This is a genomic window from Neisseria weixii (assembly GCF_002327085.1).
GTDB classification, from domain to species: domain Bacteria; phylum Pseudomonadota; class Gammaproteobacteria; order Burkholderiales; family Neisseriaceae; genus Neisseria; species Neisseria weixii.
Genome location: NZ_CP023429.1, coordinates 1,954,557 through 2,069,899, shown reverse-complemented (window position 1 = coordinate 2,069,899; position 115,343 = coordinate 1,954,557). Strand labels below are relative to the sequence as shown.

Genomic DNA, 115,343 nt, shown 5'->3' with positions numbered 1-115,343 from the left:
TTCCTGCTTGGTAGATGCTGATTTTCTCGATACCGAAGCCTTTTATGCTTCCGTTGAAAACAAAGCTGTGCAGCGCGGCGGCCATCCCGATTTAAAAGCACTGCAACAGCGTTTCAATACCTTTATCGAATCTTTCAGACGGCCTGCCGAGCAGATTCCGGCAAGCGAAGCCGAACAACGCCCCGCCGCGCTTAACCGTCTGCGCAGCAATATTCTCGACCATGCCGTTGCCCAAGCCGGCGAGCAGCCCGGCCTGTTTACCCTTACCGTGCCCACTGGCGGTGGCAAAACCTTCACCTCGATGGCGTTTGCCTTGGAGCACGCCAAGCTCCACGGCATGCGGCGCGTGATTTACGTGATTCCCTTTACCAGCATCATCGAGCAAAACGCCGCCGAGTTCCGCAAAGCCTTCGGCGATTTGGGCGAAGCCGCCGTATTGGAACACCACAGCACCTTCAACGACAGCAAGCTCAAAGATCAGAACAGCAAAGACAAACTGTGCCAAGCCTCCGAAAACTGGGATATGCCCGTGGTGGTAACCACCGCCGTGCAGTTTTTCGAATCGCTGTTTGCCGACCGCTCCTCGCGCTGTCGCAAGCTGCACAATATCGCCGGCAGCGTGATTATTCTCGACGAAGCGCAAATGCTGCCGCTCAACCTGCTGCTGCCCGTGATGCAGGCCATCAAAGAGCTGGCGCGAAACTACCGTTGCAGCGTGGTGATGTGCACCGCCACCCAGCCCGCCGTGCAGGCCGAACACGGCTTTTACCGCGGCTTTGAAAACGTGCGCGAAATCGCCCCGAATCCGACTGCACTTTTCGAGCAACTGCGCCGAACCACCGTGCAGCACATCGGCCTGCAAACCGATGCCGACCTGTTGGAAAAGCTCGGGCACCACCGGCAAATGCTCATCATCGTCAACAACCGCCGCCACGCCCGCAGCCTGTATGACAGCGCCAAGCCGCTTGGCGGCGTGTTCCACCTCACCACCCTGATGTGCGCCAAACACCGCAGCCAAATGCTGGAAACCATCCGAGGCCGTCTGAAAAACGGCGAACCCTGCCGCGTGATCGCCACTTCTTTAATCGAAGCGGGCGTGGATGTCGATTTCCCACTGGTGATGCGCGCCGAAGCCGGGCTGGATTCCGTCGCCCAAGCCGCCGGACGCTGCAACCGCGAAGGCAAAAGGCTGGCTGAAGAGAGCTTTGTCTGGATATTCCAGCCCGAATCGCAATGGAAAGCCCCCGCCGAACTCGGCCTGCTTTCCGGTGTCATGCGTTCCGTGGTGCGGCAGCATGCCGATGATTTACTATCGGTAGAAGCCATCGGCAGTTACTTTCGCGAAGTTTACCAACTCAAAGGCGCTGAGCTGGATCAGCGCCGAATCCTCGCCATGCACCACAACGCAGGCAGCAGCCTCAACTTCCCCTTCCAAACCATCGCGGCAAAGTTCCGCATGATCGAAACCCATATGCAGCCGCTGATTATTCCGTTAGACGATGAGGCAGAACGCCTGATCGACAGCCTGCGTTACGCCGACCAAATCGGCGGACTGTTGCGCAAACTCCAGCCATATACCGTGCAAGTGCCCGAGCGTGCCATGCAGGCACTCTTCAGAGATGGCTGTATCGAACCCATCAATGACGAGCGGTTTGGCAAGCAGTTCTACTGCCTGATTGGTCTGGGTCTTTATGACAAGGTGGCGGGCTTGAGCTGGGATAACAGCATCTTCATTGCCGCTGAAGAAAGTGTTATCTAAAACATGATAAATTGAAAAAAATTATTGGATAAAATGGAAGAAGCCATTAGACTGTGGTCTCTATCAAGTAAAGGAGTTGGCTATGAGCAAGAAAAATCAACATGTTGTCCTCCATTCTGACGGATGGGCAGTTAAGGGAGCAGGGAACAGCAAGGCGACAGCTGTGTATGGAACACAGAAGGAGACCATCGCTCGCGCGGAAGTTATTGCCAAAAATCAGCGTGCAGATACCAAGATTCACGGAGCGGATGGCAGGATTCGGGCGGGCAACAGTTACGGCAATGATCCTTGTCCGCCACGCGACAAAAAATAGGAGGGGTTTTCGATTATCGGAATTGAGATAGTCGCGGGTCGAAATAATTTGTCATGGTTTTAAATGAAAACCGCCTCCCTTCGGGGAGGCGTGGGTTAACAAAATCATAGGAGAACAAAAAATGAATCGGGTACGCCTACACATTTGGGGCGATTACGCCTGTTTTACCCGTCCGGAAATGAAGGTGGAACGGGTGTCTTACGATGTCATCACGCCGTCGGCGGCGCGCGGGGTGTTGGCGGCGGTGCATTGGAAGCCGGCGATCCGCTGGGTGATTGACCGCATTTATGTGTTGAAGCCGATCCGTTTTGAATCGGTGCGGCGCAATGAGTTGGGCGGCAAGATTTCGGAGAGCAAGGTCAGCGGGGCGATGCGGCGCAAGAGCGTGGAAGGTTTGTACATGCTGATTGACGACGACCGCCAGCAGCGCGCGGCGACAGTGTTGAAAGACGTGGGTTATGTGATTGAAGCCCATGCGGTGCTGACGGCTAAAGCGGGTGCGGACGATACGATTACCAAGCATATCGAAATGTTTAAGCGGCGGGCGCTAAAGGGGCAGTGTTTTCAGCAGCCGTGCATGGGTGTGCGCGAGTTTCCGGCGCATTTTGCTTGGGTGGATGATGACGGTGTTTTTCCCGAATCATGCCTGTCTGAAAGCGAAGCCAACCGAGATTTGGGCTGGATGCTGCACGATATTGATTTCGACCACGGCAATCTGCCGAAATTTTTCCGTGCCGAAATGAAAAACGGGGTCATCGAAGTGCCGCCGTTTTACGCCGAGGAGGTGAAAGCATGATTTTGGCTTCACTGGCGCGTTATTACCGCCGCTTGGCAACGCAAAATGATGATGTTGGCAATCCGAAAGTGCCGCCTTACGGCTTTAGCGAGGAAAAAATCGGCTGGGTTTTGGTGTTGGATAAAGAAGGCCGTCTGCAAGATGCAGTGCCGAATTTAACGGCGGATAAAAAGCCGCAGCCGAAACTGATGAGCGTGCCGCAATCTTTCAAGCGCCCTGGGACAACGCCTAAACCATTTTTTCTGTGGGACAAAACCGCTTATGCCTTGGGCGTGGAAGCCAATAAAGACAAGGCGCAGGCGAAAACAGAACCTGTGGTGCCATCCGAAAAAACCTTCGAGGCGTTCCGGCAATATCATTTGGATTTGTTGCAACACGAACAAGACGAAGGTTTGCAGGCGCTCTACCGCTTTTTGCAACACTGGCAGCCCGCGCAGTTTGCTGATTATCCATGCCTGTCTGAAACGCCGGACGCCAATGTGGTGTTCGCTTTGGATAAGCCTTCCGCCTTGATTCACAAGCGCGAAGAGGCGCAAACACTGTGGGCAGGCCGTCTGAAAAGCGACGAAGCCGAGCAGGGCTTGTGCCTGATCAGCGGCGAAGAAGCGCCGATTGCGCGGCTGCATCCGGCGATTAAGGGCGTGTTCGGCGGGCAGAGTTCGGGCGGTTCGATTATTTCGTTTAACAAAGAATCCTTTGCTTCGTTCGGCAAAGAGCAGGGCGCCAATGCGCCGGTGTCGGAAGTGTCGGCCTTTGCCTATACTACCGCGCTGAATTATCTGCTGCGCCGCGAAAACGGCCATTGCCTCACCATCGGCGATGCCAGCACGGTGTTTTGGGCGGAAGCTGCCGATAGCGAAACCGCCGCCGCAGCCGAAGATTTCTTTGCCGACATCATGACCCCGCCCGATGACGAGCAGCAAAGCCAAAAAGTATTCAATGTTTTGGAGCAAATCGCCAAAGGCCGCCCTTTGCAGGAAATCGCGCCCGATCTGTCGCCCGATACCCGCTTTTATATCTTGGGCTTGGCACCGAATGCGGCGCGGATTTCCATCCGCTTTTGGCTGGATACCACGTTCGGGCAGTTGGCGGCAAATCTGGCGCAGCATTGGCAGGATTTGGCGCTGGAGCCGCGGCCGTGGAAAACCGCACCGTCGGTGTGGCGTTTGCTGCTTCAGACGGCCGTGTTGGGCAAAAGCGAAAACATTTCCCCCGTTTTGGCAGGTGAGATGATGCGCGCCGTAATCGGCGGTACGCTGTATCCCATGAGCCTGTTGGCGCAGTTGATCGCCCGCATCCGTGCCGACGGCGATGCCAACGGCTTGCGCGTCGCCATGATTAAAGCCGTGTTACAGCGGCGTTTCAGAAAAGGTCTTATTCACGAGGAGGTTTCCATGAGTTTGAATACCGAAAGCCGAAATCAGGCTTATCTGCTCGGGCGTCTGTTTGCCGTGCTCGAGCGCATCCAGTATCAGGCGCTGGGCGAATTGAATGCGGGCATTGCCGACCGCTATTACGGCTCCGCATCCGCCGTGCCGTTTTCCGTTTTTCCGCGTCTGTTGTCGGGCGCCAAGCACCATTTATCGCGCCTGCGTAAAGACAAAGCCGGCATGGCGGTCAATCTCGACAAAGATTTGGGCGAGATTGTCGCCATGCTGCCTGAAACTTTCCCGCGCCATTTGAGCATCGATGAACAAGGCCGCTTTGCCATCGGCTATTACCAGCAAAAGCAAAGCTACTTCGCCAAAAAGACCCCGCAGTTGCCCAAACACATGAAGGAGAATAAACATGTCCATCCAAAACCGCTATGAATTCGTTTACTTTTTTGACGTAACTAACGGCAACCCCAACGGTGACCCCGACGCCGGCAATATGCCGCGCCTTGATCCCGAATCCAGCAAAGGCCTGGTTACCGACGTGTGCCTGAAGCGCAAAATCCGCAATTTTGTCGAACTTGCCAGCGAAAACCAGCCGGGTTACGAAATCTACGTGAAAGACAAAGGCGTGCTGAACCTGCAAAACAAACGCGCCTATGAAGCCTTGGGCATCGAATCCGAAGCCAAAAAACTGCCCAAAGACGAAGCCAAAGCCCGCGACATCACCGCTTGGATGTGCAAAAACTTCTTCGACATCCGCACCTTCGGCGCCGTGATGACCACCGAAGTCAACAGCGGCCAAGTGCGCGGCCCCGTGCAACTGGCGTTCGCCCAATCCATCGACCCCATCGTGCCGCTGGAAATCTCCATCACCCGCATGGCCGTAACCAACGAAAAAGACCTCGAAAAAGAGCGCACCATGGGGCGCAAATACATCGTCCCCTACGCCCTTTACCGCGTGCACGGCTTTATCTCTGCCAACCTTGCCGCCAAAACCGGCTTTTCCGACGAAGATTTGGGCAAACTCTGGCAAGCCCTGCAATTGATGTTCGAGCACGACCGCTCCGCCGCCCGCGGTGAAATGGCCGCCCGCAAACTCATCGTCTTCAAGCACGACAGCGTCCTGGGCAGCCAGCCCGCGCATAAACTGTTCGAGCGCGTCAAAGTCGAACGCATCAGCGGCGAAAGCGGCACCCCAGCCCAGTCTTTCGCCGACTACCGAATCAGCGTCGATTCAGACGGCCTGGATGGTGTGGAAGTAATTGAAAAACTTTAAAAATTCAGAAACTTAATTTTCAGACAGGCATAGTGCAATGCCTGTCTGAAATTGCGTTCTGCCGGAAAAGCAGATGCCTGCCGCTCCCAATGTTTGGGTATGGCTGCATACGCAAACCTTTCTCTCTTATGGAGCAAACTGGGAGACGAGCTTTCCGGCCTGCTGAAATTTTTCAGGCCGTCTGAAAAAACATTGGAAACAGTCATATAGGCTGGGTTTGGCCCGGCCCGCGCAACGGTAAAAATTTCAGACGGCCTCTTCCCTTTTTTAAGGGTTTCGGCCTGTATGGATTTTTTCATAACCGCCAAACAAAGAAAAATAACCGATGGAAAACATTTCCCTTTCCGCCCTGCAACACTACGCCTTCTGCCCGCGCCAATGCGCGCTGATCCACAACGAACAGGCGTGGGCGGAGAATTTTCTCACCGCGCAGGGCAGGGCGTTGCATGAGCGGGTAGATTCGGGCGAGCCGGAAACCCGCAAAGGCGTGCGCTTTGAGCGCAGCGTGCATGTTGCGGCGGAAAAGTTGGGGCTGAGCGGCATACTCGATATGGTTGAGCACGATATTCGGACAGGCCGTCTGAAACCCGTGGAATACAAACGCGGCAAGCCCAAGCCCGAGCCGTTCGACGAAATCCAGCTTTGCGCGCAGGCGATGTGTTTGGAGGAAATGACGGGGCAGACCGTCGGCGAAGGCGCGCTGTGGTATATGCAGACCCGCCACCGCGTGCCCGTAGCGTTTTCAGACGGCCTCAGGGCGCAGACGCTGGACGTTATCCGCAAGGTGCACGAACTGCTGGACAGCGGCACCACCCCGCCGCCCGAATACGGCAAACGCTGCAAAGCCTGTTCGCTGGTGGAGATTTGCCAGCCTGCTTTGTTGGGGAAGGATAGGTCGGTGGGGTATGTGAAGGGGTTGTTTGGGGAAACTTTTTTAGCGAATAGAAATAATAAATAGGGAGATAAAAATGAATAGAACACCTATCTTGAAGTTAGATTGGGATAAAGCAAGAAGTTTTTTCTTGAAACATGAAAGTTATTGCAATATTGATTTGCCTAAATATTTTTCTTTTTCCGATTTGCTGGAAAAAATATCACAAGAGTTTATAGGAAAAGATTTAAATGACTTTTGCCAATCTAAAAGTGCAATGGGAAAACAAGATGGTGTAAATCATCTGATTTATGCTAATAAAGACGGAAAGCTCTCTTGGAGACCATTTCAAATTATTCATCCATTAGTTTATGTTGCATTAGTTCATGAGATAACGAAAGAAGATAATTGGGGAAAATTGCAAACTCGATTTAAGAAATTCCAGAGTAATGAAAAAATCAAATGTTTAAGTATTCCTGTTCAATCAGAAAATAAACAATCTGATAAAGCGCAACAAATCTCTAGCTGGTGGGAGCAGGTTGAGCAGCAATCCATTTTACTTGCATTGGAATACGATTATATTTTTGATACTGATGTGGCAGATTGCTATGGTTCAGTTTATACCCATGCAATTGCGTGGGCGGTAGAAAGCAAACAAGTCGCAAAAATAGAACGAAGCAATCATTCATTATTGGGTAACTTTATAGATAAGAGTATTCAAAATATACAAAACCAACAAACAAACGGTATCCCTCAAGGTTCAGTTTTAATGGATTTCATTGCTGAAATTATATTAGGCTATATTGACAGAATTTTAAGTGTTACTCTAAAAAAACAAGAAATAAAAAATTATAAAATTTTGCGCTACCGCGATGATTATCGGATTTTTGTTTGTAATCCTAATGATGGTGAGAAAATCTTAAAATATCTGTCTGAAATTATGATGCCGTTTGGTTTTAAACTAAATGCAAGTAAAACTAAAGGTAGTCAAGATGTGATTACTCAATCTATTAAAAAAGATAAATTGGCTTGGCTTGCTATTCCGCAAAATCATAGAATTAGTTTGCAGAAACAGATTTTATTGATTAGACAACATAGTATCAATTTTCCTAATTCAGGTAGTTTGAACGTGGCGCTTAATAAATTTGACAAAAAGTTAGAAAAAGCTAGGGTTATAAATAACCTTGAACAACTTGTTAGCATTGTTACTGATATTGCATACCACAATCCAAAGGTTATTCCTGTCTGTTGTGCCATTATTAGTAAATTATTGAATAGGTTGGATGATCATGGGGCTATGGCCAAGCTTGTTCATCAAAAATTAAGCCGAATGCCTAATTCTGGCTTCACTCAAATTTGGTTGCAACGGATGTTAAAAGCAGATTTAAATACTTACCTTTTTTCTGAAAAAATGTGTGATTTGAAGCAAATTTCTTTATGGAATAATAAATGGGTAAAAGAGAGTAAGATGCTTGATGTTCTAAATAATACGCTTATTTTTCAGCAAGATGAATTTGATAAATTGGAAAGTATTATTCCAAATGAAGAAATAGATATTTTTAATTTAGATATTTTTAATTATTAAATTATGTGAGTTTTTAATTAAATTCAATAGAGTTATTAAATAAATTACCATATTTTTTATTGATCCAATCTGTAATAAAACTGTTTTCAGACAACTATTCTTAACTAGATACTGTCTGAAAGTTTGAATTTTTCAGACGGCTTCTAAAGTGCGGTCAAAACCAAGGGGATTTTCCAAATGCGCAAACTTCAAAACACGCTCTACATCACCACCCAAGGCAGTTATCTGCATAAGGAGCGGGAGACGCTGGTAGTGGAGCAGGAGCGCAGGAAGGTAGCGCAGTTGCCGGTGCATTCCATCGGGCATATTTTCTGTTTCGGCAATGTGTTGGTGTCGCCGTTTTTGATGGGGTTTTGCGGGGAAAACGGGGTGAATTTGGCGTTTTTTACGGAAAACGGGCGGTTTTTGGGGCGTTTGCAGGGGCGGCAGGGCGGGAATGTGTTGCTGAGGCGGGCGCAGTACCGTGCGTCGGAGCAGAATCCTGTGCCGGTGGCGCGCAATATGATTGCGGCGAAGATTCAGGCTTCCAAGCGGGTGTTGCAGCGGCATATCCGCAATCATGGGGAAAATGCGGAGGTTCAGGCGGCGGCGGTGGCGCTGAATTTCGGTTTGCAGCAGTTGAAGCGGGCTGAGGGGCTGGATGTGATCCGTGGGATTGAGGGGGATGCGGCGGCGCGTTATTTCGGGTGTTCCGCTATTTGCTGCGCGAAAACAGCGGTTTTGCGTTTGACGGCCGCAACCGCCGTCCGCCGCGCGACGGGGTGAATGCGCTGCTGTCGTTTCTTTACAGTATTGTGGGCAAGGAGATCGGCGGTGCGCTGCAGGGGGTGGGGCTGGATCCGCAGGTGGGTTTTCTGCACGCGGACAGGCCGGGGCGCGACAGTTTGGCGCAGGATATGTTGGAGGAATTCCGCGCGTGGTGGGTGGACAGGCTGGTGCTTTCGCTGATCAACCGCGGGCAGGTGAAGCTGCAGGATTTTGTGGCGGAGGCGGGCGGCGCGGTAAATATGAAGGCGGAGACGCGCAAGCTGCTGTTTCAGGCGTTGCAGGCGAAAAAGCAGGAGAAAATCGTGCATCCGTTTTTGCAGGAGGAAGTGGCCGTCGGCCTGCTGCCGCATATTCAGGCCATGCTGCTGGCGCGGCACCTGCGCGGCGATTTGGCGGAATATCCGCCGTTTTTGATGCGTTGATTTTTTTCAGACAGGCATTCAGACGGCCTCAATGCCTGTCTGAAAAATAAACAAGGGGAAATGTTGTGCTGATGCTGATTACTTACGATATTGCCCTGGACGACCCGCAAGGCCAAGCGCGCCTGCGCCGTATCGCCAAACATTGTTTGGACTACGGCGTGCGCGTGCAATATTCGGTGTTTGAGTGCGATATTGCGCCCGATCAATGGGTTGTTTTGAAAGAAAAATTGTTGAAAACCTATAACCCGAAACCGACAGCCTGCGCTTTTACCACTTGGGCAGCAAATGGCGGCGCAAGGTGGAGCACCACGGCGCAAAAGCGGCGGTGGATGTGTTTCAAGACACGCTGATCGTGTGAATCGCCAACCTGCGGTGCTCATCAAAATGCGGGCAGGTTGGCGAAACGGGAAGGTTCTTTAACAATCAGGAACTTAGCAAAGTATGTATGGCGGGAAAAGGCTGTGCTATACTCGCTTTGCGCCTTTGTCGGCGACTTTGGCGATTTAGGGCTGTAGAAGCCTTGAGTGGCAAGGGTTTCCGAGGAGGCTTCAGCCGCCCACGGGCGGCTGTGTGTTGAAACTACAGCTTTTTATTATGGTAGGTACTCTATTAGGTCAGCCGCCCACGGGCGGCTGTGTGTTGAAACCCAACAGACCTTTCAGCATCAGTGTTTTGGCCAGTCAGCCGCCCACGGGCGGCTGTGTGTTGAAACTCTATCACCAAAAAACAATGCACATCTACCAGAACAGCCGCCCACGGGCGGCTGTGTGTTGAAACGGTTTGTATGGCCTCAATATTCTGCGCCAACTCGTCAGCCGCCCACGGGCGGCTGTGTGTTGAAACCAACAAATTCCCGCGTGGCCAACACCACTGCCGGTCAGCCGCCCACGGGCGGCTGTGTGTTGAAACGAAAACGAAGAAAGTGATCTAAAACTCAAATAACTCAGCCGCCCACGGGCGGCTGTGTGTTGAAACTGTTATGGGGTAGCTGCTGGCAGCTTTGTTGTGTCAGCCGCCCACGGGCGGCTGTGTGTTGAAACTTTACATAATTGTAAATCTCAAAAATGTATTTACTCAGCCGCCCACGGGCGGCTGTGTGTTGAAACCGAAATCCGAACAGGCAGATTTGCCTGACGAACTCAGCCGCCCACGGGCGGCTGTGTGTTGAAACTGTACAGAGTGGGATTTTCAGACGGCCTGAAAGGTGTCAGCCGCCCACGGGCGGCTGTGTGTTGAAACATAGACTGTTCCGTTTGCATAGCTGGTATTAATGTCAGCCGCCCACGGGCGGCTGTGTGTTGAAACTATAAAAGGCAGTAGAATCATCGCTACTAAGAGCTCAGCCGCCCACGGGCGGCTGTGTGTTGAAACTGCCTAGTTTTGAGCTGTCTGGCGGACAAGTCGAATCAGCCGCCCACGGGCGGCTGTGTGTTGAAACCCCCGCCTAATGCAACATTACCGGCCATCTGTCCGGTCAGCCGCCACGGGCGGCTGTGTGTTGAAACAAAGCTGACGAAAACGCCCCAAAACCTGAACCTGTGTCAGCCGCCCACGGGCGGCTGTGTGTTGAAACAAAACATGGCTTGACGGTTTCGGTTGTGAAGACCTTCAGCCGCCCACGGGCGGCTGTGTGTTGAAACCGAAATCCGAACAGGCAGATTTGCCTGACGAACTCAGCCGCCCACGGGCGGCTGTGTGTTGAAACCCGATATGCCGGAAACTGCTCCAATTTACGATGATTCAGCCGCCCACGGGCGGCTGTGTGTTGAAACCCGATATGCCGGAAACTGCTCCAATTTACGATGATTCAGCCGCCCACGGGCGGCTGTGTGTTGAAACAAAATCTCTTGGGTATGGTTACAAAAAATGCCAGTTCAGCCGCCCACGGGCGGCTGTGTGTTGAAACCATTCTTTTGCGTAGCCCGCGATGTTTGAGGCGGTCAGCCGCCCACGGGCGGCTGTGTGTTGAAACGTCATCAATCGTCTTGCTCGGCTTTTCATGGATTTCAGCCGCCCACGGGCGGCTGTGTGTTGAAACAGGTACTAATCCATCTCCTAATAATTCAGTAGATTCAGCCGCCTTCGGGCGGCTGTGTGTTGAAATGTTCCCGGAGCAAGTCAGATGATGACTAATATCTTTCCGTCGCTTTAGGATGTCTATATGTGGCAATAGCCACTAAACCCCACACGCTAAATTAACGAAAGCAACCGTAAAAAGCGGTGTATTACGATGTCTCTTTGTTATTGAGTTAATCTAAGTTTGAACCAAGTTAAAGTATGCTAAAAAATCATGCCGTCTGAACGTGATTTTGGTATATGATTTAAAAATGAATGCCATTTGATTTCAGGAGAAAAATCCATGTTCCAATTTGCCCATCCCAACAAACTCTGCTGCGCCAAGCGGTGACTGAGGCTTACCGCCGCGATGAAGTCGAAGCGGTGAACGATATGCTGCAGCAGGCGCAGATGACGGATGAGGAGCGTCGTGCTGCCGATGATTTGGCGCGCCGTTTGGTGACGCAGGTGCGGGCGAGCCGTACCAAAGCGAGCGGTGTGGATGCGCTGATGCATGAATTTTCGTTGTCGAGCGAAGAGGGTGTGGCGCTGATGTGTTTGGCTGAGGCTTTATTGCGTATTCCGGATAATGCCACGCGCAATAAATTGATTGCCGACAAGCTTTCAGACGGCGATTGGAAAAGCCATCTGAACCACAGTCCGAGCCTGTTTGTGAACGCGGCGGCTTGGGGTTTGCTGGTAACCGGTAAATTGACCACTACGACCAACGAACAAAACTTGGGTTCGGCATTGAGCCGCGTGTTGGGCAAGGGCGGTGCGCCGTTGATCCGCAAAGGGGTAGACTATGGCATGCGTATGCTGGGTAAGCAGTTTGTGACCGGCCAAACCATTGAAGAAGCGTTGGGAAACGGCAAAGAGCGTGAAAAACTGGGCTACCGTTTCTCATTCGATATGCTGGGTGAAGCGGCGTTTACCCAAGCCGATGCCGACCGCTACTATCAGGATTACGCCACTGCGATTCACGCCATCGGCAAGGATGCGGCAGGTCAGGGCGTGTACGACGGCAACGGCATTTCGGTGAAATTGTCGGCGATTCATCCGCGCTATTTCCGTGCGCAACACGAGCGCGTGATGACGGAATTGCTGCCGAAATTAAAAGAATTGTTTGTTCTGGCGAAGCAATACGATATCGGACTGAACATCGATGCCGAAGAAGCCAACCGCTTGGAATTGTCGCTGGACTTGATGGAAGCTTTGGTTTCCGATCCTGATTTGGCTGGCTACAACGGTATTGGTTTTGTGGTGCAGGCCTACCAAAAACGCTGTCCGTTTGTGATTGATTATTTGGTGGATTTGGCGCGCCGCAACAATCAGAAGCTGATGATCCGCTTGGTAAAAGGCGCGTATTGGGACAGCGAGATCAAATGGGCGCAGGTGGACGGCCTCAACGGCTATCCTGTATACACCCGCAAAGTGCATACCGACATTTCCTATCTGGCTTGCGCGCGCAAACTGCTGGACGCGCAAGATGCCGTGTTCCCTCAATTTGCCACCCACAATGCTTACACGCTGGCGGCGATTTGCGAAATGGGTAAGGGTAAGGATTTTGAACACCAATGTCTGCACGGTATGGGCGAAACCCTGTATGACCAAGTGGTCGGCCCGCAAAACTTAGGCCGCCGCGTGCGCATTTACGCGCCGGTGGGCACGCATGAAACGCTGCTGGCGTATTTGGTGCGCCGTTTGCTGGAAAACGGTGCCAATTCGTCGTTTGTGAACCAAATCGTTGATGAAAAAATCAGCATTGACGAGCTGATTCGCAGCCCGTTCGACACCATTGCCGAAGAAGGCATTCATTTGCATGCCGCTTTGCCGCTGCCGCGCGATTTATACGGCAAAGGCCGTCTGAATTCGCAAGGGGTGGATTTGAGCAATGAAAATGTGTTGCAGCAATTGCAGCAAAAAATGAATCAAGCGGCGGCGCAAGCGTTTCAGACGGCCTCGATGATTAATGGCAAGCTGCGTGAAGCCAACGCGCCGCAAGATGTGAACAATCCTGCCGATCATGGCGATGTGGTGGGTACGGTTTCATTTGCCGATGCCGCCTTGGCGCAAGAAGCGATTGCCGAAGCCGTGGCTGCGCAAGCCGCTTGGGGTGCGACACCGGCTGCCGAACGTGCTGCCTGTTTGCGCCGTTTGGCCGATTTGATGGAGCAGCACACGCCCGCATTGATGATGCTGGCCGTGCGCGAAGCGGGCAAAACGCTGCAAAACGCCATTGCCGAAGCGCGCGAAGCCGTCGATTTCTGCCGCTACTATGCCGATGAAGCCGGGCAAACTTTACCCGCCAATACCCAAGGCGTGGGTACGATTGTCGCCATCAGCCCGTGGAATTTCCCGTTGGCTATTTTTACCGGCGAAGTGGTGGCCGCATTGGCTGCCGGCAACACCGTAGTCGCCAAACCTGCCGAGCAAACCAGTTTGATTGCTTCGTATGCCGTGTCGTTGATGCATCAAGCCGGTGTGCCGTCTGAAGCTTTGCAGTTGGTATTGGGTGCAGGCGAAACCGGTGCGGCTTTAACACAAGACCCACGCATCAGCGGCGTGATTTTCACCGGTTCGACTGAAGTGGCACGCCTGATTAACCAAACCTTGGCCAAACGCGATGACAATCCGGTGTTGATTGCTGAAACCGGCGGCCAAAATGCCATGATTGTCGATTCCACCGCATTGGCCGAACAAGTCTGCGCCGATGTGTTGAATTCCGCTTTCGATTCGGCCGGCCAACGCTGTTCGGCGTTGCGTATTTTGTGCGTGCAGGAAGATGTGGCCGATCATATGATTGAGATGATTAAAGGTGCGATGAATGAATTGGTGGTCGGTAATCCGCAATTGCTGAATACCGATGTCGGCCCGGTCATCGATGCCGAAGCGCAAACCAATCTGTTGGCGCACATTGGTAAAATGAAAGGTACGGCCAAATCGTTCCATGAAATCAAGGTTTCAGACGGCATTGATGACGCACAATCGACTTTTGTCGCCCCGATTTTGTTTGAATTGAACAATTTAAACGAATTGCAGCGCGAAGTGTTCGGCCCTGTGTTGCACGTGGTGCGCTACCGTGCCGACGAACTCGACAGTCTGATCGATCAAATCAACAGCAAAGGCTACGCGCTGACCCACGGCGTACACAGCCGCATCGACGCAACCGTGGATCACATCCGCAAACGCATTGAAGCGGGCAACGTGTACATCAACCGCAATATCGTCGGCGCGGTTGTCGGCGTGCAGCCGTTCGGCGGCCATGGTTTATCGGGTACGGGTCCGAAAGCAGGCGGCCCGTTCTACCTGCAACGCTTAAGCCGTCTGAAACAGTGGGCGGCGCCAACCTTGAGCAAAGTCGGTCAAGCCGATGACGAAGTCTTGAAACGCTTGGAAGCTGTGCTGCACAACCTGCCGATCAGCCAAGAATGCAAGCTCTCGATTGCGGCCGCTTTAGGCCAAGCCCGTATCCGAACACTGCGCCATGCCGAATCGGTGTTGGCCGGTCCGACCGGCGAGCGCAACGTATTGAGCTGGCATGCGCCGAAACGCGTGTGGATTTACGGCGGTGATTTGGTGCAGTCGTTCACCGCGTTGGTGCAACTGGCCGCCGCCGGTGTACAGGGCGTGATTGAAGCCAATCATCCGCTGGCTGCGGAAGTGGCGCATTTGGGCAATTTGCTGATTGTCGATAAACCGGAAAACGCCGGTATCAGCCACGTGGTTGCGCTGGAAGATTTGCCGGGCGGACGCAAACAGGCTCTGGCCGCCACCGACGGCGCGTTAATCCGCATCCTGCCGTCTGAAAACGGCTTGGACATTCTGCAAGTGTTTGAAGAAATTTCGTGCAGCATCAACACCACCGCAGCGGGCGGCAATGCCAGCCTGATGGCAATGTCGGATTAATTAATCTCTTAAATGTTAAAGGCCGTCTGAAAGATTGGGGAACAGTCCAATTTTTCAGACGGCCTAAATCTTTGCAAAACTCTTTTAAAAGTCAGCATGAGGCCTTTGCAAAACTCTCTGAAAAGCTACAGCACAGAGAACCGACGTCATTCCCGCGCAGGCGGGAATCTATTTTTGAGCATGACAAACTATTGAATAAAATAAGTTTCTTAAATTTTAAGATGGATTCCCGTCTGCACGGGAATGACGGTCGCTTGGGTTTTTATTGGTGGTGCATGAGGTTTGGCAAAGGCCTCAGTTTGTCTTATTCTGCTGAGTTTCATCGGATCTAGGCCAGAAAAAGCCATGCCGTCTGAAAGTTTCAGACGGCATGGCTTTTTTATCACGGTTTAAACCGTTAATTTCGCCAAACATTCGTGCAGCGGATTGAAATAGTTGGCCAAATAATCGTCAAACGGGATTTCATCGGCGGCTTTGGCTTCGATTTCGGCAAATTCCTGCAACGATTGCCGGCTTTGCGCTTCCAGCTTGGCTTGTACATCTTGAGGCAGCGGCTGCTTTAAAGTTTCCAGATGTTGCGCGGTCAAGCCCATTGCCCATGGCAGAAACTCTTGTTCGGCCATTTCGGCTTGCACACGTTGCGGCAGGCGCAGGGATTCGCCGCGGTTGGCGCGGATTTGGCTTTGTACGGCTTCGCGGTACCCGTTGTTGCCTGAACCTTGGTCAAGGCGCTCGGCAATCGGCAGGATTTCATGCAGGATTTCGTTTGCCCAATCTTGCGCAGAAATGCTGCGGCCGTTTTTAAACAGTCTGAATCCTTCGCTCAAGCCTGAACAGGCGGTGCGCAGGCGGTTGTGGTTGGCTTCATTGTAATCCGTATTGGTAAATGCAGGCGAATCTTTCAGCAAACACCACAGCATGAAGCTTTCCAAGAAATGGATTTGTTCCAAGCTGATGCCGGCGGGATCATACGGATTATTGTCGAGCAAACGCAATTCGACATAGGCGATGCCGCGAGCGCTCAAGGCGCTGATGGGCAATTCGCCTTTCTTTATCACCTGTTTCGGACGTGCGCCACTATAATATTCGTTGGCGATTTGCAGAATATTGGTGCTGATTTGGCGGTACAGTCCGGCAGGGCCGCGCAAGCCCAAGTATTCGTACACCGGCGCCGGTGTCAGCACTGCCGCACCCAAATCGCGGATGTATTCGTTCAAATGATTGAAGCTGACGCTGAAATCGACTTTATTTTGATAGCCGAGCTGGCTCATGCGCAGGGTGGTGGCGTTTTTCCAGGTAAAGCTTTGCTCGTGCAGACGGTCGAGCACATTTTGCGCCGGTTGGAAGCTTTGGTCGCAGGCAGGAGAAGTGCCGAACAGGTGGCAAATCAGCCAGCCGTAGCGCTGGATATTGCGAATCATGCCCATGTAACGCTCATTGCGCCAAGTGTCGGTCGGTTCCGCGCCTTCTTGCCCGACTAAGGCTGCCCACAGGCTTTCCGGCGGCGAATAGTTGAAATGCACGCCGGCAATCATCTGCATGGTGCGGCCATAGCGGTAAGACAGGCCAATGCGGTAAAGGCGTTTCAATTTTGCGCCGTTGCTTTGGCCGAAGTAGCCGATTTCGATGTGTTCGGGATTGTCGGGCAGACGGCAAGGCATGCTGGCTGCCCACATGCTTTCTTCGCCGATGTTTTGCGCGCTGAATTGGTGTAATTCCAAAAGCTGTTGATACACTGCTTTCGGGAATTGATGCGGATCGGTGACCAGTTCCAATAATGCTTCGCCATAATCGATGGTGATGTTCGGATGGGTATAGACATTGCCCAAGGCTTCTGGGTGGCGTGTCCCGGCAAGGTGGCCGTCGGCGGTGGTGCGAAGGCTCTCGCGCTCGATGCCGATGTTGCCGCCGGACAGTGGAAGGGTCTCGATGTTCATGTATTTTCCTTGGCAGAAAGTGTGGGCTTCTGCGAAAAGTGCCTATCGGGATGGCCGTCTGCTGCCATCAAACAGGGCGATTTTAGCACGGAACGGCAGCGGCGGAATATGCTTATGTGTGAATGAACGGCGGATATTCAGACGGCCAAACGGCAATTCACAAGCTATGCGGATCAGCCGGTAAGATGATAAGCAGAAGTGATTTCAGACGGCATGAGGCAATATTTCAGGCCGTCTGAATGTCAGTTTTGCTGCAAAATCCATTTTGCCCGTTCGATAACCGGCGCATCAATCATTTGTCCGTCTACTTGGAAAACGGCTTGGCCGCTGTGTTCTGCTTCGGCAACGACTTTGGCTGCAAAAGCCAACAAGTTTTCAGACGGCCTCAACGCTTCTTTTACGGCTACGACTTGTTTCGGGTGGATGCACAAAACCCCGCCGAAACCCATATCACGCCAGTATTCGGCATGGCGGCGGTTGGCTTCGTGGTCGTTGAAATCCGGGAAGGTGGTTTCGATGGGCGGGTGCAGATGGTTGATGCGGCTGTGCAGCAGCATATCGGTGCGCAGACGGTCGAATATGGTTTGCGCAGCAGCGGTGCCATAGCTCACGCCCAAATCATTGGACAAATCCAAGCAGCCGTAGGTCATCGCAAACAGGCCGTCTGAACGTGCCAATTGCCCGATGCCGGCCATGCCTTGCGCTGATTCAATGTCAGCGATAACCGGTTTGCCGGTGGCATGATGCAGCGAAGAAATTTCATCGGCCCGAACGGTTTTGGGAAGCACCAATCCTTTGATTTTTCTGATACTCTTTGCCGCCGCCACATCATCGGTATGAAACGGGCCGTGTGTGCCGTTAATCCGTACCCACACTTCGGGTGTATCGGCGCGGCCGCAATAATCCTCCGTATCCGCACGCGCTGCGGCCTTACGTTCGGGCTCAACCGTATCTTCCCAATCGACGATGACTTCGTCCGCACCGCAGTCAAAGGCTTTGGCGATGCGCTCGGGACGCGTGGCGGGAACGAACAGGAAAATTTTCGGAACCGGTCGGTGCAGCATGCTTTCTCCTTATTTTTAGGTTTTGGGTTGGACGATTGTAGCGGATTTTTCGGGGACATGCCGTCTGAAAATTGCCTCCCCTAATCTTTGGACAAGTTGAGAATTCTTCACAAACAGCCTTTTCAAGCCGGGTTCTGTAGGTAACAGTATTCAGCCTTTTTAAATTTCAACTAGGGGCTGTTGACGTTAAGCTTACCGCAAAGTCAAAGCATCTTCTGCCGGAAGCACATCGGTCAAAATGCAGCATTGAAGTTTCTACCTTTCAGACGGCCAAATACTTTATCCACTATTTGGGCCGCCATCCTACCGTTCGCTCTTTGCTCTAAAGAATAAGCAGCAATCTCGGTAGGACACATCCGGTATCGGCGATAAATACGGTTTGCTGTCAGTGCATTTGAAACCGGTCACATCGGCCAGCCATTTATCTCCCTGTTTCTTGACAGTAAACTCACGGTTGAGAAGGTTTGCCGAAGCATCCCCTATTGCTTACGGGCGGCGGGCTTTTTTGTTGAGTGCTTTGGCTTTTAAGCCCAATAAACGTATGATTCCCTACACTTTATTTTTGTTCCGCGACAATGCGGCGACAATGTGGCAGCCTTTGTGCCGGAGATAGGCCCCACTTAACTGCCGTTTGGGATGCCGCATCGGGATCGGGTTTGCCGATGCAGTAATGGTAACTGCTTTTGGAAATATCGGTAATGTGCGGCAGATATTTCAGCGGGTGTCCTGCTCAACGTTTGAACGGTTTCGCAGGTTTGGCGGCATTCCCCTTCCTTTTCATTGAAGGCTTCCGTGTTTTGGCAGCGTTCTCCGCTCTCATATAACGTTGCTTTTCAATCGTTTCTGCTGCATTTTTTCATGGTCGGTTTCGTCGGCGGTAAATGTTTTTTTACGTTTGGCCTTCATGGAATTTGCCTGCGGGTGTTGAAGTGTGGCGATACCGCCTTGCTGATAGGCGGTTATCCGGCAGGTGTGCGTGAGGCGCTGATTTGCATTTAAAAAGCCGAATCCTGTTACCTACAGAACCCGGCTTGGAAAGGTTGTTTGGAAAGATTCTCAATTTGTCCAAAGATTGGAGGGCAGTTCATAATTTTCAGACGGCCTTTGTCTGTCGTGAAGTGCTTATTCTGCGTTTAAAAACTCAAGCAGCTGTCTGCCTCCCCGGTTAAGTGCCGCTGAAAACGCACGCACTTCCTGCTCTTGATCGGCATGATAGCTGATTGTTACCAGCCAGCCGGCCTGTGTAAGCGTGTAGTTGATACCCAGTCCGCCTGGAGTGGTGGGAGCAAAGGCGAAGTTGACCACAACGGTATCATCGCCGACGGTGGAAGTGGAAAGGAAATCGGTAGTAAAGGCGCGATAACCTGCGTTTTTGAAGAATGCGGGCAGACAGGCGGAAACTTGAGGCGACATTAATTGTAAGCCGAGCAGGTGGCGGTTGGCTCCATGGCCTGATTTGGCGGTTTTGATGCGGGCTTTGTGCTCGTCAAGTGCAGCTTTCAGCATTTGACGGTCGGGTTTTCCTATTAGCAGGGTGTCGATGAAGGCCAGTGATTCCTGCGAAACCGGACGTATGCATTCGGTGCGGCCGCTTTGAAAGTGGCTTGCATCGACGGCTTCGTAGGTATTGCGGATGCGGCCGTAGGTGGAAAGTTGGGCGTATTGGAACAAAAATTGCGACAGTGCATCATGGCTCACTCCTTGGGGCACGCTTAGGCCGTTAAAAGGGATAAGCGTACTGCTGACGCGCATTTTGGCGGCTTTTTCGGTGTATTGGTACTGCCATTTGTCCCAGTTTTTTTGCAGGGTCGGGGAAGCTGCCATTCGCAGCGTTTTACGGCGGGCAGCACTTTTACACCTGTAGGCGTATCAAGTTTGCCGGTGGCACGGGTAAGAATGCCTTTGAGTGCGCCACCGTCGGCCCATGTGTGTTCGCAATGAAGGAACAGGCGTCCGGTTGCGGTGTTGTAGCAATAAGTGGTTGGTTTGTAGCACCAAACGCGCTGCTGGGTTTGAAAGGTTGTTTCAGTCAAATCGTCATCGGCGTTCAGTGCGTCGTTGCTGATGCTGATGTGGAACAAGTCTTGTTTGATGTGTTCGAGCAGACGGGCATTGTCGGCTTGCTTTTGCAGATCGGCGCAAACACGGGCGGTTTTGTTGCCGCCGAGATAGCAGGGTGTGGCAACCGGGAAAGGGTTTTGGGCGGTGTCGGCCAAAATTTGCTCGAAAGCCTGTCTGAACGTATCGGGATGGTAGGCTTCGTATTGCTCATCCAGTACGGCGATGCGGTAATAAAAACCGTTGTGCAAAATACCGATATGGCGGCTGCCTTTGGGAGCGAAGTGGAAACTGTCGCTTCTTTTGCCGGGGATGCGGCAGGCACCTTGTAAAATCGCCCATTGATTCATGCACACTGGGACGCCTTGCGGTGTTTCTGCAGGAGGAATGCGTCCGTGGTGGTAATCGGCACATACTGCGGCCAAAGCAGCTGCCCATTGTGCCAGGCTTTTCCCCTGTTTTTGGATACCGAAACCGACATTGCTGGCCAGCGGCAGCGGTGTGCGGATGTCAAGATAGGATTGCAGCCAGGCATCAATCAGCCAGCTTTGTTCTGCTTGTTTGTCAAACCGAATCAGCGCATCCTGCATGGCGCGGCCTTTGCCGCGGGCGGATTGGAAATGGCGCGCAGCGGCTTCGGTTCCGGCATATTCCTCATCGGTAAGCAAGGGACGGACCTGCTTTAGGTAGCGCTCGCAGGTTTCGTCCAAATCGGGTATGGGAAGACGGGATATCGGTTGCATGGGGTTTCCTTTATCGGATGTCGGTTCAGAACTTGTCCGCCGTCCGTCTGCATACTGGAAGTATTACCGCAATGCAAACGGTAAACAGTTTTTCAGGCAGGAGACCGTCTGAAAATCAGTCTTTATCGAAAAAAGCGAGCTTGACGACATAGCATAAAAACAATAAGGCCAAAAACAGCATCACGGTTTCGACAATATTGTCGTACAGGTTTTGGTTCCAATAGAAAATATCTTTTTTCACGGCTCATTCCTTGCACGTACGGGGTACGTCGCTGTTGAGCTGGCGCCAGAGTGCGGCAAACCAGAGATACATCACAAACACAAAAGGAAAGCCCGAAAAAGAACCGACGGCCTTAATACCTTCCATTTTGCCAGAGAAAATCACGGCGTAGCTGATTAGGGTCATGAACACAGACCACACTACCGCACGGAATTTGTTTTCACTGCGCCCGTCATTACTGGTCATAATGCCCAGCGAAATGGCCGCACTGGTAACAGTAGTTACAATAAAACCCAAGAAAAGCGCAATGGTAACGGGTTTGGTAAAACCCGATAACGGCAGCATATTAAGCAGATAATAGAATGTGCCTTCATAGTCGCCTTTATTGGCGATTTCGGCCAAGCGGCCACTTCCTTCAACAGTATCGAGCAGACTGAAGCCGGAGAATACCGAAAACCAAATCACGATAAAGCCGGCCGGTATCATTACTGAAGCAAATACAAATTCGCGCAGCGTGCGCCCTTTGGAAATTTTGGCCAAAAACACGCCTACAAACGGAGCCCACGTTACCCACCAAACCCAATAAGCCATCGGATACCACACCACCCAATCGCGGTTGCGGAACATATAAAGCTCAAACGAATGATGAATGGTTTTGGTAATGATGTTGCCTATGGCAACAGTGACTGTACTCAAAAAATAATGCGTGGGGCCGACGGCAAACACAAACAACAACAAAACAACGGAAAGGTAAACGGTCCAGTCGCCGAGAAATTTCATTCCTTTATCAATCGGCAGCACCGCACCTGCGGTATAGAGCAATGCCAGTGCGGTAAGTATAGCCGCTTTCCAGCCGATGGCGTCAAAAGCGAAGCCTGTGATGATTTTCAAACCCGAAGCAATCTGTACCGACGCCATCGCGATCGAAGAAGATACCGACATCGCAATCGACAAAATTGCCATTCCGGTTACAATGATTCCCAAAGGTTTCGCCCATTTTTTGTGTTTGAACGCATATTGCAGCGGCGCGGCGGGCGTGCATTCGGTTTTGTGCTGATAGGTAAAATAAGCCATCACCAAGCCGGCAATCATATAAAGCGACCAAGCGGGAATACCCCAAACGTGCAAAGCCAGGCTCATCGCGTTTTCCACCTTTTGATATTCCGCCAGCCCTTCGGCCTGAATACCGGCGGGTGAGTGGAAATAATGCCAGAGTGCTTCAATCGGTCCAAAAAACACAATACCTACACCTATGCCTGCAGTAAACAGCATATTCATCCAAGAAAGAAAGGAATATCCGGGTTTGGCGTCTTTCCCGCCCAAGCGGATATTGCCGAAGCGTGGCGAGAGTGCTACCGAAAGCCCCACGGTAAAAGCCAGCAGCGGCAGCCACATAATCAACCAGTCGAATTTCAGATAGAAAAACTGACTGATATCGGAAATCGTGCCTGTGAGCAGAGTGGGATTAACAACGGCGGTAACGGCAAGCAAACCGACTAAAAGCGACGTCCACAAAAAATAATTCGGGCGTTTGCAGGAAGAAGGTGACTTTTCTTGAGATGCAGACATACACGGCCTTTTCAGAATGGCAGATATTTACGGAACAAGTAAGATGCGTGTATTTTTATATTTTTTGGTGCAGCAAAGCCAATCTGAAAGGTTCAGACGGCTATTTGTAAAGTTAAGGTTATTATACTCTATTTTATGTAAACATGATAGTTCAGGCCGTCTGAAAATATCAGTATCATTTCAAAGCAGTGAAGGTATTGCCAGAAAATGGGCAGCCTGAAACCATATTCACAGTGGACTAAAATGAAAATTTCCAATAAAAATATTGGGGCTGACGTAGATCAGCCCTAAATACCACACCATTTCCGCAGGGTTTTCAGCTGCCCGCCTGGAGTGCCGAAGTTAAACCCAACCCCACATTCTTTCAAGAACAGCGGGAATGATTTCCTGTCGATTCCGTTGTATTTGCGAAGGGTGTGCTTTGCCTGATTCCAAAAGTTTTCTATACCGTTAATATGGTTCTGGCGGTCTGCAAACAGCTTGGAATGATTGATGCGGAGGTGGGCAAATCTGCTTACATCCGGTACATCACAGTTTTTGCAAAAATCGGTATAAACAATGCTGTCAGGCATAATTTTCCGTTTAATAACAGTCAGTAAAGTTTCCTGTTCGGTATTATCCGCCACCAAAGCAAACACCTTGCCCTGCCGTTTCAGGATGCCGGAAACAGCCATTTTTCCTACTGCCCCACTACCGCGCTTACCTTTGCGCCGACCGCCGAAGCAGCTTTCGTCCAATTCTGCTGCACCGTCAAACACTTCGTCTGCATACAGTGCCGGATGATGCCCGATGAATTGGCGGATTTTGCGGTAAAACAGCATGGCTGAATTGGGCTGAATACCTGAAAATATCCGCAGCAGAACGGGCACTCACTTCCGGTACGGAAAATTCAAGCAGCTTTTTCTGTATGGATTTTCTTGATTTGCAATGGGTTATCTTCATTTTAGCAGCCTATCATGACTGCCAATCTACGTCAGCCCCAAGATTCTTATGAAAAAATGATGACCGTAATCGCGTTGGCTTTTGTACTGTCCGCGTGCAGCCAACCGCGCACCGGCGGCTTTTTTGGTGCGTCCAATAATGGTGCGGCCGGCGGGGTAACGCAGTCTTTTCGCTGGTAAGGAATGATTTTAAAGGCCGTCTGAAATGTGTTTGATTGGATAAAACACATTTCAGACGGCCTTTCTGCTTTTGCGCTTTGGATAAATGATAAAAGCGATACTAGGCTGTTTTGCGACAGCTTTTTGGCATAGTTTGCGAATATTCATGAAACTTTACAATTTGCTTAAAAGTTTCTGATTTTTATTTGGCATTAAATACCAATAAATCAAAAATCGAAGTTTAAATTTACGATAAAATCCAATTTTTCGTAATTTTAAACAGGCCGTATGAAAAAGACGGGTAACAAAATGGCACAAAATCAAACACACACTTCGACATCAACCTGGCAAAGCCGCATGAGCGCGTTGGGGCCGGGTATCATGATGGCTTCGGCAGCCATCGGCGGTTCGCATTTGATTGCGTCCACACAGGCCGGGGCGTTGTATGGCTGGCAGTTGGCCTTAATCATCATCTTGACCAACTTGCTGAAATATCCGTTTTTCCGTTTCAGCGCACACTACACCATGGACACAGGCAAGAGCTTGGTGCAGGGCTATGCCGAGAAAAGCCGCTTTTATTTATGGGTATTTGCGCTGCTGTGTTTCGTTTCCGCAACCATCAGCACCGGAGCGGTAGCAGTGGTGACGGCGGCAATTATCAAAATGGCTTTGCCGAACCTCGGTTTGGAAACGGGCGTGATTGCTGCCTTGATTATGCTTTCCTGCCTGCTGATTTTGGTGAGCGGCCAATACCGTGCGCTTGACCGCGTATCCAAAGCGATTGTCGCCAGCTTAGCGGTGGCCACCGTCATTGCGGCCGGTATTGCCATGTCGCGCGGCATGCAGATGCAGCCTGACTTTATTGAGCCGACTCCGTGGACGCTCGCAGGTTTGGGTTTCATCATCGCCTTGATGGGCTGGATGCCGGCGCCGATTGAGATTTCCGCGATTAACTCGTTATGGGTAACGGAAAAACAAAAAATCGAACCTTCCAGCTACCGCGACGGCATTTTCGACTTCAACGTCGGCTTCTATACCAGTGCGGCGCTGGCGGTGGTGTTTCTGGTGTTGGGTGCGTATGTGCAATACGGCAACGGAGAAGCCGTGCAAATGGCCGGCGGCAAATACATCGGCCAGTTGATCAATATGTATGCCGTGACCATCGGCGAATGGGCGCATCCGCTGGTGGCGTTCATTGCGTTTGCCTGTATGTACGGCACTACCATCACCGTGATTGACGGTTACGCGCGCGCCATGTCCGAATCGGTGCGCCTGATCCGCCACAAAGAAAGCGTGCGCAAAGGCGAATTGTTCGGCTGGTATCTGTGGGTCGCCGGCACCGGATTGGCGCTGATTTTGTGGTTCAACAGCGCGATGGCGGAATTGCTGAAATTCGCCATGATTTCCGCTTTCTTGGCCGCGCCCGTGTTCGCATGGTTGAACTACCGCCTGGTCAAAGCCGACAAAAAACACAAACTCTCCAAAGGCATGGAAGCCTTGGCGGTTGCCGGTTTGATTTACTTGGTGGGTTTTGCCGTGTTGTTCCTGCTCAATTTGGGTGGATTCTTAGCTTAAGTTGATTGAATGATACAAAGGCCGTCTGAAATATTTCAGACGGCCTTTTGTTTTGATTCGGGAATATGAACTTTCAGACGGGCCTCTGGAGTGAATGTGCCCAAAGGCCGCCCCCGAAACGGTTTGCCCGTTCCACTTCTTTCCATGCGTCGAGAATCAGCGTGCCGTCGTTATCTTTGAGCAGGGTTGCGTCGGATAGCATCCGCCGCCATGCACGTGCGCCTTTGAGGCCGTGCATCAGGCCTAAACTGTGGCGGACGATGTGGCGCAAGATGGTGCCGCGGCCGCTTTGGATTTGCACTTGGCTGTAGGTAAACAGGCGTTGCACCAGGTCGGCGTATTCGATGGGCAGGTGGCTGCTGCCGTAAAACAGTTGATCCCATTCGCGCATCACCATCGGGTTGTGGTAAGCCTCGCGTCCGACCACCACGCCATCGACGTGTCGGAGATGTTCGGCGATTTGTCCGTTGGTGGTAATGCCGCCGTTGATCAGGATTTCCAGCTCGGGGAATTCTTGTTTTAAGCGATAAACGTAGTCGTATTTCAGCGGCGGAACTTCGCGGTTTTCTTTCGGTGATAAGCCGTCCAGCCATGCGTTGCGGGCGTGGACGATAAAGGTTTTGCAATCGGTTTTGTCGCGTAGGGTGCCGACAAAATCCGCCAAGGGTTGGTACTCGGCTTGGCGGTCGACACCGATGCGGTGTTTGATGGTGACTGGAATTTGCACGGCATCCTGCATGGCGTTTAAGCAATCGGCCACTAAGTCGACTTCGTTCATCAGGCATGCGCCGAACGCGCCTTTTTGCACGCGCGGGCTGGGGCAGCCGCAGTTGAGATTCACTTCGTCATAGCCGTATTCTTCCACCGCTTGGGCGGCTTTGGCCAGCTCGGCAGGGTCACTGCCGCCCAGTTGCAGTGCAACGGGATTCTCGCCTTCGTTAAACATGAGAAAGCGGTTTTTGTCGCCATACACAATCGCGCCGGAGTTGATCATTTCACTGTAAAGCCAAGTATTTTGCGTGATTTGGCGTGCCATGTGGCGGTAGTGGCGGTCGGTCCAGTCGAGCATGGGTGCGACGGAAAGGCGGCGCGGCGGCAGTTTTTTTGAAGTCATGATGCGGTGTTTTAGATGGTTTTTCAGACGGCATTATAGCAGGGTGGCAAACCGGCTGTCTGAAAAAGGCCAATACGGGGCAAGGGGAATACGGGACATTTTGGTGTGGCGTATGAACCGTTTAGGTAAGGTGTCGTGCGTAGGAAAAAGCCGGTTCTTTCAAGCTTTATTATGCAAACGGTTTTTGTTTTTTGCCCAAGTGATTGTTTTAAGGTTTTTGAGTATCAGAAACCATTAAGGTTTTACCGTGTCTTTCGGCAATACTCGAAAATCCCAAAACGGTTCTTCAGGCCAAAAACGAGAAGTGTAAACAATGTCAGAATTTCTACGGATATGCTAATACTTACAATAATGTTTAGTTGGGTAAAAATTTTACTTAAATTATATGGTAATGCGGATTTTACAGAAGCAATTGTTTAGTAGTAATAATATGTTCATTTTTAAGGAATTGTTATGAAATCTTTAAAGACCTTGCTGATTTGGGGCCTGGTAGTGTTGGTGGGTTTGGCCTCCTTTACCACATTGGCCGTCAACCGCGGCGAACAGGTCAGTGCGGTGTGGATGGTAACGGCCGCAATTTCCGTTTACTGTATCGCCTACCGCTTTTACAGCCTGTATATCGCTGAAAAAGTGATGGAACTTGATCCCAACCGCCTGACACCGGCCGAGTGCCACAACGACGGTTTGGACTATGTGCCGACGCACCGGGGGCGTGTTGTTCGGCCACCATTTCACCGCAATTGCGGGCGCAGGACCTTTGGTCGGCCCCGTCCTTGCGGCTCAGATGGGTTATCTGCCCGGTACGCTGTGGATTATCTTCGGCGTGGTGTTCGCCGGAGCGGTGCAGGATATGATGGTCTTGTTCGTTTCCATGCGCCGCGACGGTAAATCTCTGGGCGATATTGTAAAACAGGAGCTGGGTACGACCGCCGGTATTGTCGCTTCTGTCGGTATCCTGATGATTATGGTCATCATCATGGCCGTACTTGCGCTGATTGTCGTGAAAGCACTGGTTCATAGCCCGTGGGGTACGTTTACGATTGCCGCTACCATACCGATTGCGCTGTTTATGGGGATTTACTCCCGCTATATCCGTCCTGGAAAATCGGTGAGATTTCCATTGTCGGCTTTATCCTGCTGATGCTGGCGATTGTGTTTGGTGAAGATGTGGCGCAAAGCTCATACGCGCATTTCTTTGATTTGGACGGTGTCCAACTGACTTGGGCGATTATGATTTAGGCTTTGTGGCGGCGGTATTGCCGGTTTGGCTGTTGCTGACACCGCGCGACTTACGTATGGGCAAGCCTGGAAAAACTGTTCCGCAGCGATGCTAAAATCAGCTTCCTGGCGCATGCGGCGAAATTCAAAGATGCGGCGGCGCGCGGCGAAATCCTTGCTCCGGCCAAAGACGTGGCGCAAATGCACCAAATCGCATTCAACGACTACGTCAATTCGGGTTTGACCGTATTGTTCCTGTCGGTTGTAGTATTCGTCGGCATCTATGGCCTGAAAACCGCCCTGAAAGCGCACAAAACCGGTTTCCCTACTGCCAAAGAAGTTCCTGCGGTTTACCGTAACGAGGTCGCAAATGAACAATAATACACTGTGGCGGCGCATCCGTCGCGCATTGGAAACGGCACGCCGAACCGCCAATCTGATGGCCGGTATGCCGGATTATGAAAACTACGTTGCTCGTCAACGCCGCCATAATCCCAATGCGCCCGTGATGACCAAGCTACAGTTTCAGGATTATTGCAGCAAACGCCGTTGCGGAAGCGGCGGACGTTGCTGCTGAATCGTATTGATCTGAAAAGGCCGTCTGAAAATGATTTTTCAGACGGCCTTTATCTGTTGCCGGTTAACAGGATTCCTTAATCTTCCGGCCGTGTTTTCGGCTGACACTTACGGTGTTTTGGCAAAAGGGGCTGTTTCGGACGGTAAAACAGCACCGATGCGCACAGCAGCGGTACGGTTATTTTGGCCGATTCCTCCACCGACTGCACAATAACTGCCGAACATGCGGAAATCGAAACATGAAACAGCTCGGCCAGTTTCGCGTTCAGCCTGCTGCCCAATTTGCCGGCCGGGACGGTACCAAGCTCCAAACGGTGTAATGATAAACCGCCGGCTACGGTCATGGGGCGCAGGTGTTTTAGAAATGTTTTTCCCAAATATAGTCGTTTCAAACAAAAATAATACAGCGTTGCCGATTCCCTGATGTACCGGGTGTACACGGCGGTTGCTGTCGCCTTGTCTTATTTCTATTTTAAACGACTATAAAAACCAGTAACCGCAACATAATACAAATCGCTGCCCCGAACAGTTATCGGATAAAGGGACGGCCTCGCTGCGGTAAAAATTGGTTTTTAGAAAACTCATGCCGGATAGCGATTTGTGCAAATCCATTTCACGCAAGCCGGACAATACCGCGGCAGCGGCGGATAGGCACGTCAGGGCGGTAAAATGGCCAAAGACAAACGACGATCGGCAGGAAGCATAGATACGGTCTGAAGATTTCAAACGTACCTTGCTGAACAGAAAACCGCAAATCTAAAGGCACAGCCACGGTAATGTACGAAGCCGCTGCCCAATAAAATCAGCAGCAAAGAGCCGGCTAAGAAACGACGGGATAAATCCACGATCATTTTAGAATATAGAAGTTTTATATTATAGGAAAAAAATGTGAACGTTTTATGAAGTGATTAGGAAAAGTAAAAGGCCGTCTGCAACTGTTTCGATTCACACAAAACTTTTTCAGACAGCCTTAACTGGTTTGACTGCCCGTGGATTACAGGCTGTAATACATTTCAAATTCCAGCGGATGCGGCGCCATACGTACGCGGCGGACATCTTCTTCTTTAAAGGCAATATAGCTTTCAATCCAGTCTTTGCTGAACACGCCGCCACGGGTCAGGAATTCGTGGTCTTCTTTCAGCGCAGCCAAAGCCTCATCTAAAGAGGCGCACACGGTTGGCACCAAGGCATCTTCCTCCGGCGGTAGGTCGTAGAGGTTTTTGGTTGCCGGATCGCCCGGATGAATTTTGTTTTGGATACCGTCCAAACCGGCCATCAGTAAGGCGGCGAAACACAAATAAGGGTTGGCCATCGGGTCAGGGAAACGCGCTTCGATGCGGCGGGCTTTTACGCTGTTTACCGATGGAATGCGGATGGAGGCCGAGCGGTTTTTCGCTGAATAAGCCAGTTTCACCGGTGCTTCAAAGTGCGGCACCAAACGTTTGTAAGAGTTGGTTGACGGGTTACAAATCGCGTTAAGTGCTTTGGCATGTTTGATGATGCCGCCGATGTAATAGAGCGCGGTTTCGCTCAAGCCTGCGTAGCCGTCACCGGCAAACAGGTTTTGGCCGTCTTTCCAAATAGATTGGTGCACATGCATGCCCGAGCCGTTGTCGCCCATAATCGGTTTCGGCATGAAAGTGGCTGTTTTGCCGAAGTTGTGCGCCACATTCCAAATCACGTATTTCATGTCTTGGGTTTGGTCGGCGCGGCGGACTAAGGTGCCGAATTTGGTGCCCAATTCCATTTGTGAGCCAGTACCTACTTCGCCGTGATGCACTTCGACTTCAATGCCGATTTCTTCCAGAATGTTCACCATGGCCGAACGCAAATCTTGGCCTTGGTCAACCGGTGCCACAGGAGAATAGCCGCCTTTTACCATCGGACGGTGGCCGGTGTTTTGGCCGTCAAGATGTGCGCCGCTTGACCACGCACCGCTTTCGGAAGTAATTTCGTAACGGGTTTTATGCATGGCGGCTTCAAATGCCACGCCGTCAAACACGAAAAATTCAGGCTCAGGGCCGAAGAAAGCAGTGTCGCCGATGCCGGAAGATTTCAAGTAGGCTTCGGCACGTTTGGCAATGGAACGCGGGTCGCGGTCGTAACCTTGGCCGTCGGCCGGGTCGATAACGTCGCAGATAATGACGACAGTAGTGTCATCGTAAAAAGGATCAATAAAAGCAGTTGATGCATCCGGACGCAACTGCATATCAGAAGCCTGAACGCCTTTCCAGCCGCCCATGGAAGAGCCGTCGAAGGCTTGGCCGTTTTCAAACCAGTCTTCAGGATCTTCCAGCACGATGCGCGATGGAATGGTAAAGTGGTGTTGTTTACCTTTGGTATCGGTAAGACGCAAATCAACGAAGCGTGCTTCGCTTTCTTCAATCAGTTTTACAACGTCTTTAATAGACATGTTCAAGCTCCTAAATAGGGAAATCAGTCAATCCAAATAAACATGCGACCGCGCCGGCGGCATTTGGTTGCCTGTTTATTTGGACAAACTGGGTTGGCAGGCAGTAACAGACGCAAGGGCTATTTTATCACGTTTAACAGCTTGTCAATAGCCGTTAAAAAATGGCGCGCGAAGGCTTGAGCCTGCCTGAAAAACAGCGGTAAATATTGCCATTGCGCTGTGTTTTAATCAATTCAAACCGATACGTGAAATATAATTTCAGACGGTCTTATTGTCAACAATTTACTGCTCAAACGGCACAATACATCAACTTGCGGTATTTAACACAACAGCCGCTTCAATCCTGATAAAATCCGTTATAATAACGCTTTTGCCTGATGAGTGAAGGAAGCCAGCCATGAGCAGCAAACCGCGTTACGCCGTATTCGGCAATCCTGTGCAACACAGCAAATCACCGCAAATTCATCAAGAATTTGCCAAGCAGGAAAACGTTGCCATTGATTACGACCGCATTTACGCCGAAATCGGCGGATTTGCCGAAGCTGCGGCTGCATTTTTTGCCGAAGGCGGACAGGGCGCGAACGTGACTGTGCCGTTTAAATTGGATGCCTTCAATTTTGTTGACGAACATTCCGAGCGCGCTTTGGCTGCCGGTGCGGTAAACACCATTATTCTGTTGGGTAACGGTAAATTCCGCGGCGACAACAGCGACGGCGTGGGTATGGTTAACGACATTATTCAGGCGCGGGGTGTGCCGGTGGCGGGCAAACGCATCTTGCTGATTGGTGCAGGCGGCGCGGTGCGCGGCGTGATTCCCGTATTGCAAGGCCATCAATCGGCTGAAATCGTCATCACCAACCGCACCCATGCCAAAGCCGAAGAAGTGGCCGGGCGTTTCGGTATTCGCGCTATTGCCATGAACGAATTGCCGGAAAATCATTTCGACATCATCATCAACGGCACATCCGGCGGCTTAAACGGCGAATTGCCCGAGATCGCACCGGCCGTGTTCGGCGCGTGTGCTTTGGCTTACGACATGGTTTACGGCAAAGATTCCGAGCCGTTTTTAAAATTTGCCGCTGAGTCGGGCGCACGACAAACTGCCGACGGTTTGGGTATGCTGGTCGGGCAGGCTGCATTTTCCTACCAGTTGTGGCGCGGTTTCGAGCCGGACATCAAACCTGTGTTTGAATACATGAAAGACTTGTGATGTTGCGCATTCTCAAATGGCTGATTGCACTGCCGGTGGCGGGGTTTATTCTGTTTAACGCCTATGTATACGGCAACATCATCACTTACCGTGCCGTTGCGCCGCACCAAACCGCGTTCATGAGCATGCGCATGAGCCAGTTTCAGCAAGAAGGGCGCAGCGAAACATTGGATTACCGCTGGGTGCCGTATGAACGCATTTCCACCAACCTGAAAAAAGCCTTGATTGCTTCGGAGGATGCCAAATTCGCCGATCACGACGGCTTCGACTGGAGCGGCATTCAAAACGCCATCAAGCGCAACCAAAAAAGTGGCGAAGTGAAGGCCGGCGGCTCGACCATCAGTCAGCAATTGGCGAAAAATCTGTTTCTCAACGACAGCCGCAGCTACATCCGCAAAGCCGAAGAAGCCGCCATTACCGCGATGATGGAAGCCGTGACCGACAAAGACCGCATTTTCGAGCTGTATCTCAACACCATCGAATGGCATTACGGCGTGTTCGGTGCCGAAGCCGCGTCGCAGTATTTCTATAAAAAGCCGGCCGCCGAGCTGACCAAACAGCAAGCCGCCAAGCTTGCTGCCCGCGTGCCCGCACCTTTGTTTTATGCCGAAAACCCGAAAAGCAAACGCCTGTGCGGCAAAACCAACGTTATCTTGCGGCGCATGGGTTCGGCAGAATTACCGGCCAGTGACACAGAATAATGCCAAATCACGTATTAATGAAAGGGGCTGTACTAGATAACTAGGGAAATCTAATTTCAGGTTAGAATAACCCCTATGAGAAGAAGCCGTTTAAGCCAGTACAAGCAAAACAAACTGATTGAACTGTTTATTGCGGGTGTTACTGCCCGTACTGCAGCTCAATTAGCCGGTGTTAATAAAAACACGGCAGCCTATTGCTTTCATCGTTTACGCGTACTGATTTTCCATAACAGCCCGCATCCGGAAATGTTTGATGGCGGAGTAGAAGTTGATGAAAGCTGTTTTGGCGGACAGCGCAAAGGCAAACGCGGTTGCGGTGCAGCCGGCAAAGTCGCTGTATTCGGGCTTCTGAAGCGCAACGGCAAGGTTTACACCGTTGCTGTGCCCAATACACAAACTGCCACTTTATTGCCGGTAATACGTGAGCAAGTAAAGCCTGACAGTATTGTTTACACTGATTGTTACAAAAGCTATGACGTACTTGATGTGAGTTTAGCCACTTTCGCATCAATTACAATACACACTTTGCTGATCGGCAAAATCACATCAACGGGATTGAGAACTTTTAGAATCAGGCAAAACGCCGCTTACGTAAGTTTAACGGCATTCCCAAAGAGCATTTTGAGCTGTATTTGAAGGAATGTGAATGGCGGTTTAACCACAGTGAAATAAAAGTTCAGATTTCTATTTTAAAACAATTAGTAAAGCAGAATTTATTCTAGTTATCTAGTACAGCCCCTATAAGTTTATATCTTGTACATTTATTCATTAGAGAGAAACGTATGCCCCAACCCCGCCATATCTTTTATATTTCCGACCGCACCGGCCTGACCGCCGAAAACATCGGCGAAGCGCTGCTCAACCAATTCGGCAATCTCGAATTCAAACGCTACACCTATCCTTTTATCAACACCGTTGAAAAAGCAAAGGAAGTGATTGCCAAAGTCAACGCCAATGCCGAAGCCAACGGCGAACGCCCGATTGCCTTTGTCAGTGTGGTGGATGATGAAATCCGCAACATGATTAAAACCGCTAATGCCTACCAAATCAATTTCTTTGAAACCTTCTTGGGTGCATTGGAAAAAGAGCTGAATGCCGAAGCCACTTTGGCCGCGCAAGGCCACCACAGTATCGGCAATACCCAACGCTACGATGCGCGTATGGAGGCGGTAAACTTTTCGCTCAATCACGACGATGGCGTCAGCGACAAAAACCTGCAGGAAGCCGATGTGATTTTGATGGGGTATCGCGTTCGGGCAAAACACCGACCTGCCTTTATCTTGCGCTGCAATACGGTATCCGTGCCGCCAACTATCCGCTGATTCCCGATGATTTGGAATCCAGCGATTTACCGCGCATGGTCAAACCTTATAAAGACAAATTGTTCGGCCTGACTATTCAGCCCGAACGCCTGCAAGCCATCCGCCAAGAGCGCCGTCCGAATTCGACCTATGCACAACTCAACACTTGCCGCAGCGAAGTGGCCGATGCGCAAGCGATGTTTAAACGACACGGCATTCCTTATACCAATACCACCGATAAATCGGTAGAAGAATTGGCCGTGTACATCCTGCAAGCTTGTCAGTTGAAACGCCGTTTCTAATATATGCATCACAAAGGCCGTCTGAAACATCGTGTTTCAGACGGCGTGAGACCTTTGCAAAAAACCCAAAACTCCCCTAAATTCCCCTAAAGAATTCAGAGGAGTTTTTTTTATGAGCAGCTTCTTCCACCAACAAGCCCGAATCATGACGGGTAAACATACCGACAGCTGCCCGTTGCTCAAAATTAACCGGCTGCCCGATTGGCAGCCCGTCGGACAACTGCCCAACCGGCAAAAGACCCGTTACATCCGCGGCCACCGCGGCCGCCCCGCCTATCCGCTGCCGCCCGTGCTCAAAGCCGTATTGCCCGGCCAATGGCACAGCCTTTCCGATCCGGAATCGGAACGCTGTCTGGCTACCCGTCCGGATTTCTGCTTCTTCTGCGGCTTTGATAAACCCGCCTTACCCGACCACAGCACCCCCTGCCGTTTCCGCAACCGGCCGGCACAGGATGACGCCTTAGCCCGGCTTCCCGAACTGATTAACCGCCGGCTGACCGAAAAAGGCTTAAAAACAGAGAAAGCCCCGGCAGCAGTGATTGACGCCGCCATCATCCAAACTGCCGGCGGCAAACAGCGTCAGGCTGTCGAAACCGATGAAAACGGCATCACTGCCGAAACCCTGCCCGGCAAAGACAAGGATGCGCGCCGGGTGAAGAAAGAGGGCAGATTCACCCCGGCCGACGCCCGTGAGTGCAACCATTTCGAACCGCTGCCGGAAGGCACCGCACCCGGAACAACCGTCTATGCCGATAAGGGGTATGACAGTAAAGCCAACCGGGAGCATCTGCAAAGCAAACGGCTGTCCGGCGGCATGATGCGTAAGGCACAGCGGGGCAAACCTTTAACGGAGCAGGAGAAACAGCGCAATACGCAGCTGTCGGAAGTGCGCTGTGCGGCCGGGCAAACCTTCGGTACGCCGCACCGGAAATCCGGCTGTAAAAGAGCGCGTTATTTCGGTTTACGGAAAGTACCGGCGCAAAGCCATTTGAAAGCGGTGTGCCTGAACCTGCCAAAGGCAGCCGGCAGGCTTCGTGTGCCTGCTGCTGCCTGAAAAGGGCAATGTGCACCCGATAAAGGGGCTGATTGGGGGAAATACGGACGGGAAACACGTCTGAAAATGAAAAAACGGTTACCTGATTGTTCAGGTAACCGTTTGGATGGGACGGCCGGTATTTCGCAAAGGTCTCAGAATAACAGAGGAAAAAATGGAGAAGCAGACTGTAGGCATGATTCAGATTACCGTGGCGACGGTGTGTTGGGGTTCGCTCGGTTTTTTGGGCACCTTGCTCAACTTCGCCGGTTTTGACGGTGTGCAGGTGGCAACTTTGCGCATTGTGATTGCGGCGGCGGTTTTGCTGCTGTTGCTGCCTTATTTCATGCGCTTTTTGTGTGGATTGGACATCAAGCGATTACCGATACTGACGGCGCAATCGCTGATTGGTATGTTGGGTATGAGCTTGCTGTATTTTGCGGCAGTGGCCAAAGTCGGCTCGTCGCTGGCGGTGGCGTTGCTGTATACCGCGCCGGTGTGGAGTTTGATTTTCGGCCGTATGCTGTTGGGTGAACCGATTACGCGCAAAGCGGCCATGCTCACGGCGGTGGCTGCATTGGGTGTAGGCTTGACCATGGCCGGCGGCATGAATTTTGATGCGCTCGGGATTATGATTGGGCTGGGGTCGGGTATTTGCTACGCGCTTTATGGCGTGTTGGGCAAAAAAGTCATGACGGGCGCGCCTCCGATGATGTTGCTGTTTACATCAGTCAGCATTTCCTGCCTGCTACGCATCAAACTTTGGCGCAATTGGCTGCACTGGATGTTTCGGTATGGCTGACCGCGGCTGCCTTGTCTTTGGTCGGCACGATTATCGCCTTCGGCTTGTTTGTCAAAGGTTTGGAAAAAATGCCTGCTGCCAAAGCCGCTGTGTTTACCGTGTTTGAACCGTTTACTGCGGTGATGTTGGCGGTGTTCCTGCTGGGCGAACAATTGGGCGTGTTGCAATCGGTGGGCGTGTTTTTGATTATCGCGGTGGCCGTGTTGAATGCGGTGGGGAAAAAAGAGAAGATGGAGCAGGCATTGGGATAGGTGAAAACAGCAAACTCACTGTTATATCATAAAAGGCCGTCTGAAATTTCAGACGGCCTTTATCTTTTCACTCAATCTAAATTAGAGCTTATTTCGCCATATTTTGAAACACTTCACGCGAGATGACGATGGTCTCGTCAATCAGTTCCGGTGTGTGTGCGGCGGATACGAAACCGGCTTCGTAGGCGGATGGGCCGAAAGCCACGTTGCGTTCCAGCATGCCGTGGAAGAAATGTTTGAAGGCGTCGATGTTGCTGCGCGCCATGTCGCCGTAGTTTTGCGGAGTGTGATCGGCAAAATACAGGCCGAACATGCCGCCTACGCTGTCGGCGGTGAACTGCACGCCGTTTTCCTGCGCGGCGGCGGTGAAACCTTGCACCAGTTGTCCGGTGCGGGCAGTCAGGTTTTCATAGAAGCCGTCGCGTTGGATGATTTCCAGCGTTTTCAGACCGGCGGCCACGGCCAGCGGGTTGCCGGAAAGGGTACCGGCCTGATACACGCCGCCGAGCGGGGAAATGCATTCCATGATTTCGCGTTTGCCGCCGAACGCCGCCAACGGCATACCGCCGCCGATCACTTTACCCATGGTGGTCAAATCGGGCTTGATGCCGTGCAGCGATTGCGCGCCGCCCAAGGCCACACGAAAACCGGTCATCACTTCGTCGTAAACCAACACCGCGCCGTGTTGCTCGGTGAGCGTGCGCAGGGTATTGACGAAGCTTTCAGACGGCCGCACCAAATTCATGTTGCCGACAAAAGGCTCCAAAATCACGCAGGCGATGTCGTTGCCGGATTGGGCGAAGGCCTCTTCGAGTTGGGCGACGTTGTTGTATTCCAGCACCAAAGTGTGTTTGGTGAAATCGGCCGGCACACCTGCGGAACTCGGATTGCCGAAAGTGAGCAGACCGCTGCCGGCTTTGACCAGCAGGCTGTCGGAATGACCGTGGTAGCAGCCTTCGAATTTGATGATTTTGTCGCGGCCGGTGTAGCCGCGTGCCAAGCGGATGGCGGTCATGGTGGCTTCGGTGCCGGAGCTGACCAAACGCACTTGCTCGACGCTCGGCACCAGCTTGGCGATTTCTTCGGCGATGATGATTTCGCCTTCGGTCGGCGCACCGAACGACAAACCGCCCGCAGCCGCTTCACGCACGGCTTCCAGCACTTCCGGGTGGGCGTGGCCGACAATCGCAGGCCCCCACGAGCCGACGTAATCGATGTAGCGTGTGTCGTTTTCATCCCAAACATACGCGCCTTGGGCTTTTTTGATGAAGCACGGCACGCCGCCGACGCTGCCGAATGCGCGTACCGGTGAATTCACACCGCCGGGAATGATGGCTTTGGCGCGGTTGAACAAGATTTCGTTACGGTTCATGCTGTTGTCCTTGTTGAAAGGCCGTCTGAAAGGGGGAGGCCGTCTGAAAAATAAAGCGTTATTTTAACATTGATTTGCGGATAAGCGGTTTCAGACGGCATGGCTGAAGCAGCCAAATGCGTGGCGTTTGCGAATCTGTGCAGATAAATATGAAAATTGTTCTTTAAAAACAATCACTCTATTCATTTTTTATTGGGTTGTGCTATAATCTCGCACCTTAACCAATACTTAGAAAAAAATCATGTTACGCGGATTACTGGCAGCCTGCCTTTTGCTTTGTTCGTCGCTGACTTGGGCGCAGCGCGAGGTGCCTATGGATATGAATGTGGCGGTGTTGAAACAAGTTGAATTGCCGTATGTGAAATTGAGCAGCGGCGGCTTTTCGTGGACAAAACTGCTCACCCTAGGCTTGGTCGACGGCAATGCCGGCCGCTTCCAATTATCCCGATTCGTGCGCATCCGCGATGAAAACGACCGCTTTATCATATTAGGCCGTCTGAACGCGCAAGTCGGCAAACCATTGGCCGTCAAACAAGACGGCGCGGGCGTGATTCGTGAAATTTGGGTGCTGACCGAAGGCGAAGTGCAAAACTTTGCCGAGCGCGTACAGAATCAGGCGCAGTAAGTTTCAGGCCGTCTGAAAACCCATTAAATTTTAATCACGGTGGCTTTTATATCAACAGCCCAACCGTGTTGAATTAAATATATCAAATTGAGAGAACCGCACTTTCAGACGGCCTTTGCAATCTTCAAAGGCCGTCTGAAAGTTTTATAAATCAGCCCCGCGATTACGGGCTACCTGAGAAAGCACAATCCATGAAAAAAGTCTTTATCCGCACGTTCGGTTGTCAAATGAACGAATACGACAGCGAAAAAATGCTGGCCGTTTTGGCGGAAGAACACGGCGGTATCGAGCAGGTGTCGCAAGCCGATCAAGCCGATATTATTTTGTTCAACACTTGCTCCGTACGCGAAAAAGCGCAGGAAAAAGTTTTCTCTGATTTGGGACGCGTTCGTCCGCTCAAAGAAAAAAATCCCGACCTGATTATCGGTGTGGCCGGCTGCGTGGCTTCGCAAGAGGGTGAGGAAATTATCAAGCGCGCGCCTTATGTGGACGTGGTGTTTGGTCCGCAAACGCTGCACCGTCTGCCGAAAATGATTGTGGATAAAGAAACCACCGGTCATTCGCAAGTGGACATTTCCTTCCCGGAAATCGAAAAATTTGACCACCTGCCGCTGGCGCGTGTGGAAGGCGGCAGCGCGTTTATTTCCATCATGGAAGGCTGCTCGAAATATTGCAGCTTCTGCGTGGTGCCTTATACCCGCGGCGAAGAATTTTCACGCCCGTTGAATGACGTGTTGACCGAAATTGCCGGTTTGGCGCAACAAGGTGTGAAAGAAATCAACCTGTTAGGCCAAAATGTGAACGCCTACCGCGGCGAGATGGACGATGGCGAAATCTGCGACTTTGCCACCTTGTTGCGCATCGTGCATGAAATCCCCGGCATCGAGCGCATGCGTTTCACCACCAGCCACCCGCGCGAGTTTTCCGATTCGATTATCGAGTGTTACCGCGATTTGCCGAAGCTGGTGTCGCATTTGCACCTGCCGATTCAAAGCGGCTCCGACCGTGTATTGAGCGCCATGAAACGCGGCTACACCGCCTTAGAATACAAATCTATCATCCGCAAACTCCGCGCCATCCGCCCTGATTTGTGTTTGAGCAGCGACTTTATCGTCGGCTTCCCAGGTGAAACCGAACGCGAATTCGAGCAAACCTTGAAGCTGGTGAAAGATATTGCCTTCGATTTGAGCTATGTGTTCATTTACAGCCCGCGCCCGGGCACACCTGCCGCCAACCTGCCGGATGATACGCCGAACACCGAAAAAGTGCGCCGTTTGGAAGCCTTGAATGAAGTCATCGAAGCGGAAACCAAACGCATCAACCAAAGCATGATCGGCTCGGCACAACGCTGCTTGGTAGAAGGCATTTCCAAGAAAGACCCAGACCAGTTGCAAGCGCGTACCGCCAACAACCGCGTGGTAATTTTCAACGGCACGCCGGAGATGATTAACCAAATGGTTGATTTGGAAATCACCGATGCTTATACCTTCTCGCTGCGTGGGGTGCCGGTAGAGTTGTAGAGCGAAAGGTGGTGGCGGCTTTAACCCCAAAAAAATTGCCATAGGAATGCTGAGTACCCAGTCGTCACTGATTTCGCTTTAGTTGAAGGTAATACCATTATTATCGGAATAGGGTACGCTTTATTGCATGATTTGGATTAGATGTTAAGCGTGCAATACAATCTAAAGGGTGGGACAAATAGCCAATGTTGTTTGTGCCGAAAAGTGATTTGCTAAGTATTATTAAAAAACGAAATCATTAAATAGTAAACAGCCTGAGAGATGATGTTCTCAGGCTGTTTTTATTTAGCTTGATGAAGCAAAGAAGAAGCGAAAAGTGGCAAAATATTAGTCAAAATTTACAGATTTTTTACCGATTTTAGGTAAAAGAATGCCATCTAAATTTGATTTTTAGATAGCGCTTAGAATAATAAAATTTACTATTCTGCATAGTAACTCAATAGCTCTCTATCACTATCTTCATTTAATGAATACCTCTGATAAATGTCTGATAATAATTCCTTTTTATCTTCTATTTCCTTAATATTTTCTTTTGATAATTTCAGTCTAGATAACCTATTAAATATTGCCAATATCCAAATATTTACTTTAAATGCATTGGTATATAAAGAGTAATTTAATGTTCTTGCTAAAGGTTTTCTGATAATTCTTATCTCTGAGTTGATTATCTTATCAAATCTAGATAATACTAAAATTTGTTCATCTTCAGATAATTTAGAAATCAGATAATTTAGAAAATAGATAGACAAGTTCATCAGAAAACTTTCCTTCAAGTGCAAATCTGAAATGAATATGCTCGTGATTGTTTTTAATAGCTTTGAACCAGTCTATCTCTAAGTCTTCAAGCCAGTAATTCATTATTTGATTATAAGAAATAAGTCTTTGACTTACCATATTTTCTAGCACATATTCTAGAATCCAGAAATATATATGATATAGCTTGCCTAGTCTTCCTCGTAAAATATTTAAAAGCTCTCCAAGACGGTCATTATCCATAGGTTCGCTAAATTCTATAGCTTTTGACAAAAATATAGGTTTAAATTCATTGTTTCTGAAAACAGATTTTTTGATAACCCATAAAAATATTTTGGTTTTATCCAGCGTGGGATGTCTATCAATAATTTGACAAATTTTATATTCATCTATTTTACTCTCAAAAAATAAAGAAATTATTTTATATATACCTATCCATTGAAGCAAATGATGATTGCTTCTAAAAAGCATAATCCATTTATTTAGACATTCGAAATCACCACAAATATATCGTAAAGCATCAGTAATCAATGCTCTTTGTTGGCTATTCTTTTTGTCAAAGGATGATAATTGTTCATCTAGCCAATTGATAATAGCTTCAGGAGCTAAATTCCATAAAAATTTAATTGCATAATAATCACTATAAGAAATTTCATTTATATCATATTGAAAAATGATTTCTGGGTATTCATTAAATATTAATTTATCAAAGCTCATCGCCAAATAGCTATCTAGATCTAACACGATAGTTTTGCATCTAAGTGATAGGGAATTTTTCCTTGTAGGATCCAGATAAGATAATAAATTATCAACTAATGTGGTTGATATATTAAGATTTCCTATTTCGTAAACACATTTCTCAGCAGGAATATGGGCAAGCAAACAGCCAAATGCATCCCATTCTTCTACAAAATTCTCTGATGAGAATAAATCGCCAAAAAAAGCTAATGGAATATCTGAATATTTTCTTGGTGACTTTCAAAATCTAACTCTATAGAATGTAAATTAGCTTTTAACTCATTTCCAGACAAATGCTCTAATTCTGGTTTTCTCCACCATTTTGCTAATACCCAACCTAATTTAGGAAATTGATAAGGTGATTCAGAATCAAATGATTGTTTTTCTTGTTGATTTTTAGATTGATATTTTGTAGAATCAAAAATAGCAGGTTTATTACTTACATTTTGAGATTGAATTAATTCATCTACATAAGAGAATACAGGATATAGTACATTTAGAGAGATTTCAGTAACTAACAATGGGTTATTTTCATTAGCCCTTTGGATAGAATTAGATAAATGGTACCCCGCTAATGGCTTGCCATTTTTTGCACGAATTAATATCATTCTATCGTGTAGCTTATCAAGCCCAATGACTTTTAATTTTACACATCCTATTGTTTCAGACCAATTCTCACATTGTTTAATTAAATTCTGAATTCTATTATTTTCTTCACCTGCCTCTGATGTAAAAATAAGGGGCTGTACTAGATAACCAGGGAAATCTAATTTCAGGTTGGAATAACCCCTATGAGAAGAAGCCGTTTAAGCCAGTACAAGCAAAACAAACTGATTGAACTGTTTATTGCGGGTGTTACTGCCCGTACTGCAGCTCAATTAGCCGGTGTTAATAAAAACACGGCAACCTATTGCTTTCATCGTTGCGCGTACTGATTTTCCATAACAGCCCGCATCCGGAAATGTTTGATGGCGGAGTAGAAGTTGATGAAAGCTGTTTTGGCGGACAGCGCAAAGGCAAACGCGGTTGCGGTGCAGCCGGCAAAGTCGCTGTATTCGGGCTTCTGAAGCGCAACGGCAAGGTTTGCACCGTTGCCGTGCCCAATACTTTATTGCCGGTAATACGTGAGCAAGTAAAGCCTGACAGTATTGTTTACACTGATTGTTACAAAAGCTATGACGTACTTGATGTGAGTGAGTTTAGCCACTTTCGCATCAATCACAGCACTCACTTTGCTGATCGGCAAAATCACATCAACGGGATTGAGAACTTTTGGAATCAGGCAAAACGCCGCTTACGTAAGTTTAACGGCATTCCCAAAGAGCATTTTGAGCTGTATTTGAAGGAATGTGAATGGCGGTTTAACCACAGTGAAATAAAAGTTCAGATTTCTATTTTAAAACAATTAGTAAAGCAGAATTTATTCTAGTTATCTAGTACAGCCCCAAAAATAATATAATCTCCTGAGTTAAACCCTAGTCGATTTAATAAGTTTATCCCTACATTTTCCATAAAAGGATCAAACCAAGCAATTTGGGCATTAGGATGTTTATTTATTATTTTTTTCAACCATGCAACTAAGTCAAGCCGACTTTCGCCATTAAGTACCAATTTAGGGAAAAAGTGTGCGTCAGTTGATTGTGGTAACACTGTTTTTAGATAGCGGGTAATTTCAATATCAGAATCGAACCATGGATCTTTCTTATCGTTACCAACTGAAAATTCAGAACAATGATTAGTTAACCTTTCTATGGATGTGAAGCTTTTAGCTTTATTTAGAGATGAATTTGGTAAACCTTTTTGTAACCAAGGATCATTTTCGGTATTTGAGATATTTGATATAACATTGCTCTGAACTTGTATTGAACGTACTAGTGGATGCCCTTCTTGGGCTAATATCGTAATATTGGAATCACTTTTTTCAAATAATTCAAATGTGTAAGAGTCAAATATCTCATTGCAAGATTCATTTATGTGAAAGTCTAAATTAAATGGATAGTTAGTTATTTTAAACTCTTGTATTGATGTAAAAAGTAAACTATCGCCATTAAAAAGTTTTAATATAGCAACTAAAGAGTGTTCAGATATTTCTTCAAAAATTTCTAATGTATTTTTTTCTTTAAATCTAAATGGAATTTTGGTTTTTCTTGACTATTAAGACTAGGGCAAAAAGAAACTCTAAATCTCCAAGTCTCCAAGCATCAATACCACCTATATCTAGATTTTCACCTTTTAACTTTTCATTAATCAATTCTAGAATTTTCTTGCTTCTTGATATACCTAATATGTTCCAAAAATTTGTTTTTTCTAATAAACTAATTGCTGCACTATCATAGCTAGCATCAGAGTTTGGGCTAACTTTAGAGGTATTCCAGACGTAATTATCTCTTGGAGGTAAATGCATGACCGGTCTAATGCAATACGGAGGTGAAAGCTTTAATGAATCAAAAATTTCTTGCTGTTTTTCAGCTATATCCACCAAGATTTTTTCGGAGGCTTCTAAAAATGAGTTTCCTTGAAGCAAGCTGGTAATGAATGTATTTAAATTTTCTGCGGATGTAGTAAGCTGAAAAGAAATAATTCTAGCTTTTAATTCCCCGTTAATAGAAACCATTTTATTATGTTTAGATAAATCTGATATCCACTGATTATTTTGAAAATCATATGGGAGCACTCTACCATATAGCAAGCGGTAATCTACTTGAGATTTTTCTTGTAACTCTAAGCCCAAGCTTGTAAACAAATTGATTCTTGACCATGAAATAAATTATTCATTCTTCTATCATCAAGAATATGTTTATTAAATTCATATAGCATAAATATTTCTTTCTAATTTCCCAACAAAAAATCCCCAATATGCTGATGCACAATGCCATCAATATTTTCCTGCCAAAAATCATCCATGGTAATCACATATTTCGGGTGGTTATCGGCAATGGCTTGTAGGGGCGAAAACTCTCGTTCAACGGTTTGTGCATTTTCTAATTTATAGGCAACTTGAATATAGAGCTTTTCATTTTGCTTTTGTGCCACAAAATCAATTTCTTTGGTGCCGAGTTTGCCGATATATACCTGATAACCACGGCGTTTGAGCTCGAGATAGACCAGATTTTCCAAAATGCCTGCAATTAAGCTGGTGCGAAAGCCCATTGTGGCATAAAGCAAAGATACGTCGCCCAAATAGAATTTTTCTTGGGTTTTCAAAATCTCTTTGCCTTTCACATCAAAGCGTTCTACTTGGTGCAAGATAAACGCACTTTCTAGTGCTTTGAGATAGTTATATACCGTATTTAAATCGACTTTGCGTTGCTGGCTTTTGAAATAATCGGCCACATTTTTGCCTGAAAATGTATTTCCGATATTGTCAAACGCATATTTCACAATGCGCTCCAATAGTTCAACGTCACGGATTTTATGGCGTTGCACGGTATCGCGCAAAATCACAGACGCATAAATATCTTGAACGATTTTATAGGCAACTTCTTGCGGATAATCCGCCGTATGCACCATGGGGAAACCGCCTTTTTGCAGATACTCATTGAAAAGTGTGGTTGAATTTTCAATGTTTTCTTGTGAATAAGCTGCTTTAAAATCCAGAAACTCTTTGTATGAAAGCGTGAAAATCGGAATTTCTATATAACGCCCTGCAAGATAAGTGGAAAGCTCGGATGACAACAAATGCGAATTAGAGCCGGTGATGTATAAATCCAAATTGAAATCTACCATAAAGGCATTGACCGCTTTTTCCCAGTCGGTAACTTCTTGGATCTCATCAAGCAGTAGATAATATTTCTCCGCTGTTTGGATTTTTTCTTTAACTAAAGCGTAGAGCTTCTCGGCGGTTTTGTATTCACTGAATGCGAAGCTTTCAAAATTGATATGAATGGTGTTTTGCTCATCAACACCTTGGGAAATCAATTCCGCTTGCAATAATTTCATCACCGTTGATTTTCCTGAACGGCGAATGCCTGTAATGACTTTGATTAAAGGGGTATCGATAAAAGGCTTGAGTTGTTGGAGATAGTTTGGGCGGTTAATCATAGTAAAACCTTTTGGGTATATTCTTAAATTAAGGTTGATTTTATTATTTTATTCTGGTTATAACCATAAAAACTTTTTATTTAGCGGTTTTTTTTAGGGTTATGTTTTGGTGGGGAAGATTTTTTGCGGTTTTATTTATTCAAGAATCAGTGCGCTTTAACCTAAATGTCTTTTTGACACCGGTTGGCACAGCTTATATTGCTGATTACAAATAAGCAGGCCGTTTGAAAATTATGTTTTCAGACGGCCTATTTATATTCAAGCCTTTCAAATCACCCACTGATAAAGCACAATCATCAACGGCATACTCACCACACACAGCAGGGTGGTGATGCCGTAAATCGCGCTGGCTTTTTGCGGATTCTTTTGATACAGCACCGCCATTTGCGTGACCGTAGCCGCGGAAGAGCTGATGGTGGCGAGGAAACTGATGAGTACCACGGTTTGGTTGTGATTGTTTTGTTCGGCGAGGCCGAAGAGCTTGATCATCACCAGCAACACCAGCGGCATCAGAATCAGGCGCAGGAAGGTGACGAGGTAGATGCGTTTGGAGGTGATGATTTCCTTCAAAGGCAGCGAGGCAATCAGCATACCGGCAATCATCATGGCAACCGGTCCGATCATGCTGCCGACGTTGGCCAGCGCGTTATCCACCACGCTTGGCAGTTTGATTTGAAAGGCAAACATGAATAAACCGACGGCGATGGACAAAATATTGACGTTGGTAAAGATTTTTTTTACCGACATTTGGCTGCGTCCGGCAAACATCACGCGCAGGTGCGTCCAGAACAATACGGTTTGCACAATCAAATAGCCTGCGGTGTAAATCAGCCATTCTGCGCCGAATACGGCCAGCACCACCGGAATAATCAGATTGCCCGCGTTGGTGTAAATCACGGCGGCTTGTTCCAGAATATCCAGCTTGAAGATTTTAGCCAAAAGCTTGCCCAGCACAATCAGTGAAAAGCTAAACAGCAAAGCGAGCTTTACCGAAAGCCACAAACCATCAAGAATTTCGGGTGTGTAATCGACTTGGAAAGCGTGAATCATCACCGCCGGGCTGATGAGGTAAAGGGTAATCACGGAAAGCGGGTAGCTGTCGGCCGGTTTGAGCAGTTTGAATTTCACCAAGGCAATGCCCATCAGCACAATCAGCGTGAGTTGGGCAATTTTTTCGGCGAGCAGCAGGGAAGTTTCCATGAGAATATTGATAGGATATGAATGGATTAGGATTTTACGCCTTTGTGATGGGGGCGACAAATTGTGTTGCCTTTTTGCATATTCATGAAGGCCGTCTGAAAATAGAAACGGCTGCAATAAATGCTTTTCCAGACGGCCAGAGACCTTATATATTGCGCCCCATGAAAGGGGCATTTTTAACCAACGTAAAGCCCCTTTAACAAAGGGGCTTTATTCATGTGCATCGTATTCTACACCGTCAATCCCGAACCGCCGACTATTCCAAAGTCGTTCATCGTGCGTATCTTCAAAGAAGACGGCAATTCTTCCCATTGCCTTAAAACCGTTAATTTCCCCATCTCTTCGCCTGACCGAATTTGTAAAACCCAAAATGAAGCCAATGAATACGGCAGATTATCCGTTCGTGAAATCATGAGTAAGGAAATTTCATAATGATGAACAAGGAAATCAAGAAAGCGCGTGTGGCCGCCTTTGGCGGCGGCAGCGTAAGCGACGCGCCAAAGGCGGATACATGCGCGCCGATGGCGCCCCCCTTATCTAACAGGGGGGAGCAGAAACCGGAGCGGCTTTGAGTACCGAACAGGAAACCTTTGAAAATACACCACCTTCCTGACCGATTCGAAAGGCCGTCTGATTGAAGTTCCTTTGCGTCGCGGCAAAGCCAATTCTGCATTCATCGACCAAATCAGCTTTTCCGTTCACGAAGACACCTTTTCCCTGCTCGCCGGTTATCCGTTGGTTGCCGATGATGAATACATCATTCGCGCGTCCATGATTCTGACCGATGTTTTCGGTTTCGGTATTTCCGAAAAAGCCAAGCATTCGGGTGGCCGTTTTTATGATTCGTGTTGGTTGATGGGTACCGATAATGCCCAATATGGCCGCGTCCATTTCGGCGGTCAAAACAATACTATGCTGATTGAGATTACCGCCACGGGCTGCAATGCCGCTTTAGACGGCTGGGAATCACGTCTGTACCAGTTCATTACGCAGGCAGTCCGCCCAAAAATTACCCGTATCGACATCGCCAAAGACTTTTTCCAAGGCGAATACACACCCGAACAGGCCAAAGCCGACCGTCTCGCGGGTAAGTTCACCAACCACCATATGATGCCCGACGGGGAATCGGTCGGCACGGATTGGGAATCCAATAACGGCAAAGGAAAAACCTACTATGTAGGCTCCCGTGAATCATCCAAATATGTCCGCGTTTACGAAAAAGGCAAACAGTTAGGCGATAAAGCAAGCCAATGGGTACGTTTTGAAATCGAATTCAAAGCGAAAGACATTGTGATTCCGTTTGAAGTATTAACCGTTCCGGGCGAATACTTCGGAGGCGCATACCCGATTTGCGCCCAATTTCAGGAAAAAGCAAGGCGCATTGAAGCCGTTGAAAAGAATCTTGAATTGACTTTTGAACGCTGTATCGAAGTGGCTAAAAACCAAGTTGGCCGCGCCATCAATGCCGCCAAATCCATGTTTCCGCATAAAGACCGTTCGGAAATTTTGGCTATGTTCGAAGCCGACCATGATTTGCTGCCCAAACGCTTAAATCCCGAAGTTTTTACATGTACCGAAAACCACGCACCGGCCATACACGATAAGCCAGAAGGCAGTGTGTGGCTCGGCGAATCCGCCCAAATGCTGCTTGAAATGGCCATTGAGCAAAAACGCAAAATGACCAAGCTGATTGAAGCCAAGCACGAACAAGATTATCTGAATCTGATGTATGACCAATACGCATACAGATTTTAAAAGGCAAAACGCTGCCGCCTGAAAGTGTAGCGTATTGAATAAGGAAACCATCATGCAAATGCAAATTCAAGGCCAAATAATGGGCGCAAAACGCTTTAACGGCCAAATCGACGGTAAAACCTTCGACTACTGCCGCGTTATCGTGGCCACACCGCTGGACAGCAGCCAAGGCAACGCTTTAGGCAGTTCCGCCACCGAATACGATTACGGCGGCTCTATTAACTTCGAACAATTCAAAAGCCTGACATTTCCGTTTGAAGCAGTTTTGAACGTTGAACTCGTAACCAACGGCAAAAGCCAGAAACTGAAAATCTTAGGCTTTCAGTCCAAAACTCCAAACAAAGGCTAAACCATGACGATTACCCGCGTTTACATTGTTCAGTCACGGGAAACGGGCGACTTCCTTTATCCGTCTGATACGGGTGATGTGGGTCATACGCCGTTTGTCAACGAAGCCGGATATTTCTACGACCGAAACGAAGCGGTAGAAACCGCTTTAGAAGAAATCGGGATAACTTCATTGTCTTTGGATTTTTATCCGAATTTTAAAAATTCAGACTACAGGTGCGGTCTGAATCATCGAAAAGCACCTACTCCAGTTTAATTTTTTAACTCATTAAAGGAAAAATATCATGCAAATGATGAACACCTGCCGTAAATACGGCTCAAAATTGGCGGTTGTTGCCTCTGCCCCTTTGGCTCTGGCCACTTCCGCTTATGCTGCTCTGCCTGATGGAGCAAAAGCAGGTATTGAAGCCGCTAAAGCTGACGGTCTCGAAGCAGGTTGGTTAGTGGTCGGCGTATTCGCTGCTTTGTTCGTGATTGCCATCGTTAAACGCTTGCTTCGCTAACAGGTAATCAAAATGTACTACCAAGTTGGAAATAAATGTCTTGAGCAAAACCAAGCTGAAAACGTCTATTTTAGCTTGGTAGTACCTCAAATAACCCAAGACGGGCAAATCCTACAGCCACAATATAACGGCTCTGCATGGACACTCAACGGCCAAACACTCAAAGCAGCATTACCGCAATGCAGCCTGGCCGACAATCTGAAAAGCGGTCTTGAAACAGGCTGGATTTTATTCGGTGTCATGGCTGCTGTTTATTTTGTATCCATCACAAAAAGGCTTTTCACATGATGGACTACTATTTCTTTCTCGGCCTGGCCGTTCCGGTTGTAATGGCCTTTGTACTGTTCAAAGACTGATACCGCCGATTATGAAAACATGCTAAATTCACACTTTCGACAACAAAACAGTAACCAACGTTAGAAAGTGGGGTTTGAGATGTTTTATATTTCTGAAGAAGAACTGAAATTCAAAAAGGATACTAATCCTGAATATTTAAATGAAAAATTGTGCCATGTTTTCATGAATGAATTATCTAAATTGAATGAAACTTATCCAATTGATGACTTCACTTCAATTGTTAAAAAGTCTGCACAATTTTATTTAAATAGAACCTATCTAGATGATATGGTTGTTTTTTTTGAAGATGGTTCTCTTCTGAAATTCAAATTTTTAAGTAACGGATTTGAATGTGAAGAACACTATGATTCTGAAATTTCGACAGCTTTTTACTATAGCCGTTATTCTATTAGGGTTTAGTTTTTCTACTAATGTATTGGCGGAAGAAATTATTGTCCAAGATAAAGATGGCAGATTAAGAGTTTTAGAGAAAACTCGGTCAAACGGAATTAGAACTTGGCGATTTTTAGACGGTGGTGCTGGTGGTAATCTTTTTTATCATGATTCAGTAACCGAATCTATGCCAGTTCGCTACGCTCCGACAGGCGATCGTTCCACGTCAAAAGTACCCGCCAAACTAACCGCCTCTGTCTCCCGCCAAACCGTCTTAAATAGCGCATTCAGCATTGCTAAGGGCGGTGCCCGTATAGCTACCCGGGCTTTTCCTCTCTTCGGTAACGCATTGCTTTTAAAGCAAGCCTATGATGTCGTCAAAGGCGACATCGAATCAGCCGGTTATAAATATAACGAAGTATCTGACGAATTTGAAAAATATTACGATGGCGCCTATTGCACACCTGAAAATTTATGCGTGGGTTTAGACTCATCTGTTATTTCAGCCTTAAGAAAATCAGGTACACAATCTCAAAAAGATGCCGTAACTTACGTTGATATGCTTGTTGAAAAAGCTGCTCAAAAAGACTTTGCACAAAAGAAACAAGATCCAGATTATAGACTTAAAGACCATTCTTTCCAGTCTTGTAATACTAGTCATCAGGGGCTAATTGTTATGTTTACAGTTCTAAGGATAGGTTAAGGTCTCCTTATGTTTTTACTTTAAAAGAGTTTCAGATTTCTGAAACTTTAACGCAAGAAGAATTTTTGAAACTCGCCACAGGCTCAATTGACAGCCGTCCAACCCCATTTGTAGAAGGTTCAGGACGTCCGGATTACAAAGAAGAATTAAGCGTAAGCCCTACGACAGTAACCATTGAAACTAAAGACGGCCCTGTTGTCATTAGCTTTGGCCGTGACAAAGACGGCAAAACAAATGTTACCGTAAACATTACAGGAACAGGCACAGGAACAGGTACAGGTACAGGAACAGGAACAGGAACAGGTACAGGAACAGGTACAGGTACAGGAACAGGTACAGGCACAGGTACAGGCGCAGGCACAGGTACAGGCACAGGTACAGGCACAGGTACAGGCACAGGTACAGGAACAGGTACAGGCACAGGAACAGGTACAGGCACAGGAACAGGTACAGGTGGCCAACTTGGCAAAGACGGTAAAGACGGCGTTGACGGTAAAGATGGCAAAGACGGCAAAGATGCCGAACCGCAAGGCTTACTTTGTCAGATTTTTCCCGATATTCTCGCTTGCGACAAAATGGGCAAACCGCAAGAAGGTATGTTTGACGACATAAAAATACCGCATGTCACAGACGAAAAAACATGGTCGCCTGATAACTTTCTGCCTCCTAACGGCGTTTGTCCCAAACCTAAAACATTTCATGTTGCAGGTCGTCCCGTCCAATTGAGTTACGAACCGCTCTGCGAATTAATGAGGCAAGTCCGCTTTGCGGTATTGCTCGCATTCACAATCATGTCGGCCTTTATCGTTTTCGGCTCTTTAAGAAAGTAAGAAAGGGGAAATCATGCCAGCATTAGCCGGATTGATTCCATTATTTGGAATTCTTTTAAAACTTCTGATTGTGCGCATTATCATCGCCACCGGTTTAACCTTTGTAAGCTATGGCGGTTACATCATTGCCTTAGACCAATTTAAGCAATATACCCTAAATGCCATCAGTTCCATGCCTGACGATATTCTGAATCTGCTGCTTATCGGCGGATTCGGGCAAGGCTTAGGCTATCTTTTTGGTGCATTCTCTTTCTATGTCGGCATGGCTGCATTGAACAAACTCACTTTTGTTTTTCCAGGTGGTAACTGATGATTTATTTGTTTACAGGCAACATGGGCACACAGGCAAAACTTCGCGCGTCGTTGCCATGATTCTGAACAACGAAGACGGCTTGTTCAAAATGAAACTGGAAGACGGCACCGAAGTAGACCGTCCACTCTACTTCTGCCATATCGACGGTTTGGATAAACGCAAATTCAACGCGCATGAACTGACAGAAGAAGAAATCATGTCCGCACCATTGCGGGATATTATTCCGCAAGGCGCGGTGCTGATTGTTGACGAAGCACACTACACCTATCCTGTTCGCGCTTCAGGCCGCTCTGTGCCGCCCTATATCCAAGAGTTAACCGAACTGCGCCATCATGGCCATACCGTTATCTTGATGACCCAACACCCTAGCCAGCTTGACGTATTTGTAAGAAATCTCGTATCAAAACACACCCACCTTGAACGCAAAGCCGTGGGCATGAAACAGTATTCTTGGTACAAATGCGTTACCGCTTTGGATAATCCCGCTGCCGTTACAGGCGTTGAATCCTCAAGCTGGAAACCGCCGAAAGAAGCGTTTAAATATTATAAATCATCCAGCCAGCATCAAAAGTTTAAGAAAAAAGTACCTGTCGCGGTTTGGGCATTGGTCGGAATTTTTGCTTTCATGGCTTGGAAAGGTTTTAACGTCTATCAGATTTATCAAAAAGGCACAGGGCAACAGGAAACGCAGATTGTATCAACGGAAACAGTCAATCAACCCGAAAAAAACCAAGTTCCTGAAAATACAAATCCTGTCGATAAATATGCGCCTGAATTGGCAGCTTCATCAGTTCCTGAAAAACCGCACTTGAGCCAAGAAGACTATGAGCCGCGTATACAGGGAATGCCGCATACCGCCCCTTTGTATGACAATTTAAATAAAGTCGTCCAAAGCATGCCCTATCCGGTTGCTTGTGTGAGGAATTCAGACAAATGCACCTGTTATACAGACCAAGGCACACCTATTCACGGTTTTGGTAAAGACCAATGTATTGACTTCGTTCAAAACGGCATTTATAACCCGTACAAAGCCCCTAGGCAGCTTGACAGCCCCGAAACCATAAACAAAGCCCTTGATGGCCTAGAATATAGACAAGAATCGCGTATTTATGCTTTGACAGGCGAAAGCCCGCCAAACCTCATGTATGACGGTTATGTAGAAGCCGGCAAACAGTTCCAGCAGCGTGGTGGTGTGGTTGGCGGTTCTTAAACCGAAAGGCCGTCTGAAACTTCAGACGGCCTTATTATCGTGGGTTATTGACTAAACAGCATGATTAACGCTAATATAGCGCGTGTATCAACCGATACAGTCAAAAGCAGTTTCCCGAATCGAAAGGTTATCTGCATTTTTAAGTTCCTGTAGGTTTGTTTAAAACTGGCAGGAACAGCAAAATCCCCTAGTTCGCGCTTGGGGATTTTTGCTTTGTCCCCACCGCTCGGCTTGTCAATTGTCAAATCTAAGTCATCTCAAAATCCTTTCATGTTTCGTTAATCTATCCGCCCTGCTCAGGATTGTGGAGCCGGGAGGGGCTGAACTGCCAGTGTAGGCGTTTTTTTATATGTCAGTCTTGCTTCGCTTGGTCGGGGTGCGATTGGCCAAAAACAGCCCATACCCAAAAGATAGGGGGAAGGTTTGTAAAGATTCGGAGTGATTTTTGCCGAATCTTTATGAATACCCCCTATCTTTTGGGTATGGGCTGTTTTTAAATCGCAAAACCACGTCCAAGCGAAGCAAGACCGACATTAAAAATTCTGCGCCGGAACGGGTCGCTTCTGAAACTTATAAATAAACCTACATATTCAAGATTGCAATAAAAACCCGATACCGTTAAAATTCCTACGCGGTTCGGATTAGCTGCCCGAACCGCAAAACGTCCAGCTTGAAGAGACCAAAGCCAAAAGGCTGTTGCAAAGATTAAGCGGACGTTTTTTGTTGTCTGAAAATTGGGTAGTATCAAAGAACACACGCAAGTGTGAATCTGCATAGTAAGGGAAATTATGAGAAACGCCGTAGGCTTGGATATTTCACAAAAGACATTTGACGCAGCGGCCATAGTCAACGGCCACACGAAGCAAACCGCATTTGAAAACAATGCCGACGGCTTCGAAAAGTTTAAAAAATGGCTGGACGCATTCCATAGTGAAGACCTGCATATCTGCATGGAAGCCACAGGAAACTACTTTGAAGACGTGGCCGACTACATCGGCCAGTTCTACACAGTGTCCGTTATCAACCCTTACAAAATCAGCGAATACGGTAAAAGCCGTTTCCACCGCACAAAAACAGACAGACAAGATGCCAAACTCATAGCCGAATACTGCCATACCGCCATGAGTAAAGATTTACCCGCACGGCAAAAAATCAGCCATGCCCATTACCGCCTGAAACGCGTATTGACACTGTATGAACAACTGAAAGCCGAAAAGACGGCACAAATCAATCGGCAGAAAGTAGCCAAAGACGAATTTGTACGCCAAATGCATCAAACCCAAATTGAAGAGCTGGATAAACACATCCGGCTTGTAGAAGCAGAAATTCAAACCATCGTCAAAGACGATTCAAATTTAAAAACCGTTTCAGACAGCCTTCAAACCATCCCGCCATCGGCAAGCTCACCGCGGCCATACTCACAAACTATCTGCTTAGCGGCGATTTCAAAACAGCCAACCAATTTACAGCCTTTGCCGGATTGAATCCCCAAAAGAAAGAATCAGGAACCAGCGTCAAAGGCCGTTCAAGCATGACACGCTACGGAAACAGACGACTAAAAGCCGCCCTGTTCATGCCCGCAATGGTTGCACTCAATCGGAACTACTTCCCCGATTTCGTCAAACGCCTAGAAGCCAAAAACAAACCCAAAATGCTGATACTCGGTGCGCTCATGCGCAAGCTGATAGTTATCGCCTTTAATATCTACCGCAAAAGCGGAACTTACAATCCTGGACGCTACAAATCTGCCTGACATTTGCAGAAAATAACAAAGCTGTCTTTGTCCGAATGTCAAGCAAAAACAGCTTAAGCCGCGTTCGCTTTGCAAAAATTTAACATTTAAATGTTATGTGAAATCAGTAACTTGCAAAAATAATGAAAATATCATCTTGTCGTTCATAGTAGTATCTTTGCAAAATCCCCATCTTTGGCACATTTCTTCGTTATACGCTGCCCGAAAGCTTGCCTGTCTTGATGATATGTCTGCGCTTTCTGTGCTGCCCTCACTTCGAACTGTACTCAAATCCGGGGTTTTGCAAAGGTCTCGGCCCGAGCCGATTTAATTGACCGAAGTGCTAGGAATTTCAGTATAATAGCGCCCAAATTTTTCCCTAACTTTTCTTGATAAAGATAAACATGAATACTTCAGATAACAATATGTTTGAGTGCATTTTCAAATTGCGCGAAAACGGCACCAATGTGCGCACGGAAGCGATGGCGGGTTTAACCACCTTCCTGACCATGTGTTACATCATCATCGTTAATCCTTTGATTTTGGGCGAAGCGGGCATGGATGTCGGCGCGGTATTCGTCGCCACCTGTATCGCTGCGGCCATCGGTTGTTTTGTGATGGGTTTTGTCGGCAATTATCCGATTGCGCTGGCTCCGGGCATGGGCTTGAATGCTTATTTCACTTTTGCCGTGGTAAAAGGTATGGGTGTGCCTTGGCAGGTGGCTTTGGGTGCGGTGTTTATGTCGGGTTTGATTTTTATCTTCTTCAGCCTGTTTAAAGTGCGCGAAATGCTGGTGAACGCGTTACCGATGGGCTTGAAAATGTCGATTGCATCCGGTATCGGCCTGTTTTTGGCCTTGATTGCGCTAAAAGGCGCGGGCGTGATTGTGGACAATCCGGCCACTCTGGTCGGCATGGGCGATATTCACCAGCCGTCGGTATTGCTGGCGTTGGGTGGTTTTGCGGCGGTGTGCGTGTTGAGCCACTTCCGCATTAAAGGTGCGATTATCATCACCATTTTGGGCATTACCGTGTTGTCCAGTCTGATGGGCTTGAGCGAATTCAAAGGGGTGGTCGGCAGTGTGCCGAGCATTGCGCCTACTTTTATGCAGATGGATTTTGAAGGTTTGTTCACCGTCAGCATGATCAGCGTGATTTTTGTGTTTTTCTTAGTGGACTTGTTCGACAGCACCGGCACTTTGGTCGGCGTGTCGCACCGTGCGGGCTTGTTGGCAGACGGCAAACTGCCGCGCCTGAAACGCGCTTTGCTGGCTGATTCAACCGCGATTGTGGCCGGTGCCGCTTTGGGTACGTCGTCAACCACGCCTTATATCGAAAGTGCATCGGGCGTGGCAGCGGGTGGCCGCACGGGTTTGACTGCCGTCGTGGTCGGCTTGCTGATGCTGGCATGTTTGGTGTTCTCACCGTTGGCGCAAAGCGTTCCGGCCTTTGCCACCGCACCGGCTTTGCTATACGTCGGCACGCAGATGTTGCGCAGCGCCACCGAAATCGATTGGGACGACATTACCGAAGCCGCCCCGGCCTTTTTAACCATTGTATCCATGCCGTTTACTTACTCTATTGCAGACGGTATCGCAGTGGGCTTTATCAGCTATGCGGTGATTAAATTACTGTGCGGCCGTGCCAAAGAAGTGCCGCCGATGGTGTGGATTGTCGCCGTATTGTGGGCATTGAAATTCTGGTACATGGGTGGCTGATTTACGCTGCTGGAAAATGCTTCAAACAGGCCGTCTGAAAGTAATATGTTTCAGACGGCCTGTTTTTATAGTCGTTGAAAATAGAAATAATACGGCGTTGCCGCGACCTTATGTACTCGGTGTACACGGCGGTCGCTGTCGCCTTGTCTTACTTTCTATTTTCAGCGGCTATATTGTTATAAACAACTGAATAAACGGTTTTGTATGAAAATAATTCAAGTAAAATGCTATTTAGAGTAAAAATCCGTCAAATAGGCCGCCTGAAAAATAGTTGCCGGTTTCAAGTATTTATTAACAGAATTTAACTGAAAGGGGATACGTATTTAAAATCGCTCGACAACCTAACCGATTATTTGTTGGAATCAGTCGAAAAAATCGTTGCTTTCGATTATATATAAATTAAATGATTTTAAATAATAAAATACAATGAGTTATGCGTTAATTTGGTTTGTGTTCAGACTGTTTCTAATTAAGTTGTTTATTTTTAATCGATAAAAGTTATCAAGTGGGTTGAAAAAATATTTGACACACAAAAAATTATGGCTTAGATTTAAATCAAAGAAAAACTACATGAAACTACATCATACAAAGGAACCCGCCATGATTTCCTGCGCGATTTTGCCGCCGCCTCTTCATTTCAACGAAATCTTCTCTTTGTCCGCCGCTGCTTTCGGTTTGTTGCCCGTTAAAGCCGTCACGCGTTAAACGTTAAATCGGTTCATTCTCTCGCCGTATCTTTCTGTCTGTGGGATTTTAAAAATCCAAAAAACTTGAAAAAACTTGAATAATTTTCAATAAGCAGTAGCCGGGTTTGCTGCGGTTGGATTAAACTCAGATGTTAACTGTTTATTGAAAATGATTTTAGTCAATCAAAGCTTGATTTGACAACGATGTGATTGATAGGAGGAGAAGAATGATGACCCAAGCTTCAGCTGGCCTGCGTTTCCGTCAAACCGTCCAAGAATCTAATCCGTTGGCGGTGGTGGGCTGCGTTAATGCTTATTTTGCCCGTTTGGCCACCCACAGCGGCTTTAAAGCGATTTATCTGTCCGGCGGCGGCGTGGCTGCCTGCTCTAACGGTATCCCGGATTTGGGTATCACCACCATGGAAGACGTGCTGATTGATGCGCGCCGCATTACCGATAATGTGGATACGCCTCTGCTGGTGGATATTGATGTGGGTTGGGGCGGTGCATTCAACATTGCGCGCACCATCCGCAATTTCGAGCGTGCCGGTGTGGCTGCGGTACACATTGAAGACCAAGTGGCGCAAAAACGTTGCGGTCACCGTCCGAACAAAGCCATCGTATCTAAAGAAGAGATGGTTGACCGCATTAAAGCCGCCGTTGATGCGCGTGTGGATGAAAACTTCGTCATCATGGCGCGTACCGATGCGCTGGCGGTAGAAGGTTTGGATTCGGCTATTGAGCGTGCGCAAGCCTGTGTGGAAGCCGGCGCCGACATGATTTTCCCAGAAGCGATGACCGAATTGGGCATGTACAGACAATTTGTTGATGCGGTGAAAGTGCCGATATTGGCCAACATCACCGAATTCGGTTCAACGCCGCTTTACACCCAGCAGGAATTGGCTGAAAACGGCGTGCAGCTGGTGCTGTATCCGCTCTCCACCTTCCGCGCAGCCAGCAAAGCGGCATTGAATGTGTATGAGGCGATTATGCGCGACGGCACGCAAGCCAATGTGGTCGATACCATGCAGACCCGTGCGGAATTGTACGAACACTTGGGCTACCATGATTTCGAGCAGAAATTAGATCAATTGTTTCAAAAATAAATAAAGCCGTAGAAATAGAAGTTGTTGGATTTTCAGACGGCCTGTTCCCGGCGGAAAGGCCGTCTGAAAAATAATCATATTAAAAAGCAATCAATAGGAGAAACATCATGACAACCGAGACCCCAACTTTCAAACCTAAAAAATCCGTAGCCCTATCGGGCGTAGCGGCCGGCAACACCGCGCTGTGTACCGTCGGTAAAACCGGTAACGACTTAAGCTACCGCGGTTACGACATTCTTGATTTGGCCGAGCATTGCGAATTTGAAGAAGTGGCGCACTTGCTGATTCACGGTCATCTGCCGAACAAATACGAATTGGCTGCCTACAAAGAAAAACTGCAATCTTTGCGCTGCCTGCCGATTCGCGTGATTAAAAATCTGGAAAACCTGCCGGCACACACACACCCGATGGACGTATTGCGCACAGGCGTATCGATGTTGGGCTGCGTTCACCCTGAGCGTGAAAACCAACCGGAAAGCGAAGCGCGCGACATTGCCGACAAACTGGTGGCCTGCCTAGGCAGCGTATTGCTTTACTGGTACAACTACTCGCACAAAGGCAAAGCCATCAGCGTAGAGAGCGAAGAAGAAACCGTCGGCGGCCACTTCCTGCACCTATTGCACGGCAAGCGCCCGACTCCTTCGCAAGTAAAAGCCATGCATGTTTCTTTGATTTTGTATGCAGAACACGAATTCAACGCATCAACCTTCACCAGCCGCGTGATTGCCGGTACCGGCTCTGATTTGTACTCTTGCATCACCGGCGCTATCGGTGCCTTGAAAGGCCCGAAACACGGAGGCGCGAACGAAGTCGCCTACGACATCCAGAAACGCTACCGCAACGCCGACGAAGCCGAAGCCGACATCCGCGAACGCATCGGCCGCAAAGAAATCGTCATCGGCTTTGGCCACCCCGTGTATACCGTGTCCGACCCGCGCAACGTCGTCATCAAAGAAGTCGCGCGCGACCTGAGCAAAGAAGCCGGCGATATGCGCCTGTTTGATATTGCCGAACGTTTGGAAAGCGTGATGTGGGAAGAGAAGAAAATGTTCCCGAATCTGGACTGGTTCTCTGCCGTGTCTTACCAAAAACTGGGCGTACCTACTGCGATGTTCACCCCGTTGTTTGTGATTTCGCGTACCACCGGTTGGGCAGCACACGCCATTGAGCAGCGCAAAGACGGCAAGATTATCCGCCCGAGCGCGAACTACACCGGTCCCGACGATATTCCGTTCGTGCCGTTGGACGAGCGTTAATCAAAAAGCCGATAAGCTCTTTTCGTGCCTTAATGCGAAATCAGCTTATCGGCTATCGGTTTTCAGACGGCCTAAAAGGTGTACAGGCCGTCTGAACACATCGATCGGAATAAGTTAAAATAATAATAAAAACATCAAGAGATTGGCACATGAACACAAAAGACGCGCTGCTGATGGCTGCTGTGGTCGGCATTTGGGGCATTAATTTTTTCTTTATGAAAACCGCCCTGGTCGATGTGCCGCCGATGGTGCTGGGTTTGTTGCGGTTTTTATTGGTGATTTTCCCGGCAGTATTTTTCATTAAACCGCCGAAAATCGCTTGGTATTGGCTCGCGCTTTACGGTATAGCCATCAGCTTCGGCCAGTTCGGGCTGATGTTTACCGCGTTGCAATTGGGTATGCCGACGGGCTTGGCCGCCTTGCTGGTGCAGCTTCAGGTGTTTCTCACCGTCTTGGTGGCCGGTGTGATGATGGGTGAACCGGTGTTGCGCCATCATCTTTTGGGTATGTTTGCTGCGGCGGTGGGGCTGATGCTAATCGGCATCGGCCAATATCAAGGCAATATGCCGTTGGTGGCTTTACTGGTGGTAGTTGGCGCGGCGGCTTCTTGGGCGGTCGGCAACATCGTGGTGAAATACATCGGGCAGGTGAACCCGCTCTCATTGGTGGTGTGGGGCAGTTGGTCGGCTTTGGTTGCATTTACCGCCGTTTCTTTGATGATGTATGGTGCCGATGGTTTGGTTTCTTACACGCTGTCACTCAGCGGCTGGGGCATAGCAAGCATTTTGTTTTTGGCCTATGTGTCGAGTTTGGTCGGCTACACCGCGTGGGGCGATTTGCTCTCGCGTCATCCGGCAGGCAAGATTACCCCGTTTGCGCTGTGTGTGCCGGTGATTGCATTGCTGGTCGGCTATATCTTCTTAGGCGAACGCTTGGGCGCATGGCATTGGGCGGGTATAGTGGTGGTGATGGCCGGTTTGCTGATTCATGTGTTCGGCAGCAAATGGTTAGGCCGTCTGAACAAATAAAAAAAGGATAACAAAATGCCTCATTTAACCGTTGAATACGGCGGCGTAGAAATGCCGCAAGAAGCCTTGCCTGAATTACACCAAACCTTATTAAACAGCGGTTTGTTTGAAGAACACGATTTGAAAATCCGTCTGTGCCGCTATGAGCAAGCAGAGTATTTGGTCGGCGGCACCAAACAAGCCTTTGCCCATCTGACCTTACGTTTGCTGGAAGGGCGCAGCGAAAGCGCCCAAGCCGAATTGAGCCGCGCCTTGGCCGAAACCGTGCAAAAATTGACCGCACAAGCACCGAGCATACAGATCAGCGTGGATTTGTGCGGCATGGTTCGCACCACCTACACCAAAACCCACCGTTAATCAAACAGGCCGTCTGAAACCAACTTAAAGCGCAATCATCATGAGCAAAGATTGGAATCCGCAACACCATCAGCGTTTTGAAAAAGAGCGCAACCGCCCGCCAGCTGAATTGTTGGCACGGATTGCGGACATTCAAGCGCAACGGATAACCGATTTGGGCTGCGGTTCGGGCAGCAGCACCGCTTTGTTGCGCCAAGCATGGCCGCAAGCCGAAATTACCGTGGACAGTTCGCCTGCCATGCTTGCCGCCGCGCAGGAAAAGTTACCCGATTGCCGTTTTGTTTTGCAGGATTTTCACGACTGGCAGCCGCAAATGCAGCAAGATATTGTGTTTGCCAATGCGTCGCTGCAATGGTCGGATACCCCGCAAACGCTGTTGCCGCACCTGATTCGCCAGTTAAATCAAGGCGGTGTGTTGGCGGCGCAAATGCCGGATAATTTGGATGAGCCGTCGCACTTTCTTATGCGCGACACCGCCGCGTTGCCCAAATGGAAAAATTTAACCCAAGCCACCGATAGCCGTCCGCCGGTGTGGGATGTGGATCGTTATTATGATTTACTGGCGGCACAAGGTTGCGAAGTCGATGTGTGACGCACGGTGTATTACCACGTTTTGCCGGATACCGCCGCCATCGCCGATATGTTTGCCAGCACCGCATTACGCCCTTATTTGGCGTGTTTGGAGCAAGCGCAACAAGGCGAATTTATACAGGCATACATTGAGCAGTTAAACCGACATTATCCGCGCCGACATGATGGCAATGTGTTGCTGGCGTTGCCGCGCATGTTTATCGTGGCGTATAAATAAAGGGCAGGCCGTCTGAAAGCGGTTGCCGACATATAAAACTATTTTTTCAGACGGCTTTGGAGTTAAAGCAGGCCGTCTGAAACCCCAAGCAGTCAAGCAGAAGAAAAACACAAATCACTGGAGATATCACCATGTCTAACCAAATCTATAAAAAACCGTTACCTGATACCAATCTGGAATACTTCGACGCACGTGCCGCGTGTGAAGACATCCGCCCCGGCTCATACGACAAGCTGCCGTACACCAGCCGCATTCTGGCAGAAAACCTGGTCAACCGCGCCGACAAGGTGGATTTGGCCACGCTGCAAAGCTGGCTTGGTCAATTGATTGACAATAAACAGGAAATTGACTTTCCATGGTATCCGGCGCGCGTGGTGTGCCACGATATTTTGGGTCAAACCGCCTTGGTAGATTTGGCAGGTTTGCGCGATGCGGTTGCCGAAAAAGGCGGCGATCCGTCCAAAGTGAATCCGGTGGTTCAAACCCAGTTGATCGTCGATCACTCGCTGGCGGTGGAATGCGGTGGATATGACCCTGATGCTTTCCGCAAAAACCGCGAAATCGAAGACCGGCGCAACGAAGACCGTTTTCATTTCATCAATTGGACCAAAACCGCCTTTGAAAACGTGAATGTGATTCCGGCGGGCAACGGCATCATGCACCAAATCAATCTGGAAAAAATGTCGCCCGTTATCCAAGTGAAAAACGGCGTGGCTTTCCCCGATACCTGTGTCGGCACCGACTCGCATACGCCGCATGTGGATGCGCTGGGCGTGATTTCCGTAGGCGTGGGTGGTTTGGAAGCGGAAACTGTGATGTTGGGACGCGCGTCGATGATGCGTTTGCCGGATATTGTCGGCGTAGAATTGACCGGCAAACGCCAGCCGGGCATTACCGCTACTGACATCGTGTTGGCTTTGACCGAATTCTTGCGCAAAGAACGCGTGGTGGGTGCATTTGTCGAATTCTTCGGCGAAGGCGCCGACAGCCTGTCGATTGGCGACCGTGCCACCATTTCCAACATGACCCTGAATTCGGCGCGACTGCCGCCATGTTTGCCATCGACCAGCAAACCATTGATTACCTGAAACTGACCGGCCGCGACGAAGCACAAGTGAAATTGGTGGAAACCTACGCCAAAACCGCCGGTTTGTGGGCAGAAGCGCTGAAAACCGCCGAATATCCGCGTGTGTTGAAGCTTGACTTGTCGACCGTGACCCGCAATATGGCCGGCCCGTCGAATCCGCACGCCCGTTTCTCAACCACCGATTTGGCTGCCAAAGGCATTGCCACCCCTTACGAAGAACCGACCGATGGCAAAATGCCGGATGGTGCGGTGATTATTGCGGCGATTACCTCATGTACCAACACGTCCAACCCACGCAACGTGGTGGCCGCTGCTTTGCTGGCACGCAACGCCAACCGCTTGGGCTTGAAACGCAAACCATGGGTAAAAACCTCATTTGCGCCCGGCTCGAAAGTGGCAGAAGTGTATCTGAAAGAAGCAGGTTTGCTGCCGGAAATGGAAGCTTTGGGTTTCGGCGTAGTCGGTTTTGCCTGTACCACCTGTAACGGCATGTCAGGCGCGCTCGATCCGAAAATCCAACAGGAAATCATCGACCGCGATTTGTATGCCACCGCCGTGTTGTCGGGTAACCGCAACTTCGACGGCCGTATCCACCCGTATGCCAAACAAGCTTTCTTAGCCTCTCCGCCGCTGGTGGTAGCCTACGCGATTGCCGGTTCGATTCGCTTCGACATTGAAAACGGCGTATTGGGCGTGGCAGACGGCAAAAAAATCCGCCTGAAAGACTTGTGGCCGAGCGACGAAGAAATTGATGCCGTGGTGGCCGGGTTTGTGAAGCCGCAGCAATTCCGCGATATTTACATTCCGATGTTCGATACCGGTGCTGCCGAGCGTGCCCCTAGCCCGCTGTACGACTGGCGTCCGATGTCGACCTATATCCGCCGCCCACCGTATTGGGAAGGTGCATTGGCAGGCGAGCGTACGTTGAAAGGCATGCGTCCGCTGGCGATTCTGCCTGACAACATCACCACCGACCACTTGTCGCCGTCAAACGCGATTCTGCCGACCAGTGCGGCTGGTGAATATTTGGCGAAAATGGGTTTGCCGGAAGAAGACTTCAACTCTTACGCCACCCACCGCGGCGACCATTTGACCGCCCAACGCGCTACCTTCGCCAACCCTAAACTCTTCAACGAGATGGTGAAAAACGAAGACGGCACCACCAAGCAAGGTTCGCTCGCCCGCGTGGAGCCGGAGGGCCAGGTAATGCGCATGTGGGAAGCGATTGAAACCTATATGAACCGAAAACAGCCGCTGATTATTATCGCCGGTGCCGACTACGGGCAAGGCTCAAGCCGCGACTGGGCAGCCAAGGGCGTGCGTTTGGCCGGTGTGGAAGCGATTGTTGCCGAAGGTTTCGAGCGTATCCACCGTACCAACCTGATCGGCATGGGTGTGTTGCCGCTCCAATTCAAAGAAGGCACCAACCGCCACACGCTGGCCTTGGACGGCACCGAAACCTACGATGTCATCGGCACACGCGAACCGCGCTGCGATTTGACCTTAGTGATTCACCGCCGAAACGGTGAAAAAGTAGAAGTGCCGGTTACCTGCCGCTTGGATACCGCCGAAGAGGTGTTGATTTACGAAGCCGGCGGCGTGCTGCAACGCTTCGCGCAAGATTTCTTGGAAGGTGCGGTAGCGTAAAAACATTCAGACGGCCTTTTGATAAAAAGGCCGTCTGAATAAAAATATTCCTGTTTGCTTGAAGGGTTTTATTTTGATACTAATATTAAAATATTGCATTTGACATAAATAAACAGGGGCTTAGGAAGCAAAAATATTAAATTGGGTTATTTCGAAGCATCTTCATTAATATTTCACCTAAATCTTCATGCCGATGGTTAAACCTAAACTCCGTTTCTTTGAGATGCAGATAAAACATCTCTTTGGAAATACGATGGAATTTAGTCAAACGGCCCTTAGCATAACTCCAAAAAGATTCAATACCATTGATATGCTACTTCCCGCGAGCAAAATCATTGGAATCGTGATGTACACGGTAATGCTTCTCATGGCCCATATCGACAAGACCGTCATATGCTTTCCAGCCGTCAGTATTGATTTTACTGTGAGCAGATATGTGGCCACGTATAACCTTGATTAGTGAAGCTTTCGAAGCGTCGGGAACGATTTCCATATAGACCACACCATTGCGTTTCAGTATGCCGAATACGATGGTTTACCTGAAGGCCCGCGCCCGCGCTTACCTCTGACACGTCGTGCGCCAAAGTAAGATTCATCTAATTCGGCCACCCCGGACGGTGGTGAGCTTTGTTCGCACAGAGCAGCAATCCTGTGTCTGATTTTCAGGAAAATAGAATTGATACTGCGGACACTGATGCCGGTCATTTTAGCGGTATCGGAAGCGGTCAAATCAAGAGCGAAACAGCGGATTATTTCTCTAAACTTCTGCTCTGAAATTTTGCTGAACTTTTGATACTTATTTTTTGTTTTCATATTAGTATTAGGAGCTTATCAGGCTTTTTGATGATTTTGTTTCCTAAGCCCCATAAATATTTAAACGAACTTTAATGTACGACGGCATTGGGCTGTACAGGGTGGTTGTCAACCCGCCGTTTTACAGGCTGTCTGAAAACAGACAGGTCCGAAACAAACGGAGGAATTCACATGCCCAACCTGTTTCTAACCTCATCGTTTGCCGATGTTGCCGCGCTGTTCCCTGAGTTTGCAGGCAATCCCGCAGGCCGTAGCGTTGCTTTTATCCCTACAGCCAGTATGGTGAAAGCATACCGCGGCTATGTGGATGACGGTCGTCACGCTTTGCGCTCGCTCGGTATGGCCGTCGAAGAATTGGACATCGCTGCCGCACCCGTTGAACATATTGTCCGAACCCTGCAACAAAGCGGCTATATTTATGTATCAGGCAACACTTTCTGCCTGTTGCAGGAAATGCGCCGTAAAAATGTCGACTGCATGCTGGTCGGCCACCTCAGTCAAGGCAAAACCTATATCGGCGAATCCGCGGGTACGCTGGTTTTAAGCCCCGATATCGCCTGCTACGCACCGATGGAAAATCCTGCCGCCGCGCCCGAACTCAAAGGCACAAAAGGCTTGGCACTTATCCCGTTTTACCCGCTCGTGCATTATCGCAGCGAACCCTTCGTTGAAGTCTGCGAAAAAATAATGGCCGCACAGCAGGGCAGATTAGACATCCGTCCCATTACGAACCATGAACTGTTCGCCGTCAGAAGCGGAGTTGTAGAAAAATGGACGGTGGCAAAGGCCGTCTGAACCCAAACAAGAAAAACAAGGAGAATCCAAATGCCGCAAATAAAAATCCCGGCCGTGTATTACCGCGGCGGCACATCCAAAGGCGTATTTTTCAAACGCACCGATTTGCCCGAAGCCGCACAACAAGCAGGCGAAGCGCGCGATAAAATCCTGTTGCGCGTGTTAGGCAGCCCGGATCCTTACGGCAAACAAATCGACGGTTTGGGCAATGCCGGCTCGTCCACCAGCAAGGCCGTGATTTTGGATAAATCCGAACGCGCCGGCCACGATGTCGATTATCTGTTCGGTCAAGTGTCGATTGACAAACCATTTGTCGATTGGAGCGGAAACTGCGGCAACCTCACCGCTGCCGTGGGCGCATTCGCCATTTCACAAGGCTTGGTTGATTCGGCCAAAATCCCTTCAGACGGCATTTGTACCGTCAACATCTGGCAGAAAAATATCGGCAAAACCATCATTGCCCATGTGCCGATGCAAAACGGCGAAGTGTTGGAAACCGGCGATTTTGAGCTCGACGGCGTGACCTTTCCGGCTGCCGAAGTGCAAATCGAATTTATCGATCCGGCCGATGGCGAAGGCAGCATGTTTCCGACCGGCAATGTGGTCGATGATTTAGAAGTTCCGAATATCGGCACGTTCAAAGCCACCATGATTAATGCGGGCATCCCCACCATTTTCCTGAATGCTGCCGATTTAGGCTATACCGGCACCGAGTTGCAGGATGACATCAACAACGATCCCGCCGCTTTGGAAAAATTGGAAACCATCCGCGCATACGGCGCAGTGAAAATGGGCTTGATTCAAGACGTTGCCGAAGCCGCCACGCGCGCGCATACGCCGAAAGTGGCCTTTGTCGCGCCACCAACCGATTACACCGCTTCCAGCGGCAAAACCATCCGGACAGGCGATATTGATTTGCTGGTGCGTGCCATGAGCATGGGTAAATTGCACCATGCCATGATGGGCACGGCTTCCGTTGCCATCGCCACTGCAGCCGCCGTTGAAGGCAGCTTGGTGAACTTGGCCGCAGGTGGCGGAAAACGCGATGCCGTGCGTTTCGGCCACCCGTCCGGCACTTTGCGCGTGGGTGCATCGGCCGAGTCGGTTGAGGGCCAATGGGCCGCCACCAAAGCCGTCATGAGCCGCAGCGCGCGTGTGATTATGGAAGGCTGGGTACGTGTGCCGGATGATACGTTTTAAGGCAGTTTGTAATTAGGTTTGATGATGATAGGCCGTCTGAAACGGGAGGTTTCAGACGGCCTAATTTTCACCCAACAGTAACTTGGAAATAAACTAACGAATCCGCTGGCGCAGCCGAACGTAGCAGGATTTTGGCAGAGTAAAAGGCTCGTTGTCTGAGACGCCCTAAGCGGCGGATTCAGCCTGCTGCCAAAATCTTGCGTAGTAAAGAAAGTCTGTCTTAAAGGGCGAACCTGCAACTGCGGCCGCCTTTCTTTTGTCTACTTTTTGCGAAGCTAAAAGTAGGTGGTTGCGCGGCCATGAAGCGCAAACATTAAATCTACAGAAATAGCCGATAAATCTGATCAATTAAAATTTGAGAAAATACTTCCGCCGTAGTGTTAAAAAAGTGATGTTTATTTGTTTGCATAGACAAAAGGCCGTCTGAAACCTAAAAACTTTCAGACGGCCTTTTGTCTTTTCAATCAATAAGTTTTACAATATGCGCCGAACCAAAACTATTAAACGCAAAGGACACAAACATGGCACAATTTTTCGCCATTCATCCCGATAATCCTCAAGAACGCCTGATTAAGCAAGCCGCCGACATCGTGCGCAACGGCGGCATGATTGTTTACCCCACCGATTCCTGCTATGCGCTGGGTTGCCAACTCGGTGACAAAAACGCGATGGAAAAAATCCTGCACATCCGCAAAATTGACCAAAAACACCATCTGACCTTGATGTGCGGTGATTTAAGCGAATTGGGCACGTATGCCAAAGTGGACAACAGCCAGTTCCGCCAGCTCAAAGCCGCTACGCCGGGCAGCTACACCTTTATTTTGGAAGCCACCAAAGAAGTGCCCAACCGCACCATGCACCCAAAACGCAAAACCATCGGCCTGCGCGTACCCGACAACAAAATCGCCTTGGCTTTGTTGCAAGAATTGGGCGAACCTTTGTTGAGCTGCACCTTAATGCTGCCCGAAGACGATGAACCGCTGACCGATCCCTACGAAATCCGCGACCGCTTGGAGCACAGTGTCGATTTGGTGATTGACGGTGGCTGGTGCGGCACCGAGCCGACTACCGTGATTGACATGACCGACGGCACAGAATTAATCCGTGAAGGCAAGGGCGATAAAGGGTTGTTTGGCTTGTAAAATTTGCTGAAAAAGGCTGCTGAAAAGTGATGTTTCGGAAGGCCTGACACATGAAGCTGTTAAGATGAAAGGAAAACCGTGAAAACGATAGGCATTATCGGCGGTATGTCGCCTGAAAGCACAGTGATTTATTATCAGGAAATCAACCGCTTGGTGAATCAAAAAGCGGGCAGTAACCATTCTGCGCCGATGGTGATGCTGAGTGTCGATTTTGAAGAAATCGTACGGCGCCAGAAAAGCGGTGCATGGCAGGAAACGGGTGAAATTTTAGCCGAAGCGGCGGTTAAGCTTGAGAGCATTGGTGCACAAGGAATTTTGTTGGCGACCAATACCATGCATAAAAATGCGGCCGAAATTCAGGCGGCGGTGCAAATACCGTTTTTACATATACTGGATGTCACAGTTGAAGTGATTAAAGCACGGGGCATTAAAAAGATAGGCGTTTTGGGGACGTTATTTACCATGCAGGATGCATTTTACAGAGAAGGCCTGAAGCAGCGCGGTATTGAGATGGTGGTTCCTGATGAACAGCGGCAAGCGGAAGTCCACCGTATTATTTTTGAAGAGCTGTGCTTGGGAAAGATTTTGCCTGAAAGTCATGATTTTTATTTAGAGACTGTGCATGATTTGGCTGAACAGGGGGCCGAGGGGATAATTTTGGGTTGCACCGAAATCGGCCTTTTGATTCGGGAAGGCGATCATAAACTACCGTTTTTCGATACGGCTGCATTGCATGCGCAGGCGGCGGCAGAATTTGTGTTAGGGAAGTAGGTGCTTCCCGATTCTTTACGCGCCTTGAATCCCCACCTTATGCCCATATCTGCAAAATCTGTTATATTCTTGACTATCTGGCGGTTCAGACGGCCTTGATATTCGAAAAGCTGTTTCCTAAAACAGCTTTCTACGGAGCGAAAACCATGTTTCAGAATTTTGATTTAGGCATTTTTTTACTGGCGGTGCTGCCGGTGTTGCTGGCGATTACGGTGCATGAGGCCGCACACGGCTATGCGGCGCGTTATTGGGGTGACCATACCGCCGAGCAGATGGGCAGGCTGACGCTGAATCCGTTGGCGCATATTGACCCGATCGGCACGGTGGTGGTGCCGGCGGTATTGTTTTTTACGACCGGTTTTATGTTCGGCTGGGCAAAACCGGTGCCGGTGATTCCGCGTAATTTCCGTGATGCGCGTTTGGGTATGCGTACGGTGGCGATTGCCGGGCCGTTGTCGAATCTGGTGATGGCGTTCGGCTGGGGATTGGTGGCGGTAGCGGCTGTGTATGCGCCTGAATCGTATCAGTTTCCGATGTCGAAAATGGCGCAATTCGGTATTTCCATCAATGCGGTACTGTTTGTGCTGAACATGCTGCCGGTGCCGCCTTTGGACGGTGGCCGCTTTGTCGACAGCTTTCTACCGGCGAAGCAATCCATACAATACCGCAAGATTGAGCCTTACGGCACTTGGATTATCTTGATTTTGCTGATGACCGGTGTGTTGTGGACGGTAATCGGGCCGATGGTGAACTTGATTATATCGTTGGTGGCAGGATTTGTCGGCTTAATCATCTAAAAAGCTGAGGCCGTCTGAAGATTCAGACGGCCTTGTTGTATGTGGATTGGTAGATTATCCTAAAAATCGAGGCTGATTTGTTCGGCGTTGGATCCATCGACAGGGGCGAGTAAATCCAGTTTGCGGTTGCGGATTTTGTTTTTGCGCATACTCAACAGGCGCATGACTTGGTGTTTCTGGTCGTCGCTCATCTGCTGCCAATAGAGCCGCTCTTCACGGCTGCGCAAACAGCCCTTGCAATAGCCTTTGGCATTGGCTTCGCATACGCCGATACACGGGCTGGGAATGGTGAAGAAGTCGGGCTGTTGCATGGCAGGGAAAAATGTCATTTTTCTGTCATGGTAGGTGGTTATTGATGTAAAGTCAATGAGATACGCAACAACCGATAGGCCGTCTGAAAGCAGAATATGTTTTCAGACGGCCTTGTCATGAAGCAAAACATTTTACACGGTTTGCGAATATTTCGCCGTGGTTTCTTTATGGCGCAAGTGGTAGTCGAACACCATAGCAATATTGCGAATCAGGAAACGGCCTTTCGGAGTCACAGTCAGGCCGTGCGGCTTCAAGCGCAGCAAGCCGAGTTCCGCCAGATTCTGCAAATCAGCCAATTCATCGGCAAAATATTGGTGTAACGGAATGCCGAACACGCTTTCGTAAATTTGGAAATCCAATGAAAAGCGGCACATCAAATCTTGAATGATGTTGCGGCGCAATAAGTCGTCTTGGTTTAACTGGTAGCCGCGCATAATCGGCAATCGGCCTTCATCAATGGCGGCGTAATAAGCGTCGATGTCGCGCTCGTTTTGGGCATAGGTGCTGCCGATTTTGCCGATGCTCGACACGCCGATGGCCACCAAATCGCAATCGGCATAGGTTGAATAGCCTTGGAAATTGCGCTGCAACCAGCCTTCTTTCAGGGCGATGGAAAGCTCGTCGTCAGGTTTGGCAAAGTGGTCCATGCCGATGAATACATAGCCGCGGCCGGTCAGGGTTTGCACGCAATATTGCAGCATATCGAGTTTTTCTTCGCTACCCGGTACGGCATTGGTATCGATGCGGCGTTGCGGTTTGAAAATATGGGGCAGGTGGGCATAGTGATACAGTGCCAAACGGTCGGGATCGAGGCTGAGCACGGTATCGATGGTGGCTTTCATGCTTTCTACCGATTGATGCGGCAGGCCGTAAATCAAATCGACGCTGACGGATTTGAAGCCGGCTTTGCGCGCGGCATCAATCACCTCTTTGGTTTCTTCAAAGCTTTGAATGCGGTTGACCGCTTCTTGCACTTTCGGGTCGAAATCCTGAATGCCTACGCTCATGCGGTTGAAGCCGAGTTTGCCGAGGTTGTGTACCGTTTCGCGGCTGACTTTGCGCGGGTCGATTTCGATGGAGTATTCACCGTTGGGCATGAGTTGGAAATGCTTGCGAATCATCTTAAACACACGCTCAAGCTGGTCGTCGCTTAAAAAAGTCGGGGTGCCGCCGCCGAAGTGAAGTTGCGCCAATTGATGACGGCCGTTGAGATGCGGGGCGAGCAGTTCCATTTCACGCTCGAGATACTCAATATAAGCATCGGCGCGGATTTTGTCTTTGGTGATGATTTTGTTGCAGCCGCAGTAATAGCAAATGGTATTGCAAAACGGAATGTGAATATAAAGCGATAAAGGCTTATTGAGCGCGCCCAGACCGCGTAAATGCAGCGCATGGGTGTATTCGGCTTCGCGGAAACCATCGTGGAAGCGGTCGGCGGTGGGGTAGGAAGTATAGCGTGGGCCGCTTGTCGGAAGCTTGGCAATTAAATCGCGGTCGAATTCTGGTAGTTCGTTGTTTTGTATCGGGATTATTTTCATGATGGTCGTGTTGTGTTATATTTTGTTTAACGAATTAGTAAAACTCGATTTAGTTTGCTAGAATGCCACATTATGATAAACCTGTCTTGATATGAGTCAAGGGAAGCTCAGTCAGAACAAGAAGTTTTATAACAAAGGTGTTTGTTTTATGGCCGCACACAATTCTACACATCAATTGAAAGCACTGTGTTCCACGTGTTCCTTGCGTGAACTTTGTTTGCCCGTTGGTCTGATGCCTAACGAATTTTCCCAATTGGATGCCGTTATCCGTCAGAGCCGCCGTCTGAAAAAAGGCGAGTATCTGTTCCGTGCCGGCGAGCCGTTTACTTCTTTGTTTACCATTCGTGCCGGTTTTTTTAAAACCACAGTGGCAAGCCAAGACGGTCGCGACCAAGTAACCGGTTTCTTTATGTCGGGTGAGTTGATCGGCATGGACGGCATTTGTTCGCATGTTCATAGCTGTGATGCCGTGGCCTTGGAAGACAGCGAAGTGTGTGAATTACCGTTTGCACATATGGAAGAGTTAGGGCAAAACATTCCAAGTCTGCAAACCCATTTTTTCCGCTTAATGAGCCGCGAGATTGTACGTGATCAAGGCGTGATGCTGTTGTTGGGTAATATGCGTGCCGAAGAGCGATTGGCTGCGTTTTTGTTGAATTTGTCGAATCGTTTGTATTCGCGCGGTTTTGCCGCCAATGATTTCATTTTGCGCATGTCGCGTGAGGAAATCGGCAGCTATTTGGGTTTGAAATTGGAAACTGTCAGCCGCACGCTGTCGAAGTTCCATCACGAAGGTTTGATTGAAGTGGAACACAAGCATATCAAGATTCTTGATTCGCGGGCTTTGAAAAAAATGGTGTCTGGCTGTGCGCATGCTATGTAAGGCTTGGACATTAAAAGAAAGGCCGGTTTGAAACTTCAGACGGCCTTTTGATATTTTAAGCAAATATGAACGCTTTAAATAGAAAAATCTTCCACAATCGGCGCATACAAAATACGATCGATGGTTTCGCGGTTTAAGTGCGGGGCGAACATTTTGATAAAGTCATAAGTATAGCCGCGCAAATAAGTATCGGAACGGATGGCAATCCATGTGGGTGACGGTTCAAACAGGTGGGCGACATCAATCAATTCCAAATCCTGATCGGCTTGCGGATCGTAAGCCATTTTCGCCATCAAGCCCGCGCCCAAGCCCAGTTTGACATACGTTTTCAATACATCGGCATCGGCTGCAGCCAAAGCTACCTCCGGCTGCTCCAGCTTGGCTTTGCTAAAGGCACGTGCAATGCTGCTGCCGGAATGGAAAGCAAATTCATAAGTAATCAGTGGAAAGCTGGCTAAATCTTCAATGCTGAGCGGATTCCTACAATCCAGCAAAGGATGGTTTTTCGGCACTACCACGGCATGATTCCAATCGTAGCAATTGAGTTTGTGCAATTCAGGGTGGTCATCGAGCTTTTCGGTGATGATGGCGATGTCGGCTTCACCGTTGCTGACCATTTGCGCAATAGCCGAAGGGCTGCCCTGTTTAATGGTAAGGTTAACCTTGGGATAACGCTTCATAAAATCTGCCACAATATGCGGTAGAGCATAACGAGCTTGTGTGTGTGTAGTTGCGATGGTGAGTGCGCCGCTGTCGTGGTCGGTAAACTCGTTACCGATGTTTTTGATATTTTGCACGTCACGCAAAATACGCTCGGAAATTTCTAACACTGCTTTGCCCGGTTGTGAAACCGAAACCACGCGTTTTCCGCTGCGGATGAAAATCTGAATGCCCAGCTCTTCTTCTAATAATCGGATTTGCTTAGAAATGCCCGGTTGGGAAGTGAACAGTGCGTCGGCGGCTTCGGAGACATTCAGGTTATGGCGGTAAACTTCGAGCGCGTAGCGTAATTGTTGTAATTTCATGGTGTTTGAGTTGTGGATATTGTGCGACAAATATGGCGTAATTTAGCATATTTTATTTAATTTTGTCGGCAGGAATCAGGTTTCTTTGGGAAGTTTTTGTTTTTTCAAGAAGTATCTAAATTTACTATGAGAAAGTATTAAAGAGAAACGGTCTCACTTTAAAATGGTTGTTGCTTTTGCGCAACGATAGCGTAAACCTTGCGGGGATTTATCCATAAATAAATGACACAAGATTGATTTTTCGGCATGATTGGTAATCAGGAAGCAGGCAGTTTCATGATTATTCAGAGGCATTGAGTATTGACAGTTTGCCCTCCGCTTCTTTATAGTGCAACCTGATATATCCGATTTGCCGCCATTTTATATGCTGCGGCCTGTATATTGGTAAATTTGCAGCGACGCATTACAGCATCCGTTGCATAACAATTTTGATGAGGGAATAAAATGACCAAACAGCTGAAATTAAGCGCATTGTTCGTTGCCTTGGTGGCTTCTGGCACCGCAATGGCAAGTGAAGCGCATACCAAGCACGGTTACACCGTAAGCAGCAAATCTCAAGAAGTCGTGCGCAACAGCTACGGCGAGTGCTGGAAAAATACCTACTTCGACAAAGCCACTCAAGGCCGTGTTGAGTGTGGTGATGCTGTTGCTAAAGTTGAAGAGCCAGAATATGCTGACGAAACTGTTTCATTGTCTGCTAAGACTTTGTTCGGCTTCGATAAAGACATCCTGCGTCCTGAAGCTCAAGAAAACCTGAATACTTTGGCCCAACGCCTGAGCAACACCAACGTACAAACCGTACGTGTTGAAGGCCATACCGACTTTATGGGTTCTGAGCAATACAACCAAGCATTGTCTGAGCGTCGTGCTAATGTTGTGGCTAACTACTTGGTTAACCGCGGTGTTGCTTCTAACAAGATCTCTGCTGTAGGTTTGGGCGAGTCTCAAGCTCAAATGACTGCAACTTGTGAAGCTGAAGTCGCTAACTTGGGCAAAAAAGTTTCTAAAGCAAAACGTCGTGCTGCTTTGATTGCATGTATCGAACCAGATCGTCGCGTTGATGTAAAAATCCGCAGCGTAGTGACTAAGCAAATTGCTCCGGGTACCGTTCAAGGTGAACGTCCTGCTGTTGATGAGGGGTGGATTCCTTCTCCATACAACGGTGTACACGGTTACGCTAAACCTTAATTAGGTTTTAAAAAAACCGCGTATGAACTGACCCCAAAAAGCCGGACAGTTTAATCAAGCGGTTTTCAAGGACTGAATCCTGTACTGTACAGGACTCAGTCCTTTTAATTTGAGCTTAATCCTCTCGTGGTTGTAATAATGAATATACTCATGCAAGGCTGTTTCCAATTCGGTAACAGAAGCATATTTGCAGGTATGGAAACATTCCGGCTTCAACGTTCCAAAGAAACTTTCCACCGCCGCATTGTCCAAACAGTTTCCCTTACGGGACATACCCTGCACTAATCCTTTGTCTTTTAACTGTTGTTGATAAAAGGGCATTCGATACTGCCCCCCTGATCCGAATGCAGTATCGGCTTTTCAGACGGCATTAATGTCTTAAACGCCTCTTTCAGCATCTTGCCGGCCAAATCGGAAGCCGGCCGGGTTTGGATACGGCAGCTGACGGTTTCCCCGTTAAACAAATCCGTCACCGGCGGCAGATACAGCTTCCCTCCTGCAACATTGAACCCGGTAACGTCCGTAACCCATTTCTTATTCGGTCTTTCCGCTTTGAAATGGCGTAGCAGGATATTGGGCGCAGTTCTACCGCCCCTCCTTTAAACGGGCGGTATTTGCGTTGCCGTATCACTGCCCTCAGGCCCATCTGCGCCATCAGGCGGCCGGCTGCCTTGTGGTTGGCCGATGTCCCTGTATGACGGATGGCCGCCGTTATCCTGCGGTAGCCGTACCGTCCTTTGTGTTGCCGGCAAACAGTGAGGATATGCTGTTTCAAACCGGCATATTTGTCTTCTGCCGATTGAGCAGCCAATTGGTAGCAGAAGGTACTGCGCGGCAGTCCGGCAATTGTCAGCAGCAGTTTCAAAGGATAGTCCTGCCTTAATCCTGCGACGATCCGGCTTCGCTCTGCCGCACTCCGTCCTCCCGGATTAAGGCATCGGGCTTTTTTAAGACGGCCGTCCCTGCACGAAGGTAAAGCAGTTCTTCCATCAGCCCTTCTTTGGTTTTGAGATGGCCGGCTTTTGGGGCGGCCTCAGGTTGCTTGGGCTTCTTCACAGGCTTCCTGCCTTCCGGTTTGGCTTTCAAACCGCCGGTGCCGTATTGGCGGTACCGACACAGCCATTGGGTGAGTAGGGAACCGGTCGGCAGGTTCAACCGGGCGGATGCCCCTTTTTGGGACAGCCCTTCATTTATGACCATTCTGACGGCGTTCGACTTGAAATCCAAAGGATAAACGGTAATACCCGACCATCGGTTGATGCCGTCCCCTCCATGAAGAACATAACGGGTTGCCCGTTTGCGTACGGCAGCATGGCCTAAGCAAAAAACTTTGGCTGTATGTTTTTCACCATGTCCCTCTAAATAGTAGTTTACTACTTGCAACTTGAATCCGTTTGAATACTTTGCCATAAAAAAACTGCACCTCATAAGTTGGGGATGGTGTCCAACTTTTGGGGTGCAGTTCAGTTGGCGGGGTTTTTTTATTTTTTTATTGCTGGCGATACTGATGGTAAATTGGGTTTATATTGATTTCAGGCAGTCTGAATCATAAACGGCATGGTTTGATCTGATTAACTGGCGACGCAGGCAATTGACTTTGCGATAAAATGATAAGATAGATTAAATAATTCAATCATTTGTATAAAAATTATTTTTTAACACATGGTTAGAGTTGTTTCCATTTTTATAATGTGGTTTACTTTTTTGGGAAGTCTAAATGACGGAATTTGATTTTATTCGAAAATACCTGCAAAACCAGCAGCAAGACCATCAAGTTGTACTGGGTATTGGCGATGATGCGGCGATTGTACGTCCTCAGGCCGGGTGTGATTTATGTTTTAGTGCGGATATGCTTTTGAAAAAAAAGCACTTTTTCGAAAGTATTACGCCCGAAAATTTGGCGTGGAAGGTATTAGCGGTCAATATTTCGGACATGGCGGCGATGGGCGCAAAACCAAAATGGGCTTTGTTAAGCGCCGGCTTGCGTGAATTGGATGAAGATTGGTTGCGTCGTTTTTGCAACAGTTTTTTTGATTTGGCGCAACGCTTTGGTGTTACCTTAATCGGTGGTGATACTACCCGTGGTGATTTGGTTTTTAATGTCACAATTATCGGTGAGTTGCCGCAAGGGCAGGCTTTGCGGCGTGATGCAGCAAAAGTCGGCGACGATATTTGGGTTTCCGGAAAAATCGGCTTGGCCGCTTCGGCTTTGAATTGTGTGTTGAAACAATGCGATTTGCCATCTGAAATTTTTCAGCAGTGTGAAGCAGAATTGCTCAGACCTATGCCGCGTGTGGCGTTGGGGCAGGCGATATTGAATGTGGCGCATGCCGCGCAAGATGTTTCAGACGGTCTGGCTCAGGATATCGGCCATATTTTGGCTGCTTCGAATGTCGGTGCGGAAATTTGGGCAGATGAGGTGCCGACTTTGCCGTCATTAAAAGCAGTATTGCCTCGTGAACAATGGTTGCAATACACCTTAGCTGGTGGCGATGATTATGAGTTGGTGTTTACTGCGCCGCAAAATTATCGTGAAGCATTATTGGCTGCTGCGCAAAAAAGTGACACACCGATTACACGCATCGGTAAAATTACGGATACAGGTCGTCTGAAAGTGGTAAACTCCGTTTCAGACGGCACGGAAATTGCATTAATTTCTTTAGGATTTGATCATTTTGGCTGATTTTAAACCAACGTTTTTATGGTTGAAACAAAAACCGTTGTGCTTTCTGGCATTCGGTTTCGGCAGTGGCCTGGCACCGGCTGCACCGGGCACATTCGGCACGCTTTCGGCCTTGCCCATTGCGTTTATACTATCTTTGTCGGGCATTACCGGCTGGTGGCTGGCCTTGATTTGCTTGGGTCTGTTTGTTTGGGGTATCCAGATTTGCAATCATACTGAAAAAGAATTGGGTATTCAGGATTACGGCGGTATTGTGTGGGACGAAATTGTCGCCATGCTGCTGATTTTAGCGTTTGTGCCGTTTAAATGGCACTGGTGGTTGGCGGCATTTGTCGTGTTCCGTTTGTTTGATGCTATTAAACCTTGGCCGATCAAATGGTTTGATGCCCGCGTTCACGGCGGTTTGGGCATTATGCTGGACGATATCATCGCGGCATTCATGACTTTGATTATTTTGCATATCACGGCATGGATTGTGTAAACAATCCGACATTTTGACCGGAAGCATATCTCGGCAAAATGCACGTCATCAAGATGATGGCTTTTTATAAAACTCACTAAAAAAATATTACCATACGGGGTAAACAACATGAATCAAATTGAAATCAATGTACAGTCACGCTATGTGGCTGGGCAAAGCGATGTCTATCGCGACCGTTATGCGTTCAACTATGTGATTACGATCTGTAATCGTAGCGACGAGGTGGTAACCTTGCGTCAGCGTTTCTGGGAAATCACTGACGGCCATGGCGAAACCGAGTCAGTCGGTCATCCGGGCTTGGTCGAAGAGCAGCCGGTTTTATATCCGGGTGAAGAATACGAATACAACAGCGGTTCGCAAATCAGTACGCCTTGGGGCAGCATTGAAGGCGCGTATGAATTTGAAAACAGTATTGGCAAACGCTTTATTGTCGGTGTGCCGAAACTGGATTTTAAAGCCGGTTTTACCTTGCAATAATTATATTGAAATGCCGTCTGAAATAATATCAGACGGCATTTTTTTGATAATTTGTTGCGTATTTCAATATAAATTTTTAAATTATGCAGTAAGTTTGGCAAAAATTAGCATAATTTTGGTATTTTATTTTTTATTTCAAAATAATAATTTAGCTGGTTGAAAGCCAAAATCATTCCTGATTGGCGATAATAAGTTGCGTACATAACATTGCAAAAATTAACGTTTTATGCTGAAATAAATCTACCTTAACAAAAATGACAAAGGAGAGATGTTGCTGGAGGCATTGAAATCATTCTTCGATGTAGTCAGTGGATGGGTCTGGGGGCCGGTTATGTTGGTATTGCTGGTCGGCACCGGCGTAGTGCTGACGTTTATGCTCAAAGGCTTGCAATTCAGCATGCTGAGCTACGCATTAAAACAAGCGTTCCGCCCGCATTCTAAAAAAGGCGGTCAAGACCATGAAGGCGACATTTCCCACTTCGGTGCGTTGATGACGGCTTTATCCGCCACTATCGGTACCGGTAATATCGCCGGTGTGGCCACTGCAGTGGTGGTCGGTGGTCCGGGCGCAGTATTTTGGATGTGGATTACCGCAATTTTCGGTATGGCCGCCAAATATGGCGAAGGTGTGTTGGCGGTAAAATATCGTGTGCAGAGCAGTAAAGGCGAGATGTCCGGCGGTCCGATGTATTACATCGAAAAAGGCTTAGGCAGCAAATGGAAGTGGATGGCCTATGCCTTTGCGCTGTTCGGCACATTCGCATCGTTCGGTATCGGCAGCTCGGTGCAGTCAAACTCAGTAGCCCAAGCGGTGCAAACCAGTTTTAATATCACACCTAGCCTAACCGGTGCAGTACTGACCTTGCTGACTGTGATTGTAGTATTGGGTGGTATCCGCGGTATTGCTAAAGCAGCTTCGGTGATTGTGCCGGTGATGGCGGTATTTTATGTGTTGGGTGGTTTGTTGATTATCCTGATGCACTTGGATATGGTTGCGCCTGCAATCGGCTTGATTTTTCGTGATGCTTTTACCGGTGAGGCAGTGGCCGGTGGTGCGCTCGGCATGGTGATCCGTTACGGTGTGGCGCGTGGTGTGTTCTCGAATGAAGCCGGTATGGGCTCGGCGCCGATTGCGGCGGCAGCGGCCAAAACCGACCATCCTGTGCGCCAAGCTTTGGTGTCGATGACCGGAACCTTCTTGGATACCATTGTGGTGTGTTCGATTACCGGCATCGTGTTGGTAATGGGATTGATGGGTGCAGGTGATGAGTTTGTGAAACCGGAGTTGAGCGGTGCTGCCCTGACTACCGTAACTTTCCAGCAATTACTGCCGGGTGTGGGCGGTTGGATTGTGACCATCGGTTTGATTTTCTTCGCATACTCAACCATTTTGGGCTGGTGTTACTACGGTGAAAAATGCGCGACTTATGTATTCGGCGATGGCTTTGCCAATATTTACCGCGTGTTCTATGTTGCCACCGTGATGCTCGGCACCGTATTGAGCTTGGATTTGGTTTGGTTGGCCGCCGACACCTTCAACGGCCTGATGGCGATTCCAAACTTGATTGCTTTGTTGCTGTTATCTAAAGTGATTGTCAGCGAAACCCTTGATTTTAAACAAAAAGTCAAAAACGGCGAGTTGCCACACTGATTAATGTGATGGATGAAAAGGCCGTCTGAAACGGAAATGTTTCAGACGGCCTTTTGTTATCCTTTTTGTATTTTTTATGTTTAGTGGATGAGGAAATAAATAGGCCGAGACTTTTGCAAAACCCTGGATTTGAGTGCAGTTCGACGTTGTAGCAGTACAGAAAGCGAAGACATATCATGAAGATAGGCAAACTTTCGAGCGGCGTGCAACGAAGAAGTGCCAAAAATAGGGATAGTGCAAAGCTCTCAGGGCGTCTGAAAACAAATCATTCAGAAGACGGCTTTGGGGTATTTGGAATGGTTTTATTTTGCCGTCACGCCCACGCGCACATAATCAATTTGCGTACAATAATCGTCACCACAAAAATCACCGCCATTACCGGAAAAGTAATGCCCAGCGGTGTTTCATCGGTTAAAAAATTGCGGTACAGCAGAAAACCGGCCAACCATAAGCCTAAGCCGACAAAATCAAATTCATGCTGTGAAGTGTCGTGTTTCAGCACAAAATAGTCGGCAATCAAAATTGCCACCATCGGCGCGAATACCGAGCCAATCATCAGTAAAAAGCTTTCAAATCGGGTGACGGGTAAGGTAATGGCCAAGATGGTGCCGATAACAGTCACTGCCGCGCCGACGTGGATTTCATTGGCTTTGCTGAAAATGGTTTTGCTGCTCACGCCGGCGGAATAGGCATCCAAATACGTGGTGGTGACGGTCGATAAAATCACCACCAACACGCCGCCGATGCCGATACCGGCCATCAAGAAAATCTTGGCAATATCCGATTCCTGCAAAAATAATACTGCACCCAAGCCCAATAAATACATCCATGTACTGGTTACAAAATACGCCAAAGCCGCCGCAATGGTGGCGGCTTTCGGGGTGGCGGCGCGGCGGGTGTAGTCGGCCACCAGTGGCAGCCAAGACAAAGGCATGACGGCAGAAAGCTCTACTGCCAAACCGAATGATATGTGCCCCTCAACCGTTTGCATGCCGCCGGTGTTGCCGAACACGCGCGTGCTTAGCCATAGCGTTACCAACAACATCAAGCCCAGCGAGATTTTTTTCAATAAACCCACATCACTGCCGCCGCGGTACAGCCAACCGACAATCAGCAGGCCGACAAATATTCCCCAAACCGCCGGTGAGCCGAAGCCCCACAGCGAATCACTTAATGCCGCCGCAATTTGCGCGCCGGTGTAAATCATAATTGCCGTCCAGCCGATGAGTTGCAGCACGTTGGCACTGGAAAACAATACCGAGCCGCGAATGCTGAATGAACGTTGAACCGTTTCCATCGCGCTTTTGCCGGTTTGCGCACCGATTAATGCTGCACAGAAAAATAACGAACAGCCAATAATGTGGCTGAGAATCACCGCCTGCACACCGCGTTCCCAGCCCAACGGTGCGAGAAATGTGCCGGTTAGGATTTCACTCAGGGAAACCGCCGCGCCGAACCAAATCAGGCCGCTGGCGGCGGTGGAAAGTTTGTTTGATGTCATGACGAATCCCGCAAGGGTGGCTGATAACAAGCGGATTATAAGGCTTTGATGTGTGAATGACCAGGCGGAAAAATGAATCGAAACACCGGTTGGTGGAGAGCTTGAATGTTTCAGACGGCCAAACAGAATAGTCAGGCCGTCTGAAAATATCAATCAAAAAGAAAATGAGTTAAAACTAAAAACGCAACGATGATACGTTCAGACGGCCTCAACCACGGGTTGTACCAACACCCACGGCGCGACCACCACCGCCCACATTTCCTGATTGTCGGCATAAAACACGCGTGCTTGGTCTTCGCTGACCACGCCGAATTTGCCGTCTGCCATCAAGGGCTGCAATTTGACGGCGGCATCGTCGGCAACATAGCGCGCGATTTCAATCAAATCCAAATCGGGTGCCACATAAACCGCAGCACCGCGGGCGAAATGGGGCTGTAATTCCGCCCATGCGATGCGGGCGGTTTCGGTGTTTAATTTTTCATTGAGCAAGGGGGCGGACATGGGCGCGCTTTTGAGTGTAGGTTGTGAAAGGGCGTATTTTAACCCAAATCATGTAGTGATTTGTAGCGGGACAATCGGATTTACAAACATACTGTTATACAGTATCATTAACAACTTTCTATTTATTTCAGACGGCCTGTCAGAGGCCGCCTGAAAACATTGGGTTGGCCATGAATTCGATTTTATTAACCGGATTGTTCCAACGGTTGCTGATTGCGCTGGCCGCACTCGGCGCACTGTGGGGCATTTATTTTTGGGCGGTCGGTACATGAGTATTGTCGTCGATAATTTAACTGTCAGCTATCAACGCCGTCCGGCGGTGCATCATGTGTCGATGGAGTTTCCCGATAACGGCATGTGGGCGGTTTTCGGCCCCAATGGTGCAGGCAAATCTACGCTGTTGAAAGCAGTAATGGGTTTGGAAAAAGCAGAAACCGGCGCAGTATATTGGGCGGGTTTACAGCGCAAAGACATCGCTTATCTGCCGCAGCAGGCCGAAGTTGACCGCACGCAGCCGATGACCGTGTTTGAATTGGCGGCGATGGGCTTGTGGTATGAAATCGGATTTTTCGGCCGGGTAAACGCAGCGCAGCGCAAACGGGTGTATGAGGCGCTCGAGCGCGTGGAAATGCAGGAGTTTGCCCGCCGCAGCATCGCGCATTTGTCCAACGGCCAATTCCAGCGCGTGTTGTTTGCCCGCATGTTGGCGCAAAATGCCAAATTTTTGCTGCTGGACGAGCCGTTTAACCACATCGATGCCCGCACCACTTATGCCTTGTTGGACGTATTGCGCCGCTGTCAGCAAAGCGGCCAAGCGGTGATTGCGGTGTTGCACGATTATGAACAAGTGCGCGCGTATTTTCCTGAAACCTTGCTGATTGCGCGGGAAAAAATTGCCGCCGGTGCCACGGAAAGCGTGTTGGCCGATGAATATTTGCTGCAAGCCAACGCCGCTATGCAGCAGCAAGAACCGGCCGATTGGTGCGAGGCATAATGTTTCAGACGGCCTCAAATAAATATAGTCGTTTAAAATAAAAATAATACAGCGTTACCTAGCTCCCTTATGTACCGGACGTATACGGCAGCCATTGCCAGCTTGTTTTATTTCTATTTTAAACGACTATAAATCAAACGTTTGAAACCCTATCTCAATATTCAGGCCGTCTGAAAACATCAATGTTCAGACGGCCTATCATAGAAATCCATCATGAATATTCAAGAATTATTCATCAAGCCTTTTGTCGAATTCGATTTCATGCGCTATGCGCTGGCATCGGTTTTCTGCTTGGCTTTGAGCGCCGCGCCGGTAGGCGTGTTTTTGGTGATGCGCCGCATGAGTTTGGTCGGCGATGCCTTGGGTCATGCCGTGTTGCCCGGTGCGGCGATCGGCTATATGTTTGCCGGATTGAGCCTGCCTGCAATGAGCATCGGCGGCTTTGTGGCCGGTTTGCTGATGGCTTTGCTGGCCGGGTTGGTAAGCCGCTTTACCACACTGAAAGAAGATGCCAACTTTGCGGCTTTTTACTTAAGCAGCTTGGCCATCGGCGTAGTGTTGGTGAGTAAAAACGGCGACAGCGTCGATTTGCTGCATTTGCTGTTCGGCTCGGTGTTGGCTGTGGACGTGGCTGCTTTGACGCTGATTGCGGCAGCTGCGTCGATTACCGCGCTGGCGTTGGCGGTGATTTACCGGCCTCTGGTGTTGGAAAGCATTGACCCGCTGTTTTTAAAGGCGGTCAACGGCAAGGGCGGCTTTTGGCATGTGCTGTTTTTGGTGCTGGTGGTGATGAACATGGTCGCCGGTTTCCAAGCGCTCGGCACGCTGATGTCGGTCGGCCTGATGATGTTGCCGGCGATTACCTCGCGGTTGTGGGCGAAAAGCATGGGCATGATGATTTCGATGGCGGCTTTGATTGCGCTGCTGTGCGGTTTTGCCGGTTTGCTGTTTTCTTATCACATCGAAATCCCGTCGGGGCCGGCGATTATTTTGTGCTGCGGCGTGTTGTATGCGTTCTCGGTGGTGTTCGGCTGGGAGGGTGGTGTGCTAACCAAATGGCTCAAACGCCGCCGCCACAAAGTCGGTTAAATTTTCAGACGGCCTGCTTGTCTAACCGGGCAGGCTGTTTTAAAATGGTTGAAATGTTACGTTATATCAAAAGGAATAAAACATGAAACAATGGAAATTGGGTGTGTTTGCGGCGTTGTTGTCCGGTGCGGCTTATGCGGCGCCTTTGCCGGTGGTGGCCAGCTTCAGCATTTTGGGTGATGTGGCCAAGCAGGTTGGCGGCGAGCGTGTGGCGGTGACTAATTTGGTCGGCCCTAACCAAGATTCGCATGCTTATCACATGACCAGCGGCGACGTAAAAAAAATCCGTTCGGCGAAACTGGTATTGCTCAACGGCTTGGGTTTGGAAGGTGCTGATGTGCATCGCGCCGTGCAGCAGAGCAAAGTACCGTTTGCCGAAGCGGCCAAAGGCATTCAGCCATTGAAAGCACAGGAAGGCGGCCATCATCATCACGGTGAGGGTGATGGCCACCACCATGACCACGGCGAATTCGATCCGCATGTTTGGACCGACCCTGTATTGATGGTGACATACGCGAAAAACGTTTCCGAGGCACTGGTTAAAGCCGATCCGGCCGGTAAAGCCTATTACGAGCAACGTTTAACTGCTTATCAAAACCAACTGAAAAAATTACACAGCGACACCCAAGCCGCGTTTAACAGTGTGCCGGCCGGTAAACGCAAAGTGTTGACCGGTCATAACGCATTTGCCTATATGGCCAAACGTTACAACGTCAATTTCATCGCCCCGCAAGGCGTGAGCAGTGCGGCAGAACCATCGGCCAAAGCGGTGGCTTCGATTATCCGCCAAATCAAACGAGAAGGCATTAAAGCCGTGTTCACCGAAAACATCAAAGACACGCGCATGATTGACCGCATCGCCAAAGAAACCGGCGTGAAAGCCAGCGGTCACTTGTATTCCGATGCCTTGGGCAACGCGCCTGCCAACACTTATGTCGGCATGTACCGCTACAACGTCAAAATCATGACCGATGCCATGAAAAAATAATGGCTTGATAACGTAATAAGACAAGGCCGTCTAAAACCGTTCCGTGTTTTCAGACGGCCTTGTAACGTTTGGTAACAATATGATACGACTGTATAATATATTAAAAATCTATATACAATCTAAAATCAGGAATCAACCATGATAGAAACCATTGAACGCGACAGTATGCAATACGATGTTGTGATTGTAGGTGCAGGTCCGGCAGGATTGTCGGCCGCCATCAAACTCAAGCAGCTTGCCCAAGCCGCCGGGCGCGAAATCAGCGTGTGTGTGGTGGAAAAAGCGTCCGAATTGGGTGCGCATACCTTATCCGGCGCGGTGATTGACCCGATTGCCTTATCAGAATTGCTGCCTGATTGGAAAGAGCGCGGCGCACCGTTGCGGGTGGAAGTGACGCGAGACAAAGTGTTATTCTTGACCGAAAAACACGCTATTCCGCTGCCGGTTACCCCCAATTTCGACAATCACGGCAATTACATCATCAGCTTGGGTGAATTGGTGCGCTGGTTAGGCGAGCAGGCTGAAGAACTCGGCGTAGAAATCTACCCGGGCTTTGCCGTGTCGGAAATTCTCTATCATGCCGACGGTTCGGTGAAAGGCATTGCCACCGGCAACATGGGCGTGGGTAAAGACGGTGAGCCGACCGATAATTTCCAGCCGGGCATGGAACTTTGGGCACAGCAAACGCTGTTTGCCGAAGGTTGCCGTGGCTCATTGAGTGAACAAATCATTAAGCGTTTCGGTCTCGATAAAGCCTGCGATGCGCAAACCTACGGCATCGGCATTAAAGAAATTTGGGAAGTCGCACCTGAAAAACACCAACAAGGCTTGGTGTTGCACAGCAGCGGTTGGCCACTCGACACCCAAACTTACGGTGGGTCGTTCCTTTATCATTTAGACGACAATAAAGTTGCCGTCGGTTTCGTGGTCGGCTTGGATTACCAAAATCCCTATCTGTCGCCGTTTGAAGAATTCCAACGTTTCAAAACACACCCGGCGATTCGCGACACCTTTGCCGGCGGCCGCCGCATCGAATACGGCGCGCGCGCCTTGGTTGAGGGCGGTTATCAAAGCATTCCGAAGCTCTCGTTTAACGGTGGCGCATTGGTTGGCGATGCAGCCGGTTTCTTAAACATGCCGCGCATTAAAGGCATTCATACCGCCATGAAATCAGGCTTGCTGGCTGCTGAAGCCGTGTTCCCGATTTTGGATAATCTGGAAGAGGTAGAAAACGTAGAACAGGGTAAAGAGGCAGTGCAATACCGTGCCTTGTTCGATCAAAGCTGGGCGCATACTGAGCTTTATGCCGCGCGTAATGTGCGCCCCTCATTCCAATGGGGCTTACTGTTCGGCGTGATGTACACCGGGATGGAGCAATTGTTTTTCAAAGGCCGTCTGCCGTTTACCTTTAAACACCACGGCAAAGACCACGACCAACTGAAAAAAGCCGCTGCGTGCAAACCGATTGTTTATCCGAAACCCGACGGCGTGTTGACCTTCGACCGCTTGAGCAGCGTGTTTCTGGCCAACATCGCGCACGAAGAAAACCAGCCGAGCCATCTGACCTTGAAAAATCCGCAAGTGATGATCGACATCAATCACAAAGAATATGCTTCACCGGAAACGCGTTATTGTCCGGCGGCGGTGTATGAAATCGTGGAAGAAAACGGCGCACCGCAATTGCAAATCAACGCATCCAACTGTGTACATTGCAAAACCTGTGATATTAAAGACCCGACGCAAAATATCGTATGGAATTGTCCGGAAGGGGCAAGCGGGCCGAATTACGGCGCAATGTAAGGGTGTCTGAAAAAGCTAGTCCGAGACCTTTGCAAAACCCCCATCTTTGACACATTTCTTCGTTATACCCTGCCGAAGGCTTGCCTATCTAGATGATATGTCTGCGCTTTCTGTGCTGCTCTAACTTTGAACTGTGCTCAACTCTGAAGTTTGACAAAGGCCTCAGCTATTGGTTTTGATTTTTGATTGTTAAACGAAAAGGCCGTCTGAAACACAATGTTTCAGGCGGCCTTTTTATTAAAATCTCAATTTATTGGCCGGCTTTCAAACCTTGCCACAAACGCACGCTTAATTTGCTGGTTTCAGGCGGTTTCGGTGAAATCACGAAGCTCTTGTCCATCACTTCTTTGCTCGGGAAAATAGACGGATCTTCCGAAAGCTTGGCATCCATCAATTTGCGCGCCGGTTGGCTGGCAGGAGCGTAGGTAACGAATGTACCGTTTTTCGCCGCCACTTTCGGGTCGAGCGTGTAGTTGATGTATTTGTGCGCATTGGCGACGTTTTGGGCATCACGCGGAATCATGAAGGAATCGATCCAAATGCCCACGCCGGTTTTCGGGGTCAAAACTTGCAGGTTTACACCGTTTTGGGCTTCGTTGGCGCGGTTTTTGGCGATGTTTAAGTCGCCGCCGTAACCCACGGCCACACACAAGTTGCCGTTGGCCATGTCATCGATGTAGCCTGAAGAGCTGAATCGTTTCACGTCACCGCGCACTTTTTTCATCATCTCTACCGCAGCTTTGAGATCATCAGCGTTTTCGCTGTTCGGGTCTTTGCCGATGTAGTTCAAGGCCAGCGGCATTTGTTCGATGGCGCTGTCTAAATAGCTGATGCCGCAAGATTTCAGCTTGGCGGTGTATTCAGGGTTGAATACCAAATCCCATTCGTTTTCAGGCAAAGCATCGCTGCCTAAAGCTTTGGCAACCAAGTCTTTATTAATCGCCAAGGTGTTGATGCCCCAGAAATAAGGCACGGCATATTTGTTACCCGGGTCGACGCTGGCCATCAGAGAGAGCAGGTCGGGGTCAATGTTGTTGTAGTTGGAAATCTGGCTCTTATCGATTTCTTGATACGCGCCGGCTTTGATTTGCCGGCCGACGTTGGCAATCGATGGGGCAACCAAGTCGTAACCAGATTTGCCGGTCAGTACTTTGGCCTCCAAGGCTTCATTGCTGTCGTAATAGTCGTAGCGGACTTTGATGTTGTTGTTTTTCTCAAAATCAGCCAAGGTTTGCGGATCGACATAATCAGACCAGTTGTAGATATTCAGATTGCTGGATTGCGGCGCGGCTTGTTGTGGTTCGCTGGCTTGTGGCGCGGTTGTTTCGGCCGGTTTGTCAGAGCCGCCGCAGGCCGCCAGTGCTAGGGTGATACAGGCGGTGAGAAAAGTTTTTTTCATGGTGTACAGTCCTTTTGTCGGGAAATGGAATAAATTGCAGCGGTGGGCAAAGGATTTAACCTTTAAACCACATACAAAAGGGAAACTGTGGTGGGGCGGCAGGCGCTAGATACCTCGTGCCGTCCTTGATTCAGCAAGCTTGCATTAAACGTTAAAAACCTTGCAAATGCAATAGTTTAAAAGCGGTAAAATGACACTTTTAACGGTGCCTTCCGCTATGGGTTTATTCGCAAACGATAAAATTTTTTCAGACGGCCTCGGAAATGTTGTGTTGATTTGTCAAAACCGTATGATTTGTGGGAAAATCAGCACATTAAATTTTTAAAGGGCGAGACCGTGTTAGACAGAGAAGGCTATCGCCCCAATGTCGGTATTATCCTTACGAACGATAAGAATCAAGTATTTTGGGGCAAGCGTGTGCGCGAGCATTCGTGGCAGTTTCCGCAAGGCGGCATCAAACCGGGCGAAAGTCCGGAAACGGCAATGTACCGCGAATTGTTGGAAGAAGTGGGCCTGTTGCCGCAACACGTGAAAATTTTAGGCCGCACGCGCGACTGGCTGCGCTACGATGTACCGACGCACTGGGTGCGCCGAGAATGGCGCGGTTCATACCGCGGCCAGAAGCAGATTTGGTATTTGCTGCGTTTGGTCGGCCGCGAGAGCGACGTCAATCTGCGCGCCACGCACCATCCTGAGTTTGACGGCTGGCGTTGGCACGATTATTGGGCGCCGGTGGATGAAGTGATTGATTTCAAACGCGATGTGTATTTGGGCGCGCTTACCGAGTTATCGCGCTTTATACGCAGTGTGGAAACTTATGGCGAATTTGCTCAACGTATTCAGCAGCAAAAAGAGAAGTAGGGCAAATGCTTTCAGACCGTCTGAATGAGCACTTGCCGGTTTGTAGCAAAGTTGTCCCATAATGTCCCATAACCAAAGAGCAGATGCCGTCTGAAGCTGTTTTCAGACGGCATCTGCTCTGTTTATCGGGCTGAAGCAAAACTGTTTGAAGCACTTTAACGGCGGTCATCATCATCACGGTCATCATCCTGATAGTCATTACGGTCGTGATTACCATCATCGTCACGGTCGGATTGCTCGAATCGTGTGCCGTTGCGGTCGTTGTCGCGGCCACGGTCGTTATCGCCGCCGCACGCGGCCAGCATCAAAGCGGATAAGGCCAAGGCCAACAATGATTCTTTCATCTTCAATAACCTTTTGGAAGTCTGCGAGTAGGTTGAGTCTATAATCAATCCGCTTGCGGGTAAATATGGCTGCGGGTTAATCTTTGTTCAGGCGGAGGGCATAATCGCCGTTATGGCCGTCTGAAAGGAGCGAAACATGTTAAAATCCCACTTTTTGCTGTTGGCGCATTCTCGATTCTTTACCGAACACATTTTCAGACGGCCTGTCTGAATGCATTACCTTAGAAAAAACATCATGACTCAAAAACACTATTCCGAATCCAGTATTACCGTCTTAAAAGGCTTGGAGCCGGTGAAAGAGCGTCCGGGCATGTATACCCGCACCGACAGCCCGACCCACATCTGCCAAGAAGTCATCGACAATGCCGCCGACGAAGCCTTGGGCGGTTTCGCCAGCGAAATCGGTGTGACGATACACGACGACGGTTCTTTATCCGTGCGCGACAACGGCCGCGGTATTCCGACCGGTATGCATCCGGCGGAAGGGTTGCCGGTAGTGGAGCTGGTGTTTACCCAATTGCATGCCGGCGGCAAGTTTAATAAAAAAGACGGCGGTGCCTATGCCTTTTCAGGCGGCCTGCACGGTGTCGGCGTGTCGGTGACCAACGCGTTGTCGAAACGCTTGGAAGTGACCGTCAAACGCGAAGGCAAAATCCACCGCATCGTGTTTGCCGGCGGCGACGTGATTGAGCCTTTAAGCGAAATCGGCAAATGTGCAGTCAAAGATTCGGGCACCGAAGTGCGCGTGTGGCCGGACGGCAAATATTTCGAATCGCCGCAATACAGCATTCCCGAATTAGAACGCCTGTTGCGCGCCAAAGCCGTGTTGCTGCCGGGCGTAACCGTGTCGCTGGCGCGTCCGGTAAAAGGAGAAGCCGAGCCGGAAACCCAAACATGGCATTACCCCAACGGCCTGAAAAGTTACCTGATGGATTTAATCAGCGAAGCGCAGGAAGCGGTGCCGCTGTTTGCCAGCGAAAACTACATTTCAGGCGGCCACGACAGCGATTTTGCCGTGGGCGAGGGAGCAGCCTTTGCGCTGACTTGGCTGGAAGAAGGCACTTGCGCCAATGAGAGCTATGTCAACCTGATTCCGACGCCGTTGGGCGGTACGCACGAAGCCGGTTTGAAACAGGCTGTGTTCAATGCCGTCAACAACTTCATCACGCTGCATAATTTATTGCCGCGCGGCGTGAAAGTGCAAAGCGATGACGTGTTCAACAAAGTTGCCTTCGTACTGAGCGCGCGCGTGCTTGACCCGCAATTTCAAGGTCAAACCAAAGACAAGCTCACCAACCGTGATGCGTTGAAGCTGGTCGCTGCCGTATCGGGTGATCCCTTGGAATTGTGGTTAAACCAAAACGTCGAAGCCGGTAAAAAAATTGCCGAATTGGCGATCAAACAGGCGCAGGCGCGTATGCGTTCGGTGAAAAAAATCGAGAAGAAAAAAGGCAGCGGCGTGGCTGTGTTGCCGGGCAAACTCACCGACTGCGAAAGCGAAGACGTGCGCGAAAACGAGTTGTTTTTAGTCGAGGGCGATTCGGCCGGCGGTTCGGCCAAGTTGGCGCGCGACAAGGCCACCCAAGCCATTCTGCCTTTGCGCGGTAAAGTGTTGAACAGTTTTGAAGTGCATCCCGACCAACTTTTCGGCAATGCGGAAATCCACGATATTTCCGTAGCCATCGGTGTCGATCCGCACGGTGTGAACGACAACCCCGACTTAAGCGGCCTGCGCTACGGCAAAATTGCCATTTTGTCTGATGCCGATGTGGACGGCTCGCATATTCAAGTGTTGCTGCTGACCCTGTTTTACCGCCATTTCCCGAAACTGGTTTCAGACGGCCATATTTATGTTGCCCAACCGCCGTTGTTCCGCGTGGATGTGAACGCGCAAGGCAAATCCAAACCCGCCCGCAAATTCTACGCGCTCGACCAAGCCGAACTTGACGGCATTTTAGAACGCCTGCAAAAAGAAGGCGTCAAAGAAACGGCTTATTCCATCAGCCGCTTCAAAGGCTTGGGCGAGATGAATCCCGACCAGCTCAAAGACACCACCATGCACCCCGATACCCGCCGCCTGTTGCAAGTGCAGATTCCCGAAGGCAGCAGCGAGGAGACCTACGATATTTTCGTGAAGCTGATGGGCAAAGGCGAAGCCGCCAGCCGCCGCGCGTGGATGGAAGCAGAAGGCGATACGGCGGAAGTGGATATTTGATGAGTGAATTGTAATGGAGGCCGTCTGAAGTCACGCTGAGGCCTTTGTAAAACTTTTTAAGAGCTAGGACACCAAAAACTGACGTGATTAGCTGCGCAAGTCCGCTACGCTTCACCCCGCGCAGCTAATGACGGCTTAAAGATTTCTGAAAATTACGAGTTTTGCAAAGGTTTCAAACTATCTTTTTCAGACGGCCTAAACAAAAGAATCGGGTTATTTTTGACCCGATTCTTTTGTTTTTTGATTCGAAATGCACTATTAACGCAATCCAATTACGGCTAGACTGCGGTTTTGATTCCCATCTTTTACACCGCAAGGAGACGTAATATGAAAACCGCATTGTTGATTGTCGATTTCCAAAACGATTATTTCCCAAGCTTTGAAGGCGCCAATTTCCTTTGGCCGGCACCGAAGCAGCAGCGGAGCAGGGCGCGAAATTGTTGAAGGTATTCCGCGACAAAAACTTGCCCGTGTTTCATGTGCGTCATGTGTTCGCCGGTGAGTGTGCGCCGTTTTTTGCAGAAAACAGCGAAGGTGTGCGGTTCCATCTGCTATTTGAACCAAAAGAAGGCGAAGCGGTGATTACCAAGCATGAAATCAACAGCTTCCGCGGTACCACCGATTTACGTGCGCAATTGCAGCAGCAAGGTATTGAGCGCTTGCTGATTATCGGCGCGATGAGTCATATGTGTATCGATGCGGCCACCCGCGCGGCAGCGGATTTGGGCTATCAATGCCATGTTGCCCGCGATGCGTGCGCGACGCGTGATTTGGAATTCGGCGGCAAAACCGTGGCTGCGGCTGATGTGCACGTCGCTTATATGTCGGCATTGGCGTTTGCTTATGCCAATGTGGATACTGCGGATAATTTGGCAAAATTGGTTTGATAATTTTTTCAAAATCAAGAACAAAGGCCGCCTGAAATGTTCAGACGGCCTTTGTTGTATGCATTACTTCAACAGATTTTTAATAATACCCATCACGCTGCGGGAGATGGCGTTGGTCACTTGGCGGTTGATTTGGCTGCCGACGGCATCGGCCACATTGTAGCCTACGCCTTGGCCGGATTTTTTACGGCCGCCCGTCAGGCCGCCGATAAAGCCGCCGAGCAAACCCGGATCTTGATTGGCTTGGGCTTTGGCCGCTTCTTTTTCAGCTTGCACCTGCGCTTTGGCGGCTTCTTCCGCTTGCTTGGCTGCGGCTTGCTCGCTGTCCAGTTCGGCTAAAGCTTCAAAAGCCGAATAGTTGTCGATCATGTCTTTGTAGGTCTGATACAGATCATCGTGCTGATACAAAGCATCTCGTTCTTCTTTGGACAATGGGGCCAATGCGGATTGCGGCGGCAATACATACGCGCGTTCCACCGGTGCGGGCATGCCTTTTTCGTCTAAGAAAGACACCAGGGCTTCACCCACGCCCAGTTCGGCGATGGCTTCAGCGACTTTGATATTCGGGTTGCTGCGGAAGGTTTCGGCAGCAGCACGCACGGCTTTTTGGTCGCGCGGGGTAAAGGCGCGCAGCGCGTGTTGCACACGGTTACCCAATTGGCCGAGAATGGTATCCGGCAAATCAAGCGGATTCTGTGTCACGAAATACACGCCCACGCCTTTGGAACGAATCAGGCGCACCACTTGCTCGACTTGTTCTACCAATGCCGCAGCAGCGTTGTCGAACATCAAATGCGCTTCGTCGAAGAACATCACGAATTTCGGTTTTTCCGGATCGCCGACTTCGGGCAGCATTTCAAACAATTCGGCCAGCATCCACAATAAGAACGCGCTGTACATACGCGGTGAGCGCATCAGCCTTTCTGAATTCAGGATATTGATTACGCCTTTGCCGTTTTCAGACTGCATCCAGTCTGCCAAATTCAATGCCGGTTCGCCGAAGAAACCGTTGGCACCTTCGTTTTCTAAAGTCAGCAATTGGCGTTGAATTGCGCCGATACTGGCGGCGGAAACGTTGCCGTATTGGGTGCGGTATTCGGCGGCGTTGTCGGAAACGTGTTTCAACATGCTGCGCAGGTCTTTCAAATCCCAAATATGCCAGCCCCGGTCGTCAGCCACTTTGAAAACCAAATTCAGCAAGCCTTCTTGGGTGTCGTTCAAATTCATCAAACGCGCCAGCAGCATCGGCCCCATTTCGGATACGGTCACGCGCACGGGAATGCCGGTTTCGCCGAATACGTCCCAAAAGCGCACCGGGAAATTTTGCAGCCAGCTTTCGCCCAGCCCAAATTCGGCAATGCGCTCTCCCACCTTACCGCTGGCGGCACCGACTTGCGAAATGCCTGACAAATCGCCTTTTACGTCGACCAAAAACACCGGCACGCCTTGGCTGCTGAAGGCTTCGGCCATACGGCGCAGGGTTACGGTTTTACCGGTACCGGTTGCGCCGGCAATCAGACCGTGGCGGTTGGCCATTTTGCCTTGGATTTCAAGAGAAACGTCGCCGACGCGGGCGATAGGGAAGGTGGTCATGAAGGTTCCTTTGCTTGGATGGTTTGAAAAATAAGTTATTTTCTTATGTTTCCGCACATAGGGCAACAGATAGGAACAAGGCCGTCTGGAAAGTACGGGACGGTTTTGAAGATTGCTCCGACTCTGAGTATATCGGATACGGGAATCCGTCCGACGGCACCTATGTTCTCGAAAAAAATCAACCTGAAAATTTTGTTAGGCGGTTTTTTTATTGTATTTGGGTGGTGTTTTCATTTATTAATAAAACTTATAAAATAGTTTCAAAAAATAAACTGATACGGATTATCAGTGTCAATATAACAGCAGACAGATAAAAACGTTTGCTGTTATTTTTTCAACTATTTAGGAGTATTTAATATGCAAACATTGAGCATGAATGATTTACAGCAGGTTTCCGGCGGTTTTGACTTAGGTAAAACGGTTGCTTCGGATACAGGCGGATTTGTCGGAGGGGGAGCGGGCGCATTAGCCGGTACCTTTACCGGAATGGCATTAGGTGCGATTGGCAGTCCGGCCGGTATGGCTGCGGGTGGTTATATCGGTGGTGCCGTAGGTGGATATTTAGGCGGCAAATTAGGTTCATTTGTAAGTGAAAAATCGTTTGGCTATTAAATGACCATTGTTATTCCGTATCCTGAAAAATATTGTGCAGGATACGGAATTTTTACAAATTATCGGAAAGGATGCCGATATGAAAAATTTTGGGAAAATTATAAGAAGAATTTACGCTTGCTGATGAGGCTCAGCAGGCGATACTGGAAGATATTTGCCATTATATGTTTCGCCTCCAGTTTTATCGTTACCGTCATAAACTTCGTTCTGAGCTTCTATATTATCGATGCGAAATATTTTCTGGGAGACGACCGTTTTTTTTCTGACGGTATCAAAGCCATCCTTGTGGTTATGCTAATGCATTTTATGTTTTGGGAATACATAAAATATAAGCATAGAAAGAAAAACCCGCTTTCAGATTAGATCAGCAGACTTGCCCAAATCTGTTTGTCAAAGTCGTTCAGACTCATCGAACGCACCGTAAGCAGCGTGCTTCTTCCCGAAATGGTCACGCACACGGGAATACCGGTGTTGCCGTAAGCATCTCAAAAGCTGTACATAGGGTGGGCACTTGCAGCCTATGCTGTTTTGATTTTCCCGAATATCCGAAACAGTGGGCAAATGTCCTCTCTGCGCTTTTTGGGCGTTTCTATTTTAATCCGTGATATTCAGCTGTGTCTAAGCGTTGCCGTATGGTTAGACGGTTTGGCGGTTATGCCGCTATTGGGAGTAAGAGGCCGTCTGAAACGGTAGCCGTGTCTGCTTCACGCGGTAAATGTTCAGACGGCCTGTGCTTTCAGAATAAATTGAAATCTTTTATAATTTCAAACTTTTCAATTGCCGGAAACGGTTTGTGAAGATATTATGACTGTTGCGAAAAAGCCTTTGGGCGAAAAGCAGATGGCGGTGTTGATGGCGATGTTGATTGCGCTGATGCCGTTTTCCATCGATGCCTATCTGCCGGCGATTCCTGAAATGGCGGAAAATTTGGGCTCGAATATTCACCGAATCGAGCAAAGCTTGAGTATGTTTTTGTTCGGCACAGCGTTTGGACAATTGGTCGGCGGCTCGGTGTCGGACATCAAAGGGCGCAAGCCGGTGGCACTGGTCGGGCTGGCACTGTATTTTATCAGCGTGTTGGGGCTGACGATGATCAGCAACGTCGAGCAATTACTTACCTTGCGTGCGCTGCAGGCGTTTGGTGCCGGTATGACGGTGGTGGTGGTCGGTGCTTTGGTTCGCGACCATTACGACGGACGAAAAGCGGCACAGATGTTTGCGCTCATCGGTATTATTTTGATGATTGTGCCGCTTATGGCGCCGATGGTCGGCGCGCTGTTGCAGAGCTTGGGCGGCTGGCGGGCGATTTTCTGGTTTTTAACCGCTTATGCCGTATTATTGCTGGTGTTGGTGACATTTTTTCTGCCGAAACCAACGCGTACCGATAGAATCAGCCGCGAAATTTTTGCCGTGGCCGGCGCTAGGTTCAAACATGTATTGGGCAACAAAGGCGCGATGGGCTACCTGTTTTTCCAAGCGTTCAGTTTTGCCTCGATGTTTGCGTTTTTGACCGAATCTTCGTTTGTGTATATGCACTTATATGAAGTTTCGTCACACGGCTATGCGTGGATTTTCGGCTTGAACATCATCACCATGGCTTTGTTCAACCGTGTGACGGCGTGGCGCTTGAAAACGGGCATTCATCCGCAGAATATTTTGCGCTGGGGCATTATCATTCAGTTTGCTGCCAATTTTCTGATGGTGCTGCTGGTGTGGGTGAACGGTTTGCCGCCGATGTGGGCATTGGTGGGCTGCGTAATGGTTTCTGTCGGCACACAAGGTTTGGTCAGCGCCAATACGCAGGCGTGTTTTATGAGTTATTTCAAGAAAGAAAGCGGCAGCGCCAATGCGGTGTTGGGTGTGTGCCAGTCGGTGATTGGTGCGGTGGTGGGCATGTTGGCCACATGGTTGCACAACGGTACGGCTTTGATTATGCCGGTGATGATGCTCATGGCGACGGTGTGTGGCATTGTGTTGCTGTGGGTGTGTTCGCATGAGGCGTGGATTGAAAATGACAAAAACCAGGGCGAGTTTAAATAAAAATATTGATTTTGCGTTAAGAGCGCAATGAAATACCGTTTAAACGCAATCATTGGGCTTTAATGCTTTCATTTCCGGCATCAGGCCGTCTGAAAGCCTTTCAGACGGCCTGTTTAATGCTAAAATCGCTACATTCACGAATTCATGCAAGAGAAACATCATGTCGATTGATGAGCAGTTAAAACCCCACCGCGATGCGATTGACGAAATAGACGCTACCGTATTGCGTCTGTTAAACGAACGCGCCGGACACGCACACGCCATTGGTGAGCTCAAAGGAACCGGTACGGTATATCGCCCCGAGCGCGAAGCCGCCGTACTGCGCCGTATTCAAGAATTGAACCAAGGACCGCTGCCGAATGAGTCGGTGGCGCGCCTGTTCCGCGAAATCATGAGCGAATGTCTGGCGGTAGAGCGCCCGCTGACCATTGCTTATTTAGGTCCGCAAGGCACGTTTACCCAGCAGGCAGCCATTAAGCATTTCGGCCACGCGGCTTATACGCAAGCCTGTACTACGGTCGATGATTGTTTCAAAATGGTGGAAACACGCCAAGCCGATTATTTGGTGGCGCCGGTGGAAAATTCGACCGAAGGCTCCATTGGCCGTACGCTGGATTTGCTGGCTGTATCGGCACTCAAAGCCTGTGGTGAAGTGGTGGTGCGGATTCATCATAATTTGCTGCGTAAAAACAGCTACGAAATCAATGGTGTAACCAAAGTCTTTGCCCACGCGCAAGCTTTGGCGCAATGTAACGACTGGTTGGGACGCAACCTGCCCAATGCCGAGCGTATCCCAGTATCCAGTAATGCTGAAGCCGCGCGTATTGTAGCCGAGTCTGACGATGGTACCCTGGCTGCGATTGCCGGCATTACCGCTGCGGAAATCTATCAATTAAACATTGCCGGTGAGTGCATCGAAGATGAGCCGAACAATACCACGCGCTTTTTGGTGCTGGGTCATCAAGACACCAACAGCACGGGAAGTGACAAAACATCGTTGGTGATTTCTACGCCAAACCGCGCCGGTGCGGTGATGGGTTTGCTGCAGCCGTTTACTGATTTGGGCATTTCCATGACCAAATTTGAAAGCCGCCCGAGCAAATCGGCCTTGTGGGAATATTTGTTCTTTATTGATATTGAAGGCCATAAAGACGATGAGCGCGTGCAAAAAGCCTTGCAATTATTGAGTGAACGCGCGTCGTTTGTGAAAGTGATTGGTTCTTATCCGACTGTGGTGTTGTAAAGATTTAAGCAGACCAAGGCCGTCTGAAACCTGATTGCATAATGTGAAGAAGGGTTTTCAGACGGCCTGAGACCTTTGCAAAAACCCCAAAACTCCCCTAAATTCCCCCTAAATTCCCCTAAAGAATTCAGAGGCGTTTTTTTATGAGCAGCTTCTTCCACCAACAAGCCCGAATCATGACGGGTAAACATACCGGCAGCTGCCCGTTGCTCAAAATTAACCGGCTGCCCGATTGGCAGCCCGTCGGACAACTGCCCAACCGGCAAAAGACCCGTTACATCCGCGGCCACCGCGGCCGCCCCGCCTATCCGCTGCCGCCCGTGCTCAAAGCCGTATTGCCCGGCCAATGGCACAGCCTTTCCGATCCGGAATCGGAACGCTGTCTGGCTACCCGTCCGGATTTCTGCTTCTTCTGCGGCTTTGATAAACCCGCCTTACCCGACCACAGCACCCCTGCCGTTTCCGCAACCGGCCGGCACAGGATGACGCCTTAGCCCGGCTTCCCGAACTGATTAACCGCCGGCTGACCGAAAAAGGCTTAAAAACAGAGAAAGCCCCGGCAGCAGTGATTGACGCCGCCATCATCCAAACTGCCGGCGGCAAACAGCGTCAGGCTGTCGAAACCGATGAAAACGGCATCACTGCCGAAACCCTGCCCGGCAAAGACAAGGATGCGCGCCGGGTGAAGAAAGAGGGCAAATTCACCCCGGCCAACGCCCGTGAGTGCAACCATTTCGAACCGCTGCCGGACGGCACCGCACCCGGAACAACCGTCTGTCCGATAAGGGGTATGACAGTAAAGCCAACCGGGAGCATCTGCAAAGCAAACGGCTGTCCGGCGGCATGATGCGTAAGGCACAGCGGGGCAAACCTTTAACGGAGCAGGAGAAACAGCGCAATACGCAGCTGTCGGAAGGGCGCTGTGCGGCCGGGCAAACCTTCGGTACGCCACACCGGAAATCCGGCTGTAAAAGAGCGCGTTATTTCGGTTTGCGGAAAGTGCCGGCGCAAAGCCATTTGAAAGCGGTGTGCCTGAACCTGCCAAAGGCAGCCGGCAGGCTTCGTGTGCCTGCTGCTGCCTGAAAAGGGCAACGGGCACCCCGATAAAGGGGCTGACTGGGGGAAATACGGACGGGAAACACGTCTGAAAATGAAAAAACGGTTACTTAATTGTTCAGGTAACCGTTTGGATGGGATGGCCGGTATTTCGCAAAGGTCTCGGCCTTTTTATTGAATTTTAAGGTTGATAAATGCTGCAATCTTGATCTGTGCCTTTGAAAAAAGCATCGTCAGTGTCACATGAACTGGCCGAACGTTCGCAGATAAAAGTCGTCAGCGATTCATCGATTTTCAATACGCGCGGTTCGTTTTGGCTATCGAAGGCAACAGCTTTCAATGTGAATTTTCCATCGTGAGCGCCTCGGGCATTGTTGTTGGGGCGTATGCAGAATTTGTCGGTAGCGGTAATGGGTAATGCAGGCCAGGTGGTTGAAGTTTGTTTGAAGGAGCCTTTTTGCTGGTAAAAACGCTCCATAAATTGACCGTTTTGTACCAACGCAGCTTGTGCAGCACGTAAATCTGCTTTTTTAATATAGATTTGATAAGCAGGATAGGCGACGGCAGCCAAGATGCCCAGCATAGCGATGACAATTAAAAGCTGAACGAGAGAAAAGCCGGATTGTGAAAATCGCATATATAATTACCAATAAAATGTTTACTCAAATTAGCATATTATGCGATTTTAATTGGGGTGTAAATCAAATCTTTAAGCTGGATCAATGTGCTTCTTCGTAGCCGGGGCAAGTTTTACCATCATTGCCGACCGCCCAGAAAATACCGCTATCGTTGAGGAAAACCGTACATGATTCGGTTTGGGCATAATCGGAAGTCGGTGCGGCTTGTAAGATAAAGCCGGAATCCGATGGATTTTGATTATTGGAAGAGAGTGCCGGGGTAGCCGGGTTGGTCGGTAAGACAGATGCAGCCAGTGTTTGGGCACGCATAAACGTAATATTAAAGTATTCGTTTTGAACCAAATTACTTTCATCAAAGCCGATAAATGTGCCTTTTTGCGTGTAATAACGCTCTAAATTCTTTGCATTTTCCGCTAACTCACTTCGCACATTGGCCAAACGAGTGCTGCGGATAAAAGATTGGAACGAAGGCATGGCGATGGTGGCGAGTAGGGCCAAAATCACAATCACAATCAAAAGTTCGATTAAATTAAAGCCGGATTGTCTGGTTTTCATAAGTAAGTAACTATCAATATTGCTATATTTAATTATGCCTTTGAAAGGCTTTGTTGTTTGCCATTATAAATTCTTTCTTGAATTTGGTATGTATGGATAAATGCCGAATTTGGGAAAATATGTAAAAAGGATGCAAGATTCTGGAAAAGTAATTTTAATAATTTTATTTAAAAACATTAAGTTATATGAATAAAGATATTCATGGAACCTTGGCTGGAAAAATGAAATCCAGTAAAATTTGCTCGTTTTTAAAATTTATTCCAAATAACTGTTGGCATTGTGCGACAAAAACCTTAAGCCGCACGCGAACACGACAAATCAGGCAGCTAGAAAATTATGGCAAAAACAATCAAATGGGTGTTGGGGGCGGCAATTGTGGCTGCACTGGCTTATGCGGCATGGAGCTATTTCAAACCGGACGATAAGGTCAATTACATTACCGAACCGGTGAAGCGTGGCACCATCCGGCAAACCGTTTCTGCAACGGGTGAGATTTCACCGTCAAACTTGGTTGCGGTCGGTGCGCAGGCCTCAGGCCAAATCAAGAAGCTGTATGTCAAGCTGGGGCAGGAGATTAAAAAAGGCGACAAAATCGCAGATATTGATTCGACCACCCAAATCAATACCTTGGATACTGCAAAAGCCAAACTGGATACTTACCGGGCACAATTGGCATCAGCAATGATCGCCTTAAACAGTGCCGAGAAAAAATATAAACGCGAATCGGCCTTATGGAAGGAGGATGCCACTTCGAAACAGGAATTGGAAAGTGCGCAGGATGCGCTGGCGGCGGCCAAAGCACAAGTAACCGAGTTGAAATCAGCCATTCGCCAAACCCGGATTTCTATCAACACGGCCGAGGCCGATTTGGGCTATACCCGTATTGTGGCACCGATGGACGGCACTGTGGTGGCCATTCCGGTGGAGGAAGGACAGACCGTCAATGCAAACCAGACCACGCCTACGATTATACAACTGGCCAATTTGGAGACTATGTTGAACAAAATGCAGATTGCCGAGGGAGATATTACCAAAGTCAAACCCGGCCAGCCGATTTCGTTCACTATTTTGTCCGAAGCCGACATGCCGTTCAAAGCAAGATTGGAAAGCATTGACCCCGGCTTGACTACTATGTCCAAGGGCAATTACAGCAACAGTACCGATACCACGGAAAGCGCGATTTATTATTACGCACGTGCCCTTGTACCGAATACTGAAGGCAAGCTGGCGATTGGTATGACCACGCAAAACACCATTGAAATCCGTTCTGCCGAAAATGTATTGGTTGTACCGACCCCGGCCATCAAAAAATCGCAAGAGGGCAAAACGTCCGTACGGGTGTTAGGTGCGGACGGTAAAGAGGTGGGCCGGGATGTCGTTACCGGTTTGAAAGACAGTATGTATACTGAAGTCAAAAGCGGCTTAGACGAGGGTGAGACAGTCATCATATCGGAAATGAACGGGTCTGAAAAAGCACAAGGCAAAAAGCACAACGGCATGGGGCCGCCGATGTAAATCAGACGGTGTAAATCAAAGCGACCGATAGGCTGTCTGAAAACAGAATGTGCGGCCTGCTTTTCAGATGATCGAATTTCCAGTTTATATTTGGTAACACATATGAGTTTAATCGAATGCACCTGCATTAATCGCTATTTCGGCAACGGTGAAAACCGCGTCCATGTTTTGAAAAACGTCAGCCTGAAAGTGGAAAAAGGTGATTTTGTAGCCGTCATCGGCCAATCGGGGTCGGGCAAATCGACCCTGATGAATATTCTCGGCTGTCTTGACAGCGCGACTTCGGGTTCCTATAAAATCGACGGCATCGAAACCTCCGAAATGCAGCCTGATGAATTGGCCGCTTTGCGCCGCAGCCGTTTCGGTTTTATTTTCCAACGCTATAATCTGCTCGGTTTGCTGACGGCACGCGACAACGTCGCGCTGCCGGCCATATACGCCGGTACAGATCAAAAGCATCGTTCCGAACGTGCGGAAAAACTGTTGCTCGATTTGGGATTGGAAAGTAAGGGAACAGCAAACCGGGTGAGCTTTCCGGCGGCCAGCAGCAGCGGGTGTCGATTGCCCGCGCGCTGATGAACGGCGGCGAGATTATTTTTGCCGACGAACCGACCGGCGCACTCGATACCGCCAGCGGTAAAAACGTGATGGAAATCCTGCATCAGTTACACGAACAAGGCCATACCATCATTATGGTTACGCACGACCCGGGCATTGCCGCCAATGCTAACCGCGTAATTGAAATCCGTGACGGCGAGATTGTTTCCGATATCAGCAAATCTGCCGAAATCCCGTCCAGCCAAGTGCAGGCGGTAAAAGAAAAAGTTTCGTGGCTTTTTTACTGCGATCAATTTCTGGAAGCCTTTAAAATGTCAGTGCATGCGATTTATGCGCATAAAATGCGCTCGCTGCTGACCATGCTGGGTATCATTATCGGCATTGCTTCGGTGGTGTCGGTGGTGGCCTTGGGTAACGGATCACAGCAGAAAATCCTGGAAGACATCAATGCGATGGGAACGAATACCATCACGATTTTCCCCGGCAAAGGTTTCGGCGACAGGCATTCCCGCCGGATTAAAACACTGACGATAGCGGACGCGTTGACCATAGCCAAACAAAGTTATGTCGATTCGGCTACGCCGCAGACTTCGTCCGGAGGAACGATGACGTATCGGAATATTGATTTGAACGGCCAGCTTTACGGTGTGGGCGAGCAATATTTCAGCGTACACGGCCTGACTTTGGAACGTGGCCGTCTGTTTGACGAGAGTGATGTCAAATCAGATGCGCAAGTGGCGGTAATCGATAAAAATACCCAAGCCAAGCTGTTCGGCGGTGCCGATCCAATCGGTAAGGTCATATTGTTCAAAAAACGGCCGCTTACCGTAATCGGTATTGCCAACGACCAAACCAACAATTTCGGCAGCTCCGACAGCCTGATGATATGGTCGCCGTACACTACCGTCATGCATCAAATTACCGGCGAGACCCATACCAATTCGATTATTGTCAAAATCAAAGACGATACCGACAGTCAGGTGGCCGAAAAAAGCCTGACGGAATTGTTGAGTGCGCGCCATGGCACGGAAGACTTTTTTATGAACAACAGCGATATCATCAAACAAGCCGTTGAAAGTGCCACCGGTACGATGAAACTTCTGATTTCCAGTATCGCTTTGATTTCGCTGGTGGTTGGAGGTATCGGTGTGATGAACATCATGCTGGTATCGGTTACCGAGCGTACCAAGGAAATCGGCGTACGCATGGCTGTCGGCGCACGCCGCAGCAATATTTTGCAGCAGTTTCTGATTGAAGCCGTATTGATTTGTCTAATCGGCGGCTTGGCCGGTGTAGCGGTATCCGGTGCCATCGGGTTGGTGTTTAACCATTTTGTCACCGATTTCCCAATGAGATTTTCCACCTTGTCGATAGTCGGTGCGGTGTTGTGTTCGACCGTTATCGGCGTGGCTTTCGGCTTTATGCCGGCCCACCGTGCCTCGCAGCTCAACCCGATCGATGCCTTGGCGCAAGATTAACTTTTTTCAGACGGCCGGTTCATCAAGGCCGTCTGAAACATCAGAATGATGAAATCATGAACAGCAAAACTTTTTTTCAGACGGCTTCAGTTATCGCCGTATCCGTAACCTTAAGCGCGTGTGCGGTTAATCCTAAAGTGAACGCACCGAGCTTGGCCGGCAATACGCATGTTATGAGCGCTGCCGAAGCCGCCGAGCGCTATCAGATTAACGGCGACTGGTGGGAAATCTATCAAAACGCCCAACTCAATGCCGTGGTTCAGCAGGCTTTGGACAACAACATCGATTTGAAACAGGCCGCGATTTCGGTGAACCGCGCCTTGTATCAGGCCAATATTTTGGGTGCGAATCTGGTGCCGTCGTTTAACGGCTCGGCCGGTGCATCGGCTTCCAAAAACCTCAAATCCGGCAGCAGCAACAACAGCTTCAGCAGCCAATTGGGCTTGAGTTACGAACTTGATTTATGGAAGCGCTTGAGTGCCACCGCCGATGCGCAAGTATGGGAATACCGCGCCACGCAGGAAGATTTGGCCAATACCCGCCTGACCTTGGTAAATAATGTTGCTGATGCTTATTTCAACATCGCCTACATCAACGAAGCCATTGCTTTAACCCGGCAATCGTTGAAACAATATCAGGAAATCGCCCGCATAGCCGATGCCAAATACCGTTACGGCAAGGCCGATTCCAGCCAAAGCACGCAGGCGAAACAATCTTTGCTGAGCGCGCAAAATAATTTATTGTCACTGCAAAACAGCCGAGATGCGCTCGAGCAAACCTTGCGCAATCTGCTGAATCTGAAGCCGGGCGAAGCCATCGCCGCGGAGCCGTCAGCATACCGCTTGCTGGCGGTGAAAGGTGTGGATTTGAATGTGCCGGTTTCGGTGCTGGCCAACCGCCCCGATTTGCGCGCGGCGGAATACCGTTTGCAATCGTCGGTGCAAACCTTGGCGGCGCAGCAGCGCAGTTGGTATCCGAGCATTACCTTGGGCGCGAGTTTGAGTACGTCTTCCGGCAAAGCGCGCACGATGTTTGACGTGCCGTTTTTGGGTTCGGCGCAAATCAATCTGCCGTTTTTGGATTGGAAAACGCTGCAATGGGAAGACAAAGATGCCCAAGCGCGTTTTGACAGCGCGGCTTTGAATTTCGAGCAGGCGTTAACGACTGCGCTGAATGAAGTCAACACCAACTATCTGGCCTACCAAAATGCGCAAGCCACTTTGAAGAATACCCGTCAGCGTTACGCCTTGGATCAGAAAAACAGCCGCTATTACCAAGTGCGCTACCAACACGGTAAAAACGAGTTGAAAGACTGGCTCGAAGCCTTAAACAGCGAATACAGCTCGGCGCAAAACGTATTAAACCAACGCTATGACGTGTTGAAATACGAAAACATGGTGTATAAAGCCATGGCAGGACGCTACACGCCGAAATAAGGTGCTTAATGCCTCAAGGCCGTCTGAAAAATCTTGCATTATTTTTCAGACGGCCTTGTTTTATTTTCATCACCCTTTTATTTGAAAACCGTTATAATTCCTTCATTCTGTTCAGCCGCAAAACCATGTCCAGCCACCGCATCAACCACGAACCCGTCTTCATGCTCGCATCCGCACCTTGGCGCGAAAGCAGCCTGTGGCTGGAAGTGTACAGCCGCCGTTACGGACGTGTGGCTTTGCTGGCACGCAGCGCCCGTAAGCGCATGAGTGAATTGCGCGGCGTGCTGGTGCCGTTTGTGCCGATGAGCGCGTCGTGGTACGGCAGCCAAGAACTCAAAACGCTGCACCGGGCCGAATGGTTGGGCGGTTGGCCGCAGCCGCAGGGGCGGGCTTTGTTCAGCGGCCTGTATGTAAACGAATTGATGCTGAAGCTCTCCGCACGCGAAGACCCGATGCCCGAGTTGTACGACATCTTTGCCGAAACCATGCAAACCCTGTGCCGCGAACCGAACCACATCGCCGCCTTACGCCGCTTTGAATGGCAATTGCTGCACCAATCGGGCTATGCGCCGGATTTACAGCACGATGTTCACGGAAATGACATCGACCCTGATGCACAATATTGGTTGCACCCCGAAGAAGCCCTGTTGCCACTGGCGGAAGCCAACGGATTGGGCAATCAGCAGCAAAGCGGCATTGTGGTCGATGGCAGCAGTTTGATTCAATTACGCCAAGGCGGGTTTGCAGACGGCGTAAGTTTGCAGCAGGCTTTAAAAATCAACCGATTGCTGATTGATTTCCGCATTCCGGAGGGGATTAAATCGCGGCAGGTATTGCAGCAGTTGCAGCAGTTTGATTTGGATCCGATGTCGTTCAGATGTCATGAAGCGGCAGAGCATTCACAGGCCGTCTGAATCAGCAGTGAAACCAACCTTATTTTTCAGACGGCCTCAATGACGAACTGGCCGTCTGAAACCGAATCAGCGAAAGGAACTCCATGTTATTAGGCGTTAACATCGACCACGTCGCCACAATCCGCAATGCGCGCGGCACCCTTTACCCGAGTCCGGTAGAAGCCGCACTCATTGCCGAAACCCACGGTGCGGATTTGATTACGCTGCATTTGCGCGAAGACCGCCGCCACATCAAAGATGCCGACGTATTCGCCGTGAAAAATGCCATTCGTACGCGCCTGAATCTGGAAATGGCGCTGACCGAAGAAATGCTGGAAAACGCGCTAAACGTTATGCCGGAAGATGTGTGCATTGTGCCCGAAAAGCGTCAAGAGGTGACTACTGAAGGCGGTTTGGACGTGTTGGCGCAGCAGGAGAAAATCGCCCGATTTACGCGCACGCTCACTGACGCCGGTATCCGCGTATCGCTGTTTATCGATGCCGATCAAGCGCAGATTCAGGCGGCCAAAGACGTCGGTGCGCCCGTGATTGAACTGCACACCGGTGCCTATGCCGATGCGCATACACCGTCTGAACAGGCGCAGCAGTTGGCACGGATTGAAGAAGGCGCGCATTTTGCCGATGAGTTGGGTTTGGTCGTCAATGCCGGGCACGGGTTGACTATTCATAATGTCACACCGATTGCCCGCATTGCCGTGATTCAAGAATTAAACATCGGCCACGCGCTCATCGCACAAGCCGTGTTTTTAGGTTTGCCCGAAGCCATTTGCCAAATGAAAGACGTGATGTTTAAAGCACGTTTGTTGGCGAAATAATTTAGCCGTCAGAGAGTTCAGACGGCCTGTTACTTGCAAAGATAATTAAGGAGAAACCCATGATTTATGGTACCGGCACCGACATCGTTTCCCTGAAACGTATCATCCGACTGAATAAAAAATTCGGCCAAGCCTTTGCCGAACGCATTCTCAGTCCTGAAGAATTGATGGAGTTCCCCCAAGCCGGCAAACCGGTGAATTATCTGGCCAAGCGTTTTGCCGCCAAAGAAGCATTTGCCAAGGCCGTCGGCACCGGTATCCGCGGGGCGGTGTCGTTCCGCAACATCGGCATTGGCCACGATGAAATGGGCAAGCCGGAATTTTTCTATGCGCCGGTATTGGAAAAATGGCTGAAAGAGCGAGGCATCAGCCACGTTAGCTTGAGTATGGCCGATGAAGAAGATACCGTATTGGCTTTTGTGATTGCCGAAAAATAAAACCATTCCATGCGCGGGCAAGCAAGGTTTGTCGGCGCATGTCCAATCACGTTCAGACGGCCTGTGAAGCATGGCGTAAAAAGGTCGTCTGAAAATTAATATTCATTTCCCAAAACATCATGACCACATCAGACCCACGCCCCTTAATCCGCGTTGTTGCCGGAATTTTGCTCAATGCCGACGGCGATTATTTATTAAGTTCACGTCCCGAAGGCAAGCCTTATGCCGGTTATTGGGAGTTTGCCGGTGGTAAAGTGGAAGCGGGCGAAACCGAGTTTCAGGCTTTGCAGCGAGAGTTGGAAGAAGAACTCGGCATCCGTATTCATCACGCGACGCCGTGGCTGACCAAAATCCACGCCTACGAACACGCGCATGTGCATCTGCGTTTTTTACGGGTGGAAGCCGATGAATGGTCGGGCGAATTGCAGGCCAAAGAAGGACAGACATGGTCGTGGCAGAAAGCGGGCGATTTTACCGTGTCGCCGATGTTGCCTGCCAATGGTGCGCTGTTGCAATCGCTTTCCGTGCCGAGAGTATTGTCAGGCCGTCTGAAAAGCGGTTTGCACGGGTTTAACCGCATGGGCGAATATCGTGTGGTGCCGCATCGTTTGGCTGAGCCGCAGCATGAACATGTGTTGATTGAGGAACCCGAATTGCGTGCGCTGGGTAAAATGCCGCCGGCGCAAAGCGTGTGGGTGGTGGTGGAAACCGCCGAACAATGGCGCAATGTGCCGGATGCCGATGTAGTGGTGTGGCGCGTACAAAACCAAGCTGCCGCCGAAGCCGTTTTGCAGAGGCTGCAACAAGGTGTGCCCATCCCCTTGGTGATTGCCGCTTTTTCCGATTGGGCGGCGCAGTATCAAACTCAGTGGCTGCAATCAGGTGCGCATGCCGTGGTGGTTGATGATGAGATCGAGGCCGTCTGAACATGAGTCAAAATAAAAAGTTAATCATCGTCGGCGTGTTGCTGCTGGTGTTTGCCGCCGTCAAACTCATTGCTTTGGGCTGGTGGCAGCAGCAACAGCCGCAAGCCAAGCAGGCCGAATGCCAAGTCACACAAGGCTGCACTTTGCCCAACGGCGTGTATGTCAAATTCAGCAATAAACTTGAAACCAAGCAACCCTTTGATATTGTGTTGAAAAACGTGCCGGAAACAACTCAAGAAATCACCGTCAGCTTTAGCATGAAAGACATGGATATGGGCTTCAACCGCTTCAATATCCGCCGCCAAAACGACGGCACATGGGCAGCCAAGCAAATCCGTTTGCCGATGTGTGTTGAAAACCGCCATGAGTATCTGGCAGATATCAACATTGACGGCGGAGTGTTTCAGACGGCTTTTACAGCGGAATAGGCCGTCTGAAAACTGATTTTATCAATGCCGTCTGAAATAAATGGTTTCAGACGGCCTTTTGTTCAAAAAATCCTGAAAAATAAATACTTTACTTTTATAATCTACGCTATAATTCATCTCTTTATTGACACGCAGAAAGCCTGTGTGACCGACCCAGAAAGGAATCACCATGACGCAATACGCCTTATTCACCACTTGTCCGCGCGGTTTGGAAACGCCGTTGGCCGACGAACTCAAATCCCTGAACATTCAAGACATTCAAGCTACCGATGGCGGTGTTGCCTGCAAAGCAACGATGGGGCAGGTTTACCGCATCAATCTGCACTCGCGTACTGCCAGCCGCGTGCTGCTGCGCCTGAACAAAGGCAGCTACCGCAGTGAGCAGGATATTTACAAATTAGCTAAGAATATCAATTGGTTCAATTGGTTTACGCTGGAGCAGACCTTTAAAGTGAAGGTTGAGGGCAAGCGTGCTAACGTTAAAAGCTTGGATTTTGTCGGCCTGAAAATCAAAGACGCGCTGTGTGATTCGTTCCGTGACATTTATGATGCGCGCCCGAATGTGGGTAAAATTCAGCCTGATGTGCGCGTGCATGCTTTTATGGATGAGCGCAATATCGAGATTTTTATCGATACGTCCGGTGAAGCCTTGTTCAAACGCGGCTACCGCCAAGACACCGGCGAAGCGCCGTTGCGTGAGAACTTGGCTGCCGGTTTGTTGTTGCTGACCGGATATGACGGTTCGCAGCCGTTTCAAGACCCGTTTTGTGGCAGCGGTACTTTGGCGATTGAAGCGGCATGGATTGCCGGCCGCCGCGCACCGGGTTTGATGCGCTGTTTTGGTTTTGAAAAGCTGCAAAATTTCGACAAAGCCGCGTGGGTGAAAATCCGCCAAGAAGCGCGTGAACAAATGGTGCCGGTTGCCGCACCGATTGCCGGCAGCGACAATGACCGCCACATGATTCGTGCCGCTGAGCACAATGCCGAAGCAGCCGAAGTGGCCGAGTTTATCCGTTTTGAAGTGAAAGACGCGCAAAATGCCCGCCCCAATGGTGACAACGGCATCATGATTTCCAATCCGCCCTATGGCGTGCGCTTGGCGGAAATGCAGGCTTTGCAGGCGCTGTATCCGCAGTTGGGTTCGTGGCTGAAGCAGCATTATGCAGGCTGGCTCATCGGTATGTTTACCGGCGACCGCGATATGCCGAAATTCATGCGTTTGTTGCCGAAGCGCAAAATTCCGTTGTATAACGGCAATTTAGACTGCCGCCTGTTTTTGATGGATATGGTGAAAGGTTCTAACCGGTAGGATAAGTTGAGGCCGTCTGAAAAAAATATGTTTCAGACGGCTTTTTTTATTGGCTATCAAGTCTGATTCTGTCAATTTTACGGAGTAAGCGCAGCATGAGCTGCGTTTTATCAAACCATTATCAAAAAATTTAAGTCCATGTCGGTAAACGGGTTTATACTGATTCAATAAGATATTCATTATTTCAATAAGGAGCTAGCTATGAAAACCGCTATGTTGTCACTTACCGCCGTGTTGCTGTTAGGCGCGTGCAGCCATCATCAAGAGCTGGATAAATTGAAAAGCGAATTGTCGGAAGCACAAACGGCAGTGAAGCTTTCCGCAGCCAATACCAAACGTTTAGAAGACACTTATTCCGATATTTATTTTGAACTCAACAGTCTGACCGTGGAAAATTTCAAAGCCAAAGTCGCGAAGGGTGATCAGTTTTACGCCTATATCGGCCGCCCAAGTTGCGGCGATTGCAACGCATTCGAGCCAATGTTCAAACGCTACATCACGCAATATCTTCTCGGCGATAAAATTTATTTTGTCAACGTACACCGCCTGCATCAGGATAAAGCGGCGTGGAGCGCATTCAAACAGCAATACGGTTTGAGCGGTACGCCGGTATTGGCGGCTTATGGTGCAGGCCGTCAGTTGAATAAATTGGACTTGGAAGACAACGGCGGCAAATTGAGTGCCGCAGATTTGGAAAAGTGGTTGGATGCAAACCGTTTGCGCCGTTAAATAGCCATTCAACAGTTCAACAAAAGCATAAATAAAAGGCCGGCTGAAATTGATTTTTCAGGCGGCCTTTATATTTAATCCTGATAAAACTACTCAGATTTTAATAATAAAATCAATTAAAACAAATTTAAAATAAAGTTAGACTATCAATGTCGAATGACTTACAATTTACTACAGTAGTTGTAATGTGTCGCAATATAATACTAAAGTATTAGCTTTTAAAGTATTATTACAAAAACAAAAACATAGTGAGGCCGTCTGAAAATTGCGGCTTCCTAATCAAGCAGGAACGAAACCATGAATGTATCAAGACGGCAGTTTTTTAAAGTGACCGCCGCCGGTGCCGGCGCGTCGGGTTTGGCCGTAATGGGCATGATGCCGACCAATGCTTGGGCGGAGGTGCGTCAGTATAAACTTTTGCGCGCCACTGAAACGCGTAACAACTGTACTTATTGTTCCGTAGGCTGCGGTACGATTTTGTACAGCATGGGCGATGGTGCCAAAAATGCCAAGAAAGTCATTTTCCACATCGAAGGTGACCCGGATCATCCGGTAAGCCGTGGCTCGTTATGCCCTAAGGGCGCAGGTTTGTTGGATTTTGTACACAGCCCAAACCGTTTGCATTTCCCGGAAGTGCGCGAGCCGTTTACCAACGAATGGAAACGCATTTCTTGGCACGATGCTTTAACCCGTATTGCCAAACATCTCAAAAAAGACCGTGACGAAAACTTAATTGTCACCAATGAAAACGGCGTGCCGGTACACCGTTTGCCTACGGTAGGCATGTTGACAGCTTCCGCCGCTTCCAACGAAACCGGTATTCTGACCCAGAAATGGATGCGTTCGTTGGGTATTGTTGCCACTGATGCGCAAGCACGGGTATGTCACGGCCCGACCGTATCAGCTTTGGCTTCAACTTTTGGTCGCGGTGCGATGACAAACACTTTTGTGGACATCCAACATGCCGACTTTATCATGGTGATGGGCGGTAATGCCGCAGAAGCGCACCCTGTGGGCTTCAAATGGGTAATCGAAGCGAAAAAGAAAAAAGGCACCAAATTATATGTGGTTGACCCTCGCTTCAACCGTACCGCTGCGGTATCCGACTTTTATGCGCCTATCCGTTCGGGCAGTGACATCGCTTTTTTGGGGGCATTGATTAACTGGCTGATTGAAAACGATAAAATCCAATGGGAATACGTGAAGGCCTATACCAATGCCAGCTTTATCGTTTCTGAAGGTTTTGACTTTGATGAAGGCCTGTTCTCCGGTGCCGCTGCATTCCAGGCACCTGAAGCAAAACAAGGCGAGCAGCAACCTGAAGTGACCAGCCGTACCGGTAACCGTAAAAACTACTACGACAACGCAACGTGGTTTTACGAACTGGATGCCAACGGCTACGCCAAAACCGACCCAACCTTGCAAGACCCACGCTGCGTGTTCCAAATGTTGAAAAAACATTATTCACGCTACACGCTGGATGTGATGGAAACCACTTGCGGCACCAGCAAAGAAGATTTCTTGAAAATCGCCGAAGCATGGGGCGAAACGGCGGCACCGAATAAAGCCGGCACCATTCTGTATGCATTGGGCTGGACTCAGCATACTTACGGTACCCAGATTATCCGTACCATGGCGATGGTTCAATTGCTGTTGGGTAACATCGGCATGGCCGGTGGTGGTGTAAACGCATTGCGCGGTCACTCTAACATCCAAGGTCTGTCGGATTTGGGCTTGTTGTCGACTTCATTGCCGGGCTACTTGACCCTGCCAAACGAAGACAACCACCCGACTTTCCAAGACTACTTGGCTAAGCAAACGCCGAAAGCATTGCAAGCCAATCAGTTGAACTATTGGAGCAACACCCCCGCATTCTTTGTCAGCTTCCTGAAATGGATGTACGGTGAAAACGCCACCAAAGAAAACAACTGGGGCTACGACTGGCTGCCGAAGTGGGACAAAATGTACGATATTTTGCAAACCACTGAATTGATGTATCAGGGCAAAGTCAACGGCTTGTTGGTGCAAGGCTTTAACGCGCAAGGTTCATTTCCTGATGCCCACCGCGTGACCGAAGCATTCTCGAAGCTGAAATACATGGTCGTGATGGATCCGCTGAAAACTGAAACCGCGTCCTTCTGGGAAAACCACGGTGAGGCGCACGATGTTGATCCGTCTAAAATTCAAACCGAAGTATTCCGCTTGCCGACACCTTGTTTCGCAGAAGAAGCAGGTTCGATTGTGAACTCTTCACGTTGGTTGCAATGGCACCATCCGGGCCAAAATCCTCCGGCGAAGCCTTGCCTGACTTGGATATTTTAGGCGAGCTGCATGTCTTGCTGAAAGAAATGTACGAAAAAGAAGGCGGTACTGCGCCTGATCCGATTACCAAGCTGGCATGGCATTACAAAAATCCAGTGGCACCAACACCGGAGGAAATGGCCAAAGAGTCTAACGGTTATGCCTTAGCCGACATTAAAGATGCCAATGGTAATGTGATTCGTAAAAAAGGCGAATTGCTCGACGGCTTCTCACAATTGCGTGATGACGGTACCACCGAGTGTGCGACTTGGATTTTCTCAGGCTCATGGACGCAAGCCGGTAACCAAATGGATCGTCGCGACAATACCGATACCGGTTTGGGCAATACCCCGCGCTGGGCGTGGGCATGGCCTGCTAACCGCCGTATTTTGTATAACCGTGCCTCCTTGGATCCGAGCGGCAAACCTTGGGATCCGAACCGTGTATTAATTGAATGGGATGGCAACAAATGGACTGGTGCTGATGTGGCCGACTTTAGATCTGATGAAGCACCGGGCAGCGGTATGAATCCTTTCATCATGAACGAAGAAGGTGTTGGCCGTCTGTTTGCCCAACGCAAACTGGTTGACGGCCCGTTCCCTGAGCACTACGAGCCCTTGGAATCGCCGATTGGTACCAATCTGCTGCACCCGAAAGTGGTTCAATCACCGGCCATGCGTTTGTTCGACAGTGTGAAAGACCGTATCGGTACGGCTGAAGAGTTCCCATATGTCGGCACCACTTACCGCCTGACCGAACACTTCCAATTCTGGACCAAGTCCGTGAAGCTGCTGATGATTGCCCAACCTGAGCAATTCATTGAAATCAGTGAAGAATTGGCTGCTGAAAAAGGCATTAAGAAAGGTGATTGGGTCAAAGTCAGTTCTAAGCGTGCTTACATCAAGGCCAAAGCTGTGGTAACGAAACGCGTAAAACCATTGACCATCAATGGTAAAACCGTTCACCAAGTCGGTATTCCGTTGCACGGTGGTTGGGAAAATGTATCAGGTCAGAAGCAGTATATCGTGAATACGCTGACGCCTTTCGTGGGCGACTGCAACACGCAAACGCCTGAATACAAAACCTTCTTGGTTAATATTGAGAAAGCGTAAGGAGCGGAACAATGGCATTACAATCATTAGACATCAAACGCCGCTCTGCAACATCGGGCATCACGCCGCCGCCTCAGGTGCGCAAACCGGTTGAAGTGGCAAAATTAATCGATGTCAGCACCTGTATCGGCTGTAAAGCCTGTCAGGTGGCTTGTTCGGAATGGAACGATATCCGTGATGAAATCGGTGAAAACATTGGCGTGTACGACAATCCGATTGATTTGACCGCAAAAAGCTGGACGGTGATGCGTTTCAGCGAAACCGAAGAACACGGTAAATTAGAGTGGCTGATTCGCAAAGACGGCTGTATGCACTGTGCGGATCCGGGGTGTCTGAAAGCGTGTCCTTCTCCGGGGCGATTATTCAGTATGAAAACGGTATCGTCGATTTCCATCAGGAAAACTGTATCGGTTGCGGTTACTGTATTTCAGGCTGTCCGTTTAACATTCCGCGCATCAACAAAGAAGACAACCGTGCGTACAAATGTACCTTGTGTTCAGACCGCGTGGCTGTCGGCCAAGAACCTGCTTGTGTGAAAACCTGTCCAACCGGTGCGATTCAGTTCGGCAGCAAAGAACACATGAAACAAGTGGCTCAAGAGCGTATTAAAGACTTGAACAGCCGCGGTTATCAAAATGCCGGTCTGTATGACCCGCAAGGTGTAGGTGGTACGCACGTGATGTATGTCTTGCACCATGCCGACAAACCTAACCTTTACAACGGTTTGCCTGAGAATCCAAGCATCAGCCCAACCGTGAAAGTATGGAAAGGTTTACTCAAGCCTTTGGCGACATTCGGTATTGCTGCGGCAGCGGTTGCCGGTTGGATGCACTACATTACTGTAGGCCCTAACCGTGAAGATGAAGACAAACCTGAAGTCATCGGCAAAGACGGTAAAATATTGCACGGTGAGGAGGACGCATAATGAAAC

Annotated in this window: 92 protein-coding genes, 21 pseudogenes and 2 CRISPR repeat arrays (2 of these 115 cut by a window edge); of the genes and pseudogenes, 82 read left to right on the top strand and 31 right to left on the bottom strand. The window is 49.2% G+C overall.

Translation table 11 applies throughout. The features are described 5' to 3' along the window. The 10 genes and pseudogenes from CGZ65_RS10480 to putA form a co-directional block, all read left to right on the top strand. Nucleotides 1–1,759 carry the 3' portion of a CRISPR-associated helicase/endonuclease Cas3 gene (locus tag CGZ65_RS10480; RefSeq protein WP_096296176.1) on the top strand. The gene continues 527 nt to the left of window position 1, outside the view, so 1,759 of the gene's 2,286 nt are visible here — the last part of the coding sequence; its start codon lies beyond the left edge, outside the window; it ends in the stop codon at nucleotides 1,757–1,759. A gap of 82 nt (nucleotides 1,760–1,841) precedes the next feature. Continuing rightward, nucleotides 1,842–2,072: a DUF2188 domain-containing protein gene (locus CGZ65_RS10475; protein ID WP_096295768.1), complete on the top strand. Its 231-nt coding sequence runs from the start codon at nucleotides 1,842–1,844 to the stop codon at nucleotides 2,070–2,072. Nucleotides 2,073–2,193: 121 nt separating this feature from the next. Continuing rightward, nucleotides 2,194–2,868, top strand: coding sequence for a type I-C CRISPR-associated protein Cas5c (cas5c, locus tag CGZ65_RS10470; protein ID WP_096295767.1), 675 nt, complete (start codon nucleotides 2,194–2,196; stop codon nucleotides 2,866–2,868). After that, nucleotides 2,865–4,679 carry a type I-C CRISPR-associated protein Cas8c/Csd1 gene (cas8c, locus tag CGZ65_RS10465; RefSeq protein ID WP_096295766.1) on the top strand — a complete coding sequence of 605 codons (1,815 nt, stop codon included), beginning with the start codon at nucleotides 2,865–2,867 and terminating at the stop codon, nucleotides 4,677–4,679. Before cas5c ends, cas8c begins: the two co-directional genes overlap by 4 nt. Beyond that, entirely contained in the window at nucleotides 4,657–5,520 is an 864-nt protein-coding gene (cas7c, locus tag CGZ65_RS10460; protein WP_096295765.1) for a type I-C CRISPR-associated protein Cas7/Csd2, read from the top strand. Before cas8c ends, cas7c begins: the two co-directional genes overlap by 23 nt. Nucleotides 5,521–5,845: 325 nt before the next feature. Further along, entirely contained in the window at nucleotides 5,846–6,478 is a 633-nt protein-coding gene (gene cas4 / locus CGZ65_RS10450; RefSeq protein WP_096295763.1) for a CRISPR-associated protein Cas4, read from the top strand. Between the two features lie 10 nt (nucleotides 6,479–6,488). Next, entirely contained in the window at nucleotides 6,489–7,976 is a 1,488-nt protein-coding gene (locus tag CGZ65_RS10445) for an RNA-directed DNA polymerase (RefSeq protein WP_096295762.1), read from the top strand. Nucleotides 7,977–8,153: 177 nt separating this feature from the next. Beyond that, nucleotides 8,154–9,166 (top strand): annotated as a pseudogene (gene cas1c / locus CGZ65_RS10440) (type I-C CRISPR-associated endonuclease Cas1c). A gap of 65 nt (nucleotides 9,167–9,231) precedes the next feature. Then, nucleotides 9,232–9,524 (top strand): annotated as a pseudogene (cas2, locus tag CGZ65_RS10435) (CRISPR-associated endonuclease Cas2). Nucleotides 9,525–9,714: 190 nt separating this feature from the next. Further along, nucleotides 9,715–10,604: direct repeats of the CRISPR family, unit length 32 nt; unit sequence TCAGCCGCCCACGGGCGGCTGTGTGTTGAAAC. 102 nt (nucleotides 10,605–10,706) lie between these two features. Further along, a CRISPR array of direct repeats spans nucleotides 10,707–11,270; the repeat unit is 32 nt; unit sequence TCAGCCGCCCACGGGCGGCTGTGTGTTGAAAC. Between the two features lie 255 nt (nucleotides 11,271–11,525). Further along, nucleotides 11,526–15,130, top strand: a pseudogene (gene putA / locus CGZ65_RS10430) (bifunctional proline dehydrogenase/L-glutamate gamma-semialdehyde dehydrogenase PutA). 389 nt (nucleotides 15,131–15,519) lie between these two features. Here the strand turns inward: putA and gshA are convergent. Both gshA and CGZ65_RS10415 read right to left on the bottom strand, forming a co-directional pair. Further along, nucleotides 15,520–17,067, bottom strand: coding sequence for a glutamate--cysteine ligase (gshA, locus tag CGZ65_RS10420; RefSeq protein WP_096295760.1), 1,548 nt, complete (start codon nucleotides 17,065–17,067; stop codon nucleotides 15,520–15,522). Between the two features lie 242 nt (nucleotides 17,068–17,309). Further along, complete coding sequence (locus CGZ65_RS10415) at nucleotides 17,310–18,131, bottom strand: HpcH/HpaI aldolase/citrate lyase family protein (protein ID WP_096295759.1); 822 nt, start codon at nucleotides 18,129–18,131, stop codon at nucleotides 17,310–17,312. Between the two features lie 792 nt (nucleotides 18,132–18,923). On the opposite strand from CGZ65_RS10415, the gene CGZ65_RS12960 reads away from it, so the two are divergent. Continuing rightward, nucleotides 18,924–19,130: a hypothetical protein gene (locus CGZ65_RS12960; protein ID WP_157742775.1), complete on the top strand. Its 207-nt coding sequence runs from the start codon at nucleotides 18,924–18,926 to the stop codon at nucleotides 19,128–19,130. Nucleotides 19,131–19,253: 123 nt separating this feature from the next. Here the strand turns inward: CGZ65_RS12960 and CGZ65_RS10410 are convergent. The 5 genes and pseudogenes from CGZ65_RS10410 to CGZ65_RS10395 form a co-directional block, all read right to left on the bottom strand. Continuing rightward, nucleotides 19,254–20,932: pseudogene (locus tag CGZ65_RS10410) on the bottom strand (choline/carnitine O-acyltransferase). Between the two features lie 115 nt (nucleotides 20,933–21,047). Further along, nucleotides 21,048–21,173 (bottom strand): hypothetical protein, encoded by a 126-nt coding sequence (locus CGZ65_RS14780; protein WP_269768608.1) that lies wholly within the window; start codon nucleotides 21,171–21,173, stop codon nucleotides 21,048–21,050. A gap of 3 nt (nucleotides 21,174–21,176) precedes the next feature. Beyond that, nucleotides 21,177–22,721 carry a BCCT family transporter gene (locus CGZ65_RS10405; protein WP_096295758.1) on the bottom strand — a complete coding sequence of 515 codons (1,545 nt, stop codon included), beginning with the start codon at nucleotides 22,719–22,721 and terminating at the stop codon, nucleotides 21,177–21,179. A 287-nt stretch (nucleotides 22,722–23,008) separates the two neighbouring features. Beyond that, nucleotides 23,009–23,663: pseudogene (locus CGZ65_RS10400) on the bottom strand (IS1595 family transposase). A gap of 46 nt (nucleotides 23,664–23,709) precedes the next feature. After that, nucleotides 23,710–23,892 (bottom strand): hypothetical protein, encoded by a 183-nt coding sequence (locus CGZ65_RS10395; protein WP_096295757.1) that lies wholly within the window; start codon nucleotides 23,890–23,892, stop codon nucleotides 23,710–23,712. A gap of 238 nt (nucleotides 23,893–24,130) precedes the next feature. On the opposite strand from CGZ65_RS10395, the gene CGZ65_RS10390 reads away from it, so the two are divergent. Continuing rightward, nucleotides 24,131–25,396 carry an Nramp family divalent metal transporter gene (locus tag CGZ65_RS10390; RefSeq protein ID WP_096296175.1) on the top strand — a complete coding sequence of 422 codons (1,266 nt, stop codon included), beginning with the start codon at nucleotides 24,131–24,133 and terminating at the stop codon, nucleotides 25,394–25,396. Nucleotides 25,397–25,469: 73 nt separating this feature from the next. Here CGZ65_RS10390 and dusA read toward each other — a convergent pair whose 3' ends face one another. After that, entirely contained in the window at nucleotides 25,470–26,510 is a 1,041-nt protein-coding gene (gene dusA / locus CGZ65_RS10385; RefSeq protein ID WP_096295756.1) for a tRNA dihydrouridine(20/20a) synthase DusA, read from the bottom strand. 453 nt (nucleotides 26,511–26,963) lie between these two features. On the opposite strand from dusA, the pseudogene CGZ65_RS10380 reads away from it, so the two are divergent. The 3 genes and pseudogenes from CGZ65_RS10380 to CGZ65_RS10375 all read left to right on the top strand — a co-directional run. Then, nucleotides 26,964–27,799, top strand: a pseudogene (locus tag CGZ65_RS10380) (carbon starvation CstA family protein); the annotation flags it as partial. Nucleotides 27,800–27,929: 130 nt separating this feature from the next. Next, nucleotides 27,930–28,109, top strand: a complete 180-nt coding sequence (locus CGZ65_RS15230) for a hypothetical protein (RefSeq protein WP_415906954.1) — start codon at nucleotides 27,930–27,932, stop codon at nucleotides 28,107–28,109. Beyond that, the gene (locus CGZ65_RS10375) at nucleotides 28,099–28,305 is read left to right on the top strand and encodes a YbdD/YjiX family protein (protein WP_096295755.1); all 207 of its coding nucleotides are present in this window, start codon (nucleotides 28,099–28,101) and stop codon (nucleotides 28,303–28,305) included. The genes CGZ65_RS15230 and CGZ65_RS10375 overlap by 11 nt, the downstream gene beginning before the upstream one ends. A gap of 76 nt (nucleotides 28,306–28,381) precedes the next feature. Here CGZ65_RS10375 and CGZ65_RS10370 read toward each other — a convergent pair whose 3' ends face one another. Both CGZ65_RS10370 and glnA read right to left on the bottom strand, forming a co-directional pair. Continuing rightward, nucleotides 28,382–28,681 carry a hypothetical protein gene (locus tag CGZ65_RS10370; protein WP_157742774.1) on the bottom strand — a complete coding sequence of 100 codons (300 nt, stop codon included), beginning with the start codon at nucleotides 28,679–28,681 and terminating at the stop codon, nucleotides 28,382–28,384. Nucleotides 28,682–29,298: 617 nt separating this feature from the next. After that, nucleotides 29,299–30,717 (bottom strand): type I glutamate--ammonia ligase, encoded by a 1,419-nt coding sequence (glnA, locus tag CGZ65_RS10365; protein ID WP_096295753.1) that lies wholly within the window; start codon nucleotides 30,715–30,717, stop codon nucleotides 29,299–29,301. Between the two features lie 397 nt (nucleotides 30,718–31,114). Between glnA and aroE the strand changes: the two genes are divergently transcribed. From aroE to CGZ65_RS13470, 7 genes and pseudogenes are all read left to right on the top strand, one after another. Then, nucleotides 31,115–31,927: a shikimate dehydrogenase gene (gene aroE, locus CGZ65_RS10360; RefSeq protein WP_096295752.1), complete on the top strand. Its 813-nt coding sequence runs from the start codon at nucleotides 31,115–31,117 to the stop codon at nucleotides 31,925–31,927. Then, the gene (gene mtgA / locus CGZ65_RS10355) at nucleotides 31,927–32,628 is read left to right on the top strand and encodes a monofunctional biosynthetic peptidoglycan transglycosylase (RefSeq protein ID WP_096295751.1); all 702 of its coding nucleotides are present in this window, start codon (nucleotides 31,927–31,929) and stop codon (nucleotides 32,626–32,628) included. The genes aroE and mtgA overlap by 1 nt, the downstream gene beginning before the upstream one ends. Nucleotides 32,629–32,703: 75 nt before the next feature. Further along, nucleotides 32,704–33,350 (top strand): annotated as a pseudogene (locus tag CGZ65_RS10350) (IS1595 family transposase). A 60-nt stretch (nucleotides 33,351–33,410) separates the two neighbouring features. Next, nucleotides 33,411–34,231 (top strand): annotated as a pseudogene (ppsR, locus tag CGZ65_RS10345) (posphoenolpyruvate synthetase regulatory kinase/phosphorylase PpsR). 112 nt (nucleotides 34,232–34,343) lie between these two features. Then, nucleotides 34,344–35,285: a transposase gene (locus CGZ65_RS10340; protein ID WP_096294647.1), complete on the top strand. Its 942-nt coding sequence runs from the start codon at nucleotides 34,344–34,346 to the stop codon at nucleotides 35,283–35,285. Between the two features lie 154 nt (nucleotides 35,286–35,439). Next, complete coding sequence (locus CGZ65_RS10335; RefSeq protein WP_198345281.1) at nucleotides 35,440–36,066, top strand: DMT family transporter; 627 nt, start codon at nucleotides 35,440–35,442, stop codon at nucleotides 36,064–36,066. After that, nucleotides 36,027–36,317 (top strand): EamA family transporter, encoded by a 291-nt coding sequence (locus CGZ65_RS13470; protein WP_198345280.1) that lies wholly within the window; start codon nucleotides 36,027–36,029, stop codon nucleotides 36,315–36,317. Before CGZ65_RS10335 ends, CGZ65_RS13470 begins: the two co-directional genes overlap by 40 nt. Nucleotides 36,318–36,405: 88 nt before the next feature. Here CGZ65_RS13470 and hemL read toward each other — a convergent pair whose 3' ends face one another. Next, the gene (gene hemL, locus CGZ65_RS10330) at nucleotides 36,406–37,689 is read right to left on the bottom strand and encodes a glutamate-1-semialdehyde 2,1-aminomutase (protein WP_096295750.1); all 1,284 of its coding nucleotides are present in this window, start codon (nucleotides 37,687–37,689) and stop codon (nucleotides 36,406–36,408) included. Between the two features lie 241 nt (nucleotides 37,690–37,930). Here hemL and CGZ65_RS10325 point away from each other — a divergent pair, with 241 nt between their 5' ends. Both CGZ65_RS10325 and miaB read left to right on the top strand, forming a co-directional pair. Then, complete coding sequence (locus tag CGZ65_RS10325) at nucleotides 37,931–38,314, top strand: hypothetical protein (RefSeq protein WP_096295749.1); 384 nt, start codon at nucleotides 37,931–37,933, stop codon at nucleotides 38,312–38,314. Between the two features lie 191 nt (nucleotides 38,315–38,505). Continuing rightward, a complete protein-coding gene (miaB, locus tag CGZ65_RS10320; protein ID WP_096295748.1) occupies nucleotides 38,506–39,834 on the top strand; it encodes a tRNA (N6-isopentenyl adenosine(37)-C2)-methylthiotransferase MiaB in 1,329 nt (442 codons plus the stop codon). A 419-nt stretch (nucleotides 39,835–40,253) separates the two neighbouring features. Here miaB and CGZ65_RS10315 read toward each other — a convergent pair whose 3' ends face one another. From CGZ65_RS10315 to CGZ65_RS12955, 3 genes are all read right to left on the bottom strand, one after another. Continuing rightward, complete coding sequence (locus tag CGZ65_RS10315) at nucleotides 40,254–40,589, bottom strand: hypothetical protein (protein WP_096295747.1); 336 nt, start codon at nucleotides 40,587–40,589, stop codon at nucleotides 40,254–40,256. Continuing rightward, nucleotides 40,549–41,469, bottom strand: a complete 921-nt coding sequence (locus CGZ65_RS10310; RefSeq protein ID WP_157742773.1) for a hypothetical protein — start codon at nucleotides 41,467–41,469, stop codon at nucleotides 40,549–40,551. Before CGZ65_RS10310 ends, CGZ65_RS10315 begins: the two co-directional genes overlap by 41 nt. A gap of 62 nt (nucleotides 41,470–41,531) precedes the next feature. Continuing rightward, a complete protein-coding gene (locus tag CGZ65_RS12955) occupies nucleotides 41,532–42,062 on the bottom strand; it encodes a VPA1262 family N-terminal domain-containing protein (RefSeq protein WP_269768645.1) in 531 nt (176 codons plus the stop codon). Nucleotides 42,063–42,116: 54 nt separating this feature from the next. Here CGZ65_RS12955 and CGZ65_RS10305 point away from each other — a divergent pair. Next, nucleotides 42,117–42,754 (top strand): annotated as a pseudogene (locus CGZ65_RS10305) (IS1595 family transposase). Here CGZ65_RS10305 and CGZ65_RS15225 read toward each other — a convergent pair. The 4 genes from CGZ65_RS15225 to CGZ65_RS10290 form a co-directional block, all read right to left on the bottom strand. Next, complete coding sequence (locus CGZ65_RS15225) at nucleotides 42,751–43,413, bottom strand: VPA1262 family N-terminal domain-containing protein (RefSeq protein WP_378595838.1); 663 nt, start codon at nucleotides 43,411–43,413, stop codon at nucleotides 42,751–42,753. The pseudogene CGZ65_RS10305 and the gene CGZ65_RS15225 overlap by 4 nt on opposite strands. A 37-nt stretch (nucleotides 43,414–43,450) precedes the next feature. Further along, on the bottom strand, nucleotides 43,451–44,068 hold the full coding sequence (locus CGZ65_RS10300; protein WP_096295745.1) for a hypothetical protein: 618 nt from the start codon (nucleotides 44,066–44,068) through the stop codon (nucleotides 43,451–43,453). A gap of 86 nt (nucleotides 44,069–44,154) precedes the next feature. Then, nucleotides 44,155–45,366, bottom strand: a complete 1,212-nt coding sequence (locus CGZ65_RS10295; RefSeq protein ID WP_096295744.1) for an ATP-binding protein — start codon at nucleotides 45,364–45,366, stop codon at nucleotides 44,155–44,157. Between the two features lie 267 nt (nucleotides 45,367–45,633). Beyond that, nucleotides 45,634–46,566 (bottom strand): AEC family transporter, encoded by a 933-nt coding sequence (locus tag CGZ65_RS10290; protein ID WP_096295743.1) that lies wholly within the window; start codon nucleotides 46,564–46,566, stop codon nucleotides 45,634–45,636. A gap of 216 nt (nucleotides 46,567–46,782) precedes the next feature. Here CGZ65_RS10290 and CGZ65_RS10285 point away from each other — a divergent pair, with 216 nt between their 5' ends. The 20 genes and pseudogenes from CGZ65_RS10285 (at nucleotide 46,783) to acnD (ending at nucleotide 64,382) form a co-directional block, all read left to right on the top strand. Further along, nucleotides 46,783–46,998 (top strand): hypothetical protein, encoded by a 216-nt coding sequence (locus tag CGZ65_RS10285; RefSeq protein ID WP_096295742.1) that lies wholly within the window; start codon nucleotides 46,783–46,785, stop codon nucleotides 46,996–46,998. Nucleotides 46,999–47,211: 213 nt separating this feature from the next. Then, nucleotides 47,212–48,321 (top strand): replication initiation factor domain-containing protein, encoded by a 1,110-nt coding sequence (locus CGZ65_RS10280; RefSeq protein WP_232507431.1) that lies wholly within the window; start codon nucleotides 47,212–47,214, stop codon nucleotides 48,319–48,321. A gap of 52 nt (nucleotides 48,322–48,373) precedes the next feature. After that, complete coding sequence (locus tag CGZ65_RS10275; RefSeq protein WP_096295740.1) at nucleotides 48,374–48,670, top strand: hypothetical protein; 297 nt, start codon at nucleotides 48,374–48,376, stop codon at nucleotides 48,668–48,670. A gap of 3 nt (nucleotides 48,671–48,673) precedes the next feature. Then, a pseudogene (locus tag CGZ65_RS10270) lies at nucleotides 48,674–48,870 on the top strand (hypothetical protein). Nucleotides 48,871–48,953: 83 nt separating this feature from the next. After that, nucleotides 48,954–49,172, top strand: a complete 219-nt coding sequence (locus tag CGZ65_RS10265) for a major capsid protein (RefSeq protein ID WP_096295739.1) — start codon at nucleotides 48,954–48,956, stop codon at nucleotides 49,170–49,172. 12 nt (nucleotides 49,173–49,184) lie between these two features. Beyond that, nucleotides 49,185–49,460, top strand: coding sequence for a hypothetical protein (locus CGZ65_RS10260; RefSeq protein ID WP_096295738.1), 276 nt, complete (start codon nucleotides 49,185–49,187; stop codon nucleotides 49,458–49,460). Between the two features lie 400 nt (nucleotides 49,461–49,860). Further along, nucleotides 49,861–50,604 (top strand): IgG-binding virulence factor TspB family protein, encoded by a 744-nt coding sequence (locus CGZ65_RS10250; RefSeq protein WP_157742771.1) that lies wholly within the window; start codon nucleotides 49,861–49,863, stop codon nucleotides 50,602–50,604. Between the two features lie 530 nt (nucleotides 50,605–51,134). Continuing rightward, nucleotides 51,135–51,434 (top strand): annotated as a pseudogene (locus CGZ65_RS14310) (IgG-binding virulence factor TspB family protein); the annotation flags it as partial. 13 nt (nucleotides 51,435–51,447) lie between these two features. Beyond that, nucleotides 51,448–51,744 (top strand): DUF2523 domain-containing protein, encoded by a 297-nt coding sequence (locus CGZ65_RS10240; RefSeq protein ID WP_096295734.1) that lies wholly within the window; start codon nucleotides 51,448–51,450, stop codon nucleotides 51,742–51,744. Continuing rightward, nucleotides 51,744–52,957 (top strand): annotated as a pseudogene (locus CGZ65_RS10235) (zonular occludens toxin domain-containing protein). Before CGZ65_RS10240 ends, CGZ65_RS10235 begins: the two are co-directional and overlap by 1 nt. Nucleotides 52,958–53,745: 788 nt before the next feature. Continuing rightward, nucleotides 53,746–54,710, top strand: a pseudogene (locus tag CGZ65_RS10225) (IS110 family transposase). Nucleotides 54,711–55,093: 383 nt separating this feature from the next. Continuing rightward, nucleotides 55,094–56,407: an NCS2 family permease gene (locus CGZ65_RS10215; protein WP_096295732.1), complete on the top strand. Its 1,314-nt coding sequence runs from the start codon at nucleotides 55,094–55,096 to the stop codon at nucleotides 56,405–56,407. A 570-nt stretch (nucleotides 56,408–56,977) separates the two neighbouring features. Continuing rightward, entirely contained in the window at nucleotides 56,978–57,112 is a 135-nt protein-coding gene (locus tag CGZ65_RS14775) for a hypothetical protein (RefSeq protein WP_269768607.1), read from the top strand. Nucleotides 57,113–57,323: 211 nt separating this feature from the next. Further along, nucleotides 57,324–58,199: a methylisocitrate lyase gene (gene prpB / locus CGZ65_RS10210; RefSeq protein WP_198345389.1), complete on the top strand. Its 876-nt coding sequence runs from the start codon at nucleotides 57,324–57,326 to the stop codon at nucleotides 58,197–58,199. A gap of 107 nt (nucleotides 58,200–58,306) precedes the next feature. Further along, nucleotides 58,307–59,455: a bifunctional 2-methylcitrate synthase/citrate synthase gene (gene prpC, locus CGZ65_RS10205; RefSeq protein WP_096295730.1), complete on the top strand. Its 1,149-nt coding sequence runs from the start codon at nucleotides 58,307–58,309 to the stop codon at nucleotides 59,453–59,455. Nucleotides 59,456–59,604: 149 nt separating this feature from the next. Then, nucleotides 59,605–60,483: an EamA family transporter gene (locus tag CGZ65_RS10200; protein WP_096295729.1), complete on the top strand. Its 879-nt coding sequence runs from the start codon at nucleotides 59,605–59,607 to the stop codon at nucleotides 60,481–60,483. Nucleotides 60,484–60,498: 15 nt separating this feature from the next. Then, nucleotides 60,499–60,840 (top strand): 5-carboxymethyl-2-hydroxymuconate Delta-isomerase, encoded by a 342-nt coding sequence (locus tag CGZ65_RS10195; protein ID WP_096295728.1) that lies wholly within the window; start codon nucleotides 60,499–60,501, stop codon nucleotides 60,838–60,840. Between the two features lie 40 nt (nucleotides 60,841–60,880). Next, nucleotides 60,881–61,432 (top strand): methyltransferase domain-containing protein, encoded by a 552-nt coding sequence (locus tag CGZ65_RS10190; RefSeq protein WP_199721245.1) that lies wholly within the window; start codon nucleotides 60,881–60,883, stop codon nucleotides 61,430–61,432. A 6-nt stretch (nucleotides 61,433–61,438) separates the two neighbouring features. Next, entirely contained in the window at nucleotides 61,439–61,648 is a 210-nt protein-coding gene (locus CGZ65_RS14305; protein WP_199721250.1) for a hypothetical protein, read from the top strand. A 131-nt stretch (nucleotides 61,649–61,779) separates the two neighbouring features. Further along, nucleotides 61,780–64,382, top strand: a pseudogene (gene acnD / locus CGZ65_RS10185) (Fe/S-dependent 2-methylisocitrate dehydratase AcnD). 136 nt (nucleotides 64,383–64,518) lie between these two features. Here the strand turns inward: acnD and CGZ65_RS10180 are convergent. Beyond that, a pseudogene (locus tag CGZ65_RS10180) lies at nucleotides 64,519–65,195 on the bottom strand (IS1595 family transposase). Between the two features lie 171 nt (nucleotides 65,196–65,366). Between CGZ65_RS10180 and CGZ65_RS10175 the strand changes: the two are divergent. From CGZ65_RS10175 to CGZ65_RS10155, 5 genes are all read left to right on the top strand, one after another. Continuing rightward, on the top strand, nucleotides 65,367–65,990 hold the full coding sequence (locus tag CGZ65_RS10175) for a Type 1 glutamine amidotransferase-like domain-containing protein (RefSeq protein WP_096295727.1): 624 nt from the start codon (nucleotides 65,367–65,369) through the stop codon (nucleotides 65,988–65,990). A gap of 30 nt (nucleotides 65,991–66,020) precedes the next feature. Beyond that, nucleotides 66,021–67,190 (top strand): 2-methylaconitate cis-trans isomerase PrpF, encoded by a 1,170-nt coding sequence (gene prpF / locus CGZ65_RS10170; protein WP_096295726.1) that lies wholly within the window; start codon nucleotides 66,021–66,023, stop codon nucleotides 67,188–67,190. Nucleotides 67,191–67,711: 521 nt separating this feature from the next. Beyond that, the gene (locus tag CGZ65_RS10165; protein ID WP_096295725.1) at nucleotides 67,712–68,332 is read left to right on the top strand and encodes an L-threonylcarbamoyladenylate synthase; all 621 of its coding nucleotides are present in this window, start codon (nucleotides 67,712–67,714) and stop codon (nucleotides 68,330–68,332) included. A 78-nt stretch (nucleotides 68,333–68,410) separates the two neighbouring features. Next, nucleotides 68,411–69,103, top strand: a complete 693-nt coding sequence (locus CGZ65_RS10160) for an aspartate/glutamate racemase family protein (protein ID WP_096295724.1) — start codon at nucleotides 68,411–68,413, stop codon at nucleotides 69,101–69,103. Nucleotides 69,104–69,249: 146 nt separating this feature from the next. Further along, the gene (locus tag CGZ65_RS10155) at nucleotides 69,250–69,900 is read left to right on the top strand and encodes a site-2 protease family protein (protein WP_096295723.1); all 651 of its coding nucleotides are present in this window, start codon (nucleotides 69,250–69,252) and stop codon (nucleotides 69,898–69,900) included. A gap of 59 nt (nucleotides 69,901–69,959) precedes the next feature. Here CGZ65_RS10155 and CGZ65_RS10150 read toward each other — a convergent pair whose 3' ends face one another. After that, nucleotides 69,960–70,211 carry a DUF1289 domain-containing protein gene (locus CGZ65_RS10150; protein ID WP_096296173.1) on the bottom strand — a complete coding sequence of 84 codons (252 nt, stop codon included), beginning with the start codon at nucleotides 70,209–70,211 and terminating at the stop codon, nucleotides 69,960–69,962. Between the two features lie 132 nt (nucleotides 70,212–70,343). Further along, entirely contained in the window at nucleotides 70,344–71,750 is a 1,407-nt protein-coding gene (gene hemN, locus CGZ65_RS10145) for an oxygen-independent coproporphyrinogen III oxidase (RefSeq protein ID WP_096295722.1), read from the bottom strand. A gap of 148 nt (nucleotides 71,751–71,898) precedes the next feature. Here hemN and fnr point away from each other — a divergent pair, with 148 nt between their 5' ends. Continuing rightward, nucleotides 71,899–72,633, top strand: coding sequence for a fumarate/nitrate reduction transcriptional regulator Fnr (gene fnr, locus CGZ65_RS10140; RefSeq protein ID WP_096295721.1), 735 nt, complete (start codon nucleotides 71,899–71,901; stop codon nucleotides 72,631–72,633). Between the two features lie 74 nt (nucleotides 72,634–72,707). Here the strand turns inward: fnr and CGZ65_RS10135 are convergent, their stop codons facing one another. Beyond that, nucleotides 72,708–73,658 carry a CysB family HTH-type transcriptional regulator gene (locus CGZ65_RS10135; protein ID WP_096295720.1) on the bottom strand — a complete coding sequence of 317 codons (951 nt, stop codon included), beginning with the start codon at nucleotides 73,656–73,658 and terminating at the stop codon, nucleotides 72,708–72,710. Between the two features lie 444 nt (nucleotides 73,659–74,102). Between CGZ65_RS10135 and CGZ65_RS10125 the strand changes: the two genes are divergently transcribed. Then, complete coding sequence (locus CGZ65_RS10125; RefSeq protein WP_096295719.1) at nucleotides 74,103–74,846, top strand: DUF561 domain-containing protein; 744 nt, start codon at nucleotides 74,103–74,105, stop codon at nucleotides 74,844–74,846. A 54-nt stretch (nucleotides 74,847–74,900) separates the two neighbouring features. On the opposite strand, the pseudogene CGZ65_RS15375 reads toward CGZ65_RS10125, so the two are convergent. Beyond that, a pseudogene (locus tag CGZ65_RS15375) lies at nucleotides 74,901–75,591 on the bottom strand (IS3 family transposase); the annotation flags it as partial. Between the two features lie 134 nt (nucleotides 75,592–75,725). Continuing rightward, nucleotides 75,726–76,229, bottom strand: coding sequence for a helix-turn-helix domain-containing protein (locus CGZ65_RS10105; protein ID WP_232507430.1), 504 nt, complete (start codon nucleotides 76,227–76,229; stop codon nucleotides 75,726–75,728). 334 nt (nucleotides 76,230–76,563) lie between these two features. Here CGZ65_RS10105 and thiL point away from each other — a divergent pair, with 334 nt between their 5' ends. The 4 genes from thiL (at nucleotide 76,564) to CGZ65_RS10085 (ending at nucleotide 80,138) form a co-directional block, all read left to right on the top strand. Continuing rightward, a complete protein-coding gene (gene thiL, locus CGZ65_RS10100) occupies nucleotides 76,564–77,529 on the top strand; it encodes a thiamine-phosphate kinase (RefSeq protein ID WP_096295718.1) in 966 nt (321 codons plus the stop codon). After that, nucleotides 77,522–78,010, top strand: a complete 489-nt coding sequence (locus CGZ65_RS10095; RefSeq protein WP_096296172.1) for a phosphatidylglycerophosphatase A family protein — start codon at nucleotides 77,522–77,524, stop codon at nucleotides 78,008–78,010. Before thiL ends, CGZ65_RS10095 begins: the two co-directional genes overlap by 8 nt. A 108-nt stretch (nucleotides 78,011–78,118) precedes the next feature. Then, a complete protein-coding gene (gene apaG / locus CGZ65_RS10090) occupies nucleotides 78,119–78,487 on the top strand; it encodes a Co2+/Mg2+ efflux protein ApaG (protein ID WP_096295717.1) in 369 nt (122 codons plus the stop codon). Between the two features lie 268 nt (nucleotides 78,488–78,755). Beyond that, on the top strand, nucleotides 78,756–80,138 hold the full coding sequence (locus tag CGZ65_RS10085; RefSeq protein WP_096295716.1) for an alanine/glycine:cation symporter family protein: 1,383 nt from the start codon (nucleotides 78,756–78,758) through the stop codon (nucleotides 80,136–80,138). 313 nt (nucleotides 80,139–80,451) lie between these two features. Here CGZ65_RS10085 and cytX read toward each other — a convergent pair whose 3' ends face one another. Then, nucleotides 80,452–81,639: a putative hydroxymethylpyrimidine transporter CytX gene (cytX, locus tag CGZ65_RS10080; RefSeq protein WP_096295715.1), complete on the bottom strand. Its 1,188-nt coding sequence runs from the start codon at nucleotides 81,637–81,639 to the stop codon at nucleotides 80,452–80,454. A 198-nt stretch (nucleotides 81,640–81,837) separates the two neighbouring features. Next, entirely contained in the window at nucleotides 81,838–82,140 is a 303-nt protein-coding gene (locus CGZ65_RS10075) for a DUF2288 domain-containing protein (RefSeq protein WP_096295714.1), read from the bottom strand. A 268-nt stretch (nucleotides 82,141–82,408) separates the two neighbouring features. Between CGZ65_RS10075 and CGZ65_RS10070 the strand changes: the two genes are divergently transcribed. The 4 genes from CGZ65_RS10070 to CGZ65_RS10055 all read left to right on the top strand — a co-directional run bounded on the left by CGZ65_RS10070 (nucleotide 82,409) and on the right by CGZ65_RS10055 (nucleotide 87,011). Further along, nucleotides 82,409–83,134: a metal ABC transporter ATP-binding protein gene (locus CGZ65_RS10070; protein ID WP_096295713.1), complete on the top strand. Its 726-nt coding sequence runs from the start codon at nucleotides 82,409–82,411 to the stop codon at nucleotides 83,132–83,134. Nucleotides 83,135–83,347: 213 nt separating this feature from the next. Next, on the top strand, nucleotides 83,348–84,223 hold the full coding sequence (locus tag CGZ65_RS10065) for a metal ABC transporter permease (RefSeq protein ID WP_096295712.1): 876 nt from the start codon (nucleotides 83,348–83,350) through the stop codon (nucleotides 84,221–84,223). 82 nt (nucleotides 84,224–84,305) lie between these two features. Then, nucleotides 84,306–85,211: a metal ABC transporter solute-binding protein, Zn/Mn family gene (locus CGZ65_RS10060; RefSeq protein ID WP_096295711.1), complete on the top strand. Its 906-nt coding sequence runs from the start codon at nucleotides 84,306–84,308 to the stop codon at nucleotides 85,209–85,211. Nucleotides 85,212–85,349: 138 nt separating this feature from the next. Continuing rightward, nucleotides 85,350–87,011, top strand: coding sequence for an electron transfer flavoprotein-ubiquinone oxidoreductase (locus tag CGZ65_RS10055; RefSeq protein WP_096295710.1), 1,662 nt, complete (start codon nucleotides 85,350–85,352; stop codon nucleotides 87,009–87,011). Nucleotides 87,012–87,261: 250 nt separating this feature from the next. Here the strand turns inward: CGZ65_RS10055 and CGZ65_RS10050 are convergent, their stop codons facing one another. Continuing rightward, on the bottom strand, nucleotides 87,262–88,410 hold the full coding sequence (locus CGZ65_RS10050) for a polyamine ABC transporter substrate-binding protein (protein WP_096295709.1): 1,149 nt from the start codon (nucleotides 88,408–88,410) through the stop codon (nucleotides 87,262–87,264). Nucleotides 88,411–88,746: 336 nt separating this feature from the next. Between CGZ65_RS10050 and CGZ65_RS10045 the strand changes: the two genes are divergently transcribed. Further along, nucleotides 88,747–89,271 (top strand): RNA pyrophosphohydrolase, encoded by a 525-nt coding sequence (locus CGZ65_RS10045; protein ID WP_096296171.1) that lies wholly within the window; start codon nucleotides 88,747–88,749, stop codon nucleotides 89,269–89,271. Between the two features lie 155 nt (nucleotides 89,272–89,426). Here CGZ65_RS10045 and CGZ65_RS10040 read toward each other — a convergent pair whose 3' ends face one another. Then, nucleotides 89,427–89,615, bottom strand: coding sequence for a hypothetical protein (locus tag CGZ65_RS10040; RefSeq protein WP_096295708.1), 189 nt, complete (start codon nucleotides 89,613–89,615; stop codon nucleotides 89,427–89,429). A 235-nt stretch (nucleotides 89,616–89,850) separates the two neighbouring features. Here CGZ65_RS10040 and CGZ65_RS10035 point away from each other — a divergent pair, with 235 nt between their 5' ends. Together CGZ65_RS10035 and CGZ65_RS10030 are read left to right on the top strand one after the other, a co-directional pair. Further along, nucleotides 89,851–91,830, top strand: coding sequence for a DNA topoisomerase IV subunit B (locus tag CGZ65_RS10035; protein WP_096295707.1), 1,980 nt, complete (start codon nucleotides 89,851–89,853; stop codon nucleotides 91,828–91,830). A 398-nt stretch (nucleotides 91,831–92,228) separates the two neighbouring features. After that, the gene (locus CGZ65_RS10030) at nucleotides 92,229–92,717 is read left to right on the top strand and encodes a cysteine hydrolase family protein (protein WP_198345279.1); all 489 of its coding nucleotides are present in this window, start codon (nucleotides 92,229–92,231) and stop codon (nucleotides 92,715–92,717) included. Between the two features lie 63 nt (nucleotides 92,718–92,780). Here CGZ65_RS10030 and CGZ65_RS10025 read toward each other — a convergent pair whose 3' ends face one another. Further along, complete coding sequence (locus CGZ65_RS10025) at nucleotides 92,781–94,310, bottom strand: helicase HerA-like domain-containing protein (RefSeq protein WP_096295706.1); 1,530 nt, start codon at nucleotides 94,308–94,310, stop codon at nucleotides 92,781–92,783. Nucleotides 94,311–94,667: 357 nt separating this feature from the next. On the opposite strand from CGZ65_RS10025, the gene CGZ65_RS10020 reads away from it, so the two are divergent. The 4 genes and pseudogenes from CGZ65_RS10020 to CGZ65_RS10000 all read left to right on the top strand — a co-directional run bounded on the left by CGZ65_RS10020 (nucleotide 94,668) and on the right by CGZ65_RS10000 (nucleotide 99,288). Next, nucleotides 94,668–94,922 (top strand): bacteriocin, encoded by a 255-nt coding sequence (locus CGZ65_RS10020; protein ID WP_096295705.1) that lies wholly within the window; start codon nucleotides 94,668–94,670, stop codon nucleotides 94,920–94,922. 804 nt (nucleotides 94,923–95,726) lie between these two features. Continuing rightward, on the top strand, nucleotides 95,727–96,962 hold the full coding sequence (locus CGZ65_RS10010) for a multidrug effflux MFS transporter (protein WP_096295704.1): 1,236 nt from the start codon (nucleotides 95,727–95,729) through the stop codon (nucleotides 96,960–96,962). Between the two features lie 160 nt (nucleotides 96,963–97,122). Continuing rightward, nucleotides 97,123–98,205, top strand: coding sequence for a prephenate dehydratase (pheA, locus tag CGZ65_RS10005; protein ID WP_096295703.1), 1,083 nt, complete (start codon nucleotides 97,123–97,125; stop codon nucleotides 98,203–98,205). Nucleotides 98,206–98,348: 143 nt separating this feature from the next. Next, nucleotides 98,349–99,288 (top strand): annotated as a pseudogene (locus tag CGZ65_RS10000) (transposase). 154 nt (nucleotides 99,289–99,442) lie between these two features. On the opposite strand, the gene CGZ65_RS09995 reads toward CGZ65_RS10000, so the two are convergent. Both CGZ65_RS09995 and CGZ65_RS09990 read right to left on the bottom strand, forming a co-directional pair. Then, on the bottom strand, nucleotides 99,443–99,898 hold the full coding sequence (locus CGZ65_RS09995; RefSeq protein ID WP_096295702.1) for a type IV pilin protein: 456 nt from the start codon (nucleotides 99,896–99,898) through the stop codon (nucleotides 99,443–99,445). An 82-nt stretch (nucleotides 99,899–99,980) separates the two neighbouring features. Beyond that, nucleotides 99,981–100,454: a type IV pilin protein gene (locus CGZ65_RS09990; RefSeq protein ID WP_096295701.1), complete on the bottom strand. Its 474-nt coding sequence runs from the start codon at nucleotides 100,452–100,454 to the stop codon at nucleotides 99,981–99,983. A 336-nt stretch (nucleotides 100,455–100,790) separates the two neighbouring features. Between CGZ65_RS09990 and CGZ65_RS09985 the strand changes: the two genes are divergently transcribed. The 15 genes and pseudogenes from CGZ65_RS09985 to CGZ65_RS09925 all read left to right on the top strand — a co-directional run. Further along, nucleotides 100,791–101,969, top strand: a complete 1,179-nt coding sequence (locus CGZ65_RS09985; protein WP_096295700.1) for an efflux RND transporter periplasmic adaptor subunit — start codon at nucleotides 100,791–100,793, stop codon at nucleotides 101,967–101,969. Nucleotides 101,970–102,071: 102 nt separating this feature from the next. Beyond that, nucleotides 102,072–104,005: pseudogene (locus CGZ65_RS09980) on the top strand (MacB family efflux pump subunit). A gap of 56 nt (nucleotides 104,006–104,061) precedes the next feature. Then, entirely contained in the window at nucleotides 104,062–105,441 is a 1,380-nt protein-coding gene (locus CGZ65_RS09975; protein ID WP_096295699.1) for a TolC family protein, read from the top strand. Nucleotides 105,442–105,566: 125 nt separating this feature from the next. After that, the gene (gene recO, locus CGZ65_RS09970; RefSeq protein WP_096296169.1) at nucleotides 105,567–106,355 is read left to right on the top strand and encodes a DNA repair protein RecO; all 789 of its coding nucleotides are present in this window, start codon (nucleotides 105,567–105,569) and stop codon (nucleotides 106,353–106,355) included. Between the two features lie 83 nt (nucleotides 106,356–106,438). Beyond that, complete coding sequence (gene pdxJ, locus CGZ65_RS09965; RefSeq protein WP_096295698.1) at nucleotides 106,439–107,170, top strand: pyridoxine 5'-phosphate synthase; 732 nt, start codon at nucleotides 106,439–106,441, stop codon at nucleotides 107,168–107,170. 59 nt (nucleotides 107,171–107,229) lie between these two features. Next, on the top strand, nucleotides 107,230–107,607 hold the full coding sequence (gene acpS, locus CGZ65_RS09960; RefSeq protein ID WP_096295697.1) for a holo-ACP synthase: 378 nt from the start codon (nucleotides 107,230–107,232) through the stop codon (nucleotides 107,605–107,607). A 119-nt stretch (nucleotides 107,608–107,726) separates the two neighbouring features. After that, complete coding sequence (locus tag CGZ65_RS09955; protein ID WP_096295696.1) at nucleotides 107,727–108,533, top strand: NUDIX domain-containing protein; 807 nt, start codon at nucleotides 107,727–107,729, stop codon at nucleotides 108,531–108,533. Between the two features lie 2 nt (nucleotides 108,534–108,535). Next, nucleotides 108,536–108,961: a hypothetical protein gene (locus CGZ65_RS09950; protein ID WP_096295695.1), complete on the top strand. Its 426-nt coding sequence runs from the start codon at nucleotides 108,536–108,538 to the stop codon at nucleotides 108,959–108,961. Nucleotides 108,962–109,130: 169 nt separating this feature from the next. Next, the gene (locus tag CGZ65_RS09945; protein WP_096295694.1) at nucleotides 109,131–110,270 is read left to right on the top strand and encodes a THUMP domain-containing class I SAM-dependent RNA methyltransferase; all 1,140 of its coding nucleotides are present in this window, start codon (nucleotides 109,131–109,133) and stop codon (nucleotides 110,268–110,270) included. A gap of 201 nt (nucleotides 110,271–110,471) precedes the next feature. Beyond that, a complete protein-coding gene (locus CGZ65_RS09940) occupies nucleotides 110,472–110,999 on the top strand; it encodes a thioredoxin family protein (protein ID WP_096295693.1) in 528 nt (175 codons plus the stop codon). A gap of 297 nt (nucleotides 111,000–111,296) precedes the next feature. Beyond that, nucleotides 111,297–114,412, top strand: a pseudogene (gene fdnG, locus CGZ65_RS09935) (formate dehydrogenase-N subunit alpha). Between the two features lie 11 nt (nucleotides 114,413–114,423). Further along, nucleotides 114,424–114,702 (top strand): annotated as a pseudogene (locus CGZ65_RS14770) (formate dehydrogenase subunit beta); the annotation flags it as partial. Beyond that, nucleotides 114,696–114,923 (top strand): annotated as a pseudogene (locus CGZ65_RS14765) (4Fe-4S dicluster domain-containing protein); the annotation flags it as partial. The pseudogenes CGZ65_RS14770 and CGZ65_RS14765, both read left to right, overlap by 7 nt. Before the next feature lie 21 nt (nucleotides 114,924–114,944). Further along, entirely contained in the window at nucleotides 114,945–115,337 is a 393-nt protein-coding gene (locus CGZ65_RS14760) for a formate dehydrogenase N subunit beta transmembrane domain-containing protein (RefSeq protein WP_269768644.1), read from the top strand. After that, a protein-coding gene (locus tag CGZ65_RS09925; RefSeq protein ID WP_198345278.1) for a formate dehydrogenase subunit gamma crosses the window boundary here: on the top strand, nucleotides 115,337–115,343 show its 5' portion. 665 nt of this gene lie beyond the right edge of the window; the window shows 7 of its 672 coding nt (coding positions 1–7); its start codon is at nucleotides 115,337–115,339; the stop codon falls past the right edge of the window. Before CGZ65_RS14760 ends, CGZ65_RS09925 begins: the two co-directional genes overlap by 1 nt.

Excerpts from the sequence above, each read along its gene's own strand:
- CGZ65_RS10475 (WP_096295768.1), top strand. The coding sequence starts at position 1,842 with ATGAGCAAGAAAAATCAACATGTTGTCCTCCATTCTGACGGATGGGCA.
- cas5c (WP_096295767.1), top strand. The coding sequence starts at position 2,194 with ATGAATCGGGTACGCCTACACATTTGGGGCGATTACGCCTGTTTTACC.
- cas8c (WP_096295766.1), top strand. The coding sequence starts at position 2,865 with ATGATTTTGGCTTCACTGGCGCGTTATTACCGCCGCTTGGCAACGCAA.
- cas7c (WP_096295765.1), top strand. The coding sequence starts at position 4,657 with ATGTCCATCCAAAACCGCTATGAATTCGTTTACTTTTTTGACGTAACT.
- cas4 (WP_096295763.1), top strand. The coding sequence starts at position 5,846 with ATGGAAAACATTTCCCTTTCCGCCCTGCAACACTACGCCTTCTGCCCG.
- CGZ65_RS10445 (WP_096295762.1), top strand. The coding sequence starts at position 6,489 with ATGAATAGAACACCTATCTTGAAGTTAGATTGGGATAAAGCAAGAAGT.
- gshA (WP_096295760.1), bottom strand. The coding sequence starts at position 17,067 with ATGAACATCGAGACCCTTCCACTGTCCGGCGGCAACATCGGCATCGAG.
- CGZ65_RS10415 (WP_096295759.1), bottom strand. The coding sequence starts at position 18,131 with ATGCTGCACCGACCGGTTCCGAAAATTTTCCTGTTCGTTCCCGCCACG.
- CGZ65_RS10405 (WP_096295758.1), bottom strand. The coding sequence starts at position 22,721 with ATGTCTGCATCTCAAGAAAAGTCACCTTCTTCCTGCAAACGCCCGAAT.
- CGZ65_RS10395 (WP_096295757.1), bottom strand. The coding sequence starts at position 23,892 with ATGTGTTTTATCCAATCAAACACATTTCAGACGGCCTTTAAAATCATT.
- CGZ65_RS10390 (WP_096296175.1), top strand. The coding sequence starts at position 24,131 with ATGGCACAAAATCAAACACACACTTCGACATCAACCTGGCAAAGCCGC.
- dusA (WP_096295756.1), bottom strand. The coding sequence starts at position 26,510 with ATGACTTCAAAAAAACTGCCGCCGCGCCGCCTTTCCGTCGCACCCATG.
- CGZ65_RS15230 (WP_415906954.1), top strand. The coding sequence starts at position 27,930 with ATGCACCAAATCGCATTCAACGACTACGTCAATTCGGGTTTGACCGTA.
- CGZ65_RS10375 (WP_096295755.1), top strand. The coding sequence starts at position 28,099 with ATGAACAATAATACACTGTGGCGGCGCATCCGTCGCGCATTGGAAACG.
- glnA (WP_096295753.1), bottom strand. The coding sequence starts at position 30,717 with ATGTCTATTAAAGACGTTGTAAAACTGATTGAAGAAAGCGAAGCACGC.
- aroE (WP_096295752.1), top strand. The coding sequence starts at position 31,115 with ATGAGCAGCAAACCGCGTTACGCCGTATTCGGCAATCCTGTGCAACAC.
- mtgA (WP_096295751.1), top strand. The coding sequence starts at position 31,927 with ATGTTGCGCATTCTCAAATGGCTGATTGCACTGCCGGTGGCGGGGTTT.
- CGZ65_RS10340 (WP_096294647.1), top strand. The coding sequence starts at position 34,344 with ATGAGCAGCTTCTTCCACCAACAAGCCCGAATCATGACGGGTAAACAT.
- CGZ65_RS10335 (WP_198345281.1), top strand. The coding sequence starts at position 35,440 with ATGGAGAAGCAGACTGTAGGCATGATTCAGATTACCGTGGCGACGGTG.
- hemL (WP_096295750.1), bottom strand. The coding sequence starts at position 37,689 with ATGAACCGTAACGAAATCTTGTTCAACCGCGCCAAAGCCATCATTCCC.
- CGZ65_RS10325 (WP_096295749.1), top strand. The coding sequence starts at position 37,931 with ATGTTACGCGGATTACTGGCAGCCTGCCTTTTGCTTTGTTCGTCGCTG.
- miaB (WP_096295748.1), top strand. The coding sequence starts at position 38,506 with ATGAAAAAAGTCTTTATCCGCACGTTCGGTTGTCAAATGAACGAATAC.
- CGZ65_RS10315 (WP_096295747.1), bottom strand. The coding sequence starts at position 40,589 with ATGAACTTGTCTATCTATTTTCTAAATTATCTGATTTCTAAATTATCT.
- CGZ65_RS10295 (WP_096295744.1), bottom strand. The coding sequence starts at position 45,366 with ATGATTAACCGCCCAAACTATCTCCAACAACTCAAGCCTTTTATCGAT.
- CGZ65_RS10290 (WP_096295743.1), bottom strand. The coding sequence starts at position 46,566 with ATGGAAACTTCCCTGCTGCTCGCCGAAAAAATTGCCCAACTCACGCTG.
- CGZ65_RS10285 (WP_096295742.1), top strand. The coding sequence starts at position 46,783 with ATGTGCATCGTATTCTACACCGTCAATCCCGAACCGCCGACTATTCCA.
- CGZ65_RS10275 (WP_096295740.1), top strand. The coding sequence starts at position 48,374 with ATGCAAATGCAAATTCAAGGCCAAATAATGGGCGCAAAACGCTTTAAC.
- CGZ65_RS10265 (WP_096295739.1), top strand. The coding sequence starts at position 48,954 with ATGCAAATGATGAACACCTGCCGTAAATACGGCTCAAAATTGGCGGTT.
- CGZ65_RS10260 (WP_096295738.1), top strand. The coding sequence starts at position 49,185 with ATGTACTACCAAGTTGGAAATAAATGTCTTGAGCAAAACCAAGCTGAA.
- CGZ65_RS10240 (WP_096295734.1), top strand. The coding sequence starts at position 51,448 with ATGCCAGCATTAGCCGGATTGATTCCATTATTTGGAATTCTTTTAAAA.
- CGZ65_RS10215 (WP_096295732.1), top strand. The coding sequence starts at position 55,094 with ATGAATACTTCAGATAACAATATGTTTGAGTGCATTTTCAAATTGCGC.
- CGZ65_RS14775 (WP_269768607.1), top strand. The coding sequence starts at position 56,978 with ATGAAACTACATCATACAAAGGAACCCGCCATGATTTCCTGCGCGATT.
- prpB (WP_198345389.1), top strand. The coding sequence starts at position 57,324 with ATGACCCAAGCTTCAGCTGGCCTGCGTTTCCGTCAAACCGTCCAAGAA.
- prpC (WP_096295730.1), top strand. The coding sequence starts at position 58,307 with ATGACAACCGAGACCCCAACTTTCAAACCTAAAAAATCCGTAGCCCTA.
- CGZ65_RS10200 (WP_096295729.1), top strand. The coding sequence starts at position 59,605 with ATGAACACAAAAGACGCGCTGCTGATGGCTGCTGTGGTCGGCATTTGG.
- CGZ65_RS10195 (WP_096295728.1), top strand. The coding sequence starts at position 60,499 with ATGCCTCATTTAACCGTTGAATACGGCGGCGTAGAAATGCCGCAAGAA.
- CGZ65_RS10190 (WP_199721245.1), top strand. The coding sequence starts at position 60,881 with ATGAGCAAAGATTGGAATCCGCAACACCATCAGCGTTTTGAAAAAGAG.
- CGZ65_RS10175 (WP_096295727.1), top strand. The coding sequence starts at position 65,367 with ATGCCCAACCTGTTTCTAACCTCATCGTTTGCCGATGTTGCCGCGCTG.
- prpF (WP_096295726.1), top strand. The coding sequence starts at position 66,021 with ATGCCGCAAATAAAAATCCCGGCCGTGTATTACCGCGGCGGCACATCC.
- CGZ65_RS10165 (WP_096295725.1), top strand. The coding sequence starts at position 67,712 with ATGGCACAATTTTTCGCCATTCATCCCGATAATCCTCAAGAACGCCTG.
- CGZ65_RS10155 (WP_096295723.1), top strand. The coding sequence starts at position 69,250 with ATGTTTCAGAATTTTGATTTAGGCATTTTTTTACTGGCGGTGCTGCCG.
- CGZ65_RS10150 (WP_096296173.1), bottom strand. The coding sequence starts at position 70,211 with ATGCAACAGCCCGACTTCTTCACCATTCCCAGCCCGTGTATCGGCGTA.
- hemN (WP_096295722.1), bottom strand. The coding sequence starts at position 71,750 with ATGAAAATAATCCCGATACAAAACAACGAACTACCAGAATTCGACCGC.
- fnr (WP_096295721.1), top strand. The coding sequence starts at position 71,899 with ATGGCCGCACACAATTCTACACATCAATTGAAAGCACTGTGTTCCACG.
- CGZ65_RS10135 (WP_096295720.1), bottom strand. The coding sequence starts at position 73,658 with ATGAAATTACAACAATTACGCTACGCGCTCGAAGTTTACCGCCATAAC.
- CGZ65_RS10125 (WP_096295719.1), top strand. The coding sequence starts at position 74,103 with ATGACCAAACAGCTGAAATTAAGCGCATTGTTCGTTGCCTTGGTGGCT.
- thiL (WP_096295718.1), top strand. The coding sequence starts at position 76,564 with ATGACGGAATTTGATTTTATTCGAAAATACCTGCAAAACCAGCAGCAA.
- apaG (WP_096295717.1), top strand. The coding sequence starts at position 78,119 with ATGAATCAAATTGAAATCAATGTACAGTCACGCTATGTGGCTGGGCAA.
- CGZ65_RS10085 (WP_096295716.1), top strand. The coding sequence starts at position 78,756 with ATGTTGCTGGAGGCATTGAAATCATTCTTCGATGTAGTCAGTGGATGG.
- cytX (WP_096295715.1), bottom strand. The coding sequence starts at position 81,639 with ATGACATCAAACAAACTTTCCACCGCCGCCAGCGGCCTGATTTGGTTC.
- CGZ65_RS10075 (WP_096295714.1), bottom strand. The coding sequence starts at position 82,140 with ATGTCCGCCCCCTTGCTCAATGAAAAATTAAACACCGAAACCGCCCGC.
- CGZ65_RS10070 (WP_096295713.1), top strand. The coding sequence starts at position 82,409 with ATGAGTATTGTCGTCGATAATTTAACTGTCAGCTATCAACGCCGTCCG.
- CGZ65_RS10065 (WP_096295712.1), top strand. The coding sequence starts at position 83,348 with ATGAATATTCAAGAATTATTCATCAAGCCTTTTGTCGAATTCGATTTC.
- CGZ65_RS10060 (WP_096295711.1), top strand. The coding sequence starts at position 84,306 with ATGAAACAATGGAAATTGGGTGTGTTTGCGGCGTTGTTGTCCGGTGCG.
- CGZ65_RS10055 (WP_096295710.1), top strand. The coding sequence starts at position 85,350 with ATGATAGAAACCATTGAACGCGACAGTATGCAATACGATGTTGTGATT.
- CGZ65_RS10050 (WP_096295709.1), bottom strand. The coding sequence starts at position 88,410 with ATGAAAAAAACTTTTCTCACCGCCTGTATCACCCTAGCACTGGCGGCC.
- CGZ65_RS10040 (WP_096295708.1), bottom strand. The coding sequence starts at position 89,615 with ATGAAAGAATCATTGTTGGCCTTGGCCTTATCCGCTTTGATGCTGGCC.
- CGZ65_RS10035 (WP_096295707.1), top strand. The coding sequence starts at position 89,851 with ATGACTCAAAAACACTATTCCGAATCCAGTATTACCGTCTTAAAAGGC.
- CGZ65_RS10025 (WP_096295706.1), bottom strand. The coding sequence starts at position 94,310 with ATGACCACCTTCCCTATCGCCCGCGTCGGCGACGTTTCTCTTGAAATC.
- CGZ65_RS10020 (WP_096295705.1), top strand. The coding sequence starts at position 94,668 with ATGCAAACATTGAGCATGAATGATTTACAGCAGGTTTCCGGCGGTTTT.
- CGZ65_RS10010 (WP_096295704.1), top strand. The coding sequence starts at position 95,727 with ATGACTGTTGCGAAAAAGCCTTTGGGCGAAAAGCAGATGGCGGTGTTG.
- pheA (WP_096295703.1), top strand. The coding sequence starts at position 97,123 with ATGTCGATTGATGAGCAGTTAAAACCCCACCGCGATGCGATTGACGAA.
- CGZ65_RS09995 (WP_096295702.1), bottom strand. The coding sequence starts at position 99,898 with ATGCGATTTTCACAATCCGGCTTTTCTCTCGTTCAGCTTTTAATTGTC.
- CGZ65_RS09990 (WP_096295701.1), bottom strand. The coding sequence starts at position 100,454 with ATGAAAACCAGACAATCCGGCTTTAATTTAATCGAACTTTTGATTGTG.
- CGZ65_RS09985 (WP_096295700.1), top strand. The coding sequence starts at position 100,791 with ATGGCAAAAACAATCAAATGGGTGTTGGGGGCGGCAATTGTGGCTGCA.
- CGZ65_RS09975 (WP_096295699.1), top strand. The coding sequence starts at position 104,062 with ATGAACAGCAAAACTTTTTTTCAGACGGCTTCAGTTATCGCCGTATCC.
- recO (WP_096296169.1), top strand. The coding sequence starts at position 105,567 with ATGTCCAGCCACCGCATCAACCACGAACCCGTCTTCATGCTCGCATCC.
- pdxJ (WP_096295698.1), top strand. The coding sequence starts at position 106,439 with ATGTTATTAGGCGTTAACATCGACCACGTCGCCACAATCCGCAATGCG.
- acpS (WP_096295697.1), top strand. The coding sequence starts at position 107,230 with ATGATTTATGGTACCGGCACCGACATCGTTTCCCTGAAACGTATCATC.
- CGZ65_RS09955 (WP_096295696.1), top strand. The coding sequence starts at position 107,727 with ATGACCACATCAGACCCACGCCCCTTAATCCGCGTTGTTGCCGGAATT.
- CGZ65_RS09950 (WP_096295695.1), top strand. The coding sequence starts at position 108,536 with ATGAGTCAAAATAAAAAGTTAATCATCGTCGGCGTGTTGCTGCTGGTG.
- CGZ65_RS09945 (WP_096295694.1), top strand. The coding sequence starts at position 109,131 with ATGACGCAATACGCCTTATTCACCACTTGTCCGCGCGGTTTGGAAACG.
- CGZ65_RS09940 (WP_096295693.1), top strand. The coding sequence starts at position 110,472 with ATGAAAACCGCTATGTTGTCACTTACCGCCGTGTTGCTGTTAGGCGCG.